Genomic DNA, 112,967 nt, shown 5'->3' on the forward strand with positions numbered 1-112,967 from the left:
GAAGGTGCCCTCCAGCCGGTCGCCGGGGATGTGCAGGGTGACCGTGGACTCGGAGATCTGCCCGAACGGTTGCGCGATCGACCCCGACCAGTTCCCGATGAACGCCTGCGGCACGGGTTTCGGCGCGACCGTCGTCGAAGTGGTTGCCGCGCCAGCGGGATTCGCGTGGCGCGCGTTCCAAACCACCGAGAACCCCGCCGCGACGAACGATACGGTCAGCACGCCCGCCACCACGCTCCAGATGATCACGTGCCGCCGCTGATCGGCCACCACACCCGATCGGGAACCTCTCCCCGAAGGGTGGAACACCCCGACCGGAACTCCACCCGAAAAGCCTTGGCCGCCAGGGGTACCGGCCCCGCCAGTCATGACCGGAACCGGCCCGCTCGGCGGTCGCGTCGCCGGGAGCGGCCCGCTCGGCGGCCTGCCCGTCGGTCCGAGTGGTGGTGCGCCCGGCGCGCCGTGCAGTGGTCGGCCCGTCGTGCCGGTCGGTGGCCGACTCGTCGCGCCGGTCGGGGATCGGTCTGTCGGGCCGAGTGGCGGTCCCGTCATCGGGCCTTGTGGTGGCGCGCCGGTTCGGGTCATGCCCGGAGGTGGTGTGCCCGGTGGGCGTCGTTCGCGTGGTGGAACGGGAGCGGCGGGGAACTGGCCGGTCCTGTTGTCCGGCGGGGCCGCCGGACGGCTCGGCGGGAGCGGAGCCGCGGGAGGGCGATGGGTCCCCGGCGCTGCGGGCGGCTGGGGGCGGGGCGGGACCGCTTGCGGCCCAGCGGGTCCCGACAGCGCCCGCCAGGCCGCGTCGGCGAACTCCCGGCAGGTGCCGAAGCGCTGGTCCGGGCTCTTGGCCAGGGCTCGGGTGAGGACGGGGTCGAGGGGGACCAGGGCGCGGTCGGTGGTGCCGAGAGACGGCGGGGTCTGGAAGAGGTGGGCGTGGAGCATGGTGAGCGGGTCGCGGGCGGGGAAGGGGGTGCGGCCCGTGAGGAGACGGAACAGGGTGCAGGCCAGGGAGTACTGGTCGCTGCGGCCGTCGATGTCGGCGTCGGTGTCGAATTGTTCGGGGGAGGCGAATTCGAAGGTGGCCAGGACCTCGCCGGTGCGGGTGAGGCGGGTGGATTCGGCGAGGGCGCGCGCGATGCCGAAGTCGGTCAACACGATTCGTTCCGGTTCGGTGGGGCCGCCGGGGGACAGCAGGATGTTCGCGGGTTTGACGTCGCGGTGGACCACGTCGCGGGCGTGCGCGTAGTCCAGCGCCCGCGCGGTCTCGCGCACGATGTGCAGCGCCCGCTCCGGCGCCACCCGGCCCACGCTCGCGGCGTCGGTGCCCTCGATGTACTGCATCGAGATCCACGGCTGCCCGTCCTCGACGCCGCGGTCGTGGATCGACACGATGTTGGGATGGTCCAGCCGCGCCGCGAGCTCGGCCTCCCGTTCGAAGCGCGCCCGCACGTCGGCCTCGTCGAACAGGTTGCGCGACAGCACCTTCAGCGCGGTCAGCTTCGGCAACCGGGGATGCTCGGCCAGATACACCGTCCCCATCCCGCCACGCCCCAGCCGCCGACGGACGACGAACCCGGCGAACACCCCACCGGGCGCCAACTCCTCCACAGCCCGAAGTCTTCCGCAGCCGCCGCCGGGCCGCAACGCCGCGTTGGGCCGGGAACTTCCGCCGCCGCGACCTCGCCTCACACCTCGAACAGCAGATACAACCCGGCGAAGGTGAAGCCGACCATGGTGACCATGAGGGCCAGCTGGCCGGTCAGGCGGTGTCCGGGGGGCAGCAGCCGGAGGCTGCGGTCGTGCGCGGCCGCGACGCCGAGGATGTGTCCGGTCAGCACCGCGCCGACCTTGATCACGCCGAGGAGCGCGGGGTGCTCGGACAGTACGTAGTGCACCCGCAGCCCCAGCGTGGCCTGGCCCTTCTCCACCAGGAACGTCAGGTAGTGCGCGATCAGGTACCCGGCCGCGATGGGAATCAGGCTGTGCGCCAGCTGATTCGGCAGGGCCGCCCGGTCCGCGCGGGAGAGGCCACCGGCCGCGCGCGCCGCGAGCTGGAAGATCACGAACACCGCCGCCACGAAGGCGAACAGGCCGCCCGTGCGGACCAGCACCGCGATCGTGAGCGAATCGCCACTGACACCGTCGACCAGATCACGCCACGAACTCGAGGCGGCGAAGCTGTCGAACAGCGTCGACCCGAGCAGCGTGGCGGTCACCGCGACCGTGCCGGGCAGCGCCGGTGTCCCGGCCAGATGCCCCAACGGCGTGCGCAGCACGAACGCGCCGTCCCGGCTCCGCGCGAGCGGGCTCAGCCGCCCGAGCAGGGTGCTGTACACCTCCAGCGGGTCGGCCCGCTCCGCCCACACCGTGCCGAACAGGACCAGCCCCGCCACGGTGACCACGAGGTATGCCAGCACCCACACCCACACGGACACCACCGAACTCGGCTCCGGCGAGGCCAGCTCGAGCCACGCGAACGAGAACAGTCCGGCCGCCGCGGGCCACAGGCCGAGCCCGTCCGGGTAGCGCCGCCGCACCGGGATCCGGGCGAGCCCGCGATACATCGCGCGCGGCGGCGACAGGAACCTCCACACCGGCCCGACCACCAGCGAGGCCACCATCACGCCCACCCAGACGAAGATGTACACGATGCCCGGCACCGGATTGCGTTGCGCGTCATCGGGTCCCAGCCACGCGGTCAGCAGCACGGCGAGCGTGCCCGCCGCCACCACCACGGCCACCGCGGTCCGGGTGGTCCGCGCGTCGACCACCCGGCGCACCCACCCGGGCAGCGGCCGGCCGGGCGCGTCGGGATCCAGCCGTGGCGTGCGCCAGAACAGGAACAGGATCGCCACCGAGAAGGTCAGCGCCCACGAACCGCCGATCAGGGCGTAGGACAACGGAATCGGCAGATCCGCCGCACCGCCGAGGCCGTGGGCGAGGACGGACTCGGTCACGGGCGCACCGTCAGCGTGGTCACCGTGCGGTGCGCGTGATGCAGTTCCACCTCCACCTGACCCGGCACGTCCACGGTGAACTCGAACCGTTGATCCGGCTTCGCGGCCACCTCGAACTCGTGATCCGGCGAGGCGTGCACGTGCAGTTCGTCCTCCGCGTCACTGCTCACCACGAACACGATCTGCTGGCCGACCTTCGCGTCGTTGTGCGCGTTGGTCGGGGTCACCGTGCCGTTCGCGATGCGCACGTCCACCGTCACCGCGCTCGTCGCGTTCGCCGATGTGCTTGTCCCGGGCGAACTCTCGCCGCCGCAGCCGCCGACCACCAGCCCGGCGGCCAGCAGGGCCGCGCACCAGATACGCCTGTTCACTCGTCCTCCTTCTCCTCGGGGTGGTCGCCGCGCCGGTCGCGCAGGGCGACGACGAGCACCACCAGCACCACCACGACCGCCGGTGCCAAGGCGGGTATGGCCAGCAACAGGGCGTGATGCGCGAGCACCTCCACCCGGTCGGCCGCGATCATCGCCGCGCCAACTCGTCCGGGGTGAGCGTGCGGGCGCGCGGCGCGCGTTCGTTGATCCGGGCCGCGCCCCAGGACAATCCGCCCACCAGCGCCAGGCTGCACACCAGCACCACCAGCGAGGCCGCGCCGTACAGCCAGCTCGGCTTGTCGAAGGACCGCTCGCGTTGCAGCACTTGGATCTCCGGGGTGAACGGGCGGTTGAACGACGCCAGCGCGGGCACCTCCTCGGCCCCGATCGCGCGGTCGTGCGGCATGTAGACCGGCAGCGCGGTCAGCATGCGGCCGTCCTGCACGCGCAGCACGGTCTTCCAATTGCCGTAGGCCGGAACGGGTTTCGTGGACACGTAATGGCCCTGCTCGACCCGGCGCAACTTGTCCACGACCAGGCCGCGCCCCGGGCTGTCGGTGCCGACGCCGCCCTGCCAGGACAGGATCTCCACCCATTCCGGATCGTCGCCGACCAGATCGGCGGGTTCGAGCCGCACGTCGGCGGTCACCATCCGGCGGTCGGGCGAGGCGCCGGTATCGGTGAGCGCCACGGTGGCGCTCGCGTGGTCGGGCACCCGCACCATCACCCCGTTGGCGGTCGCGATCCCGGTGACGAGCACCGCGGCGACCATGAGCGTGCGGCGAATCGGCCTGCGCGGCAACGTCTCCCCGCGCAGGACCACGCCCAACAGCGCGCCCACCACGCCGCCGAGCACCCCGACCGGCACGGCCATCGCCAGCGCCTCGGGCCACATCGAGGTGGGCCAGTGGTTGACGTACATCCGGTCCACCCACAGCGATTCCAGCCACAGCCCGACCGTGGCGATCGCCAGCCCGCTCAGCGCGCCCCACCACACCGGCCGTCGGCGCAGCGGCAACAGGGCCAGCAGCTCCACCACGATCGCCGAGCCCAGATACAGCGGGAACACATTGCGCGGCGCCTCGATCAACGGCCCGGCCACGATCCACGCGACCACCAGCCGCACGAATGCCGCGAACACCACGGCCACGAGCGCGCTGAAGGGCCCGAGGGTGGACCGCGCGGCGACCAGCGACACGGTCGCCGCGATCACGAACAGCATGGGCTGCAACACGAGCCGGAACTGCTGGACGCCGAAGTCGTATTCGACGGGGAACACCGACAGCCCGATCAGCAACCCGCCGTAGGCGAAACAGCGCATCAGCCACATGAATCGGGAGTCGCGTTCCTTCGGCTCGAGCCGTTCGGTGCGACCCTCGTACTCCAGCAGCAGCATCCCCACCAGCGACAGCCCCGCCCCGCCGATCAGCATGAGATGCGTCGGCCCCCACAACGTCACGTCCTGCCCGAACAGCCGGTGCCAGACGTCGTCGAGCGGGAAGCCGATGAGCGCGTAGAAACCCGCGCCCGCCAACAGGATTCCGCCCACCGGCGCGTACCAGGTGCGGGTGATGCGCACCGCGGCCGGCCCCGGCTTCTCGTCCAGCGGCAGCACCACCGCCGTCATCCCCGCCATGAACAGGAAGAACAGCCCGATCAGGATGAAGTAGTGCGCGGGATTGGCCAGCGGTCCGGGATCGCGGCCCTTGCCGATGTGCAGGCTCACGTCCCAGATGAAGCCGAGCAGCGCGGTCAGGATCGTCGCCAGGAACAGCGCGCTCGGCAACGCCACCCAGCCCGGCCGGTTGAACCGCTGCCCGAGCCGGTCGGCCGTGTCACCGAGCCAGCTGATTCTTCGGGTCCGATGCAGATACCCCACCCAGAGCAGGAGCAGGGCGATCACCCCGGCCGAACCGGTCAGGATGAAGACCTGATCCAGTGCCGCACCACCCGCTTCGCCACCGGCCGCCCGGTAGCCCACTGCCGCAAACATCGTGCTGGACACGGCTGAACCTCCGCCTCAGAGAACATCTGTTCACTGGATTACCAGAGGCGCACGGTTTATGTGTGGAATCGACGAAACAGATAGATCGGCGCTCAACGCACCTGCGGGGCCACCTTCTCGCCGAGCAATTCGATGCCGTGCAGGATCTTTTCGTGCGGCAGCGTGCCGACGCTCGGGTGCAGCATGAAGCGGTCCAGGCCCAGGGTGTCGCGGATGTCGGCGATCTTCTCCGCCACCTGATCGGGCGCGCCGAGGAACAGCGATCCGGCGGGGGAGCGCAGCGCGTCGAACTGGGCGCGGGTCATCGGACCCCAGCCGCGTTCGCGGCCGAGCCCGCTCATGGCCGCGGCGTAGGGCTCGTAGAAGTCGGCGACGGCCTCGGCCTCGGAGTCGGCGACATAGCCGTGCGCGTGCACGGCGACCGGTTGGGGTTCGTGGCCGCCCTGTTCGAGGGCGCGGTGGTAGAGGTCGACCAGCGGGCGGAAGCGGGCCGGTTGCCCGCCGATGATGGCGATCGCCAGCGGCAGGCCCAGAAGCCCTGCGCGCGCGACGGATTCGGGGGAGCCGCCGACCGCGATCCAGATGGGCAGCGGGCGATCGGTGCGCGGATACACCACGGTGTCGGTCAGGGCCGGGCGGAAGCGGCCCGACCAGGTGACCGGCTCGTCGCCGCGCACGCGCAACAGCAGGTCCAGCTTCTCGGCGAACAGCTCGTCGTAGTCGGCGAGGTCTTGGCCGAACAACGGGAACGACTCGGTGAAAGACCCACGGCCCGCCATCAATTCGGCCCGCCCGTTCGAGATCAGGTCCAGGGTGGCGAACTGCTGATACAGCCGGACCGGATCGTCGGAGCTGAGCACGCTCACCGCGCTGGTCAGCCGGATGCGTTCGGTGCGGCCCGCGATCGCGGAGAGCACGACCGCCGGGGCCGAGGCGGCGAAGTCGGCGCGATGATGTTCGCCAACGCCGTACACGTCCAGGCCCGCGCGTTCGGTGGTCACGGCCTCCTCGACCACCTCGCGCAGGCGTTCGCCCGCGCTCGGTGCGGGCCGGTCGCCGACGGCGTGGCGTTCGGCGAAGGTCGTCAGTCCCAATTCCATGACCGAGTAAACGGACCGCGGTCCGCCTGAATTCCCCGACCGTCGCGGAGGCGCTGGTTACCGATAGTCTGGAACCATGTCTGTCCGCACCCGCAAGCCGCTCGCCCCCGGAACCCTCTCGCCCGTGCGCGAGGTGCCGCGTTCGATCGAGCGCCCGGAGTACGCGTGGAAGAAGTCCGCCAACGAGGGCCGCGAGCCGTGGGTGCAGACGCCGGAGACGATCGAGAAGATGCGCCTGGCGAGCAGGCTGGCCGCGCAGGCGCTCGAGGAGGCGGGCAAGGCGGTGGCGCCGGGCGTCACCACCGACGAGCTGGACCGGATCGTGCACGAGTACCTGTGCGATCACGGCGCGTACCCGTCGACGTTGGGCTACAAGGGTTTTCCGAAATCCTGCTGCACCTCGCTGAACGAGGTCATCTGCCACGGCATCCCGGATTCGACGGTCGTGGAGGAGGGTGACATCGTCAACATCGATGTCACCGCCTACATCAACGGCGTGCACGGCGACACCAACGCCACCTTCCTCGCCGGGGACGTCGACGAGGAGGCGCGGCTGCTCGTCGAGCGCACCCGCGAGGCGACCATGCGCGCCATCAAGGCCGTCCGCCCGGGTCGCGCGCTCAATGTGATCGGCCGGGTCATCGAGTCCTACGCCAACCGCTTCGGCTACGGCGTGGTCCGCGACTTCACCGGGCACGGCGTCGGCCCCACCTTCCACAGCGGCCTGGTGATCCTGCACTACGACCAGCCCGCCGTGGAGACCGTCATCGAGCCCGGTATGACCTTCACCATCGAGCCCATGATCAACCTCGGCGGCATCGACTACGAGATCTGGGACGACGGCTGGACCGTCGTCACCAAGGACCGCAAGTGGACCGCCCAGTTCGAGCACACCCTGGTCGTCACCGAGGACGGCGCCGAGATCCTCACCCTGCCGTGAGTCCGGGTCCGTCCCGGCCCGCCTCGCCCGGTGGGGGCGGCCGGTGAGGGGCGCGCTCCTCATCGCCGGAACCACCTCCGACGCCGGGAAAAGCGTTGTGGCGGCGGGCATCTGCCGCATGCTGGCGCGGCGCGGGGTGCGGGTCGCGCCGTTCAAGGCGCAGAACATGTCCAACAACTCGGTGGTCACGCTCGACGGCGGCGAGATCGGGCGGGCGCAGGCATTACAGGCCGCCGCGTGCGGGCTGGAACCGAGCGTGCGATTCAACCCGGTGCTGCTGAAACCGGGCAGCGACCGCCGCTCGCAGCTGGTGGTGCGCGGGCGGGCCGTGGAGACGGTCGGGGCGACGGACTACTTCCGGCACCGGCAGTGGCTGCGCGGGGTGGTGGCCGACGAATTGGCCGCGCTGCGCACCGAATTCGACGTGGTGGTGTGCGAAGGCGCGGGCTCACCCGCCGAGATCAATTTGCGCGCCACCGATCTGGCGAATATGGGCTTGGCGCGTGCGGCGAACCTGCCCGTCCTGCTGGTCGGCGACATCGATCGCGGCGGCGTGCTGGCCCACCTGTTCGGGACGGTCGCGATTCTGGAACCCGAAGACCAGCAACTGATCTCGGGCTTCATCGTGAATAAATTCCGCGGCGACGTCGACCTGCTGCGCCCCGGTCTCGACGAGCTGACCGCGCGCACCGGCCGCCCGACGCTCGGCGTGCTGCCCTACACCGAGGAGCTCTGGATCGACGCCGAGGACTCCCTCGGCACGATCGCCGACGCCCCGGTCGGCCGCCCGCGCCCGCCGCTCGGCCGGGACTGGCTCACCGTCGCGGCCGTCCGCCTGCCGCGCGTGTCCAACTCCACCGACGTCGAGGCCCTGGCGTGCGAGCCGGGTGTCGCGGTGCGCTGGGTGAGCGAACCGTCGCGGCTCGCCGACGCCGATCTGGTCGTGCTGCCGGGCACCAAATCCACCGTCGCCGATCTGGACTGGTTGCGCCGCACCGGAATCGCCGCGGCCCTGACCGAGCGCGCCGCCGCCGGGCGGCCCATCCTCGGCGTCTGCGGCGGCTATCAGATGCTCGGCCGCCGCATCCTCGACACCGTCGAATCCGGCGCGGGCGAGGTCGCCGGACTGGGCCTGCTCGACCTCGACATCGAATTCGCCGACCCCAAGATCCTGCGCCGCGCCGCGGGCCACTCGGTCGGCGGAATCCCGGTGCGCGGCTACGAGATTCATCACGGCCGGGTCCGTCGCGCCACCGACCCGGCGTGGCTGGCGATCGACGGCGCGCCCGAAGGCGCTGCGCGCGAGGCGATCTGGGGCACCCACCTGCACGGCCTCCTCGAATCCGACGACTTCCGGCGCGCCTGGCTCACCGAGGTCGCGGCCCGCGCCGGGCGCACCGGATTCGTCGCCGCGCCCGACACCTCCGTCGCGGCCGTGCGCGCCGGTCAGCTGGATCTGCTCGCCGACCTGATCGAGACCCATCTCGACCTCGCGCGCCTGGACCGCCTCATCACCGAGGGCGCGCCCGCCGGTACGCCGGTCCTGACCGTCGATGTGACATCGGACAAAGCGTCGCTCTAGACCCCGCCGAACCGGTATGACCGGCCCGAATCGTGTTCAGCGACACGCGGTCCGGCGGGGGTCCGCCGGTGTAGCGTGGGTCGGCATGGAAGCTCGGCAGATCGCGGTGGGAGACCACGTCCGGACCGTACGCGTCGGCGGCCCGCAGTCTCGGCACACGGTGCTGCTGCTGCCCGACACGGGCAATCCGCCCGATGTCTACGACGCCCTCAGCGCGCGGCTGCACAACTCCGACCTGCGCACGGTCGCGATCGAATCGATCGACGGCCTCGACCCGGCGGGGGTCTACGCCATCCTCGACGACCTGGGCGTGCCGTGGGCCAATGTGGTCGGCTGCGGCGCCGGGGCGGAGCTGGCCTGGCAGCTGTGCTCGCGCGGCTTCGGCCGGTTCATGGCCCTGGTCGCGGCCGGTCGCGGCCATCCGGCCGTGCCCGGTGCCGACGGCGGCGTGCTCGACTCGGGCTGCCCGGCCGTGGAGATCCCGACCACGGTCGTCGCCACCAAGACGCTGCCCCGGGCCGTCGCCGAGGCGTCCGGCCGCCACGTCTACGGCGAGTTCCGGGTGGCGGAGGTCGACGTCGCCGATCCGGCCGCGGAGGCCGATCACGAACTGGCGACCGAGATCGTGCTCCGCAGCGGGATGTGGTGAGCGGTCAGCCCTTCGCGGCGTCGAACCGTTCGAGCCAGGTCAGCCAGTTGTCGAGTTCCTCGAAAGCCTTGGCGCGCACCGACTCCGAGGACAGGAACACGTCGTGGCGCGCGCCCTCGAGCGGCACGATCGAGGTGCGGTCGCCCAGGCAGCCCGCCCAGCGCTGAATCTGCCGTACGTCGAGCACGACATCGGACACATCGGCGGCCGGGCCGTACTTGCGCATGAACTTCGTCACCTTGGACCGCAGGATCAGCGCCGGAACGCCGATGTCCAGCCCCCGCTGCAACTGGGCGTGTCCCATGCGGATCGCGCGCAGCCAGCCGAAATGGACCGGGAACCCGGTCAGCGGCTTCCAGTCCAGGTTGTAGTCCCACTCGCCGGAGACGGTGTGATGCAGGCTGTCGCCGTAGGTGGACGCCTCGGGCCCGGGCAGCTTGGCCATCCGGCGCAGCCGACCCAGGCCGTGAATGAGCGCGGTGCCGACCGTGCGGTAGTAGGACGGGCCTTGCAGATCGAACCACGGGCTGTTCAACACCACACCCGTAATGCCTTGCGCCGCCGCGCCTTTCGCCCGGTTGAGCCGGTCCAGCCACAGCGAGGCCACCAGCCCGCCGGTCGAATGCGCCATCACCAGCACCGGCAGCCCGGTCTCGGCGCGCACGATCTCGAGCGCGCGGTTCAACTCCGCGTCGTAGAGCGCCAGATCGGTGACGTAGTGCGCGGTCTGGCCCGGCCGGTACGAGCGGCCGCACTTGCGCAGATCCAGCGCGTAGAAGCGGTAGCCGCGCGCGGCCATGTGCTCGGCCACGTGCCGCTGGAAGAAGTAGTCGGTGAAGCCGTGCAGGTAGAGCACGGCGCTGGTGGCGGTGTCGTCGGTCGCGGCGCGATAGCGCACCACCGTGGCCTCGACGGTGCCCTCGCCGTCGGGATCCGCGCCCAAAGGGATGGTCAGCTGCTCGTAGTCCGGACCCAGCACATCGGGCTGCCAGGTGCCGGTGTCCGGCCGCGCGACCTGCGTTTCGTTCGTCACAGTCCCAGGATATTCGACCCGCTCGACCTCGGCGGACACGAGCCGAATCCGTCACACCCAGGGTTGACCACTTCGGAAACGGGCATGGCCAGGGGCAGAATCGGGTTGAAGTGAACTGCGGGTAACCTTCCCGCTGAAGTTGCCACCCGCGCTGGACAAGGAAGTCGAACGAGCCGTGCCGAACGCTGCGATGACTGAAAAGACCGATGTAGTCCTCATCGGTGCCGGCATCATGAGTGCCACCCTGGGTGCACTGCTGCGTCAGTTGCAGCCCGACTGGTCCATCAGCCTGTTCGAGCGCAAGGACGCCGCCGCGCCCGAGAGCAGCGATCCGTGGAACAACGCGGGCACCGGTCACTCCGCGCTGTGTGAGCTCAACTACACGCCGCAGAACGCCGACGGCTCGGTCGACATCACCAAGGCCATCGACATCAACGAGCGCTTCCAGGTGTCGCGGCAGTTCTGGGCCTACGGCGTGGAGAACGGGGTGCTGGGCGATCCGTCCCAGTTCATCAACCCCATCCCGCACGTGAGCTTCGTGCACGGCGCCGACAACGTCGACTATCTGCGCAAGCGCTACGAGGCGCTGTCGCGGCACCCCCTGTTCGACACCATGCAGTACATCGACGACGAGGACGAGTTCCGCCGCCGCCTGCCGCTCATGGCGCGCGGGCGCGACTTCTCCGATCCGGTCGCGCTGAACTGGACCGACGGCGGCACCGACATCGACTTCGGCTCGCTGACCAAACAACTGTTGGCCCACCTCGGCGCGTCCGGGGCCTCGATCGCCTTCGGCACCGAGGTGCGGGATCTGACCAAGCAGTCCGACGGCCGGTGGAACGTCAAGGTGCGCAACACCCGCACCGGCGAAACCCGCACCGTCAACGCGCGTTTCGTGTTCGTGGGCGCGGGCGGGTACGCACTGCCGCTGTTGCAGAAGTCCGGCATCAAGGAGATGGCGGGCATCGGCGGGTTCCCGGTGAGCGGGCTGTTCCTGCGCTGCACCAACCGCGAACTGGTCGATCAGCACGAGGCCAAGGTGTACGGCAAGGCCGCCGTCGGCGCGCCGCCGATGTCGGTGCCGCACTTGGACACTCGCGTCATCCGGGGCAACAAGGGCCTGCTGTTCGGCCCGTACGCCGGATGGACGCCGAAGTTCCTCAAGGAGGGCAAGAACTCCGACCTGTTCAAGTCGATCCGGGCCAACAACCTGTTCTCCATGGTCGGCGTCGGCCTCACCGAGATGAGCCTGACCAAGTACCTGATCTCGGAACTGCTGAAATCGCAGGGCGGCCGGGTGAACTCGCTCGAGGAGTTCGTCCCGCGCGCCGACGGCCACGACTGGGAACTCATCACCGCCGGGCAGCGCGTGCAGGTCATCCGGCGCAAGGGCGCGGGCGGGGTGCTCGAATTCGGCACCGCGGTCATCACCGCCGACGACGGCTCGATCGCGGGTCTGCTCGGCGCCTCGCCGGGCGCGTCGACCTGCGTGAGCGCCATGCTCGACGTCATCCAGCGCTGCTTCCCCGCCGAGTACACCGCCTGGATGCCGAAGCTGAAGGAGATGGTGCCGTCGCTGGGCGTGAAGCTGTCCGAGAACCAGGCGCTCTACCAGGAGGTCTGGGACTGGACGAGCAAGTCGCTGCGCCTGACCGACAACACGCCGACCTCGGCCGGGGTCGCGCAGAGCGCGGCTATGTGATAGCAAGACTCGATGATGTCAACGGTTGTACTCAAAAGGTCGTGGGCCGCGGATCTGGACACCGCGACGCTCTACAAGCTGTTGAAACTGCGCGTCGAGGTGTTCGTGGTCGAGCAGAAGTGCGCCTACCCGGAACTGGACGGTCGCGATCTGCTGCCGGAGACGCGGCATCTGTGGCTCGACGACGAGGGTGAGATCATCTCCACCCTGCGGCTGCTCGAGGAGCACGAGGACGGGGTGAAGTCGTTCCGCATCGGCCGGCTGTGCACGGCGCCCGCGGCCCGGGGACACGGCTACACCACGCGGCTGTTGCAGGCGGCGCTCGCCGAAACCGGTTCGCACACCGTGCGTTTGAACGCGCAGACCTATCTGGTCGACATGTACACCAAGCACGGGTTCAAGCCGGACGGCGCGGAGTACATCGAGGACGGGATACCGCACATCCCGATGCGACGCGGCTGAGACGAAGGGTCCCGCAACCGGAAACGGTTGCGGGACATCGTGTTTCAGGGGGCGGTGACGGTCAGGGCGGCGCGGGTGACGGTGGGGCGTTCGATCTCGTCCACCACCGCGCGGGCGAAATCGGGATAGGTGATCCGCAGCGGCATCTCGGCCGGGGCGGCGCGGTAGCCGCCGACCGGATCGCCGGTGTGATCGAAGTCGCCGGAGGGGGCCAGGATCGCCCAGTTCAGCTCCGGGTCCGCGGCGCGGATGACGTCGGTGCCCGCGGCGTGGGCGTCGACGAACGCGCGGTACTCGGTGGGGTGTTCCGGTGTGTCGCGCAGCGGAATGCCCTGGGCGGTGGGCAGATTCGAGGCGAGGCCGACGACGATCAGGCGTTCCACGCCCGCGGTGGGCAGCGCCGTGCGCAGGGCGTGGGCCGCGGCGGGGAAGAATTCGGCGGCGTCGGGGAGGGAGGCCGCGGCGTGGACGGCGGCGTCGTGTCCGGCGGCCAGCTTCGCCACCTGGTCGGGGTCGGTGACGTCGCCCGCGACGGTGTCGAGATCCGGGTAGCGCGACGGGTCGCGCACGACGCTGGTCACCCGGTGGCCGCGTGCCCGGGCCTCCGCCGCGATGGTGCGGCCCGCTCGGCCGCCCGCTCCGAAAACGATGATGGTGCTCATGGCTGCGACGCTAGCCAGGGCCATGGTTTCCGATCGGATACCTCGCGCGCGGCTACCCTGGCGATATGTCCCGCTTGGACCCGCAGATGTTCGACGAGTTGTGCCCCTCCGCGGTGTTGCCTTTCAAGATCGGCGACAAATGGGGGGCGTTGCTGCTGTGGTGTCTGGCCGACGGGCCGCGGCGCTATTCGGAGCTGCGGGTGCCGTTGGCGCGCATCACGCCGAAGGTGATGACGCAGTCGCTGCGGACGCTCGAGCGGATGGGAATGATCACGCGCACGGTCGAGGGCCGCGCGGTGAGCTACGAGCTGACGGCCCTCGGGCGCAGCGCGCTCGAACCGTTGAAGGTCATCTGCGCCTGGACCACCGAGCATTACGAGGAGCTGCTCGACGTCTACGATCCCGACGACGAGGGCTCCGAACGCGGGCTCGCGCGGCACGCCTAGAGTTGGGTCGTGCCCGATTCCCGCGATCGCCCAGCCACATCCGTAGATGCGCCCCGTGACGAAACGGGGTTCCCGTTCTCGGCGGTGGTCGGGCAGGAACGGTTGCAGCTGGCGTTGATCCTGTGCGCGGTGCATCCCGGCATCGGCGGTGTGCTCGTGCGCGGGGAGAAGGGGACCGCGAAATCGACCGTGGTGCGGGCGCTGGCGCGGCTGCTGCCGCCGGTGGTCGACGAACGCGGGGAGCGGCCCGCGCGGCTGGTGGAGCTGCCCGTCGGGGCGACCGAGGACCGGGTGGTCGGGTCGCTGGATCTGGAACGGGTGCTGCGCGACGGGGAACAGGCGTTCCGGCCGGGTCTGCTCGCGGCCGCGCATCACGGGGTGCTCTACGTCGACGAGGTGAACCTGCTGCACGACCATCTGGTGGACGTGCTGCTCGACGCGGCGGCCATGGGCCGGGTGCACATCGAGCGCGACGGGGTGTCGCATTCGCATCCGGCGCGGTTCGTGCTCGTGGGCACGATGAATCCCGAGGAGGGTGAGCTGCGGCCGCAGCTGTTGGATCGGTTCGGGTTGACGGTGGACGTGGCGGCCTCCCGCGAGGTGGACGTGCGGATGGCCGTGGTGCGGCGGCGACTGGACTACGAGGCCGATCCGGCCGGTTTCGCGGCGCGGTACGCCGCGGCGGATCACGAAGTGGCGCAACGGGTTCTGGCCGCGCGGGCGCGACTGGGCGCGGTCGAACTCGACGATGTGGAGCTGCGCCGGATCGCGGCGCTGTGCGCGGCGTTCGACGTGGACGGGATGCGCGCGGATTTGGTCGTCGCGCGGACCGCGACCGCGCACGCGGCCTGGCGCGGTGGGGACCGGGTGAGCGCGGAGGATGTGCGGATCGCGGCCGAACTGGCCCTGCCGCATCGGCGGCGGCGCGATCCGTTCGACGAGCCCGGGATCAGCGAGGAGCAGCTCGAGGAGGCCATGCGGCGGGCCGAGGAGGAGGCGTCGCGGGCGGAAGTGGCTGGGGGCGGGGAGGATTCGGGGTCGGACGAGGGGCGGGGGGACTCCGGTTCGGCGGGGGCGGATGAGTCCGAGGGGCCGGACGGCTCGCAGGGACCGGACAACTCGCAGGGGCCGGACGCCTCCGAGGGGTCGGACGCCTCCGAGGGGCCGGACAGCTCACAGGGGTCGGATGCCCCCGAGGGGCCGAATGCCCCCGACGGGCCGGACAAGTCGGCGGGGCCGGATGCCTCCGAGGGGCCGGACAACTCGGCGGGGCCGAAAAACCCTGGGCCGCCGGATGATCCCGACGGCCCGGACGACCCCGACGGCGGGCCGGGCGCGCCGGGCGGGGGGCGCGAGGGGCGCGCCGGAACACCCGCCGATTCGGTTGCGCGCCCGCCCCGTTGGGAGATCCCCGGCGTCGGCGAGGGCGCACCCGGCCGCCGCTCCCGCGCCCGCACCCGGCACGGCCGAATCGTCCGCTCCACCACCGACACCACCGGCGGCCTGCACCTGCTCGGCACCCTCTTCGCCGCCGCGCCCCACCAGCACGCACGCGGCCGCCGCTCGGGCGCGCTGGAACTGGAGGCCGCCGACCTGCGCGGCGCGTATCGCGAAGGGCGCGAAGGCAATCTGGTCGTCTTCGTCGTCGACGCCTCCGGCTCCATGGCCGCCCGCGACCGCCTCGCCGCCGTCACCGGCGCGATCGTCACCCTGCTCCGCGACGCCTACCAGCGCCGGGACAAGGTCGCCGTCATCACCATGCGCGGGTCCGAAGCCGAGTTGGTGCTCCCCCCCACATCCTCGGTCGACATCGCCGTCCGCCGCCTGGCCACCCTCCGCACCGGCGGCAAAACCCCTGTCGCCCAAGGCCTCCTGAAGGCCCGCGAGATCATCACCAGAGAGCGCGCCCGCGACCCCCACCGCCGCCCCCTCCTGGTCCTCCTGACCGACGGCCGAGCCACCGGCGGCCCCGACCCGGTCCCGCGCGCCCGCACCGCCGCCCGCCTGTTGGCCCACGAGAAGGTGACGGCCGTCGTCATCGACTGCGAACGCGGCATGATCCGCCTCGGCTTGGCCCTCGACCTGGCCCACGACCTCCGTGCCACATACCTCCAATTGGCCGACCTCACCGGCGATTCGGTCGCCGACGTCGTGCGCACGAGAGCGTCGGGGACCAGGGCGGCGTGACCTCGACCCGGCGCTGGCGCGCCGGGCCGAGGTACAGAGGTGGGTCGGCGCTGGCCAAGCCGTGAGGTGGCTTTGGCGCTGGCGAGCCAGTGAGGTGGCTTTGGCGCTGGCCAGGCCGTGAGGTGGCTTGGCGCTGGCGAGGTACCGAGGGGTTGCGGCTGGCGAGGCGGTGAGGTGGGTTGAGGCTGGCGAGGGGCAAGGGCGGGTCGGGCGTCGCGAGGTGCAGGGGTGGGTTGGCGCTGGTGAGGTATGGGGGTGGGGGTGGGGAGGGGAACGCGTATGGCAACGTGGGCGGGAGCGGAAGGAGATGTGATGCCTCAGGGTGTTCCGGTGGTGGTGCCCGATGATGGGTTGACGACTCGGCAGCGGCGGAATCTGCCGGTATTGGCGGTGCATACGGGGGCGGGGAAGGGGAAGTCGACGGCGGCGTTCGGGATGGCGTTGCGGGCTTGGAATCAGGGGTTCGATGTGGCGGTGTTCCAGTTCGTGAAGAGTGCGAAGTGGAAGGTGGGGGAGGAGGCGGCGTTTCGGGCGCTGGGGCGGTTGCACGAGGAGAGTGGGGTCGGGGGGGCCGTCGAATGGCACAAGATGGGGGAGGGGTGGTCGTGGGCGCGCAAGCAGGGGAGCGAGGCCGATCACGCGGCCGACGCGCTCGCGGGGTGGCGGGAGATCGCGCGGCGCATCGGGGAGGAGCGGCACCGGTTCTACGTGCTCGACGAGTTCACCTATCCGATGAAATGGGGTTGGGTCGATGTGGACGAGGTGGTCGAGACGCTGCGGAACCGGCCCGGGAACCAGCACGTCGTCATCACCGGCCGCGACGCGCCCCAGGCCCTCCTCGACGCCGCCGACCTGGTCACCGAGATGAGCAAGGTGAAGCATCCGATGGACGCGGGCCGCAAGGGCCAGCGGGGCATCGAATGGTGATCCCCCCGCCCGCGGTGGTGATCGCCGCACCCGCCTCGGGCAGCGGAAAGACCACGCTCGCGACGGGTTTGATCGGCGCGCTGCGCGCGGCGGGGCATCGGGTGGCGCCGTTCAAGGTGGGCCCGGACTACATCGACCCCGGCTATCACGGCCTCGCCGCCGGACGGCCCGGCCGCAATCTGGACCCGGTCCTGGTCGGCGCCGAACGGGTGGTGCCCCTGTACCGGCACGGCGCCCGCGACTGCGATATCGCCGTGGTCGAGGGCGTGATGGGCCTGTTCGACGGCCGCATCGACGACCACCACACCGGCCCCGTCGCCGAGGGCTCCACGGCCCAGGTCGCCGCCCTGCTCGGTGCCCCGGTCGTCCTCGTCGTCGACGCCCGCGGCCACAGCCAGAGCCTGGCCGCGCTGCTGCACGGTTTCGCCACCTTCGACAGCGGAATCCGGCTGGGCGGGGTGATCCTGAATCGCGTCGGCAGCGAACGCCACGAACAGGTGCTGCGGGCGGCCTGCGATCGGGTGGGCCTCCCGGTGCTGGGCGCCCTGCCCCGCATGGCCGAATTGGCCGTTCCCTCACGGCATCTGGGCCTGATCCCCGCCGTCGAGCACGGCACCGCCGCGCGGAACGCCGTCGCCGCGATGACCGAACTCGTGGCCAAGCATGTGGATCTTCCGGCCGTGGTGCGGCTGGCGGACGCGCGGATGACAGGACCCATCTGGGAGCCGGGCGAAGCGGCCGTACCGACCCCGGAACACGCCCGAGACACCGTGGTGGCCATGGCCGGTGGACCCGCCTTCACCTTCGGCTACGCCGAACATCGCGAGATGCTCGCGGCCGCAGGCGCGCGAGTGCTGGTCTTCGACCCGCTGCACGACGAACTCCCCAGCGGCACAGCGGGTTTGGTGCTCCCCGGCGGTTTCCCGGAGGAACACGCCGCCGACCTCGCCGCCAACAGCCGCCTACTGGACGCGGTCGCCGCCGCCGCGAACCAGGGCCTGCCCATCCACGCCGAATGCGCGGGCCTGCTCTACCTGACTCGCTCCCTCGACGGCCACCGCATGGCCGGAGTCCTCGACGCCACAGCGGAATTCGGCCCACGCCTCACCCTCGGCTACCGAGACGCCGTGGCCCTGACCGACTCCGCGCTCTGGACGGCCGGACAACGCGTGCGCGGCCACGAATTCCACCGCACCCGCCTTACCGAATCCCGCTCGGAACACCCCGCGTGGGCCTGGCGCGGCCCCACCGGCGAGACCGTGCGCGAGGGCGCGGCGGTCCACCGCGTGCACGCCTCCTACCTGCACACCCACCCGGCCGGGAATCCCGACATGATCGCCCGATTCGTCGGCGCCGCAAGCGAATTCGCCGCCCGCGCCGATGACTGACCCCGCCGTCGAACTCGCCGTGGGCGTGGGTTTCCGCCCCGGCACCCCCGCCGAAACGCTCGTCACCGCGATCCGCGCGGCCCTCGGCACGGCCCGAATCCACTGCCTCGCGACCATCGACCGCCGCGCCGCCGACCCCCAATTCCTCGCCGCGGCACACGAACTCGCAGTCGCGACCGTCGCCTTCACCGCCGCGGAACTGGACCGGATACCGGTACCGACGCCCGCCGCGCGCACGGTCGCGTCGGTCGGCACGCCCAGCGTCGCCGAGGCCGCCGCGCTCGCCGCCGCCGGATCCGCCGAACTCCTGTTCGCCAAGCGCGTGATTCGCGGCGTCACCATCGCGGCGGCCCCCGTGCGGCCCGCCTGACTCAACACCCGCAGGTCTCCCCGATCGCCAGCCGCACCGCCATCGGTGCCGGAGCCTCCGCCGCACTCGCCGCCAGCACCCGCGACAACGCCACCCGCGCGATCTCGTCGATCGGCTGCTGCACGGCCGTGAGAATCTGCGGCGCATAGGGATTCGCCGTATCGGCGTCGTATCCGACCACCGCGATATCGTCGGGAATCCGCAGCCCGGCGTCCGTGATCGCCCGCATCGTTCCCGCGGCCTGCCCGTAGGTCCCGATGACGACGCCGTCGAACGGATCCCCGGCGGCCAGTTGCTCGCGCACCGCGCGATACGCCCCCGCGGGCGTGAGATCGGTGCGGATGTGCCGGACCGACCCCACGACCGCCGCGTATCCCTCGAACCGCTGCGCGACGGTCTCCCGATCCCCGTGCTCGACGTCCCCCGCCGCGAAACCGCCCACGAACGCGACGTTCTCGCGCCGATGCGTCGCCACCAGATGCCGGGCCGCCAGCGTCCCCGCCCGCACATGGTCGGCCCCCACCACCTGCGACCGGACGGGGTCGCGATTGTTGTGCACCCAGACGATCGGGATGCGCGCCCCCCGGCACAGCTCCGCCGTCGCCGCGCCATTGGCGCCGCCGACCACGATCAGCCCCTCGATCCCGGAATCCACGAAGGCCGAGGCGAATTCGATCTCCCGCTCGGGGTCGTATCCGGTGTTGCCGATCAGCGTCAGATGATCGCGGGCGCGCGCCTCGACCTCGATGTGCCCCACCAGGGTCCCGAACAACGGCAACCGCACATCCGGAACCAGCAGGCCCACATGCCGCCAGCGCCGCGGCCGCCGCAACGCCCGCGCCGCGCGGTCGGGCCGATAGTTCAACTCGTCCAGCGCCGCCACGACCCGCGCGCGCAACCGATCCGACACCGGCCGCGGGCCACCGTTGAGCACATAGCTGACCACGGCCGTGGACGTGCCCGCCCGCCGGGCCACATCGGCGAGGGTCGCGCGTTCGACAGTCACATTCGCCCCACTCTGCTCGCCCGCGCACCGAACGGCCAGGCTTGAAATCGTACTGATTATTACAGCCTTCACCGGCAAGATGTGCGACGCAAATCGATTAGATTCGTAACACCCGCGATCAGGGTGCGTAACAACGAACTGATGGAGTAGTCGCATGGCCTTCGTAAGACTCACCGGCGTCACCTATTTCGACCCGGACTCGGCCCACGACAGCTACGTCCTGTTCACCGGCGCGGACTCCGTCACCCGGCTCATCGACCTGACCGGCGAGGTCCGCCACGAGTGGCCCTTCGCGGGCGTCCCGCCCCGCGTCATCGATCCGGCGCTCACCGGCGGCCGCCTCGGCGACGTCGGCGTGCAACTGTCGCCCAGCGGCGACCCGCGCGGCGGCATCTACGCCAATGGCACTGTGGGACAACTCACCTGGTCCGGGGAACGGGTGTGGGAGTGGGGCGAGCAGGCGCCGGGCGGCGCCGCGCGCCAGAACCACGACTGGGAACTGCTGCCGAACGGCAACCGGCTGCTGCTGGTCACCGTCCCGCGCGCGGTTCCCGCACTGGGCCCGCACGTCGTCGGTGATCAGGGTCTGTACGAGGTGGCTCCGGACGGCGAGATCGTCTGGGAGTGGCGCGCCGGGGATCACCTCGACGAGTTCGGCTTCTCCGAGGCGGGCTGGAAGGCGTTGCGCGACACCGTCGCCCGCGACCCGGACGACCCGTGGGGCTACCTCGAACTCAACAGCGCCAAGACGCTGGGCCCCAACCGCTGGCATCGCGCGGACCCGGAGGGGGTGTTCCAGCCCGACAACATCCTGATCAGTTCCCGCAAGGCCAATATCGTCGCGTTGATCGACAAGGCCACCGGATCCATCGTGTGGCGGCTGGGCCCGTACTTCGCGGACGCGGCGGGGTCCCAGCATCAGCGGATCAACGCGCACAAGGTGCCGCGCCCGCTCGATCAGATCTCCGGACAGCACAATCCGCATCTCATCGCCGACGGCCTGCCCGGCGCGGGCAACATTCTCGTCTTCGACAATCAGGGCGGAGCCGGGTATCCGCCCGCGCCGCTGGGCATCTACGCGGGGTCGCGGGTGCTCGAGATCGATCCGGTGACCGAGCAGATCGTCTGGCAGTACACCGCCGAGGATTCGGGTCTGCCGTCGTGGACGTTCTTCAGCTCGTTCGTCAGCAACGCGCAGCGGCTGCCCAACGGCAACACCCTGGTCACCGAGGGGATGCAGGGGCGGATCTTCCAGGTCACCCCCGACGGCCGGGTGGTGTGGGAGTACGTGTCGCCCTACCTCGGTCGCGGGGTCGCCGGGGAACCGGAGGTGCACGAACCCCGTGTGCCCGGCGTGGATCGGCTCACCACGACCCCACTGGTGTATCGGGCGCAGGCGGTGCCGTTCGAGTGGGTTCCCCTCGGCGCGCCACGCTCCCCGCACACCGCGGTGGATCTGCGCGCCTCCGCTCGGGAAGGCCGGACGTTATGACCTCCACGCTGCGAACGAGCCTCGGCCGCAACGATTCCGCCGCCGCGGACGCCGCCGCGCCGACCCGCGGGTGGTGGTCGTCGCCCGCGCGCGGGGCGCGGCGCTGGCGGGTGATCGGCGGCACCGCGGCCGGTCTGGCCCTGGCCGCGGTCGTCTGGTCGCTCGTGGCGGCGACGAATGTCTTTCCGCGCCAGCTGTTTCCGACCGTGCCGCAGATCGTCCGCGCCGGGCACACGCTGTGGTCGGACGGGTTGCTGCTGCCCGATGTCGGGGCGAGTCTGCAACGGGCGCTGCTCGGTTGGGGGGTCGGCGGGCTCGCGGGGATCGCGGCCGCGATCGTCACCTCGAACACCCGCACGGGCCGGAGCCTGCTGCAACCGGTGCTGCGGCTGCTGGCGCCGGTGCCGACGATCGGGCTGGTGCCGCTGGCCATCCTGTGGTTCGGGTTGGGGGAGAACAGCAAGATCCTCGTCGTCGCGCTCGGCGTGTTCGTCCCGGTGTGGATGAACAGCCACTCCGGCTTCGCGGGCACCCCCGCCGACTATCTCCAGGCCGCGCGCTGTCTGGGTGCGAGCCGATGGCAGACGTTGACCCGGATCGTCATTCCCGAGGCCGTGCCGGATGTGGTCGCGGGCCTGCGGGTCGGGGCGGCGATGGCGTTCGTGCTGATCGTCGTGGCCGAGATGACCGGCACCACAGCGGGTATCGGGTATCGGATCTATCAGGCCCAGCTGTTCTCGCAGGCGGATCGGATGATCTTCTGCCTGATCGTGCTCGGCGTGCTGGGCGCGGTGTGCGACCTGTTGATCGCCGCGCTCACGACGCCGTTCGTGCGCTGGGCACGGGAGGTGCGCTGAATGGCCATCGCGACGCGCGACCTGGTGGTCCGCTATCCGAACAATCCGCATCCGACGCTGCGCGGCGTGGACCTGACCGTCCCCGACGGATCCTTCACCGTCCTCGTGGGGGCCTCGGGCAGCGGGAAATCGACGCTGCTGCACTGCCTGGCCGGGCTGGTGCCGCCCACCTCGGGCGGGGTCACCGACAATGGCGAGCGGGTGCTCGGCCCCGATCCGCGGCGCGGGGTGGCGTTCCAGCGCGATGTCCTCTTCCCGTGGATGAGCGTGGCCGCCAATATCGAATTCGCCCTGCGCGCAAGCCGTTACGATGCCCGGCGGCGTCGGGAGCGGATCGCGGAACTGCTCGATCTCGTCGGCCTGCCCGCCGACGTCGGGCGCAAACGACCCAATCAGCTGTCCGGCGGGATGCGGCAGCGCGTCGGCCTCGCCCGGATGCTCGCGGGGGAGCCCGAGATCATGCTCATGGACGAGCCGTTCGCCGCGCTCGACGCCCTCACCCGCCTGCGGATGCAGGATCTGCTCATCGACCTGTGGAACCGGTTGCGGCGCACCGTCGTTTTCGTCACCCACGACGTCGACGAGGCGATCCGGCTGTCGGACACGATCGGCGTGCTGACCGGCGGCCGCGTCACCAACCGGATCACCAACCCGCTGGACCGTCCCCGGCCCGCCGACACCCTCGCCGACCAACCCGGCTACAGCGAACTCCGCCGAACCCTCCATCACGAACTCGGAATCGAACACTCATGATCCAGCATCTCCGTCGTCCCGTCGCGGCCGTGGCCGCCTTCCTCGCCCTGCTGCTGCCGTTGACGGCCTGCACCGCCGACACCTCCGAACCCGGCACGCTCACAGTGGGATTCGTCGTCGACCCGTCCTGGGCGCAGATCCCGGTCGCCCAGCAGGGCGGCTACTTCGACAAGCACGGCCTGAAGGTGAAGGTCGTCAACTTCTCCACCGGGGTCGAGGCATTGCAGGCCCTGGCCGCGCACCAGGTCGACGTCACCACCGCCGCCGACGTGCCGACCTCGGCGGCGCTGACCCGCTCACCCGGCCTGCGCGTCGTCGGGGACGGATCGCGGTGGCAGGGTTCGCGGGTCGTGGCGCGGCGCAGCGCGGGCATCGGGCGGGTCGAGGATCTGGCGGGGCGGACGATCGGGACGCCGCTGGGCACCAGCGCGGCGTACTTCGCGTCGAATACGTTGTCGCACAGCGCGGTTACCGCCAAACTGGTCCAGGTCGCGCCGTCGGCCACGGTGACCGCGGCGACGCAGCGCAATGTGGACGCGATCGCGATCTTCCAGCCGTATCAGGCCCAGGTGATCGCGGCCCTCGGCGACGACGCGATCGCACTCGGCGGCGACGCCTACAACCAGCACAGCCTGTATCTGGCCAGCGATACCGCGGTCGCGGGGAAGAAGTCCGAGCTGTCGTCGTTCTTCGCCGCGCTGAACGAGGCGGGCGGGCAGCTGACCGCGCGCTCGGACGCGGCGGTCGCCGCCGTGGCCGCCGCGACGCAACTGCCCGCGGATCTCGTCGGGAAGATCCTGGGGGAGTTCGACTTCACCCTCCAGTTGCGCCCCGACCTCGCGCAAACCCTTGCCGCGCAAGGCGATTGGGCCAAGGGACAGGGATCGATCGACGGCTCGGTGCGGCTGCCCGACTACGGCACGTTCCTCGACGCCGACTTCCTCACCCCCGCGAGTTAGCCACGCCAGCTGTCGAGCACCTGGTCGACCCGGGCCCGGATGCGAGTCCGGGCCTCCGCGCGCGGCACGCCGGTCATCAGCAATTCGTCGTAGTCGGTGTCCCGGTGCCGGATCGAGGCGATGACCGCGAGGGTGAGGGCCTCGGCGGAGAGGACCTTGGCGGCGGCGGTGCGGCCCACCCGGCCGCTGCCCCGGACCGAGGCGTGCTCGGCGATCTCGGCGGCGCGGTCCGCGGGGCAGGCGGGGAACAGGGTGCGGATCTCCTTCGCCATGCGGGTGGCGAATTCGACGTCCTGGGTTTCGCGGCGGAGGCGGTCGCGGTCGCGGCGGCGGGCGCGGGCGTCCTCGTCGGCGAGGCATTGCTGTTCGGCGCGGACGAGGGCGGCCTCCTCGACGAGGATGCCGGTGCGTTCGTAGCGTTTGCGGCGGCGGTTGAGGCGGACCACGATCGCGGCGAGCGTGCTCTCCTTTTTCGCGCGGCGGCTCAGGGCGGCGTCGCCCGCGGGGAGGAATTCGAGGTGGTCGAGGTCGGCGCAGGTCAGGCAGAGCGGGCCCGCGGCCGAGGTGATCGAATACGGCCCGGTCTCTTGGCATTCCACGCAGGTCCACGGCTCGGCCGTCTCGACGACGGTCAGGTCGGGTGCCTTGTTCTGCCGTCGCACGAGCTGATCGCGCCGCGCCGGGCTGAGATCGGCGGGCAGCCAGTGCACGCGGAAGATCTCGTCCGCGCCGTCGTCGGTGAACCGCAGCGCCTCCCGATCCCGCCCGCCCGACAGATACGTCGCGGTACTCGCGCCGAGCCCGCGCTCCCGCGCCCACGCGCCGAGCAGTTCCGCCGCGTCCCGCATCCGCCGCCCGTCCACCGCGAGCACCCGCTCCAGCGACCCCACCCGCCCCTGCCGCCACGCGTCCACCTGACCGGCCCGCCCCCACCCCAACCGAACGAACACATCGACCGCCGCCACATACTTCCGTTGCGCCAGCACCGCTTCCGCCGCCTCGACCACCCTTCGCCCCAGCTTGGCCACCATCCGAACCTAGCGCACCGGGTAGAACGGCACCGCTGGGGACGGCATTCAGCGCGCCCGGGTAGAGCGGCATCGCGGGGCCACGACGGCAATCCGCCTACGGCGCCACCGAGGTCCAGTCGGTGAAGCCGGTGGGGTCGTGGCGGCCCATGCTGGCGTGTTCGAAGAGGCCCCAGCCCTCGGCGTCGCCGCAGCGGGCGTGGGCGACGTGGTCGATGACGCCCCAGGGGATGCGGGGGGCGATGTCGGGGGCGGTGAGGTCGTAGCGGACGCTGGAGGTCCAGTCGCGGCCCATCCAGCGGCCGTGTTGCCAGTCGGGGTCGCCGCCGTAGCCGCAGCCGATGTGCAGGGGGACGAAGGTCTTCGGGTGGATCTCGACCTCGAGGGGTTTGCCGTCGGGGGTGGTGAGGTCCAATCTCGCGGCGACGGGATGTCTTGTGCCGGAACGGTATTCGATGTGGACGCGGGGCCAGCCGAGTTGTTCGACGCGGCCGTCGGGCCAGATCCGCACGGCGTCGTTGAGGGTGCGGTAGCCGTCCGGATTCTCCTGCACGATGACGATGATCGAGAACTCGTCGAACCGCAGCGGCACGTACAGCCACCAGAAGCCGCCCGAACCCTCGTCGGCGGCGCGGCCGGGCGGATCCGCCTCGCCGACGGGCCGGATGCCCCAGGACCGGTCGCGGCTGCCCAGCCACACCGCCGGGTCGACCGCGATATCCGTGCCGTCGACGTGCAGCGTCCCTGACCAGCTGCCCAGTTGTGCGAACCGCTGCGCGTCGATGATGGGCCGGTTGCCCGTCAGGATCTGATGCGGCTGTTCCAACACCGCGGGGAACGAGCCGTTCCACGTGAGATCGAAACTCAGGTCGTCGTGCTCGCACACGATGCGCACGCGCTGCAACGGTTCCTGGATCTCCACGCGGTAGCCACCGACCCGCATCTCGAGGTCGCGGGTCTCGAGCGCGTCGGAGAACCGCACGGCCCGTTGGATATCCCCGCGCCGCACCAGCGCGTAGGCGTCGACCACCCCGAGGTTCGGATACAGTCCCATCCCCGTGATCAGGAAGGTGCCGCCGTCGCGATCGTGGGCGTTGAAATAGCTACGGTCGTAGAAGTTCCGGTCGCTGGTGGCGACGCGCGCCAGCGACAACGGGGTCTGATGGATCGGATACTCGTCCAGGGGGACGGGTGCGTGGCTGTCGGACACGGGCTCTCCTCGTGAAGCGCTGTGGCTCAATCCCATTGGTAGGTCCCCGCGAGCAGTGCCTCCAGGCTCGCGCGGTGCATGACGTAGTTGTCGCGGTCGTCGGTGTCGGTGTCCTCGCCGAAGTGGATCATCCGGCGCTTGATGCGGGCCATGACGATGCCGTGCCGCAGCGCGCTGTAGACCAGGTACCAGTCCAGATCGCGCGGGGCGTGCCCGGTGACGCTCTCGTAGTGCGACACCACATCCGAGCGCCGCAGGAAATCGGGCAGGCCGGGCTGATCGAACTGGGTCGCGATGTCCTGGAAGAACCGGTGGATGAAGATCAGCCACCCCAGATCCAGCTCCCGCGGACCCAGCGCCGCCATCTCCCAGTCCAGCACGGCCGCGGGCTCGAACCCCCGATAGATGATGTTGCCCGGCCGAGCATCGCCCCAACTGAGCACATCGGGCCCCGGATCGGCGGGGAAATTGTCGTCCAGCCAGTCGAAGGCGCGCTCCAGCAACGGGATTCGATACCCATCACGGGCCAGCGCCCAGTCGTACCACTCCCGCTGCACCCGGAAATGGTGCCGCAGTGAGGACTCCGCGCCCGTGGCGAGCAGGGGGAACTTCGCGGCGGGCTCGGGAATGGCGTGCAGCTTCGCGATCACCTCGACCGTCGCGCGGGTCAACCGCAGCCGGTCCGCGGGCGAGGCGTCGAACAACCAGCCGACGAACACGTACGGCGGGTTGTCCTCCGGAATCCGCCCGTCCACCCGGCCCATCACGAAAAACGGTGCGCCGAGCACGGATTCGTCGTTCTCCAGCCAGTACAGCGGCGGCACCGGCACATCGGTGTGTTCGGCCACGCCCGCCATCACCCCGTACTGCATCGGCAGGTCGTAGGTCGGGAAGACCGGCAGCGCGCCCGTCTCCGGCGGCATCCGCACCACGTACGAGGCGGATTCGGTGCGGCCGTCCCGTTCCCACGCCGCGTCGAACAGCACCGACCCGCTCGACAGACCGCCCGCCTGCGGCCGGGTGAGGTTGCTGATCGTCGGCGCGCCGTCGGCCCGGACCTTCCCGGCCAGCCACCGCGTCAGGCGCTCGGAGAGATCGTCGAGATCGAGCGCGCTGGTGGTCAGCTGATACCGATGCCCGGGGTCGCGGTCGGGATCGACCGTCATTGGTCTGCCCTCCTGAACAAGGAAAATGGTGGGTGGAATGTAACGCGTTCCAGTGAGTGTGCGGAGCGGATTCGGCGGGCCGGTACGGCCAGTACCGGTGACCGGGACGGGCGCCGGGGTGGGGCGGGCACGTAGGCCGTGGGGAGGATCGGGAAACCAGGGGATTCCCAGGGATTTCCTGGAGGCGGACGAGGGGTCGGCATTCCTATCGTGGGCTGGTCGGATCACCATCGAGCAGGGGAGTGGGCGTGGGAACTGTGGTCGCCGTGGCGGAACCCGAAGCGCGACAGGAGGATTCGCCGCGGCCGGGCTGGTCCCCGGTGACGCGGATCGCCTTCCGGTTCTGCTTCCTGTATTTCGGCCTGTTCTGCCTGACCTATCCGCAGCCGGTGACGGTCTTCCTGGGCTGGGCGATACGGTGGCTGCCCGAGGACGCGGTCATGTGGCAGGCGCATGTGCTGGAGCCACTGTTGCGTCGGGTGGGGCGCGGCGTCTTCGGCGTCGACGCGGCGGTGCGCGACACCGGCAGCGGGGATCAGGCCGTGTTCTGGGTGCTGCTGTTCTGTCTGCTGGTGGTGTCGGTGGTCGGCACGCTGGTGTGGTCGGTGGTGGATCGGAGCGCGCGGGACCATCGCCGTCTGGCCGGGTGGTTCCTGCTGTTCATCCGCATGTGTGTGGGCGGGCAGATGCTTTTCTACGGATTCGCCAAGATGATTCCGACGCAGATGCCCGAACCCGGCCTGGCGACGCTGCTCGAACCGTTCGGCAATCTCGCCCCGATGGGGGTGCTGTGGAATCAGGTCGGTGTGTCGCAGCCGTACGAGATCCTGCTGGGGACCGCGGAAGTGCTTGCGGGACTGCTGCTTTTCGTGCCGCGGACCGCGCTGCTGGGCGCGATGCTCGCCGTGATCAGCATGGCGCAGGTGTTCGTGCTGAACATGACCTTCGACGTGCCGGTGAAGATCCTGTCCGGGCATCTGCTGCTGATGGGTCTGGTGCTGCTGGCGCCGGAGGCGCGGCGGCTGTTCGAGGTGCTGGTGGCGAATCGGACCGCCCCGCCCTCGCACGCGCCGTACCCGTTCCGCACCCGGCGCGGGCGGCGGTGGGCCGCGGTCGGGCAGGCCGCGCTGGCGGCGTGGCTACTGGCGGCGCTGATTCCGCTGTCGTGGCAGGCGTGGGAGGAACTGGGACCGCACAGGGAACGGCCACCGCTGTACGGGATCTGGACGGTCGCCGAGTTCACCCGCGACGGGCAACCGGTGCCGCCGCTGCTCACCGACGAAACCCGCTGGCGACGCATCGTTTTCGATCAGCCGGAGATCATGGAGTACCAGCGCATCGATGGCGAACTCGTGCCGCTGCGGGCGCGCGTGGACACCGACGCGCGCCGACTGGACCTCGCACCCGCCGACAACGCCGGGGACTATCGCCCCGGCTCGTCCCGGCACGGGGATATGTCGGGCAGCCTCACCTACCAGCGGCCGACGCCGGATCGTCTCGTGCTCGACGGGCAACTCGACGGCCGTCCGGTCACCGTCACCCTCGACCGGCTCGACCCCGACAGTTTCCCGGCCCGCGGGCGCGGCTTCCACTGGGTGCAGGAGGGCGCGACCTTCTGACCGCTCAGCGCGCGCCGATCTGGTTGCGCCACTCGGGATTCGGGCGATAGAACTCGCCGGTGCCCGGCTCGAAGGCCCGGCGCGCGTCGTCGGCGCCCCACAGCCGGGCCGCGAGCCACGCGGTGGGGTAGCCGAGGTAGCCCTGGACGCCGCTGGTGCAGGGGATCGAGGCGCGGGCGCAGTCGGGCTGGCCCTGAATGTCGTTGTGGTTGGCCCGGTTCAGCGTTCCCCACGTCTTCGGCACCCCGGGCGGGACGGCGTCGTAGTAGGCGTGGTTCGATTGCAGACCGGTGAGCCCCGGCAGGTTCTCCGACGGCGAGACGAACGCGTCGTCGGCGCCGTTGACGAAGAACACCGAACCCGACGACACGCGATGGGTGTCGACGCACCGCCGCGGGGTCGAACAGAACATCTGGGCCGGAATCTCCACCGCCACAGCGGTTTCGATGAGCCCGTCCGACTCGATGAGCGCGTTGACCGCCCCGGTCGCGCCCTGGGAGTGGCCGATCGCGCCGACGGCCGCGGTATTCAACTTGTCGTGGAAGACGCTCGCCGGGTCGGCGGCCTGGTCGATGAGATACCGTGCGGCGGACAGGATTTCGTCACCGGAACCGGTGTTCTGATTCTCGGTGGCGACCACGACGAAACCCCACGAGGCGAGATGCCGGAGGAGATAGTCGTATTGGCGCGGCACCGCCGACGTGCCGTCGCCCCAGGTGAGGATCGGATGCCGGACGCCGCGCGCGCCGAGATCGGTCGGATACCAGACGTCGTAGGCCGCACCGGTCGGATCACAGCAGCCGAAATGCTCGAGCGCGCTCACCGCCCAGGGACCCGGGGCCGTGTACGCGCTCTCCACCGCGTCCGCCGAACCCAGGGGTTCGTCGGCCGCCGCGACCGGGGCGCAGGCCACCAGCAGGACCGTCAATGCCAGGATCCGGAACGCGGCTCGTCGCATGGTCGCAGCATAGGGAATTTCCCTGCCGCCGGGCCGGTTCGCTTCGGACGTGACGGTCGAATTCTCCGCAGACTTGAAGAACTACCTCGACGACGGCAAACCCTTCGCCACCGTGGCGACCCTCGCCCGCGACGGCCAGGCTCACCTCACCGTGGTCTGGATCGAACGCGACGGCGACGAACTGCTGTTCTCCACCACGGTCTCCCGCCAGCAGTACAAGAACCTCGCCCGCGACCCCCGCGTCACCGTACTGATCAGCCCGCCCGACAACCCGTACCTCTACGCCGAGATCCGCGGCACCGCGACGATCACGCCCGACCCGGACCGCGAATGGCCGAACAAGCTGTCGCTGAAGTACACCGGCAAGCCCTACGCCGAATTCAATCCGGCGTCGGTGAACGACGCCGACCGGGTGCTGGTGCGGGTGACGCCGACCAAGGTGCTCGGGCGGTTCTGAGCGGTCCGTCCCAGTTCCCGTAGGCTCGACCCTTGTGCCGAACCACCCAGATGACCAGCATGCCGGTGACCCGAACTACTTGGTCGGGCTCGATCTCGCGGGCCGTCGTGTCGTCGTCATCGGCGGCGGCACCGTCGCGCAGCGGCGGCTCGGCCTGCTGATCGCGTCCGGGGCGCGGGTGCATCTCGTGAGCCGGGCGGTCACCCCGGCCGTGGAGGCGATGGCGACCGCCGGGCAACTCACCCTCGACCTGCGCGACTACGCCGACGGCGACCTCGACGGCGCCTGGTACGCGATGGCCTGCACGGACGAGCCGGAGACCAACGCGGCCGTCGTCGCGGAGGCGACGCGGCGGCGGATCTTCTGCGTGCGCGCCGACAACGCGCGGCTCGGCACGGCCGTGACACCGGCGACCGCCCGCTACGAGGGCCTGACGCTCGGTGTGCTGGCGAGCGGGCGGCATCGCCGCTCGGCCGCGGTCCGCACGGCCCTGCTCGAGGCGTTGCAGTCGGGTGTGGTGGCCGAGGACGCGGATCCGATGGCCCCGGGGGTGGCGCTGGTCGGCGGCGGGCCCGGCGATCCCGATCTGATCACCGTGCGCGGCCGCCGCCTGCTGGCCCGCGCCAATCTCGTTGTCGCCGACCGGCTCGCGCCGCCGGAACTGCTGGCCGAACTCTCGCCCGAGGTCGAGGTCGTCGACGCGGCCAAGATCCCGTACGGGCGGGCCATGGCCCAGGAGGCGATCAACACCGCGCTCATCGAGGGGGCCAAGGCGGGGAAGTTCGTGGTGCGGCTCAAGGGGGGCGACCCCTATGTGTTCGGGCGCGGCTTCGAGGAGGTCGAGGCGTGCGCGGCCGCGGGGGTGCCGGTGACGGTGGTGCCCGGGGTGACGAGCGCGATCTCGGTGCCCGCGCTGGCCGGGATTCCGGTCACCCATCGCGGGGTCACCCACGAATTCGTGGTGGTCAGCGGGCATGTGGCGCCCGATCATCCGGATTCGCTGGTGGATTGGCCCGCCCTGGCTCGGCTGCGCGGCACGATCGTGCTGTTGATGGCCGTCGAGCGGATCGAGCAGTTCGCGACCGCGCTGATCGACGGCGGCCGACCGGCCGACACCCCGGTGACCGTGATCCAGGAGGGCAGCCTGCGCACCCAACGGGTGTTGCGCGCCGAACTGGGCAGCGTCGCGGAACGTGTTCGCGCCGAAGGCATTCGGCCACCGGCGATCATCGTCATCGGCCCGACCGCCGCGTTCAGCGCGGACGCGCTCGCCGATCACGCGTCGGCGGGCGCGTGAGGGGCCCCGGACGGGGTACCGATATCCGATACAGTGAGTCACTGTGCTCGATAACCCCGCCGCGACGATGCATTATCCGGTGACCACGCGGGCCTTCGGGCTGCCGATCCTGGTGCTCAGCGGGTTGCAGCTGATGGTGATCCTGGACGGGACCATCGTCATCCTGGCGCTGCCGCGGTTGCAGGAGCAGATGGGGCTGTCCAATTCGGGCAGCGCGTGGACTGTCACCGCGTACGGCCTCACCTTCGCCGGGCTCATGCTGCTCGGCGGGCGGCTGGGGGACCTGTTCGGTCGCAAACGCATGCTGATCATCGGGGTTTCGCTGTTCACGCTGGCGTCGCTGGCGTGCGGTCTGGCGCAGAACGAGGCGATGCTGATCATCGCGCGCGCGATCCAGGGCAGCGGCGCGGCCGTCGCGGCGCCCTCGGCCATGGCGTTGGTGGTGAGCACGTACGCCCCTGGGCCGGTGCGCAATCGGGCCATCGCGATCTTCGGTTCGATGGCCGGGGTGGGTTCGGTCGGCGGGCTCGTGCTGGGCGGCGCGCTGACGCAACTGGATTGGCGGCTGATCTTCTGGATCAATGTGCCGATCGGGGTGTTGATCCTGCTCGGGGCGATCTACAAGTTGCGCGACACCACCCATCATCGGCTCGCGCTCGACGTGCGCGGTTCGGTGCTGGGCACGCTGGCCTGCGCGGCGATCGTGTTCGGCGCGACCGAGGGACCCGAAATGGGTTGGGACAGTTGGTACATCATCGGCTCGCTGGTCGCGGGTGTGCTGCTGCTGGTGGCCTTCGTGTTCGCCGAACGCTACGCCGACAATCCGGTGGTGCCGCTGACGCTGTTCCGGGACCGCGATCGCGTGGTGACATTCGTGGCCCTGCTGCTGGGTTCGGGCGTGCTCGGCGCGATGACCTATTTCGTCGCGCAGTTCCTCCAGAACGTCATCGGCTACAGCCCCCTCGTCGCGGGTCTGGCCTCCATCCCGTTCACCCTCGGCGCGGGCGTCGGCACCGCCGTCGCCTCCAAGGGCGCGCTCCACATCCGCCCCCGCTGGCTGCTGCTCGTGGCCGCGGTCTTCCTCTCCGTCGCGGGCCTGTACGGTTCCACCCTCGACGGCGGCGTCGCCTACTTCCCCACCCTCCTGCTGCTGCTCACCGGCGCGGGCCTGGGCGTCGGCATCGTCATCGTCATCGCCCCGCTGTGCCTGCTGGTCGGCGTCCCCGTCAACGACGTGGGACCGCTCTCGGCCATCGGCCAGATGATCTTCAACCTCGGCACCCCCTTGGCCGTCGGGGTCCTGTCCCCGGTAGCCGCCTCCCGCACCCTGGCCCTCGGCGGACGCACCGGCCGCGCCGCCGATATGACCCCCAGCGAAATCGCCGCGCTCGGAAGCGGTTACACCCTGGTCCTGTTCGTGTGCGGAATCGGCGCGATCATCGTGGGCCTGATAGCCCTCGCCTTGCGGTACACCCCACAGCAACTCGTGCAGGCCCAGCACGCCCAGGAGGAGTCCCAGCGAGGGTGAGCCTCAGCCCGGCAGGTGGGTGACCGCTATCGCGGGTTCGGTGAGGCTGCCGAGGTACAGGGTGCCGTTCTGTTCGGCGACGCCGGTGACCATCGAGTAGACGTCGGGTTCGCGTTGGAGGTCGTGGATCAGGGTGCCGTCGAAGTCGTAGGCCTGGACCCAGGCGGTCTTGACGGGTTTGGGGCGGAGGGCCTCGGGGATGGACCAGGTGAGGCGGCGCAGGAGGCCGGGCAGCGGAAGGAGCTTGTCCAGCAACGGGTTTCGGGGGGTGACGAGGGTGACCCAGGCCAGGCCGTCGGTGCCGAGGCCCATATTGTCGGGGAAGCCGGGGAGGTTCTCGACGAGAGGGTCGGTGGCGCCGGTGTGGGGGCCGGTGAGGTGGTAGCGGGTGATGCGGTAGCCCGCGGTCTCGGCGACGAGCAGGCAGGAGCGGTCGGGGGCGAGGATGAGGCCGTTGGCGAATTTGAGGCCGTCCAGCAAAGTTTCGACGGCGCCGTCGGGGGTGCGGCGGAACAGGCGGCCGGTGCGGGAACCCTCGAGGACGTCGCCCATGTACTCGTCGAGGGAGTAGCGGGTGGTGGAGGCGGTGAAGTAGATGGTGCCGTCGGCGTCGGCGACGACATTGCTCGCGAAATTCACTGGCCGCCCGTCGATTTCGCCGACGAGGACCTCCACCTCGGCGTTCGGCTCGGCCAGCCGCAGCAGCCCGCGCACCGAATCGCAGATCAGGACCGAACCGTCGGGATTGGCGTGCAGGCCGAGGGGGCGGCCGCCGGTGTGACCGATCCGCTCAACCGTGCCGTCGGTGGGGTCGACCGCCAGCAGCGACCCGTCGTCGACGCCGCACAGCACTCTGCCGTCCGGCGCGACCACCACGTCCTCGGGTCCGGCGGCGGGCAGGGGCAGCAGGCGCGGGGTGGGCATGGGTGGGGTGCTGTGGGTTTCGCGGGCACGCGGCGTCGCCGACGGCGGTGACCAGCGGATCGGCTGGAACGACATGGGCTCACGGTAGCGTGTGCCGATCGGCGAGGCGCAAGGCTTCGTCGAGAATCGCCAGCCCCTCCTTGGCCTCGGCCTCGGTGATCGTGCAGGGCGGCACCGCGTGCAACCGGTTGAAGTTCACGAACGGCAGCAGCCCGGCGTCCCGGCAGGCGGCCACCACCTCGATCATGGCCTCACTCGTTCCGCCGTAGGGCGCCAACGGTTCTCGCGTCGCCGGATCCCGGACCAGTTCCAGGGCCCAGAACACGCCCAATCCCCGTACCTCGCCCACACTCGGATGCCGTGCCGCCAGCTCCCGCAGCCCCGGCCCGAGCACCCGCTCCCCGATATCGGCGGCGTTCTCCACGATCCGTTCCTCGGCCATCGCCGTGATGGTCGCGACCGCCGCGGCCGCCGCCAGCGGATGGCCCGAATACGTCAGCCCGCCCGGGTAGGCGCGGTCGTCGAAGATCGCGGCGATGCGCGGCGCGATCGCCACCCCGCCGAGCGGGACGTAACCCGAGTTCACCCCCTTGGCGAAGGTCAGCAGATCCGGCACCACGTCGAAATGGTCGATCGCGAACCACCGTCCGGTCCGCCCGAATCCCGACATCACCTCGTCGGCGATGAGTACGATGCCGTGTCGATCGCACAACTCGCGCACCCCGGCGAGATATCCGGGCGGCGGCACCATGATCCCCGCCGTCCCCGGCACCGACTCCAGCAGGATCGCCGCGATCGTCTCCGGCCCCTCGAAGGCCACCACCTGTTCGAGATGCTCGAGCGCCCGCCGCGACTCCTCCGCCTCGTCGCGCGCGTGGAACTGCGAGCGGTACAGGAACGGCCCGAAGAAGTGCACCACCCCCGCCGCGCCGCGATCATTGGGCCAGCGCCGCGGATCGCCGGTGAGATTGACCGCGGTCTCCGTCCCGCCGTGATAGGACCGGTAGCGCGACAACACCTTCGGCCGCCCCGTGTACAGCCGCGCCATCCGCACCGCGTGCTCCACCGCGTCCGCGCCGCCGTTGGTGAAGAAGATCCGGTCCAGCTCGCCCGGCGTCCGCTCCGCGATCAGCCGCGCCGCCTCCGACCGCGCCGGATTCACGTGCTGCGGCGCGATCGTGCACAGCGTCGCCGCCTGATCCCTAACGGCCGCAACGACTTTCGGATGCTGATGCCCGATGTTGGTATTGACCATCTGCGAGGAGAAGTCCAGCAGCCGCCGCCCGTCCCCGTCCCACACATAACTGCCCTGGGCCGCGGTGATCGTCATCGGCTGGATCCGCCGCTGCGCCGACCACGAGTGGAAGACGTGCCGCCGATCCAGTTCGTAGGCGCGCGCGGCTTGTTCCCGCGCCGCCTCGACACTCAGCCCGTTGGGCAGGGTCATCGCATCGTTCCTGTCGTCAATTGTTCTGGGGGAAGCCGAGATTCAGCCCGCCGTGACTCGGATCGAGCCAGCGGGCGGTGATCGCCTTGGTGCGGGTGAAGAAGTGCAGCCCCTCGGTGCCGTGCGCGTGCGAATCGCCGAACAGCGAGGACTTCCACCCGCCGAAACTGTAGTAGGCCATCGGTACCGGGATCGGCACATTGATGCCGACCATGCCGACCTCCACCTCGGTGTGGAAGCGCCGCGCCGCGCCGCCGTCATTGGTGAAGATCGCCGTACCGTTCCCGTAGGGATTGGCGTTGATCAGCGCCAACGCGTCGTCGTAGCCGTCCACCCGCACCACCGACAGCACCGGGCCGAAGATCTCGTCGGTGTAGACGCTCATCTCCGGGCGCACGTGGTCCAGCAGGGTGGGGCCCAGCCAGAAGCCGTCCGCCGCGCCGTCGGGTTCGACGCCGCGTCCGTCGAGAACGACCGCGGCGCCCTCGGCTTCGCCCGCGGCGACGTAGTCGGCGACGCGATCGCGGTGCTGCCGGGTGACCAGCGGGCCCATATCGCTGCCGCGGGTGCCGTCGCCGGTGCGAATCGTCTTCGCGCGCTCGGCGATTCGCGTCACCAGGTCGTCGGCGATCTCGCCGACCGCCACGACCACGCTGATGGCCATGCAGCGTTCGCCCGCCGAGCCGAATCCGGCGTTCACCGCGGCGTCGGCGGCCAGGTCCAGATCCGCGTCGGGCAGCACCACCATGTGGTTCTTCGCGCCGCCGAGCGCCTGCACGCGCTTCCCGGCGGCGGTGCCGCGCTGGTAGACGTAGCGCGCGATCGGGGTCGAGCCGACGAACGAGACCGCCTTCACGTTCGGGTTGTCGAGCAGTTCGTCGACGGCCACCTTGTCGCCCTGCACCACATTGAACACCCCGTCCGGGAGCCCGGCCTCGGCCCACAGCCGCGCCAGCCACAGCGAGGCCGAGGGGTCCTTCTCGCTCGGCTTGAGCACGACGGTGTTGCCCGCCGCGATCGCCACCGGGAAGAACCACATCGGGACCATGGCCGGGAAGTTGAACGGCGAGATGATCGCCACCGGGCCCAGCGGCTGGTGGATCGAGAAGATGTCCACCTTGGTGGAGGCGTTCTCGGTGAATCCGCCCTTGAGCAGATGCGGTATGCCGCAGGCGAATTCGACGACCTCCAGCCCGCGCGTCACCTCGCCCGCCGCGTCGGAGAGCACCTTGCCGTGTTCGGCGGTGATGATCGCGGCGAGTTCGTCCTTGCGCTCGTTGAGCAGTTCGCGGAACCGGAACAGGATCTGGGTGCGCCGCGTCAGCGAGGTGTCGCGCCAGCCCGGGAACGCCGCGGCCGCCGCGTCCACCGCCGCCCGCGCGTCGGCCGCCGTCGCCAGCGCCACCTGGCCGGTGGTCACGCCCGTGGCCGGGTTGGTGACCGGCAGGGTCGCCTCGCCGGTCCCGTCGAACGGCTTGCCGTCCACCCAGTGCGCAATGGTCCCCATGGTCTCCCTCGTCTCCGTGTCGGTGCTGCCACTATCCCGCATCCCGTGCCGCCCATCGGCCGACGAAGTGTCGGTTCCGGTGGGGTTCGTATTACGATTCGTCGGTGTTGCCGACCGTCGCCGATGTGCTCGCCATGCCCGTGGTGCGGGCGGGGGAGCCCGAGGTGCGGGGCGGGGCGGCGGGGTTGGCGCGGCCGGTGCGGTGGGTGCACGTCGGGGAGGTGGCCGATGTGGCGGCGCTGCTGGCCGGGCGGGAGTTGATCCTCACGACCGGGCAGCCGCTCGCCCGGGGGACGCCCGCGGCGCTGGCCTATCTGGAATCGCTTGCGGCGGCGAATGTTTCGGCGCTGGTGGTGGAGCTGGGCAGTTATGTGGCCGATATCAGGCCGCACATCGCCGCCGCGGCGGATCGGCTCGGGCTGCCGGTGGTGGCGTTGCGGCGCGTCACCCGGTTCGTGGCGGTCACCGAGGCGGTGCACCGGGTGATCGTGGCCGATCAGTACGCCGAACTCGCGTTCGCGCATTCGGTGCACGAGACGTTCACGGCGCTGAGCGTGCGCCGCGCGTCCCTCGACGAGATCGTGAAAACCGCCGCGACACTACTGAATTCGTCGGTGATCTTGGAAGATCTGGGCCATCGCGTGCTGGCCGTGACCGCCCGGCACGACTCGGCCGCGGATCTGCTGGCGGACTGGGAGACCACCTCCCGTCTGCTCGCCGACGACGCGACCGTCGTCCCGGTCGGCCCGCACACCGAGCGGTGGGGACGGCTGATCCTGCGCGGCGCGGCGACGACCCGCACCCGCATGGTGCTCGAGCGGGCCGCGCAGACCCTGACGCTGCACCGGATGATCGAGCGGGACCGGTTCGGTCTGCACCGGCAGGCGCAGACCGGGCTCATCGACGATATGGTGAGCGGCCGCCTCGGCGACGAACCGGAGGCCATGGCCCGCGCCGCGGCCCTCGGCCTGGCGCGGCGGGCCCGCTACGTGCCGTTGGCCGTACACCTCGACGCGCCCGCCGAAACCGATCCGGTCGCGCGGCAACGCCGGGCGGCCGCGCTGCTCGACGCGGTCGGACACGGCGTGGCGCTGGCCAAGGCGACCGCGCTGAGCGCCGCCGAACAGCAGCGAATCACGGTGGTGCTGGCCGTCTCTCGCGGCGGCGACCTCGACGAACGCCTGAACCGGGTGTGCGCGCAGATCGCCGCCGAGGTGCGGCGGGTCGAGGGAGTGCGGCGGGTGGTGATCGGCGCGGGCGCGGAATCGGACTCGCTGCTCGACACCGCGCGCGAACTGATCCACGCCGGACACGTCGCGGAGGTGGCGCTGTCACTGGCCACCACCCACCCGCGCCCGTTCTACCGCAGCGGCGACATACGCCTGCGCGGCCTGCTCTCCCTGATCCGCGACCAGCCCGGCGTCCAACGCTTCGCCGAAACCGAACTGAGCGCCCTGCTCCGCCACGACATCCGCCACGGCGGCGACCTCGTCGGCACCCTGCGCGGCTTCCTGGACGCCGCGGGCAACAAAACCGAACTGGCCCGCCGCATGAACATCAGCCGCCCCGCCCTCTACGACCGCCTGGCCCGCATCGAACGCGTCCTCGGCGTAGACCTCACCGACGGCGAAACCCGCACCTCCCTCCACACCGCCCTGCTCATCCGCGACCTCGCGCCCCGGGCTGAGGGCGGGTGAGCCGGGCGGACGTGCGGATGGGTTCCGCTCAGAGGCGGGTGGACCGGGCGGCAGGTGAACCGGATGGCCGCGCGAGGGCGGTAAGCCGGGTGGGCGCGTCCGGGCGGGTGAGCGGGTGGCCCCGCCGAGGCGGCGAGGCGGGTGGGTGCGGGCGGAGGGGTGAGCGGGGAGGCGATGCCGGGAGCCGCGCGGAGGGCGGTTGGCTTGGCGGACGCGTGTGGCGGGTGTGAGCCGGGTGGTCGCGCGGAGGGCGGGGCAGGTGGGTGGCAGCATGATCGGTATGGATGCTCTGCTGGCGGTGGCTTATGGGCAGGCGCGGGTCGGGCTCGAGGAGGGGGGCATTCCGATCGGGGCGGCTCTGTTCGACGGTGCGGGGAATGTGTTGGGGCGCGGGCGGAATCGGCGGGTGCAGAAGGGGGATCCGAGTTTGCATGCGGAGGTCGATGCCTTTCGGGACGCTGGGCGGCGGCGTGATTATCGGGACACGATCATGGTGACGACCTTGTCGCCGTGCTGGTATTGCAGCGGGCTGGTGCGGCAGTTCGGCATCGGGGCGGTGCTCGTCGGGGAGGCCGAGACCTTTCACGGGGGGCACGACTGGCTGGCGGAGAACGGGGTCACGGTGACGGTCCTGAACGACCCGCGCTGCGTGGCGATGATGCGGGAGTTCATCGCCGCACGGCCCGAGCTGTGGTTCGAGGACATCGGCGTCGCGGACGAATAAAAGTGGCGCGGATGCTTCCGTTCGGGAAGGGTGAGACCTCGTGCGAGACTTCAGATTCGGTGTGAGCATGCGGGCCTCGGACTCGCGGGCGGAATGGGAACGGTCGACGCGGCTGGTCGAGGAGCTCGGCTACGACATGGTGCTCGTCCCGGATCATCTGGGGATGGTGGCGCCGTTCCCGGCGCTCGTGGCGGCGGCCGGGGTGACATCGCGGGTGGGGTTGGGGACGTTCGTGCTCAACGCCGGATTGACCCGGCCCGCACTGCTGGCCCGGGACGCGGCGGCGGTCGATCAGCTCAGCGACGGGCGGTTCGAGCTGGGCCTCGGGGCCGGGTACGCCCCGAGCGATTTCGAGGCGATCGGCATCCCGTTTCCCGATGCGGCGCAACGGATTTCGCATCTGGAGCGGACCGTCGTCGAGGTACGCGAACTGCTCGCCGATCCGGAGCATCGCCCGCGCCCGGCGCGGTCACGCGTTCCCATCGTGATCGCGGGCCAGGGCGATCGGCTGCTGCGGGTGGCGGCCCGGCACGCCGACACCGTGGGCCTGTCGGGTGTGGTCGCGGGCGACGATCCGACGCGGCGGGGGACGCTCGCCGAACGGATCGCGCTGCTGCGGTCCGCGGCGGGGGAGCGGTTCGCGGCCCTGGAGATCAACCTGATGATCCTGGGCGTGCACATCGCGGGTTCCGGGACGCCCGATCTGAGCTTCCCGCGCGTCTTCTATCCGGACTACTCCGACGACGAACTGCTCGCCGTACCGACCGTGCTGCACGGCACCGAGGAGGACATCGCCGACGCGGTGCGCCGCTTCCGCGACGAGTACGGCGTCACCTACTTCACCATCACCAGCCACGACATGACGGCCTTCGCGAAGGTGCTCGCCCGGTTGCGCTGACTCAGCCCGTGCCCAGCAGCAGTTCGGTCTTCTCGAACATGACCGCGGCCTCCCGGGCCGAGGGCGTGCCCGCGTCCGGATCCGCGCCCGCCGCGAGCAGGACCCGCACGATCTCGGGCTCGCCCTTGAAGATCGCCCCGGCCAGCGGTGTCTGCCCGCGATCGTTGGCTCGGTCCGGGTCCGCGCCTCGGTCCAGGAGCGTGCGGAGCGCCGCGAGCCGGCCGTGGTAGGCGGCCAGCATCACCAGCGTGTCGCCGCGCTCGTTGGTCAGATTCACCGGGACCCCCGCGTCCAGGTAGGCCCCCACGGTCGCCGCGTCACCCGCCCGCGCGGCCTCGAACATCCTCGACGCGAGCTCGACCGCCTCGGGATCTCTCTCCGCGTTGCTCATCAATTCAGCGTAGCCATGGGTCCGATGGTCGGCGATGGATCAGTTGTAGGACTTGGCGACGCCGTCGAGCAGATGTTCCAGCGTGTCGTAGGCCGGGGTGTCCACCACGTCGATCACGTCCTTCCGCACCGGAACGCGGTTCGCGTCCGTGACCTTCGAGAAGCGGGCCGGGTCGTCGGTGCGGAATCCGTGCGCGGCGGCGAGGTCCTGGAGTTCGGGGTCGGTGGTGAGCAACCGGCCCACGCGATCGCCCTCGGGGGTGAGGGGGACCAGGGTGTGGCGGGAGAGGACGGTGGGCGAGGGGTACATGAGGACCATGTCGGGGGTCACGCGCCCCGCGGCGGCGGCCTCGACGTACTGGGCCTCGTAGCAGAGGACCAGCGGGGTGGGACCCATACCCGCCGACAGGTACTGGGCGAACGGACCCTCACTGGAATTGTCGGAATACCCTTGCCCGACGAACAGTTTCGAGATTTTCCCGAGGACGAATTCCTCGGCGGTGGCGCCACGCACGACGGTGTTGTCGTTGGCGACGTAACTGGCGATGGCCAGATACATGGCCGCGGAATTCGAGGTGCGTGGGTCGGTGGTGGAGACCAGGATGTTCTTGCGCACCGGATAGACGGTGTTGTCGGGCAGCTGATCCCATTGCTTACCACCCGCGATGAGATCCAGATAACGGCCCATGTCGAAGGTCGGCGTCGGTCCCGGGCGCACCACGCCCGCCCGGGTGAGCAGGTCGGCGATCGGCGCGAACGTCGCGATGGCCATGGGCGAGGAGAACGGGGTGTATTTCGCGGTCACATTGCGCTGCCGCAGGATTCGCTCGGCGGCCGGGGCGCTGGACGGGAACGCGAAATCGTACTTGCCGAGATCGACCGAGGTGGCGATCTGCCGGGAACCCGCGGGCTCCGCCTCCACCCGAATGCCGTTGCGCGCGAACGCGTACACCACCTTCGGATCGGCGAAGAAGGCGCTCTTCTCCGAGCCGACCACGCCGCGGATCACGGTCGGCGCCGCGGCGGCCGGGGCCGGGGACGTGGAGGTTCCCGAGGTGCCGACGACGATCGCGACGATCGCCACCACGACGAGCGCGCCCAGCGGGAGGGCCAGCTTGCGGACCGTCCAGGGTGGGGAGACCAGCGCGCGCCACCGCCCGGCACCCGTGGGTTCGTCCGAAACAGGCTCCGCCGCAACGAATTCCGTCGGCTCCGGCGTGCCGGACAGTTGCCGCCGCACGATCCGCTCCACCAGGATCGGCACGAAGTCGCGCACCGAATGCCCCTCGAAACGGCCCACGGCCGCGGCGATGACGTCCTCGACCTGCCGCGCGGAATGGGTGTCCGCGTAGTCGGCGACGAGGCGATCGGTCATCTCGCGCAGCGCCTTTTGTTCCCGGGCCTGCTTATCTTCTCGGGTGACGGTTTCGCCCACGCCAAGCTCCTCGGAAAATGCAACGGATTGACCACGCTGTCGACGCGCCGCGCCCACATTACGACACCGCTCGCCATATCCCAAGCGGGGCAATCGGTTCCATTCCCGGGGTCGCCGAAATGCCTGGACGAGAAAGATTCTCGTAACCGGGTGTGTCCTTTTCATTCATGTCCGGGTGTACCTGAAGTTCAACTCAGGTGAGGACCAGCAATTCCGTCGACGACGCGATTTCCACGCGGAGCCCGGTTTTTTCGGCCACCCGCGCCAGATCGCGCACGGTGGCCGGTTCGGAGCGGGTCAGCACCAGCGCGCGGGCGAGCAGGCCCTTGTGGTGTTTGTTGAAGTGACTGACGACCGTGCGGGTGCCGTCGGGTCGTTCGGTGAGCACGGTCGCGGTGATCGCGCCCGGCACGCGGCCCAGTTGTTGATAGGTCCCCGAGCGCAGATCGACCACCAGCCCCCCGGCGGTCTCCTCGCGCAGCGCGGGCGCCAGCGCGGGTTTCCAGAGTGAGGCCAGCGTCGGCAGGCCGGGCAGCTTCGAACCGCCCGAGAGCCGGTAGGCCGGAATCGGATCCGCGGCGCGGAGCACACCGAACAGGGCCGAGCCGATGGCCAACCGCGCGAACGCCTTCTGCCGCTGAATTTTCGTGAACGAGGCCACGCCCAGCGCGTCGTAGAGCACGCCGGTGTACCGCTCGAGCGCGGGCCGGGTCGCGGAGGTGCGCAGCGTCGCGTTGCGCGTGATCTCCGCGTCGGCGCCCTTGCCCAGGCCCAGCGCCGCGCGGGCCGCGGCCGGGTCGTCGGCCAGGGTGATCAGTGCGGTGACCAGTTTGTCGCGCACGGCGGTGAGCTGCGGCAACGACAGCGCGTCCAGATCGAGCGGGCCGAACTCACCGCCGTCGGACTTGGTTTCGGAGGGAGGGAGGATCACCAGCACGAGCGGATACGGTAATGCCCTGCGAACCCCGCGTGAGCACGGGCTACGCTGTGCACCCGTGATCACCCGTCTCTCGCACCTCTTCCTGCGTACCCTGCGTGACGATCCCGCCGACGCCGAGGTGCCCAGTCACAAGCTCCTGGTCCGCGCGGGCTACGTGCGGCGCATCGCGCCGGGCGTGTACTCGTGGCTGCCGCTGGGACTGCGGGTGCTGCGCAAGGTGGAGAACGTGGTGCGCGAGGAGATGAACGCGATCGGGGCGCAGGAGATCTCGCTGCCCGCGCTGCTGCCGCGCGAACCCTACGAGACGACCAACCGCTGGACCGAATACGGCGACGGGCTGTTCCGGTTGCAGGACCGCAAGAAGGCGGACTATCTGCTCGGGCCCACCCACGAGGAGCTGTTCGCGCTCACGGTCAAGGGGGAGTGCAACTCCTACAAGGATCTTCCGGTCACGCTGTACCAGATCCAGACCAAGTACCGCGACGAGGAGCGGCCGCGGGCGGGGATTCTGCGCGGGCGCGAATTCATCATGAAGGACTCGTACTCGTTCGATCTGGACGAGGCCGGGCTGAAGGCGAGTTACGGCGCGCACCGCGAGGCGTATCAGCGGATCTTCGATCGGCTGGGGGTGTCGTATGTGATCGTGGCGGCCACGTCCGGGGCGATGGGCGGCAGCGCCTCGGAGGAGTTCCTGGCCGACAGTCCGGTGGGGGAGGACACCTATGTGGTGTGCCGCGAATCCGGGTACGCGGCGAACGTCGAGGCCGTGGTGACGCCCGCGCCGCCGGAGATCCCGATCGAGGGGCAGCCGCCCGCGGAGGTGTTCGACACTCCCGATACGCCGACCATCGCCACGCTGGTCGAGTGGGCGAACACGGCCGTCGCCGAGCGGTACGGGCGGGCGGTCACGGCGGCGGACACGCTCAAGAACGTCATGGTCAAGCTGCGCCATCCGGACGGGAAGACCGAGATCGTCGGCATCGGCGTGCCGGGTGACCGCGAGGTCGACGACAAGCGGCTCGGCGCGGCGCTGGAACCGGCCGAGGTGGAACTGCTCACCGAGGAGGACTTCCGCGCCAACCCGTTCCTGGTCAAGGGCTACATCGGTCCGAAGGGCCTGCTGGACAACGGGATTCGGTATCTGGTGGATCCGCGCGTGGTGAGCGGCACCTCGTGGATCACCGGGGCCGACGCGCCCGGGCGACACGTCGTGGGGCTGGTCGCGGGGCGCGACTTCACCCCCGACGGGACCATCGAGGCCGCCGAGGTGCGCGACGGGGATCCCTCGCCGGACGGGCAGGGGGTGCTGCACGCGGCGCGGGGCATCGAGATCGGGCACATCTTCCAGCTCGGGTACAAGTACACCGACGCGTTCGAGGTCGACGTGCTCGGCGAGAACGGCAAACCGGTGCGGCTGATCATGGGTTCGTACGGCATCGGCGTGTCCCGGATGGTGGCGGTGCTGGCCGAGCAGCTGCACGACGAGAAGGGATTGCGCTGGCCGCGCGAGGTCGCGCCGTTCGACGTGCACGTGGTCATCGCCAACAAGGACGAGGGCGCCCGGCAGGGCGCGGAACAGGTTGCGGCGGAACTGGATTCGGCCGGGCTCGAGGTCCTGCTCGACGACCGGACCGCCTCGCCCGGGGTGAAGTTCAAGGACGCGGAGCTGCTGGGCATGCCGCTGGTGCTCGTGGTCGGGCGCGGCTGGGCCGACGGCAAGGTCGAGGTGCGCGACCGCTTCGCGGGCACCAATGAGGAGATCGCGGCCGATCAGGCGGCGGCCGCGGTACTGGCGAAGGCGCGCGGCTGAGCGTTTCGATTTGCGGGCCGACCGCCGAACTGGTTGGTTCGCAGTGTGATCAAGCCCATTCTGGGTCTGGTGGTCGCCCTCACCGCGCTGACCGGTTGTGCGACCTCCGCGAGCGAACCCTCGCAGACCGCGGCCACCACGTCGCGCCCGAGCACGGTCACCGTCACCGACGGTGACCGCGCCTTCCTCACCGCCCTAGCCGCGAAGGGCGGCGGCCTCGCCCGCCTGGCCGTGAACTCCCCCTACGGCGCGATCTGCACCGGCCGCAACCTCGCCGAGGAGTTCGACCGCCTCGTCCGCGCGGGAAGCCTTCCGGCCCAGGTCTTCCCGTCGATGGTCGAGAACTTCTTCCTAGGCGACGGCTCCGACCAGACCTCCTTCACCCGCGACGAGGTAGCCGACATGATCCGCCTCGCCGTCTCGGTATACCAACCCCAGTACGCCACCGACATCCGCTGAATCCCTTGCGCGAGTTGGTCATTGGACCGAATCCGACTTGTCGGACCCTCGGCGTACCGTTCACTCCTGTCCGACGAAGCCACGCGCCTGTTGGAGGAACTGATGACCAGGACCTATGAGTACAAGAGCGACTTCGCGCGGCGGTATATCGCGCAGGGGGAAGCGCAAGCGCTGATGGTGATGTTGGAGGCGTTGGGGATTCCCGTCGATGACGAGGCGCGGGAGCGCATCCTCACCTGCCGGGATCCGGATCAGGTGCGGCTCTGGATTCGCCGGGCGGCCACCGTGGACTCCGTTGGAGCGTTGTTCGACTGAGGTGTCGGTGGTCGAGGTCAGTCCTTCCCCGGCAACACCGCTGTCGCCGGGTTCGTGCCCAGGATCGTTTGCCAGGTGGCCAATCGGACGGCCGATTCGGTCAGGGCCTCGATGGCCGTGTGGCGGAGTTCGGAGGTCGTCGCGCGTTCGACGACCGAGCGCCAGGCCGCGGCCGTGTCGGACTCGACCGTGACGGCCAGCTTCGCGGCGGGGATGGGGTCGTCGACGGGGAAGGGTGGGGTGTAGGCGGCCGCCGGTGCGGGGATCGAGGCGCCCAGGGATTTCAGCTGGTCGATCGTCGCGTCGCGGCGGGCGCGGTGGGCGGCGGTGTACTCCGCGACGATCTTGGTGCGCTCGCGGGAGGCGTAGGCGGCGATGAGACCGTAGGCGTAGACGGCGGCGTATTCGGCCTCGAGGGCCGCGGTGAGGGCTTGCTGGTCGGAGACGGTCATGCGAGCAGGACTCCCGCGTGGGTGGCGCAGCAGGCGCTGATCGAGGCGAGCAGGCCCGCGCGGTAGCCGGACAGGGTCTGGGACAGGTCGGCGGCCGACCGTTGGGAACGGCCCAACTGATCGCGCAGCGCGGCGACGGTCGGGGGCGAGGCGGGCGCGGGCGGTGGAGCGACCGGCGGCGTATTCGACTCGGGCTTGGTGCCGTCGCCGTAAACGCCTGTGGCACGGTCGATTTCGGCGCGCACCGCGTCGGCGTGCTGGGTGCGCTGCTCGGCGATCACCGTCAGCGCGGCCGTGCGGTCGGGCGCGCCGGCGATCGCGGCCCGCGCCCACACCGCGTCGGTGCGGGCCGACTGTTCCTGTGCGAGAAGGACATCCGGCTGCGCGGGCGGGTCCTCGGCGCAACCGGCCGCGCCCAGCACACCGAACGTCGCGACGCCACCACCCGCCAGCCGCAACAGGGTTCGGCGGTTCACGGCGGACGGGGCACGGCTCGACGGCGGCGGCGGGATCACGATGTGAGTGCTCGGCACGCCTACATCGTGCCAGTGATTGTGGCGAGACAAACCGCCGAGCCCACTCGACACGCTGTGAACTGCCCCTTCGGATGTCGGACCGCCGCGAGCACCCAGGGGAAACCGAACCAGGTTGGCTGGTCCTTTACACTCTTCGGGCGCGTTACGCTAGACCTCCGGCGGAGTATTCCGTCGAGACCCCGTGCCGACCGTGCTCGACCAGGACCGATATCGCCAACGCCACCGCGCCACAACTGAACCAGGAGCCGCCCACATGCCGATGCCGACCGAGGAAAGGGTGAGCCAGCTTGTTGCTGAGCTCGTCGAGCGCCGAGGATTCGACCTCGAGGGCGTGGCGATCACGGCTGCCGGTGGGTCGCAGGCGCGCGTGAAGATCGTGGTGGACAGCGATTCCGGGGTCGATCTCGACGAGATCGCCCATGTCAGTTCGGAACTGTCGGAGGCCCTCGACGCGGCCGGGGACTTCGGCGAGCTGTCCTACCTGCTCGAGGTCACCACCCCCGGCACCGACCGACCCCTCACCGCCCCTCGGCACTGGCGACGCGCCCGCGGCCGCAAGGTGCGGATCACGCTGCGCCCGGGCGCCCCCACCCCGGAGAACAGCGACCGCTTCGAGGCCCGCGTGGGCGCGTCCGACGACCGCGAGGTCGCCCTCGTCCTCGGCGGGAAACGAAAACCCCACCGCGTCACCGTGCCGCTGGCCGATATCGAAAAGGCCGTCGTCCAAGTGGAATTCTCCCCACCCGGCGAGGCCGAGATGCGATTAGCCGGGGGAGTGGCCCCCGGCCGCCCGGAACCGGGAGCCGGTTCCGCGGACACACCAGATGGAGAACAACCGGAATCAGTAGCCGCGCCGACCGAAGGGATCGTGGAATGAACATCGAGATCGAAGCCCTGCGCGCGATCGTCGCCGACAAGGGGATCGCGATGGAGACCGTGATCTCCGCGATCGAGTCCGCGCTGCTGACCGCCTACCGGCACACCGAGGGGCACGAGCCCAACGCGCGCATCGACATCAACCAGAAGACCGGCGTGGTCCGCGTGATGGCCCGCGAGGTCGACGCCGAGGGCAATGTCATCTCCGAATGGGACGACACCCCAGAGGGTTTCGGCCGCATCGCCGCCACCACCGCCCGGCAGGTCGTGCTGCAACGGTTGCGCGACGCGGAGAACGAGAAGTCCTTCGGTGAATTCTCCACGCACGAGGGCGATATCGTCGGCGGCGTCGTGCAGCGCGACGCGCGGATGAATGCCCGCGGCACGGTCGTCGTGCGCATCGGCAGCGAGGCCACCGGCGCGGAGGGCGTCATCCCGCCCGCCGAACAGGTGCCCGGCGAGACCTACGAGCACGGCGACCGGATCAAGTGCTACGTCGTCGGCGTCTCGCGCGGGGCGCGCGGCCCGCAGATCACCCTCTCGCGCACCCACCCGAATCTGGTCCGCCGCCTGTTCGCGCTCGAGGTGCCCGAGATCGCCGACGAGTCGGTCGAGATCGTGGCCGTGGCCCGGGAGGCCGGGCACCGGTCCAAGATCGCCGTGCGGACCAATGTGCCGGGCGTGAACGCCAAGGGCGCGTGCATCGGCCCGATGGGTCAGCGCGTGCGCAACGTGATGAGCGAACTCGCGGGGGAGAAGATCGACATCATCGACTACGCCGACGATCCGGCGACCTTCGTCGGGAATGCGTTGAGCCCCTCCAAGGTTGTATCGGTCACGATCGTGGACCCCGAGGCGCGCGCGGCGCGTGTGGTGGTCCCGGACTTCCAGCTCTCCCTCGCCATCGGCAAGGAAGGTCAGAACGCGCGGCTCGCCGCGCGCCTGACGGGCTGGCGCATCGACATCCGCTCCGACGCGGCGCCCGATGCGAACGGGTCCGTGCGCACCGAGGCGCAACACGGCTGAATCCGACGCGGACGGGCCGCGCCGCGCACCGAGGCACAACCGGCTGAGCCCGCCGGACGGGCCTCGGGATGACATGTTGATAACCAACCAGAGGGCTGGATGCGGAGATCGGGACGTGGCAGCGGTAGAGTGGTCTCAGGCTCAGCGCGAGTCCCCGACCTCTCTGCGCTCCGGACCCGTCCGGACCTGCGTGGGATGTCGGGAACGCGAGCTGGCCGCCGATCTGTTGCGGGTCGTGGCGCTGTCGTCGCAAGACGGTGTTGCGGTCGTTCCCGATCCGCGGCGCAGACTGCCCGGAAGGGGTGCCTGGTTGCACCCCTCTTCGGTCTGTCTGAGCAATGCAGTTCGGCGCCGAGCGTTCGGCAGAGCGCTAAGAGTGTCCGGAAAACTGGATATCTCAGCCCTGGAGCACTACGTGGAGAACAGGCACGAGCACTCATGAGCACACCGTGATGAAGTACCAACGATGATCGGCCATCGAAGATAATCGGAGGTCGTGCGGGCCATCCGTCCCCAGGGGGCGGGCGCCACGCTCGACCTCTCAGTGAGGAGAGCAGTGGCAGGCAAGGCCCGCGTGCACGAGTTGGCGAAAGAACTCGGTGTCACGAGCAAGGAACTACTCGCAACGCTCAAGGAGCAGGGCGAGTTCGTGAAGTCGGCGTCCTCGACGGTGGAGGCCCCCGTCGCCCGTCGCCTTCGCGAATCGTTCGCGTCGAAGTCGTCGTCGAACGGCAACAAGTCGGCCCGATCCGGCCAGAATCAGGGTCGTTCGGGCGGTAAGCCCGCGTCCGGAGCCACCCCCGGTCCCCGGCCCGGCCCCCGTCATCCGTCGCCGAGCCCGGCGCAGTCCAAGCCCGCGGACCGGACTCCCGCGGAGCAGGCCCCCGCGGCCCGGTCCGAGGCCCCGGCCGCCAAGCCCGAGACCTCCAGCGCGAAGCCCGGTCCCGCGGCCCGTCCGGGTCCGTCGCCCAAGCCCGGCGCCCCGCGTCCGGCCGCCCCGGCTCCCGCCGCCGCGCAGTCCGCGCCGCAGCAGGAACAACAGCAGGAGCGTCAGGACCAGCGTCCGTCCCCCGGCGGCCCGCGCCCCGGCCAGCAGCAGCAGCGTCCCGGCGGTCAGGGCCAGAGTGGTCCCCGTCCGGGCGGCGGCCCGCGTCCGGGTCCGAAGACCCCGCGCGTCGGCAACAACCCCTACTCCTCGGCTCCCGAGCGCGAGCGTCCCGCGCCGCGTCCGGCCCCCGGCCAGGGCGGCCCGCGGCCGACCCCCGGTCCCGGTGGCCCGCGTCCGGGTCCGGCCCAGGGCGGTCCGCGCCCGACGCCGGGTCCGCGTCCCGGCCCCGGTCAGGGTGGTCAGCGTCCGGCGGCCGCGCAGGGCGGCGGCCCCCGTCCGGGCGGTCCGCGCCCGAGCCCGGGTTCGATGCCGCCCCGGCCCAATCCGGGTGCGATGCCGCAGCGCGCGGCCCGTCCGGGTCCGGCCGGCGGCGGTCGTCCGGGTCGTCCCGGCGGTGCGCCGGGCGGTGCGGGTCGTCCCGGTGGCGGCGGCGGTAACTACCGCGGCGGCGGTGGCGGCGCGCCCGGCGGCGGCGCCGGTGCGGGTGCTCCCGCGGCCGGTGGCTTCCGGGGTCGTCCCGGTGGCGGCGGCGGTCGTCCCGGTGGTCCGGGCGGTCGCGGCGGCGCCGCGGGTGCCTTCGGCCGTCCCGGCGGCGCGCCCCGCAAGGGCCGTAAGTCGAAGCGGCAGAAGCGGCAAGAGTACGACTCGATGCAGGCCCCCTCGGTCGGCGGCGTTCGGCTGCCCCGCGGCAACGGCGAGATCATCCGGCTCGCCCGCGGCGCCTCGCTGTCGGACTTCGCCGAGAAGATCAACGCCAACCCGGCCTCGCTGGTGCAGGTGCTGTTCAACCTCGGTGAGATGGTCACCGCGACCCAGTCGGTCAACGACGAGATCTTCGAGCTGCTCGGCGGCGAGATGAACTACGTCGTGCACGTGGTCTCGCCCGAGGACGAGGACCGCGAGCTGCTCGAGAGCTTCGACCTCACCTACGGCGAGGACGACGGCGACGAGGACGACCTGCAGGTCCGCCCGCCGGTGGTCACCGTCATGGGCCACGTCGACCACGGTAAGACCCGACTGCTGGACACGATCCGCAAGACCAACGTCCGCGAGGGCGAGGCCGGCGGCATCACCCAGCACATCGGCGCCTACCAGGTGTTGACCCACGTCAACGACGAGGAACGGCTCATCACCTTCATCGACACCCCGGGTCACGAGGCGTTCACCGCCATGCGTGCCCGCGGTGCGAAGGCCACCGACATCGCGATCCTCGTGGTCGCCGCCGACGACGGCGTCATGCCGCAGACGGTGGAGGCCATCAACCACGCGCAGGCCGCGGACGTGCCGATCGTGGTGGCGGTCAACAAGATCGACAAGGAGGGCGCGAACCCGGAGAAGGTCCGCCAGCAGCTGACCGAGTACAACCTGGTGGCCGAGGAGTACGGCGGCGACACCATGTTCGTCAACATCTCCGCGCGCCAGGGCACCAATATCGAGCAACTGCTCGAGGCCGTGGTCCTGACCGCGGACGCGACGCTGGACCTGCGGGCCAACCCGGACATGGACGCTCAGGGTGTCGCCATCGAGGCGCACCTCGACCGCGGCCGTGGCCCGGTGGCGACCGTGCTGGTGCAGCGCGGCACGCTGCGGGTCGGCGACTCGATCGTCGCGGGCGACGCCTACGGTCGCGTCCGGCGCATGGTCGACGAGCACGGCGAGGACGTCGACGCGGCCCTGCCGTCGCGTCCGGTGCAGGTCATCGGCTTCACGTCGGTGCCCGGTGCCGGTGACAACCTGCTGGTCGTCGAGGAGGACCGCATCGCCCGGCAGATCGCCGACCGGCGCAACGCGCGCAAGCGCAACGCGCTGGCCGCGCGCAGCCGCAAGCGGATCAGCCTGGAGGATCTGGACGCCGCTCTGAAGGAGACCTCGGAGCTCAACCTGATCCTCAAGGGCGACAACTCCGGTACGGTCGAGGCCCTCGAGGAGGCCCTGCTGGGCATCGAGGTCGGCGACGAGGTCCGGCTGCGGGTCATCGACCGCGGTGTCGGTGGTGTCACCGAGACCAACGTCAACCTGGCGTCCGCGTCGAACGCGATCATCATCGGGTTCAACGTCCGGGCCGAGGGCAAGGCGACCGAGCTGGCCAACCGCGAAGGCGTGGACATCCGGTACTACTCGGTGATCTACCAGGCCATCGACGAGATCGAGAAGGCCCTCAAGGGCATGCTCAAGCCGATCTACGAGGAGGTCGAGCTCGGCCGCGCGGAGATCCGCGCGATCTTCCGCTCCTCCAAGTTCGGCAACATCGCCGGTTGCATGGTCACCTCCGGAACGGTCAAGCGCAACGCCAAGGCCCGCCTGCTCCGCGACAGCGTGGTGATCGCCGAGACGACGATCCAGTCGCTGCGCCGCGAGAAGGACGACGCCATGGAGGTCCGCGAGGGCTTCGAATGCGGTATGACCTTCGGCTACAACGACATCAAGGAAGGCGACGTCATCGAGGCCTACGAGCTCCGCGAGAAGCCGCGGGACTAGTCCCGGCGAAGGGCGTGCCGGGATCTGGGAACACCTTCGGTGCCGGGATCTGGGAGCACCTTCGGTGTCGAGACCTGGGCACGCCCCCCGGTGCCGAGGACCTGGGAAGGTCCTCGTCGTCCCGGGACCAGGAGGTCGTCGGTGCCGGGACAGGCAAGGTCCACGAGACCAGGAAGTCGTCCGTGCCGGGGCCGAGGGGAAACCCTCGGCCCCGGCACGCCGAAAACCCATGGCCCTGGCCCGCTTTCGGCCAGGGGAAGTCAGCAAGAGGTGAGCCGTTGTTCGTCGGGGCGCTGGAGTTCGACATCCTGCTCGGCGATGTGCATTCGTTGAAGGAGAAGCGGTCGGTGATCCGGCCGGTGCTGGCGGAATTGCAGCGCTTCGGGGTGTGTGCGGCCGAGGGTGGGGAACACGATCGGTACCGTCGGGCGCTGCTGGGCGTGGCCATGGTGAGCTCCGGGATGGGACATCTCACAGAGGTGCTGGACAAGTGTGAACGGCACGTCGCGGCCCGTCCGGAGTTACAGTTGCTGGCAGTGCGCCGCCGCGTCTTCGGCCCCGAAGACTGAATCGGATACCAGCGGCGACGGGAGGTCGGGCCCCCGGCCCGCTCTCGCCGCCGCAGAGCAAGAGTGAGGAGGGTCGGCCATGGTGGACCAGGCCAGAGCACGCCGACTCGCGAAGCGGATCGTTTCCATCGTGGGCAACGCGATCGAATACGAGATCAAGGATCCGCGGCTGCGTTTCGTGACGATCACCGACGCCAAGGTGACCGGCGACCTACGGGAAGCGACCGTGTACTACACGGTAATGGGCGAAAGTCTCGCCGTGGAACCGGATTTCGCCGGCGCCGCGGCCGGACTGGAGAAGGCCAAGGGCGTGCTGCGCTCGAAGGTCGGCGCCGGAACCGGCATCAAATTCACCCCCACCCTCGCCTTCGTCCTGGACACCGTCCCGGACGCGGCGCGGCAGATGGAGGAACTGCTGGCCAAGGCCCGCGCGGTCGACGAACGGGTGGCCCAGACCGCGGCCAACGCCACCCACGCCGGTGAGGCGGATCCCTACAAGACCGACCGCGACGAGGACGACTGACCGCCCACCCGGGCGGTCGCCTGAGATGGGCGCAGCGATGACAGCAGTTACGCCTGCGGCGGAGATCGCCGCGGCCGTCGAGGTCCTGGACGCCGCGCGATCGGTGACGGTGTTGTGTCATGTCCAGCCCGATGCCGACACCATCGGCAGCGGGCTGGCCCTGGCCCAGGTGCTGGCCCGGCGCGGCGTCCCGGTCCGGGTGTCCTTCGCCGAACCCACCGAACTGCCCGGCTCGATGCGCTCGCTGCCGGGCACCGAATATCTCGTCGCGCCCGACGAGGTACCGCACGAGGTCGATCTGCTGGTCGCGGTCGACTGCGGCAGCCGCGGCCGCCTCGGCGCGCTGGCCGACCGGATCGAGGGCGCGACGACCACGCTCGTGCTCGATCATCACCGGTCCAACACCCGGTTCGGCACCGTCAACCTCGTCGACGACGCCGCCGAGTCCACCACGAGCCTGCTCGCCCGCGTCTTCGACAGCTGGGGTGAGCCGATCGATACCGCCGTGGCGCACTGCCTGTTCGCGGGATTGGTCACCGACACCGGCTGTTTCCGCTGGGCGGGCCCCGACACCCATCGGCTTGCTGAACGTTTGCTCGCCACCGGGATCGACGGCGCGGGCATCACCCGCACACTCATGGACACCCACCCCTTCGGCTGGCTGCCGATGCTGTCGCGGGTGCTGGGCACCGCGCGGCTCGCGCCCGAGGCCGCGGGCGGGACGGGTCTGGTCTACGCGTTCGTCCGCCGTTCCGATATCGATGCCATGCGCTCGGAGGAGATCGAGAGCGTCATCGACGTCGTCCGCACCACCGCCGAGGCGGGAATCGCGGCCGTGTTCAAGGAGTCTCGCGCGACGCCGGGCCTGTGGACGGTCTCGCTGCGCTCCCGCGACAGCGGCGTCGGCGCGAACGACGGGGTCGACGTGGCGCACGTGGCGACCCGGCTCGGCGGTGGCGGCCACCGCTACGCCGCCGGATACACGACCCGGGGTACCGCCGAGGAACTGGTGGCCGCGTTGCTGGCCGAACTGGGTACGTGACCCGACCGGCCGGATCTTGTCGGTGCCCTGTGCGAAGGTGGGGGCGATGAGGCGATGACCGACGGGAGGGGTGCATGAGCGCGGCGGTGGAGTCGATCGATCCCGAACGGGTGGGGCCGCGGCGCATTCTCGGCATCGCCGTTCCGACGCTGGGTGTGCTTGTCGCCGAACCGATTTACCTGCTGTTCGATATGGCGGTGGTGGGACGGCTGGGCGCGCTGGCCTTGGCGGGCCTGGCCGTGGGCGGCCTGATCCTGGGACAGGTCAGCACGCAACTGACGTTCCTCAGTTACGGGACGACCGCGCGTTCGGCCCGAAGACATGGCGCCGGGGACGAGCGCGGCGCGGTGGGGGAGGGCGTGCAGGCCAGCTGGATCGCGATCGGGATCGGCCTGCTGATCGTCGTGCTGCTCCAGGTCTTCGCGGGCCCGGTGACCCGCGTGCTCGCGGGCGGCGGCGAGATCGCGGACGAGGCGCTGGGCTGGTTGCGCATCGCGCTGTTCGGGGTGCCGTTGATCCTGGTGACGATGGCGGGCAACGGGTGGTTGCGCGGGGTGCAGCAGACGCGGCGGCCGTTGGTGTATGTCATTGCGGGACTGGCGCTTTCGGCCGTACTGTGTCCGGTCCTGGTGCACGGGCTGCTGGGTGCGCCGCGGCTGGGGCTGGCCGGTTCGGCGGTGGCGAATGTGGCCGGGCAGGTGGTCTCGGCGGCGCTGTTTCTCAATGCCCTGGTGCGGCAACGGGTTTCGCTGTCACCCCGGCCTGAGGTGATGCGCGCCCAGCTCGTGCTCGGCCGCGATCTGATCGTGCGGAGTCTGGCGTTCCAGGCGTGCTTCGTCTCGGCGGGCGCGGTGGCGTCGCGGTTCGGCGCGGCGTCGGTGGCGGCGCATCAGCTGGTGTTGCAGTTGTGGAATTTCCTTGCGCTGACGCTGGATTCGCTGGCCATCGCCGCCCAGACCCTGACCGGTGCGGCCCTCGGCTCGGGCGACGAACGCGGCGCGCGACGGCTGGCCGCTCGGGTGACGCTGTGGTCGACCATCTTCTCGATCGTGCTCGCCGTGATCTTCGCCGCCGGATACCGGGCGATCCCCGAACTGTTCACCGGCGACGCCGCGGTGCTCGATCGGGCGCATGTCATCTGGTGGTTCTTCGTCGCGGTGCTGCCCGCCGCCGGGGTGGTCTTCGCGCTCGACGGGGTCCTGCTCGGCGCGGGCGACGCCGCCTATCTGCGCAATACGACGATGGGCGCGGGCCTGATCGGGTTCCTGCCGCTGATCTGGCTGGCGTTGATCCTGGATTGGGGCGTGGCCGGAATCTGGTCGGGTCTGAGCGCGTTCATGCTGCTGAGACTGGTGGCCGTCGGCGCGCGGGCGCTGTCCGGACACTGGGCTCGGGTGGGCGCGGAGGTGCCTCGATCGTCCGGGTGATCGTCGGGCGTGGGAGTCTGGACCGAGACGACGAGCAGAGAGGGTTGTGCCGCGTGGTACCGAAGTTGATGGCGGTGAGCGATATCCACGTCGGTCACCAGGGCAACAAGCCGGTGGTCGAGGGCATTCGACCGGATTCGCCCGAGGACTGGCTCATCGTGGCCGGGGACGTGGGGGAGCGCTCCGACGACATCCGCTGGGCGCTGAAGATCCTGCGCGAGCGCTTTGCCCGGGTCATCTGGGTGCCCGGCAACCACGAGCTGTGGACCACGTCCAAGGATCCGGTGCAGATGCACGGGGCCGCGCGCTACGACTATCTGGTGTCCATGTGCCGGGATCTGGACGTGCTCACCCCCGAGGACCCGTACCCGGTGTGGGAGGGCGCGGGTGCCGAGCAGTACGGCGGCCGCGTGACCCTGGTCCCGATGTTCGTGCTCTACGACTACTCGTGGCGGCCCGAGGGCACCATCACCAAGGCCCAGGCCCTGAGCGTGGCCCGCGACCGCAATGTGGTCGCCACCGACGAGTTCCTGCTGTCCTCGGAGCCCTACGTCACCCGCGACGCCTGGTGTCACGCCCGCGTCCAGTACACCGAGCGCCGCCTCAACGCCCTCGAACCGGACACCCCGCTGGTCCTGATCAACCACTTCCCGCTGGTCCGCGAGGCCACCCGGATGCTGTTCTACCCCGAGTTCGCCCTGTGGTGCGGCACCGACCTGACCGCCGACTGGCACACCACCTACAACGTGGTCTGCTCCGTCTACGGCCACCTCCACATCCCCCGCACCACCTTCTACGACGGCGTCCGCTTCGAAGAGGTCTCCCTCGGCTACCCCCGCGAATGGCAACGCCGCGGCCTCCCCGACAAACTCCTCCGCCAAATCCTCCCCGTCCCCGAATACGGCCCCGACGACCTCAACGAATGGGGCGGCCACTTCAAGATCACCCCCGAAATGCGCACCGCCGCAGCCGAAATGCGCCGCCGCGCCGACAAACGCCGCGGGGTGCACTGACCCCGGGCCCCGCGTTTCCACCCTCGCGGCATATTGCCGATGAATCTACGTGCCGTCACCTGTCTACGACCGACGTCGCCCCACCAGCCGCCGCGATACGATCGATATCCTGCGCAAGATCGAAATCGAGTTCGGTCAATCTTCTTCCGACGTCATGGGTGGTTATGCGGATGGATCACTTCGGTTCGAACAGCTTTCACCCGGTTGGGGCGATTTCGGCACCTCGCTTCGCGATCGCCGTTCCGACCTCGCTGGTGGTGTTCGTTCCACCGAGATCAGGAGTACGGACGCTTCCCTCGGCCAGTACCTCGCAGACCGCGCGGTCCACCGCGGCGGCGGCGTCGTGCTCGCCCAGATGATCCAAAAGCATTGCCCCGGTGAGAATCTGGGCAATCGGGTTCGCGATCCCCTGACCGGCGATATCGGGGGCGCTGCCGTGGACGGCCTCGAACATCGACGGTGCCTCGCGGGAAGGGTTGATATTGCCGGAGGGCGCGAGGCCGAGGCCGCCCGTCACGGCGGCGGCCAAGTCGGAGAGGATGTCGCCGAACAGGTTCGAGGCGACGATCACATCCAGCCGATCGGGGTGCAGCACGATTTCGGCGGCCAGCGCATCCACATGCATCTGACGAGTCTCGACGTCCGGATACTCGGCGGCAATCCGCTCGAAAACACTGTCCCAGTACGGCATAGAGTGGATCAGCCCATTCGACTTGGTTGCCGAGCACAGCTTCCCGCCACGCTCCCGGGCTCGCTCGAACCCGTACCGGATGATCCGCTCGCAACCCACCCGCGTGAACACCGACTCCTGAAGCACGAATTCCTCGGCCCGCCCGGGATTGTGGATGCCGCCGATCTCCGAGTACTCGCCCTCGGAGTTCTCGCGCACGATGAGGATGTCCAGGTCCTCGGCGGTACGGTCGGCGAGGGCGGATCGGGTGCCGGGTAGTAGACGGACCGGGCGCAAGTTCACGTATTGAGAGAAAGCGCGCCGCAACGGAATCAGCAAGCCCCACAACGAGATATGGTCGGGCACGCCCGGAAAGCCCACCGCACCAAGCAGAATCGCATCGAACCCGGCGAGTTGCGATGGACCATCCGACGGCATCATCGCCCCCGTGCGCAGGTATTGCTCACAGGACCAATCGAATTCGATCCACGAGATGCCGGGCAGAACAGCGTCCAGGACCTTGACGGCCTCGGCGGTGACATCCACGCCGATGCCGTCGCCGGGGATCGTGGCGATCGAATAGGTCACAGCTGCACTCCGATGTATTTGAGTTCGAGGAATTCATCGATGCCGACCAGGCCGCCCTCGCGGCCCAAACCGGATTCCTTCACCCCGCCGAAGGGGGCGGCGGGATTGGAGACCACGCCTTGATTCAGGCCGACCATGCCGGTTTCCAACGCCTCGCAGACGCGCAGGCCGCGGCGGAGGTTCTCGGTGTAGACGTAGGCGACCAGGCCGTAGGGGGTGTCGTTGGCGCGCTGGACGACCTCGTCTTCGGTGTCGAAGGGGGCGAGCGCGGCGACGGGGCCGAAGATCTCGGTGCCGCACATCGCGGCGTCGTCTGGGACGTCCACCAAAACGGTTGCGGGATAGAAGTTCCCGGGGCCTTCGACGGGCACGCCGCCCACCAGAACCCGGGCACCACGGGCGCGGGCATCGGCCACCAACTCGCTGACCTTGCCCACCGCGTCCGCATCGATCAGCGGCCCGACCACCACCCCCGGCTCGGTCCCCCGCCCCATCGGCAGCTCCCCCATCCGCGCGGCCAGCCGCCCGGCGAACTCCTCGAAAACCTCCCGCTGCACGAGGATTCGGTTGGCCGCCGTGCACGCCTGCCCGATATTGCGCATCTTCGCCGCCATCACCCCGTCGATCGCGGCATCGAGATCCGCGTCCGCGAACACGATGAACGGGGCATTCCCGCCCAACTCCATCGACGTGCGCATGACCGTGCGGGCGCACCGCTCCAACAAGACCTTCCCCACCGCCGTCGACCCGGTGAACGACAGCTTCCGCGAGCGTTCGTCGAGGATCAGCGGCGTCATCAGCGCCCCGGGATCGGCGGTGGTGACGACGTTCACGACTCCCGCAGGCACTCCGCACTCGCGCAGTATCTCGGCCAGGGCCAAGGTGCACAGCGGCGTCTGCTCGGCGGGTTTCACCACACACGTGCAGCCGGCCGCCAACGCCGGGCCGATCTTGCGCGTGCCCATCGCCATCGGGAAGTTCCATGGGGTGATCAGCAGACTCGGCCCGACCGGCTGCCGCGTGACCAGGAACCGTGATCCGCCTGTGGGCGCGGGCATGTACCCGCCGTCGAGCCGTACCGCCTCCTCGGCGAACCAGCGGAAGAACTCGGCGGCGTACGCGATCTCGCCGCGCGCCTCGGCCAGCGGCTTGCCCATCTCCAGGGTCGCGATCAATGCCAGCCGATCGACATCCTCGAGCAGACGGCGGTGCGCGCGCATCAAGATCTCGCTGCGTTCCCGTGGCGAAGTGCGCGCCCAATCCCGTTGCGCGGCGGCCGCGGCGGCCAGGGCGGCGAGACCGTCCTCGGGCCCGGCGTCTGCCACCCGGCACAGCACCTGCCCGGTCGACGGGTCGTCGACCGGCATGGTCGCCGCCGTGTCCCGCCACTGCCCACCGATGAACAATCCGGTGGGCACGCTGTCGATCGCGGCCCGCTCGGTCCGGTCGAGACTGTCGGTCTGCGTCATCGCGCGCTCCTCACCCATTGCCGCTGTCCCGCTCGCCATGTTATGCATATTGTCGACAATCAGACAATAGACAATCTCCTCGTCTCCGGGAGGCGGATCACCATGACGGCCCTATCACCCGTTCTGAAGCAGGCCACTCCGATCACCGTCGACCACGGCGAGGGCTGCTACCTCTACGCCACCGACGGCAGGCGCTATCTCGACTTCACGGCCGGCATCGGGGTGACCAGTACGGGGCACTGCCATCCGAAGGTCGTGGAGGCGGCGCGGGCGCAGGTCGGCAGCCTCATTCACGGGCAGTACACGACCGTCATGCACAAGCCGATGCTCGCGCTGGTCGAGCGGTTGGGGACGGTGCTGCCCGAGGGGCTGGACTCGATCTTCTTCGCCAACTCCGGTAGCGAGGCGGTGGAGGCGGCGCTGCGGCTGTCGCGGCAGGCGACCGGGCGTCCGAATGTCGTTGTGTTCCATGGTGGTTTCCACGGGCGGACGGTCGCGGCGGCGACCATGACGACCTCCGGGACGCGGTTCTCGGCCGGGTTCAGCCCGCTCATGTCCGGGGTGCACGTCGCGCCGTTCCCGACCGCCTATCGGTACGGGTGGAGTGAGGAGCAGGCTACGGATTTCGCCCTGCGCGAGCTGGACTATCTGCTGACCACGCTCACCTCCCCGGCGGAGACGGCGGCGTTCGTCGTCGAGCCGGTGCTCGGCGAGGGCGGCTACATTCCGGGCAACACCCGCTTCTTCCAAGGACTGCGCGAGCGGGCCGATCGGCACGGCATTCTGCTGGTGTTCGACGAGATCCAGACCGGGTTCGGGCGCACCGGAAAGTTCTTCGGGCATCAGCATTTCGACGTCAAGCCCGACATCATCACCATCGCCAAGGGACTGGCGAGCGGGTTCCCGATCTCCGGTATCGCCGCCTCGCGCGAGTTGATGGCCAAGGCGTGGCCGGGTTCGCAGGGCGGGACCTACGGCGGCAACGCGGTCGCGTGCGCGGCGGCGCTGGCCACCATCGACGTCATCGAATCCGAGGGGCTGGTGGAGAACGCCGCCGAGCGCGGGCGGCAACTGCTGACCGGCGTGCGCGACCGGGCCACCAAGGCGATCGGCGACGTGCGCGGGCTGGGACTCATGGTGGGGGCCGAATTCGTCACCGCCACAGGCGAACCCGATACCGAGACCGCGTCGTCCGCGCAGCGTCTCGCGGTCGAGAAGGGCATGCTGTTGCTGACCTGCGGGGCGCACATGAATGTCGTGCGCATGATTCCGCCGCTGGTCGTGACGGCCGAACAGGTCGACGACGCGCTCGCCGTCTGGTCCGCCGTCCTCGACGAATTGTGAACCGGGACAGGAGATTACGAATGCCTCGCTACATCACCATCACCCTCACCAAGGCGGGCGTGACCTGCCGCGCCCGCCTGCTCGACGAGGACGCCCCGCACACCTGCGAGGCCGTCTGGAACGCGCTCCCGCAGGAGGGCGACGCCTTCCACGCCAAATACGCCCGCAACGAGGTCTACACCCTCGTCCCCCGCATCACCGCCGCCCCGCGCCGCGAAAACCCCACGGTCACACCGATTCCCGGCGATGTGTGCCTGTTCGATTTCGAGCCGTGGGAGATCGGCAACCCCGCCTACGGCTACGAACCCGGCTCCGCCGCCCACGACGCCCAGGGCGCCACCGACCTGGCACTCTTCTACGGACGCAACAACCTGCTGATCAACGGCGATCTGGGCTGGGTGCCCGGCAGCGTCTTCGCCACGATCGAAGAGGGCCTGCCGGACCTGGCGACGGCCTGCAACAACCTGTGGCTGCGCGGCGTCGAGGGCGAGACCCTCGCCTTCGCCCGCGCCGACTAGCGAACGATCGGGCGGTGCACGATGGTCGTGCACCGCCCGAAACTCATTCCGCCAGAACCAATTCCGCGAACCGCGCCAGCGCCAGCACCAGATCGTCCGAATGCCGCGGCCCCACGATCTGCATGCCCACCGGCAGCCCGTCCGACGTCGTCCCGACCGGAATGCTGATGGCGGGCTGCTGGGTCAGGTTGAACGGGTAGGTGAACGGGGTCCACTCGGGCCAGCTGCGCAGGCCGCTGCCCGGGGGCACGTCGTGGCCCGCCTCGAACGCGGGGATCGGGACCGTCGGGGTGATGAGCACGTCGTGGGCGGTGTGGAAGGCGCCCATGACGATGCCGACCTCGGCGGCGACGGCGCGGGCGTCGAGGTAGTCCACCGCGGAGAGTTCGCGGCCGCGGTCCCAGATCTCGCCCAGGCCCGGATCGACCCGGTCCCGCGATCCTTCCGGGAATTTCGACAGCATGGTCGCCGCGCCCGCCGCCCACATCTGCTCGAACGCCTCGAGCGGATCGCGAAAACCGGGGTCCGCGTGCAGAACTCGCAGGCCCGCCTCGCCCAGCCGGGTGACGGCGGCCTCGACCACGGACGCCACCTCCGGATCCACCTCGACGTAGCCGAGGGTGGCCGAGTAGGCGACGGTCAGCCCGCGCACGTCGCGCTGCAACTGGCCGCGGAAGGTGGTCAGCGGCGGGGCGAGCGCGGTGGGGTCGCGCGGGTCGGGCAGGGCGAGGATGTCCATGAGCAGGGCCGCGTCCTCGACCGTGCGGGTCATGGGACCGGCGTGGGCGAGTGGGCCGAACGGGCTCGCGGGATACAGCGGGATGCGTCCGTGGGTCGGCTTGAAACCCACGATGCCGCAGAACGACGCCGGAATGCGCACGCTCCCACCGCCGTCCGTGCCCACCGACACCGGACCCATCCCGGCCGCGACCGCCGCCGCGCTGCCGCCCGACGAACCGCCGGAGGTCTTCGAGGGGTCGGCCGGGTTGCGGGTGACGCCGGTGAGCGGGCTGTCGGTGACCGCCTTCCACGCCAGCTCGGGCGTGGTCGTCTTGCCGAGGAACACCATGCCGTCCTCGCGCAGCCGCGCGGTGACCGGACTGTCCAGCGGCCACGGCACATCCGCCTCGATGGAGGTGGAACCGCGGCGGGTCGGCCAGCCCTCGGTCAGGAAGATGTCCTTGATCGAGATCGGCACCCCGTCCAGCAGGCCCTGCACGTGACCGGAATGCCAGCGCGCCTCGGATTCCTTGGCCTGCACCAGGGCTCGTTCCGGATCGACCAGACAGTACGCGTTGAGCGCGCCGTCGCGTTCGGTGATGGCGTCGAGCACCGATCTCGTCGCCTCCACCGGCGACAGGGTGCCGGAGGAATAGGCGGTGACCAGCTCGACCGCGGTCATCGCCGCGGGATCGGTGGGCAGTTCCTTGTCGGGGTGGGCCATAGCTGACTCCCTTTCAGCCGGGTACGTAACCCAGCCGCTTGTCGACCACGTTGTCGAGTGGCCGGCCGTCGATCCACTTCCGGAAGTTGTCCGCGAACACGGAGACGATCTCGTCGCGCCAGCCGAAGAAGTCGCCGGAATTGTGGGGGGTGACATGGACATCGGGCAGATCCCACAGCGCGTGCCCTGGCGGCAACGGCTCGGGATCGACGACATCGAGCGCCGCGCCCGCCAACGCACGGGCGCGCAGAGCGGCGACGAGATCGTCTGTCACTACTAGTTCCCCACGACCGACGTTGATGAAACGGGCATGTGGCTTCATCGCGGCGAACGCGCGCGCGTCGAACATGTGCCGGGTCGCCGCGGTGAGCGGTGCGACCGCCACCACGTAGTCGGCCTGCGGCAACTCCGCGAACAGATCGATGCCGACCGTGCCGAAATCGGGGTCGCCGGTGCGGGCCGTGCGGCCCAGACCGCGCACCCGCATACCGACGGCACGCAGCAGCCGCGCGATGGCCCGGCCGATCGGTCCGGTACCCACGACGAGAACCGATGCGCCCGCGATCCTTTCGGATTCGCGGTGCCGCCAGACGTGCTGTCGTTGCAGCCGTTGCGATTCGGGCAGGTCCTTGGCGAAGTTGAGGATCTGGGCGAGCACGTATTCGGCGATGGGACGGTCGAAGATGCCGCGGGTATTGGTGACGACGACCTCACTCGCGACGAGTTCGTCGAACATCACCGCGTCGACACCGGTCGCGCCCACATGCACCCAACGCAGCCGGTCGGCGGCGGGCCAGGCGGCCGGGACCGCGGTGCTCAGAAAGTCGTACACGAACAGGACGTCGGCGCCGGGCAGCGCCGCGGCGAGTTCGTCGGAGGTGGCGTGACGGATCGTGGCTCGGTCGGCCACCGGGCCCATGAGCGTCGCGTCGGGCCGGGCGCCGTCGTGCAGTACGGTGACTGTCGGGCCCTCAACCATATTGACACATTATGAACGCATCGTATGATTGTCAACAATCCGATCGTGTGCGGAGGACTACCGGCTGGACGCGAGAGGGGCCCACCTCGTGGAACTGAATTTTCCCGACATCGACGGTCCGGTCGCGCAGCGGGGTATCGGCATCATCGCCCCCTTCGACCTGGCCCTGGAACGGGAACTGTGGCGCTGGGCACCGCTGGAGGTGAGCCTGCATCTGGCGCGCACCCCCTACGAGCCGGTGCCGGTGTCGCTGGAGATGGCCGAATTGGTCTCGGACGCAACGCATCTCACGGCGGCGACGCGCAATGTGCTGCACGTCGAACCGGAGGTGATCGCGTATCTGTGCACCTCGGGCAGCTTCATCAAGGGGTTGGCGTACGAGAAGTCGTTGTGCGACACCATTCGTCGCGCGGGGGCGCGGGACGCGGTGACCACCTCGGGGGCGTTGGTGGAGGCGATCCAGGCGCTGGATCTGACGCGGTTGTCGGTGATCACGCCCTACGACGAGATCCTCACCAACAAGCTGCACGAGTTCCTCGGTGAGGCCGGATGCGAGGTGATCCGGTCGAACCATCTGGGACTGGGCGGAGGCATCTGGAAGGTCAGCTACCGCACCATCGCCGAGCGCATCCTCAACGCCGACGATCCGCGTTCGCAGGCCATCTTCGTCAGCTGCACCAATCTGCCGACCTACGACGTGGTCGAACCGCTCGAGCAGGCGCTCGGCAAACCGGTGCTCACCGCGAATCAGCTCACCATGTGGGCCTGTCTGGGCCGGATGAAACTACCCATGATGGGGCCCGGGCGCTGGCTCCAGGACGTCTTCTGAAGGGAGTGCGGATGTCAACCGCGACAATCGGATTCATCTACCCCGACCACGCCGCCGAGGACGACTACCCGCGGGCGGCGGGGCTGCTGGGGGTGGAGCTGCCGGTGGCGCACATCTACGGGACCGATCTGCACGCGGTGCCGGAGCTGCTGGATCTGGGGAGTCCGGAGAAGTTGCGGAAGGGGGCGGAGCTGCTCGCGCCGCGGCGGCCGGACGCGGTGGTGTGGGCGTGTACGTCGGGGAGTTTCGTCTACGGGGTGGACGGGGCGCGAGAGCAGGTGCGCGGGTTGGCCGAGGCGGCCGGGGTTCCGGCGTCGAGTACGAGTTTCGCGTTCGTGAACGCCGCTCGGGCGCTGGGGATCTCGTCGGTGGCGGTGTGCGCGAGCTATCCGGACGATGTCGCCCGGCTGTTCGTGGAATTCCTTGCGCGGGAGGGTGTTTCGGTGCTGTCGATGTCGAGCGCCGGGATCGGCACCGCGGCGGAGGTGGGGACGTTGACCGCGCCGCAGGTGCTGGAACTGGCCGTGGCCAACGATCATCCCGACGCCGAGGCGCTGCTCATACCCGACACCGCCATGCACACCCTCGAGGTGCTGCCGGAATTGGAAGCGGCGCTGGGGAAGACGGTGCTGACGGCGAATCAGGTCACCATCTGGGAGGGGTTGCGGTTGGCCGGTGCCGTCCCCGACGCGGCGCCCGGTCTGGGGAGATTGTTCGCGGAAAGGCTGATCCATGCCGGTGATTGAGTTCGAGCCGGTCAACCGGCAGTCCACGGCCGAGATGATCGCGGACCGGCTGCGCACGGCGATCTCGCGGGGCGCGCTGGCGCCCGGGGCGCAGCTGGTGGAGGCGGATCTCGCGGCGCAGTTCGACGTGTCGCGGGGGCCGGTGCGGGAGGCCATGCAGCGGCTGGTGTCGGAGGGGTTGCTGCACAGCGTGCGCCATCGCGGGATCTTCGTCATCGAGTTGTCGCTCGAGGATGTGGTGGATGTGTATCGGGCGCGGACGGCCCTCGAGGGCGGGGCGCTGGAGCTGATCCTCGACGGGCGACGCGAAACCGCTTACGCCGCTTTGGAATCCAGCGTCACGGCCATGCTCGCGTACGCGGCGGCCGGGGATGCCGCCGGGGTGTCGGACGCGGATCAGGGCTTTCACGAGGCGCTGGTCGAGAGCGCGGGCAGCCCCCGGCTGACGCGGGCCGCGCGCACGCTGTTCATCGAAACCCGCATGTGCCTGGGGGCTTTGGAGACCACCTACGCCGATGTACGGGTACAGGCGCAGGAGCATGTGGATCTGCGGGAGGCGATCGGGAGTGGGGATCCGGGGCGGGCTCGGAAGTTGCTGGTCGACCATATGCACGATGCGGTGGAGAGGTTGCGGGGTCGGCCTTGAGGGTCCCCGCCGCGCATCGCGCTGCGCTGCGCGGCGGGGAACAGGGTGGGGGCGCGGCGGGGAGGAGGAAAGGCCGCAGCGGGAAACGGTGGACCACAGCGGGATACGGTGGGGCCGGGAGTAGATGTGGCGAGGGGGGCGGAGCCTCGCCGGTCAGTCGATCAAACCGCGGGGGCGGACTACGAAGATCGGGGAGGAGCGTTTGCCCTTTTCTTCCAGGAGGGCGATTACCTTGCCGTCGGGGGTGCGGGCGGCGTGGATGGGGGTGAGGCCGATGGGGGATAGCCAGCGGCCGTCGCGGAGGGAGTCGGCTTCCTGGGGGGAGATTTCGCGGTGGGGGAAGGAGAGGGTGGCGGCGGCGTCGAGGTCCAGGTTGAGGGTGGGGTTTTCGGCCAGTTGGTCGAGGGTGCGGGCGTGGGCGAGGGTGAAGGGGCCGACGCGGGTGCGGCGGAGGGCGGTGAGGTGGCCGCCGACGCCGAGGGCGGCGCCGAGGTCGCGGGCGAGGGCGCGGATGTAGGTGCCGGAGGTGCATTCGACCTCGACGTCGAGGTCGACGAAAGTCGTTGCGTCCGTGGGGATGTCGCGGCGTTCCAGGAGGTCGAAGCGGGAGACCGTGACGGGGCGGGCGGCGAGTTGGACGTCCTCGCCGGAGCGGGCGCGGGCGTAGGCGCGTTCGCCGTTGATCTTGATGGCGCTGACGGTGGCGGGGACCTGCTGGATGTCGCCGGTCAGAGCCGTTATGCCGGAGGCGATTTCGGCATCGGTGAGGTGGGCGGCGTCGGTGGTGGCGACGGGCTCGCCCTCGGCGTCGTCGGTGACGGTTGATCGGCCGAGGCGGATCGTGGCCGTGTACGCCTTGGTGGTGAGGGTGAGCAGGCCGAGCATCTTGGTGGCGCGTTCGACGCCGAGGACCAGGACGCCGGTGGCCATCGGATCCAGGGTCCCGGCGTGGCCGATCTTCTTGGTGCGCAATATCTTCCGGCACCGGGCGACGACGTCGTGACTGGTCCGGCCGCCGTCCTTGTCGATGACGAGGATGCCGCCCAAGGGGTCGACCAGCGGGGTGCGGGTCTCGGCCATCACCCGGCCACGATCGCGGTCAGGATCAGCCCGTCGCTGATCAGCCAGCGCCCGTCGAACGAAACCAGCGGCGCGCCACCGTCATTGGTCTGCCCGGGCACCAGGATCCGGCTGTGGAAGGAACCGCCGGAACCGGTGTCGTCGATGGTGAAGGTGATGTGCGCGTCCTCGAACCCGAGCCACCGCAGCGTCAGTGGGAACCACGCCTTATAGGTGGCCTCCTTCGCGCAGAACAGCAGCCGGTCCAGATGCAGCCCGACCGCGGGGATCGCGCCCTTCAGCCACTCCCGTTCCGCGGGCAGGCTCACCGAATCGAGTACGCCGTCGGGCAGGGTGTCGTGCGGTTCGGCGTCGATGCCGATCGACCGCCATCGCAGCCGATGCGCGAGAGCGGCCGCGCGATAGCCGTCGCAATGGGTGAGGCTGCCCACGACGCCGCGCGGGAACAGCGGCATCCCGCGCTCGCCCTTGCCGATCGCCACCGGCGGCTCGCCCAGCTGTTCCAGCGCCGCGCGGGCGCAGTACCGGGCGCCGATGAAGTCGCGACGCCGCTTCTCCACGGCCTGCGCGATGAGGTGCTCCTCCCCCGGATGTGCCTTCAGCTCCTCCGGATACCGCGTCAGCTCGGCCGCGGCCACGCCCGCGGGCAGAATCCTGCCGATGATCCGAGCCGCGTTCGCCCGCTCCTCGATGACCGCCTCCTCCGTCAACCTGCCTACCCCCACGAGCCTAACGCGCCCCGGCGAGAGATTTACACCGCCGCAACACCCGCTCGTTAGGCTGACCCGCACGTCGCTCATGGCTGCAACGGGCGACGGGAATCGCCGGACCCGGTGAGCGAACCAGCCGCATTTCCGAGGAGGAATGCCGCTTGGTGCGCAACCAGCCCCAGTCGTGCGTCGTCACCGATGTCACCGTCTACTCCCGTACCTCGTCCGGACCCGAATGGCGGCCCGCCCGTACCGTGACCGTGGACGACGGCGTGATCACCGCGATCGACTTCGGCGGCGACGACCACCCGACCCGCGGGCATCTCGTTCCGGGGTTCGTGAACACCCACACCCATCTACAACAGTCGCTGCTGCGCGGCATCGGCGCGGGCCTGCCGCTGCTGGCCTGGTTGCATCGGGTCGGCGAGCACATGGTGTCGGCCACTCCCGAACAGACCTATCTCGCCGGGTTGGCGGGCGGTCTGGAACTGCTGCGCAGCGGCGTCACCACGGTGGTCGAGCACATGTGGCCGAATCGTTCGGAAGCCGTGCACGAGGCCATGATTCGCGCCCTGGACGAACTCGGCATCCGGGTCGTGCTGGGCCGCGGCGTCGCCGATCGAGCCGATCCGACCCGCAAGTGGGGTCTGGATCCGCGACTGATGCAGCCGTTGCCGGAGGTGCTCGCGCACGTCGACGCGCTCGACGCCCGCCTGACCGGTTCCCGTATCAGAACCGCACTCGCCGTGCCCAATCCGCGCTGCCTGACGCCCGACGGCATGGCCGCGGTCGGCGACTACGCCCGCCGCACCGGGAAGACGGTGTCGATCCACGTGCTCGAGACCGACACCGACGAGGACATGTGCCGCCAGCACGCGGGTTGCTCGGCGGTGGAGTACCTCGATCGCGCCGAATTCCTGTGGGACCGAACGCTCGCCGTGCACTGCGTGCGGCTCGACGAATCCGGCCGGGCGGTGTTCGCCGAGCGCGGGGTGGCGGTGTCGCACAATCCGCTGAGCAATATGCGGCTCGGCAGCGGCGTCGCGCCGATTCCCGAAATGCGTTCGGCCGGAATCGATGTCGGTCTCGGCGTCGACGGGGCGGCCAGCAACGACACCCAGGACATGCTGCTCGCCCTGCGGATGGGTTCCTATCTGCAACGGGTCGTCCATCGCCGGGCCGATCTGCTGGGGTTCGACGAGATGATGCGGATGGCCACGCGGGGCGGCCGGGTCGCGCTGGGCGAGCCGGTCGCCGAACCCGGCCTGGGCGTCGGGGATACCGCCGACTTCACCCTGGTGCGCTTCGATCGCGATCCCGCCTGCCTGCCGGTGCTCGATCCGGGCGCGACGCTGCTGACCGCCGCGTCGCCGCGGGTGATCGACACGGTGTGGATCGACGGTGAACCCGTACTCCGGTCGGGACACAGCACGCGGGTGGACGAGGCCGAGCTCACGGCCCGCCTGCTCGACATGCGTTGACAGTTAATCACTTCGAAACTTCTCAGCGATTGCATGTAATCCTCCGCAGAGACACTGGATTCACGAACACATTGCACGTCATGAGTGGTCGAGGAGCACCCGCCGAGGCGGCGGGGCACGGCCATCCTGCGGAGCTCACGAGAGTAAGGAACAACAACGGTGACGCTCTACGACACGGTGCGCGACGCCGACGCGAGGACATTGTTGTCCGGGCTCGAGGTGTCCTTCGCCCACGCCACCAAGCGATTCGACGGATCCGGCGGCACGCTCGCCCTCGACGACATCGATCTCGACGTCCGGCACGGCGAATTCGTGGCCGTCATCGGACCGTCCGGGTGCGGTAAGTCGACGCTGCTGCGCCTGGCCGCGGGACTGGAACGGGTCAGCTCCGGATCGGTCGCGGTGCGGACGGATTCGATCGGGTTCATCTTCCAGGAGGCCACACTCCTCCCGTGGCGTTCCGTGCTCCGCAATGTCGAACTGTCCGCGGAGTTGCGCGGGGTCGATCGGAAGACGCGGCGCGCCAGGGCGATTCGCGCGCTGGCGGCGGTGGGGCTGGACGAGTTCGCGCGGAGTCTGCCCGGTCAGCTCTCCGGCGGCATGCGGATGCGGGTGTCGCTGGCTCGCGCGCTGTCGCTGGAACCGGAGTTGATGCTGCTGGACGAGCCGTTCGGGGCGCTGGACGAGATGACGCGGCTGAACATGCAGGAGGAGCTGCTGCGGCTGTACGGCGACAACGGGTTCACGGCGCTGTTCATCACGCATTCGGTGTCGGAGGCGGTGTTCCTGGCCTCGCGGGTGGTGGTGATGACCGCGCGGCCGGGGCGGGTGCACGAGGTGATCGAGGTGGATCTGCCGTACCCGCGCGAGCGGGAGCTGCGGTTCGACAGCGCCTTCACCGATCTGGTCGCGCGCACGTCGCATTCGCTGCGGGAGGCGTGCTGATGATCGTGCTGCGCAGGGCGGCCACCGCGCTGGTGTCGATCGGGTTGGCGCTGGCGGCGTGGTACACGGTGTCGCTGGTGATCCTGGCGCCGGATCGGCGGTTCCTGCTGCCGCCGCCGCACGTGATACTGACCGAGGCACTGTTCGATCCGGTGAAACTACGGGTGATGCTGCGGGCCCTCGGGGTCACCGCGCAGGTGGCGCTGACCGGGCTCGCCTGTTCGGCGGTGATCGGGGTGGCCGTGGCGGTGCTGATGAGTCAGGCCAAACCGGTCGAGCGGGTGGTGTATCCGTATGCCGTTGTGTTGCAGGCCATTCCGGTGCTCGCGGTGGTGCCGCTGATCGGACTGTGGTTCGGCTACGGGACCGCGGCCCGCACCATCGTGTGCGTGCTCATCGCCGTGCATCCGATCATCGCGATGACCCTGTTCGGCATCCAGTCGGTGGACGGGAATCTGCGCGAGCTGTTCACCCTCGGCCGCGCGAGCCGGTGGCGGCGGCTGGTCGCGCTGGAGCTGCCCGCCGCGCTGCCGTCGATCATGACGAGCCTGCGCACGGCGGCCGGGTTGTCGGTGACCGGCGCGATCATCGGCGACATCTTCTTCGCGCAGGGGCGGCCCGGGATCGGCACGCTGCTCGACACATATCGGGCGCGTTTGCAGTCCGAGGACCTGCTGGCGGCGCTGCTGCTCGCCGCGCTGTTCGGGGTGGTGGTCTTCGCCGTGTTCACCGCCGCGCAGCGGCTCACCGTCGGCCGCTGGCACGCCTCCGGCCGTTAGTTCGTTCGAAACCCTTGGAGTATCGATGAATACATCTCTGCGCCGACTCGGCGTCGCGGCGCTCAGCGCGGCCCTGCTGGCCGTGGCGGGCTGTTCGGATTCCGCCACCGACGGCCCGGCGGTCGCCCTGGAACCCGCGCCGCCCGAACAGCGGCTCGACGCGGTCTGCCCGAATACCGTTGTGGTGCAACTGCAATGGGAGCCGGAGACCGATTCCGGGCCGATCTTCGGGCTGCTCGGGCCCGGGTACCGGGTGGATTCGGACCACAACAAGGTCGTCGGGCCGCTGGTGGCCGACGGCAAGGACACGGGGGTGAAGCTGGAGATCCGCGCGGGCGGCCCGGCGATCGGGTTCCAGACCGTGCCGTCGCAGATGTACGTCGACGAGAACATCACGCTGGGGCTGGCGCATTCGGAGCAGTCGCTGGCCGCGGCGGCGTCGCAGCGGATCGTCGCGGTGACGACGCTGCTGCGGGACAGTCCGCAACTGCTGATGTGGGATCCGAAGACCCATCCAGACTGGCATTCCATCGCCGATATCGGCAGATCCGGTGCGCCCGTTGTGGTTTCGCAGGGGCAGTTGTATCCGGACTGGCTGGTGGGGCGGGGACTGATCCGGGCGTCGCAGATCGACGCGTCGTACGACAACGCGCCGTCGCGGTTCGTGGCGGGGCCGTCCATCGCGCAGCAGGGGTTCGTGAACTCGGAGCCGTACGTGTACGAGCACGAGGTGCGGGCGTGGGGGAAACCGGTGAGCTATCAGTTGCTGCGTGATGTCGGGTACGAGGGGTATGCCCGGACGGTCAATGTGCGCGCGGATCGGATCGATCGGCTGCGGCCGTGCCTGGCGCGGCTGGTGCCGATGATCCAGCGGGCCACCGCGCGGTTCCGGTCGGATCCGGGGCCGGTGAACGACGTGGTGGTGGATGTGGTGTCCAAGAGTGCCAATTTCACGCCCTACAGCGCGGGACTCGCCGCCTACGGCTCGAAGGCGCTCATCGAACGCGGGCTGATCGGGGACGACAGCGACGGGGTGCTCGGCAGTTTCGACGAGGCGCGGGTGCAGCGGGTCATCGACGAGTTCACGCCGATCCTGCGGCGGGGCGGGGCGAGCGTGCCCGACGGGTTGCGGGCGAGCGACCTGGTGACCAAGGAATTTCTGGATCCGACCGTGTCGGTCGGGAAGTGAGGAGGCGCAATGAGTTACGACCTGTCCGAGGTGTCGCGGGAGAAGCGGATGGGCGGGCTCGGTGGCGAGACCGACGCCCGGGAGATCCGGATCATCGACCTGACCGACTTCGAGGAGCGGCGCGGCGAGATCACCGAGCAGTTGTGGGCGGCGGCGACCGAGATCGGCTTCTTTCAGCTTGCCGGACACGGCATTCCGTTGCCGCTGATCGATGACGTCTTCGCGCGAACCGAGGCGTTCTTCGCGCTGCCGGAGGCGGTGAAGGCGCGGTATCCGCTGGTGAAGGCCGACAACGCGGGGTGGGAGAGCCTGAGTCAGGTGCGGCCGTCGATCGGGGTGCCGGATCAGAAGGAGTCGTATCAGATCACCCGGCCGCATATGGAGGGGCGGTGGCCGAGCGAGGCGGAGCTGGCCGGATTCCGTTCGGCCATGCTGGATTTCGAGCATCGGGCGTGGGCGGTGGCGATGCGGGTGCTGTCCTGTTTCGCCGATCGGCTGGGGTTCGAGCGGGAGCATTTCACGCGGGCGCACGATCCCGCATCGGAGCAGTACCAGAGCACGCTACGGCTGTTGCACTACTTCGCCGTGCCTCCGGAGCTCCAGGGTGTGCCGGGGCGGTGGCGCGCCGGGGCACACACCGATTTCGATTGCCTCACATTGCTTTTCCAGCGGGACGGGCAGGGCGGGTTGCAGGTGTGTCCGGGCAAGGAGATGGCCGAGCAGCAGTGGACGTCGATCACGCCATCGTCGGCGTTGATCACATGCAATATCGGGGACATGCTCACGCGGTGGAGCGATGACGCGTTGCCGTCGAACTTCCATCGGGTGCGCAGTCCGGGCGCGGGCGAATATCAGGGCGACCGGTACAGCATCGCCTACTTCGCGCAGGCCGATCGGGACGCGGTGATCCAGGGACCGCGGGGGACGTATCCGCCGGTAACGGCGGCCGAATTCCTCGCCCAGCGGGTCGCGGCCAACTATCGGGCGAACGGGTAGCGTGGCGCGGAAGCGAAAGGATCGTCGCGTTGACCGAATCGGAATCCGCGCTGCTCGGGGCGTCCGTTCACCGGCAGATCCGGCAGCTGGTGTTGGCGGGCGAGCTGGGGCCGGGCACCCCGTTGAGCGTTCCGGCGCTGGCGACAAGGCTGGGGGTGAGCCGCAGCCCGGTGCGGGAGGCCGTGCAGCAGCTGATCTACGAGGGTTTGGCGGTCGCGGTGCCGCACGCCGGGGCCCGGGTGGCGGCGCTCGACGATCGGCAGATCCGCGACGTGCTGTCCGTGCGGGCGGTACTGGACGGGCTCGCCGCGGCCGAGGCCGCGCCGCTACTGGCCGAACCCGACCTCGACAAACTGTCCGCGATCCTCGCCGAGCAGGAGGAAAACCTGCTCGCCGCCCCCGACCCGCCCCGCGACGCCCGTCTCGACGTCGAATTCCACGCCTTCATCCGCGACCGCTCGGCCAATCGCCCCCTCTGCGAAGCGCTTTCGCGCCTGGAAGCACAAACCCACCTCTACCGCGGCGACCTGTGGCGTTCGATTCGCAACCGCCGCACCGCTTTCCGAGAACACCGCCGCATCGTCGAGGCCCTCGAGTCCGGCAACCCCGCCGACGCCCGCGCAGCGGCCGAGGCCCATGTGCTGGGGTTGATCACCCGCCTGGGCCGCGCGGACGGCTGACGGGCGCGGGCCGTGTCGCCGCGGGCGGTGCCGGGGCTCGACGCGGCGAGGGCCATGTCCGTACGAAGGGTTTGGGTTCGCATTCCAGGCGTTCATCCAAGCCTGCACGTCGGCTTTCGGCTCTGTGATGCCAGGCGCGGTTGACTCCTGATTACCTCGCGAGGGCGGGGGACCACCTCACCCATCCACCAGCCGTTGGATAGTCGCCCCAAGCCAAGCCTCCAACTCGCCCGGGTCGCCGAGTTCCGAACGCAGGATACGGCGGCGGGTCGACACGCCCAGAACGAACGCATCGATCGCGGCGGCCCGGTGGCGGGCCTCGGTCTCGTCGAGCCCGTGGGCGCGAAGGTAATCATGCAGAGGCGCAAGCGAATTCGTGTCGAGGAAGGCGGCCAGGGCCTCAGCGGCCTGCGGCCGTTCCCCGGAGGCTCGTTGCAGCACCAGCAGCGGATCCTGCCCAGGAAAGTCGAACCACCGCCGCACAATGCTCGCCGCCAGCCGCGCACCCAGCGTGGCAGGGTCGCCGTCGAAGGAGTTCGCCACTGGGATGCGGGCCTGGGTGGCCGCGAGGAACAGGCCGTCCTTGCCGCCGAAATAGCGCGTGATGAGGTTGGGGGATACGCGGGCCGCGTCGGCGATCGCCTTCACCGTGACTGCGCCGTAGCTCAACTCGGCGAACTTGCGTTGTGCCTGCTCCAGAATCCGCTGCTTGGTCGCCGCCGCGTCACGAGATGACATGTGTTTGAGCATACACATCAATGTGTATGCTCATACACATGCGTGAACTGAGGGACCTCCTGCTCCGGACGCGCCGCGTCAGCACCCCGTGGCAGGACGACGCCACGCGCGGCGTCGGCGGCACCCACTTCGACGACCTGCTGGAGCACTGGGCGAACCGGTACGACTGGGACGTGCACGAGCGTCGAATCCGCGAATATCCCTGGGTGACAACGGGTTCGGGCGACACCGAGCTGCGGGCGATTCATCGTCGAGCCACGGATCCCGACGCCCCGGCCGTGGTCCTGCTGCACGGCTGGCCCGATTCGGTACTGCGCTTCGAGCGCGTCCTCCCCTTGCTCACGGACGTGCATGTAATCGTTCCCGCCCTGCCGGGCTTCCCGTTCGCCGCCCCGCTGACCACACCCGGCATGTCGGCCGCGCGAATCGCCGACCTGATCGCGACCGCGCTCGGCGAACTCGGTTACGAGCGATACATCCTCTCCGGCGGCGACATCGGCGGCACCGTCGCCGAACTGCTCGCGGCCGAGCACCCGGACCGAGTGGCCGCCCTGCATCTGACCAACGTCGCCCCGCAACGCGCGCTCACGGCCGACCCGACCCGACTCGCCCCCGAGGCGGCGGCCTACCTCGGGCGAACCGGGCAGTGGTTCCGCACCGAGGGCGGCTACATCGCCGAACAGTCGACGCGTCCGAACACCCTCGCCGTCGCTCTCGGCGACTCGCCCGCGGGCCTGGCCGCCTGGATCGTCGAGAAACTGGAATCCTGGTCCGACGAGGCGGCCTTCACGACGGACGACCTGCTCACCTGGGTCACCGCCTACTGGGTCACCGGCACGATCGGCACCTCGTTCGCCACCTACACCGAACCGTTCGCCCTCCCGGGCCGCATCGACACGCCGACGGTGTTCTCGGTGTTCCCGCACGACATCAAACCCGAGCCACGCGGCTATGTGGAGGAGTTCCTGAACGTCCGCCATTACCTGGAACACCCCGCGGGCGGCCATTTCGCGGCCTGGGAACAACCCGACGCCTACGTCGCGGATCTGCGCCGCGCGATCGAACTCGCAGACATCCCGTCGAAACCGTGAAAGACGCAGGGGCCGTGCGGTTTTCGAGACAAGGCCCCGGGACGCGGCATACGCTCCCCAGCAGCTCGGTCGCGAGGTTGTAGAGTTCGACCGGACACCGCGGTGAAAGCCTCCCCGGCCCCTCGACGACGCGATGAGGAGTTCGCCCATGCCCTACACAGTGGATTTCAAGAACGTCTCCACCACCGGCCTCGAATCCTCTCCCGTGGCCGACGCCCTCGCCGGTCTGCGCGCCAACGAGGCCCGCTACTTCAAGAACAAGTACGACGTCGACTTCACCGTCGAACCCGCGGCCGACGCCAAGGAGATCGTCGACTGGGTGAGCCGAATCCTCGAGGAGGAGCGCGGCATCGTCATCTCCTCGCCGCCCCTCGAGGCGACGGAGCTCCACGTGGACGGTATCCGCTGGGCGTACGTCTTCTACGAGAACGGCCTCTCGATCAACGTGCTGTACACCCTCGACGACGCCGGGAAGCGGGCCGTCGGCTTCAAGCTCTCCGAGGGCATGGACGTCCCGCCCGAGCTCGGCGCGTTCAAGTTCGCGCGGCAGAAGTCGAAGCTGGCCGGGACGATTCGCGGGTCCTACTTCGTCATCAAGAATCAGTACTGAACCCTGTCCCCATCGGTGGTTCGCGTTCGTCTCCATGACGAGAGAAGATCCACCGAAGGAGGCTCACATGAAGTACGCACTGCTCATCTACCCCAAGGCCGGTAGCCACGAGGCGCTCAGCCCGGAGGAGTACGGGCCGGTCAACGCGGCGTACCTGGCATTGCGGGACGATCCGCGCTGCCTCGCCGGGGCGCATCTGCAAGGGGCGGACACGGCGACGACCGTACGGGAGACCATGGTCACCGACGGCCCGTTCGCCGACACGCGCGAGGTGCTCGGCGGCTACTACGTCATCGAGGCGACGGACCTGGACGACGCCCTCGAGTTCGTGAAGCAGATCCCCGCCATCCGGCTGGGCGGGGCGGTCGAGGTCCGCCCGCTGGTGAACGTCCCGGTCGAGGACGCGTTCTGATCGAGGACGTCTTCCGGCGCGAGTGGAGCCGCGTCCTGGCGTCCCTGGTCGGCTTCCTCGGCGATTTCGATCTCGCCGAGGAGGCCGCCCAGGAGGCGTTCGCAGTCGCGGCCGAGCGCTGGCCCCGCGACGGCGTGCCGCGGCATCCGGTGGCCTGGTTGGTGACCACCGGCCGCAACCTGGCCATCGACCGGCTGCGACGGGCGCGCACGCTCTCCGTCAAATATCAACTGCTGCATCATGATTCGGCGGCTTCGCACATGGACGACATCGACCTCGACGACAGCACGATCACCGACGAACGACTGGAGCTGATCTTCACCTGCTGCCACCCCGCGCTGGCGACCGAAGCCCAGGTCGCCTTGACCCTCCGCGCCCTGGGCGGCCTCTCGACCGCCGAGATCGCGCGTGCCTTCCTCGTCTCCGAAGACACCATGAAACGCCGCCTCACCAGGGCGAAGACGAAGATCAAGGCCACGGCGATCCCCTTCGCCGTCCCCGCCGACCGCAACCTCCCCGACCGCCTGTCCGCGGTCCTGGCGGTCATCTACCTGATCTTCACCGAGGGCTACACCGACCGCCCCGAACTCGCCGCCGAGGCCATCCGCCTGGGCCGCCTCCTCGTCGAGTTGATGCCCGACGAATCGGAGGCCCACGGCCTGCTCGCCCTCATGCTCCTGCACGAATCCCGCCGCGCCGCAAGGGTTCTCGACGGCGAACTCATCCCCCTCGCCGAGCAGGACCGCTCACTCCACGACCGCGCCAAGATCGACGCGGGCCGCGCCGCGCTCGATCGCGCGCTGGGCCTCCACTCGACCACCGGCCCGTACGTCCTCCAGGCGGCGATCGCCTCGCTCCAATCGGAACACGAAATCGATTGGCCCCAAGTCGAATTGCTCTACCAACGCCTCGAACAGCTCACCGCCTCACCCATCGTCACCCTCAACCGCGCGGTCGCCATCGCCGAATCGGGCGCCCCCGACCGAGCCCTCGAACTCGTCGACTCCCTGGCCCTGGACGGCTACCGCTACCTCCACTCCACCCGAGCCGAACTCCTCCGCCGCCTCGGCCGTACCGAAGCCGCACACGAGGCGTACACCCGCGCCCTGAGTCTGACCGTCACCGACCCCGAGCGCCGATTGCTCGAGCGTCGACGGTCGGAACTCCCGCGATCATGAGGCCGATTCAACCCACGCGCGACGGACGGCTCAGTGCGTCAACCAGATCGCCTCGGCCGCCGGACTCCCCAGATCAATAGTCCTGTCCCCCAACCGAATAGCGATCGTCCCCGCGAAATCCCGCCGCTCCACCACCGTGATCGGCGTATCCAACGCGATCCCCACGGAATCGAAATACCGCAACATCGCCGGGTCGAAGTCCGCGATCCGGGCCACCCGCCCCGACTCCCCGGCCTCGAACCGGCTCAACTGCCGCGCGGCGGGTGTGGGAACGGCACCGTCGACAGACGGGATCGGATCACCGTGCGGATCCCGGTCCGGGTGCCCCAGTTTGGTGTCGATCCGCTCCATCAGCGTCTCCGACACCGCGTGTTCCAGCACCTCCGCCTCGTCGTGCACCTCGTCCCACCCGTAGCCGAGCTCGTTGACCAGGAAGGTCTCGATCAACCGATGCCGCCGGACCATCGCGATGGCGGCTCGCCGGCCCTGCTCGGTCAGCGTGATCGCGCCGTAGCGCGCGTGTTCGACCAGGCCTTGGTCCGCCAGTTTCCGAACCGCCTCGGATACCGTCGAAGCCGACACCCCGATCCGCTCCGCCAGCAACTTCGTCGACACCTTTTCCGTCGACCATTCCTGGGCCGTCCAGATGACCTTCAAGTAATCCTGGGCGACCGAGGACAGGGCCGGGGCGACGGTCGCTCCGCCTTCGGGCGGGGTGGGGGGTCGTTTTCCGGGCACGTCAACGAGCTTAGGCACACCTCGGTCGGTTTCCCACATCAACGCGCGCGGCCCGCAGGCCGGTGACGACGGCGTGACGATCGGGTTGATGCGGGGCGTACCGGGCTGTGAACATCCGCACCGCGAAATGCTGTCCGTGACCTGGCTTGCGTAGGCTGCCGGGTGTGCAGAGATGGCGAAGTCTCGAGGAGATGCCCCCGGACTGGGGCCGGTGTGTGCTCACGATCGGGGTGTTCGACGGGGTGCACCGCGGACACGCCCAGCTGATCAATCGTGCCGTGAAATCCGCTGCGGCGCGCGGGGTTTCCTCGGTTCTGATGACGTTCGATCCGCACCCGATGGAGGTGGTGCGACCCGGCTCGCACCCCGCGCAGCTGACCACGCTGACGCGGCGGGCGGAACTGGTGGAGGAGTTGGGCATCGACGTCTTCCTCGTCATGCCGTTCACCCACGAGTTCATGAAGCTCACCCCCGCGCGGTACGTGCACGACCTGCTGGTGGAGAAGTTGCACGTCACCGAGGTGGTGATCGGCGACAACTTCACCTTCGGCAAGAAGGCCGCGGGCACCGTGGAGACCATGCGGGAACTGGGCACCCGCTTCGGTTTCGAGGTCGACGGGGTGCGGCTGGTGGGGGAGCACGCGGTCACGTTCTCCTCCACCTACATTCGCTCCTGCGTCGACGCGGGCGATATGGCCGCGGCCGCCGACGCGCTGGGCCGCCCGCACCGGGTCGAGGGCGTCGTGGTGCACGGCGACGGCCGCGGTCGGGAGCTGGGCTTCCCGACCGCGAACGTGGCCCCGCCCATGCACGCCGCCATCCCGGCCGACGGGGTCTACGCGTGCTGGTTCACCGTGCTGAGCCCCGGCAAGACCATCGGGACCGTGCTGCCGGGCAAGCGGGCCATGGCGGCGGTGTCGGTCGGCACGAATCCGACGTTCTCCGGCCGCACCCGCACGGTCGAGGCGTATGTGCTCGACGCCGACGTGGACCTCTACGGCCAGCACGTCGCCGTCGACTTCGTGGAACACCTGCGCGGCCAGCGGGCCTTCTCGACCATCGACGACCTGGTGCACGCCATCGGCCGCGACGTCGAGCAGACCCGCAAGGTGCTCGCCGAGGCCAAGTAGCCTCACGCCTTGGTGAACTCCAGAATGTCCTGATTAACCTCGGCCGCGTGGGTCACGTACATCCCGTGCCCCGCGGTCGGCAGCTCCTTCAGCGTGGCGTTCGGGAACAGCCGGAGCGCGACGCGGCTGGTCGGGTCGATCGGGATCGACTGGTCGTGGTGGCCGTGCACGAGCAGTACCGGAACCGTGATCGACGGCAGCTCGGGGCGCAGGTCGTCGAAGGCGATGCACTTCTGGACCTCGAGCGCGGCCATGTGCGTGGCGCTCAGGCAGCGGCGAATCTCGTTGTCCACCAACGCCGTCGACACCTTGTTGCCGATATGGGTGGCGAAATAGCCCTGCGCGCGGTCGGCCATCCACCCCGGCCGATCGGCCCGCAGCGCGGCGATCGACGCCTCGAGCGCGGCCCGCGGCACGCCCGTCGGATGATCGTCGGACCACAGCAGCCTCGGCACCGCCGCCGCCAGCAGCACGAGCCTGGCGACCCGATCCTGCCCGTGCCGCGACAGATACCGCACCGCTTCCGCACCGCCCCCGGAGTGCGCGATCAGGGTGGCATCGGTGAGGTTCAGATGCTCGAACAGCGCGGCCACGTCGTCGGCCCGGGTGTCGAGGTCGTACCCGCCCGCGGGCCGATCCGACCGCCCGTGCCCGCGCCGATCCAGCAGCACGCACCGATACCCCTGCTCGACGAAGAACGGCACCTGGTGATCCCACATCTCGGTGTTCAGCGACCACCCGGCGAGGAACACCAGAACCGGACCCGTCCCGTACTCCTCGTAGGCCAGCGTGGTTCCATCGGTGGTGGTGAAGTAGGGCATCTCGTTCTCGCTTTCCTTGCGTCGGTGAATACAACGGTCGCAGCCGGAGGTAGGGAAAGCGATTACGTGTGGGGTAAAGACGAGCCCCGCCTCTCGATCGGGTAGAGTCATCCGTCGGGTTTGCTGCGGTCCGCGGCGGCGCCCACCCGGGACTTCCGGTTTCCCTCGAACGCGGACTGAAACAACAGGAGTGATTTCGTGGCTCTGACCACCGAGCAGAAGGCGGCCATCCTCAAGGAGTACGGCCTGCACGAGAAGGACACCGGTTCGCCGGAGGCCCAGATCGCGCTGCTGTCCAAGCGGATCTCCGACCTGACCGAGCACCTGAAGGTGCACAAGCACGATCACCACACCCGCCACGGCCTGCTGGGCCTGATCGGTCGCCGCCGGCGGCTGTCGAAGTACCTGCAGGACAAGGACATCGAGCGCTACCGTTCGCTGATCGAGCGGCTCGGGCTGCGTCGCTGAGCGACCCGGGACACGAGCTGTCGCGGGCAGTTCGCAGGACAGCCGACGGGAAGGCATAGAATCTTTCCCGTCGGCTTCTCGCGTGTGCGGACCCTACGGCCGCACCGCGACGAGACGACACGGCCGTACGCACCCGCCATCGTGGCGTCGGTCTTCGGTAGTGGCCTTTCGGCAGGAACATCACTGTCGCTGGGCTTCGATCGATGACCGCCTCCGCGTCGCCGGTTCCAAGGGGAACCGGTCGGGTGTGCGCGCCGCAGCCAGGAGGGCTGCCGCGCGCCCGAGCCGGGTACGGCTGACGAATGCCGGATCGCGCCGCGCGGCGCTGGATCCGGCGAAGACGAGAGGTTGAGAACAGACATATGTCAGACACAGTGACCAGCTCCGCGATCGAGGTCGAGCCCGGCGTGTTCGAATCGGTCGCCCTGATCGACAACGGGACCTTCGGCACCCGCACCGTCCGGTTCGAGACCGGGCGCCTGGCCAAGCAGGCCGCCGGATCGGTCGTCGCCTACCTCGACGACGAGACCATGCTGCTGTCGGCCACCACCGCCGGTAAGCAGCCCAAGGACCAGTTCGACTTCTTCCCGCTGACGGTCGACGTCGAGGAGCGCATGTACGCCGCGGGCCGCATCCCCGGCTCGTTCTTCCGTCGCGAGGGCCGCCCCTCCACCGACGCGATCCTCACCTGCCGCCTCATCGACCGCCCGCTGCGCCCGTCGTTCGTCGACGGCCTGCGCAACGAGGTCCAGGTCGTGGTGACGGTCATGAGCCTGGACCCGAACGATCTCTACGACGTGGTCGCCATCAACGCGGCGTCGGCGTCCACCCAGATCGCGGGCCTGCCCTTCTCCGGCCCGGTCGGCGGCGTGCGCGTCGCCCTGATCGACGGCCAGTGGGTCGCGTTCCCGACCACCGAGCAGCTCGAGGGGGCCGTGTTCGACATGGTCGTCGCCGGGCGCGTCGTGGAATCCGGCGACGTCGCGATCATGATGGTCGAGGCCGAGGCCACCGAGAACGTCATCGCCCTGGTCGACGGCGGCGCGCAGGCGCCCACGGAAACCGTTGTGGCCGAAGGGCTCGAGGCCGCCAAGCCGTTCATTGCCCGGCTGTGCAAGGCGCAGGCGGATCTGGCGCAGCTGGCCGCGAAGCCGACCGAGGACTTCCCGGTCTTCCTGCCCTACGAGGACGACGTGTTCACCGCCGTCGAGGGCACCGCCAAGAACCCGCTCGGCGAGGCACTGTCCATCGCGAACAAGCAGGAGCGCGAGGAGCGCATCGACGAGATCAAGCTCGAGGTGCTGTCCAGCCTCGCCGAGGACTTCGTCGGCCGCGAGAAGGAGATCGGCGCGGCGTTCCGCTCGGTCACCAAAAAGCTTGTGCGCCAGCGCATCCTGTCCGACGGCTTCCGCATCGACGGCCGCGGCCTGGCCGATATCCGCGCGCTGTCGGCCGAGGTGGCCGTGGTGCCGCGCGCGCACGGTTCGGCGCTGTTCGAGCGCGGTGAGACCCAGATCCTGGGCGTCACCACCCTCGACATGGTGAAGATGGCCCAGCAGGTCGACTCGCTCGGCCCGGAGACCTCCAAGCGCTACATGCACCACTACAACTTCCCGCCGTTCTCCACCGGCGAGACCGGCCGCGTCGGCTCGCCCAAGCGGCGCGAGATCGGCCACGGCGCGCTCGCCGAGCGCGCGCTGGTTCCGGTGCTGCCCTCGCAGGAGGACTTCCCCTACGCCATCCGTCAGGTGTCGGAGGCGTTGAGCTCCAACGGTTCCACCTCGATGGGTTCGGTGTGCGCCTCGACGCTGTCGCTGCTGAACGCCGGTGTGCCGCTGAAGGCGCCGGTGGCCGGTATCGCCATGGGCCTGGTGTCGGACACCGTCACCAACGACCAGGGTGTGCAGGAGGCCCGCTACGTCGCGCTGACCGACATCCTCGGCGCCGAGGACGCCTTCGGCGACATGGACTTCAAGGTCGCGGGCACCCGCGAGTTCGTGACCGCGCTCCAGCTGGACACCAAGCTCGACGGCATCCCGTCCAAAGTCCTTGCGGGAGCGCTCAATCAGGCCCGCGACGCGCGCCTGACCATCCTGGACGTGATGGCCGAGGCCATCGCCACCCCGGACGAGATGAGCCCCTACGCCCCGCGCGTCACCGCGATCAAGATCCCGGTCGACAAGATCGGCGAGGTGATCGGGCCCAAGGGCAAGGTCATCAACCAGATCACCGAGGACACCGGCGCCAACATCTCCATCGAGGACGACGGCACCGTGTTCGTCGGCGCGACCGACGGCCCGTCGGCGCAGGCCGCGATCGACGCGATCAACGCCATCGCCAACCCGCAGCTGCCCAAGGTCGGCGAGCGCTTCCTCGGCACGGTCGTCAAGACCACGGCGTTCGGCGCGTTCGTCTCGCTGCTGCCGGGTCGCGACGGTCTGGTGCACATCTCGAAGCTGGGCAACGGCAAGCGGGTCGGCAAGGTCGAGGACGTGGTCAACGTCGGCGACAAGATCCGCGTCGAGATCGCCGACATCGACAACCGCGGCAAGATCTCGCTGGTCCCCGTCGAGGAGGAGGCCGAGTCGAGCGAGAGCCCGGCTGCGGCGGAGGCCGGTGCGGAGTAGAAAGCTCGGTGTGACGAAGAAGAAGACCGCTACCCCCTTGCTCGTCGGCGGCGAGCAGGGGGGTTCGTCTCTGCGGATGTTGACCACCGACGCGCCGCTGGCCGACAGCGGGGTGCGCCGGACCGTGCTGCCCGGCGGGCTACGGGTCGTCACCGAGCACGTGCCCGGGGTGCGGTCGGCCTCGATCGGGGTATGGGTCGGCGTCGGTTCGCGCGACGAGACCCCCGGCGTGGCCGGCGCCGCGCACTTCCTCGAGCATCTGCTGTTCAAGGCGACGCCCACCCACACCGCGCTCGACATCGCCCAGGCCATGGACGCGGTCGGCGGTGAGCTGAACGCGTTCACCGCCAAGGAGCAGACCTGCTACTACGCCCACGTCCTCGACGAGGATCTGCCGCTGGCGGTGGAACTGGTCTCCGACGTGGTCCTCAACGGGCTGTGCCGGGCCGAGGACGTCGACGTCGAGCGGCAGGTGGTGCTCGAGGAGATCTCCATGCGCGACGACGACCCCGAGGACACGGTCGGCGACGCGTTCCTGACCGCGCTGTTCGGCGATCATCCCGTGGGCCGCCCGGTGATCGGGACCATCGAGTCGATCGAGTCGATGACGGCGTCGCAGCTGCGCGGCTTCCATGTGCGGCGGTACCGGCCCGAGCGGATGGTGGTCGCGGTGGCGGGCAATGTCGAGCACGAGCACACCGTCGAACTGGTCTATCGCGCCTTCGCCGCGCATCTCGACGCCGCCCGCGAACCCGCGCCGCGCCGCGAGGGCCGGTTCCGGCCGCGCACGTCGCCGCAGCTGCACTGGATGCGCCGCGACAGCGAACAGGCGCATCTGGTGTTCGGTGTGCGCGCGTTCGGGCGGCACGAGGGGGAGAAGCGCTGGCCGCTGTCGGTGCTCAACACAATCCTCGGCGGCGGCCTGAGTTCCCGTCTGTTCCAACGGATTCGGGAGGAGCGGGGGCTGGCGTACTCGGTGTACTCCAGTGTCGACACCTTCGCCGACACCGGGGCGTTCTCGGTGTATCTGGGCTGCCAGCCCGAAAACCTCGGGGAGGTGGCCGCTTTGGCGCGCGGCGTGCTCGAGGAGGTCGCGGCCGACGGCATCAGCGAGGCCGAATGCGCGCGGGCCAAGGGTTCGCTGCGCGGGGGACTCGTTCTGGGACTGGAGGATTCGGGCTCGCGGATGAACCGGATCGGGCGCAGCGAGTTGAGCTACGGCAATCATCGCAGCGTCTCGGAGACCCTGTCGCGGATCGACGCGGTGACCACCGAGGAGGTGTCCGCGGTCGCGCGGACGCTGCTGTCGCGGCCGATGGGGGTGTCGGTGGCCGGGCCGTTCCGGCGCTCGCGCGAGCTGCCCGCCTCGGTGCGGAAACTGGTGGATTGAGCTGGGCCCGAACGCTATTCGTGATCGTGGGCGCGATTGGCCGCGCCCACGATCGCGTCCAGCAGGCCCGGGAAGACATCCTCGAGTTCGGCTCGGCGCAGCCGCGCGTAGGTCTGGCCGTCGGTGATGATGCGTTCGGTCACACCCGCCTCCCGCAGCGTCTTGAGGTGATGGGTGGCCGTCGACTTGTTGATCGTGTCGTAGAGCAGCCCGCAGCGCACTGGTTCCCCCGCGTTGCTGAGCCTGCGGACCATCTCGAGCCGCACCGGATCCTGGAGCGCGCTCAGCACGGTCTGCACGGATCCGATCGGAAATGATTCGACACTGGTGTTGCTGTCCGTCATGATCAACCTCGTCGGCCGGTTTGATGGGAATCGAACCGAGGATCGGTGTGTTGAGTTCGATCATAGTCAAACCTACCTGATGGAGAGGGATCGATGACAGCGACTGTGGCCGTCGCCCCCGACGAGCGGGCGACGCAACCCTGGGCCTACGCACTGATCCTCGCCGCCAGCGGCGTGGCGCTCGGTGTGTCGGGCGTGCCCGCCCCGCTGTACGGCATCTACCAGAAGCAGTGGCATTTCTCGCCGCTGACCACGACGATCGTCTTCGCGGTGTACGCGATCGCGGCGTTGGCGGCGGTCCTGGTGTCGGGGCGGATCTCCGACGTCGTGGGTCGCAAACCGGTGTTGCTGGGCGCGTTCGCCACGATGGTGCTCGGCCTGGTGGTGTTCCTGTTCGCCGACAATGTCGCGATGCTGTTGATCGCGCGGGCGCTGCACGGCATGGCGGTCGGCGCGACGGTGGTCGCGGGCGCCGCGGCGCTGCTGGATCTGCGGCCCACCCGCGGCGCGCGGTCCGGGCAGCTGAGCGGCGTCGCGTTCAATGTCGGCATGGCCGTGGCGATTCTGGGCTCGGCCCTGCTGGCGCAGTACGTCCCGCATCCGCTGCGCACGCCGTACGTGGTGATCACGCTGGTGTGCCTGGCGATCGCGGCCGGTGTCGTGCTGATGGAGGAGACGCACACCACGCGCGTCGCCGGACCGATCCGCATCGCCAAACCCGCTGTCCCGCAAGAGATCCGGGCCGACTTCTGGTTCTCGGCGCTGGGCGTGATGGCCGCCTGGTCGGTGCTGGGCGTGCTGCTGTCGCTCTACCCGTCGCTGGCCTCGGAGAAGACCGGCGTCCACAACCTCGTCTTCGGCGGCGCGGTCGTCGCCTCCACCGCCACCGCGGGCGCCCTCGCCCAACTCTTCGCGACCAGGATCCCCGCCCGCCGCGCCGCCGTCATCGGCGACACCGGCATGGCCCTGGCCCTGCTCCTCACCATCCCCGCCCTCGCCACCCACAACTGGCTGATCGTCCTCGCCGCGGGCATCGTCCTGGGCGGCACCTTCGGCCTCGGCTTCGGCGGCTCCCTCCGCCACCTCTCCAACGTCGTCCCCCAACACAAACGCGGCGAAACCATGTCCGCCTACTACCTCCTCGCCTACACCGCCATGGCCCTCCCCACCGTCCTCGCCGGCTGGGCCGCCACCACCTGGACCATGGGCACGATCTTCCCCTGGTTCGTCACCGTCGTAGCCCTCGCCTGCCTAACCGCCGCCGCCCTCGGGCTCCGCCCCCACCACCCCGCCTAACCCCAGGCTTACGAACCCCAGGCGCACCAACCCCAGCCGCACCCTTTATTCGAATCCGCACCCCTTGCAGGGCTATACAAGGGGTGCGGATCCCAACAAAGGGTGCGGCGAGAGCTGCCACACGCCGTAGAGGTACGGCAACCCGAGCCGCACCCTTTATTCGGATCCGCACCCTTTGCAGGGCTATACAACGGGTGCGGATCCGAATAAAGGGTGCGGCTGGGTTCGTGGGCCTTTGGGGCGGCGGTGAAATGGGGTCGGGCGCAACGGGAGTGCGGGGTGGGGGCGGGGTGGATACGATGCGGCCATGGTGTCGCGGGGTCGGTTCGGCGGGTGGGTGAGCCGGAGGGCGCAGCGGTCGGGGTTGTTGGTGGCGGTTGTGGCGGCCGTCGTCGGGGGGCTGGGGATCGCGGGGGTCGCGTGGTGGATTCTGTGGGTGATGCTGGGGGCTCGGGCGGAGCCGCCGAATCAGGTGGAGCTCACCAAGATCGCGTTGTCGGTGTCGGCGGGCGTCGGTGGGGCCGTCGCGTTGGTGGTGGCCTATCGGCGGCAGCGGGATATCGAGCGGGGGAGGTTCGCGGAGCTTTTCGGCGCTGCCGCAAGGCAATTGGGGGATGCGGATGTGGCCGTGCGGATCGCGGGGGTGTACGCGATGGCGGGGGTCGCGGACGAGTTTCGGGCGGTGGGGCGGCGGCAGCAGTGCATCGATGTGCTGTGCGGATATCTGCGGTTGCCGTACGAGCCCGAGGCGGGAGCCAATCATCTGATCGGGCGGACCGAGACGGTGGAGGGCACACCGACCGTCGAACTGCGGTACCAGTTCCGCCAGAACGACCGGGAGGTGCGCCGGGCGATCGTGGACGTGATCGTCGCGCACCTGCGGCCGACCGCCGATGTCTCCTGGTCGCGTCACGACTTCGACTTCGCGGGCGCCGTCCTCGAGGACTGCGACTTCCGATCCGCCGAATTCGCCGGACAGCGAACGTATTTCGCCCGCACCACCTTCCTCGGCGAGCGCGCGACAACCTTCGAGGGCGCGAAATTCACCGGCCGCTACGTCACCTTCCGCGACGCCCGATTCTGCGGCGACTCGGTCCTGTTCCGCGCCGCCGAATTCGCCACCCACGACCCGGGCAAAGGCGATCAGGCAAGGCGCGGAACGCAATTCGAGGGCGCGGAATTCCAGTGCCCCGTCTCCTTCGAACAGGCCACCTTCCGCGGCTCCCAAATCTGCTTCCGCGACACCACCTTCGGCGAACTGACCCGCTTCGCCGACGCCCGCTTCACCGCCGAATTCACCGACTTCCGATCCGCCGTCTTCTCCGGCGAGCAGACCGCCTTCACCGGCGTCCGATTCGCCAGCCCCACCACCTCCTTCCAGCGCGCCACCTTCGACGGCGATCTCGTCCGCTTCGACAAGGCCGAATTCACCGGACCCGCAATCGATTTCGAGAAGGCACGCTTCGCCGCCGCCCTCACCGCCTTCGCCGACACCCGCTTCGGCGTCCGCCCCCGCTGGCGTCAGGGCCCGCCCGTGCGCACCGACTTCTCCGGCGCCGAATTCCGCGGCCGAATCCTGTTCGACGACGCCGTCCTCGACGGCCGCACCGTCGACTTCTCCGGCGGCGACTTCCGCGGCGAAATCTCCTTCCAGGCCGCGAAATTCGCGGCCGGAACCATCGATTTCACCGCGCCCACGAGCTGGGTCGGCACCCGCTTCTTCTGGGACCGCGACGCCATCCTCAAACCCGACAATGTCGAGCCCGCCCGCTGGCCGCCCACGCCCGTACCGCGCCCGCCGGACGAAGAGGCGTAGCGTCGCGGGCATGAGAATTCGTGGTGCCGTCCTGGAACGGATCGGGGATTCGACGCCGTTCGCCGAATCCCAGCCGATCGTCGTCGACGACCTGGAGCTCGGGGAGCCCGGGCACGGGGAGATCATGGTCCGGATCGAGGCGGCCGGGCTGTGTCATTCGGATCTGTCGGTGGTCGACGGGAACCGTGTGCGGCCGGTGCCGATGCTGCTCGGCCACGAGGCCGCCGGGCGCGTCGAGCGGCTCGGCGCGGGGGTGGACGATCTCGCCGTCGGCCAGCGCGTCGTCATGACATTCCTGCCCCGGTGCGGGACGTGTACGGGTTGCGCGACCGACGGCCGCACCCCCTGCGTGCCGGGCAGCGCCGCCAATAACAACGGCGAACTGCTCGAGGGCGGCCGCCGACTGCGCCGCAACGGCGAACCGGTCCACCATCACCTCGGCGTCTCCGCGTTCGCCACCCACGCCGTGGTCGACCGGCGTTCGGTGGTCCCCGTCGACGACGACGTGCCGCCCGAGGTCGCGGCCGTCCTCGGCTGCGCGGTCCTCACCGGCGGTGGCGCCCTGCTCAACTCCGCGCGTCCCGGCCCCGGCGACCGCATCATGGTCGTCGGGCTCGGTGGCGTCGGCATGGCCGCGGTCCTCGTGGCCGCCTCCCTGCGCGCCGAACTGGGCAGCGAGGTCATCGCCGTCGACACCCTCCCCGAGAAGCTCGCCCTCGCCACCGACCTCGGCGCGACCCAGGTCTACACCCCCGCCGACCTCGCCGAACGCGGCATCCAGGCGGAATCGGTGATCGAGGCCGCGGGCAATATCCGCGCCTTCGAAACCGCCGTCGCCGCCACCGCCCCCGGCGGCACCACGGTCACCGTCGGCCTCCCCAATCCCGAAGCGCGAGCGAGCATTTCGCCGCTGGCCCTGGTCGCGGGCGGCCGGTCCATCGTCGGCAGCTACCTCGGCTCGGCGGTCCCGTCCCGCGACATCCCCGAATTCGTCCGCATGTGGCGCTCGGGCCGCCTGCCCGTCGAACGCCTGGTGTCTTCGCGCATCCGGCTCGAGGACATCAACCAGGCCATGGACGAACTCGCGGCCGGGCACGGGTTGCGGCAGGTCATCGTGTTCGATTGAACCCACCCCGGGCGGGTGTCCGCCTTCCACCGAACCCCGAACGATAGGCTCGGCGCAGAGTGTCGGACGGCAGGTGAGGAGTTGACGGTGACCACGAATCGCATCCGGGTGGGTGTGCTCGGTGCGCGCGGCAAGGTCGGGCAGGCTGTGTGCGCGGCGGTCGAGGCGGCCGCGGATCTGGAGCTGGTCGCCGAGGTCGACAAGGACGACGCCCTGGACACGTTCGGCGCCAACGACACCCAGGTGGTCGTCGACTTCACCCACCCCGATGTCGTCATGCCGAACCTGCGCTGGCTGATCGACCACGGCATCCACGCCGTCGTCGGAACCACCGGATTCGATGAGGCGCGGCTCGGCGAGGTGCGCGGCTGGCTCGCGGCGCGGCCCGAGGTCGGCGTCTTGATCGCCCCGAACTTCGCCATCGGCGCGGTGCTGTCCATGCGGTTCGCCGAACAGGCCGCCCGCTGGTTCGAGTCGGTCGAGGTCATCGAACTGCATCATCCGAACAAGGCCGACGCCCCCTCCGGCACCGCCTACCGCACGGCCGGAATCATCGCCGACGCCCGCAAGCAGGCGGGCGTCGGCCCCAGCCCGGACGCCACCACGACCGAACTCGACGGCGCGCGCGGCGCGAGCGTCGACGGGGTGCGCGTGCACTCGGTGCGCCTCGCCGGACTCGTCGCCCACCAGGAGGTGCTGTTCGGCACCCAGGGCGAGACCCTCACCATCCGCCACGACTCGATCGACCGCACCTCCTTCACGCCCGGCGTCCTGCTCGGCGTGCGGCGGATCGGCAGCCGCCCCGGCCTGACCGTCGGCCTCGATCCGCTGCTCGACCTGTGAACATGCCCGACCGCCAGGTGGCCAGGACGGTCGGCCTGCTCGCCTTCCTGGTCCTCGCGCTGGCGTTCTACTTCCTGCTGCTGGGGCGAATCGCGGTGGAGCTCTTGGGATCCGGCAGGCCCGCCGCCATCGCCATCGGCGTGGGCGTGCTGATCCTGCCGCTGCTCGGCGCGTGGGTGGTGGCCACCAGCATCCGCGCAGCGCTCGTGCATCAGCATCTGGCGCGGCGGATGCACGAGGAGGGGCGCGAGCTGGATGTCTCCGAACTTCCTCGTCGCCCCTCCGGCCGGATCGAAAAGCCCGCCGCGGACGCGCTTTTCGAGCAGGTCCGGCGGGAGTGGGAGGCCGATCCGGACGATTGGCGCACCAATTACCGGGTCGCCCGCGCCTACGACTACGCGGGCGATCGCGGGCGGGCTCGGGAAACCATGCGTCGGGCAGTGGCTTTGGAGCGTGCGGAGCGGAGCTCTCGGGGCTGACGAGTGGTCGCGACACGGGCCACCGTGAACGATGCATAAGCGTTTCATCCGGGACGTCCGGGATACAGTCGAGACGTGAGCATCGAATGTTCGAGCGTCATCGCGGCACCTCGGGCGGATGTGTTCGAGTGGTTCCGCCGACCCGGCGCCTTCCGGCGACTGGCGCCCCCGTGGCAGCCGGTCGACATCGCGGCCGAGGCGACGTCGCTGGCCGATGGGCAGGCGGTGCTGCGGCTCCCCGGTGGGCTGCGGTGGGTGGCTCAGCATCAACCTGGCTACTACGATCCGCCGTGGCGGTTCGTGGACGAGATCGCCGTCGACGGGTTGGCCTCCGCGCCGATCGGGAAGTTGTTGCCCTGGCGGCACATTCACGAGTTCGAGGCGATCGATGACCGGAGCACCCGGGTGATCGATCGGGTCGAGACGCCGATTCCGGCGGCGGTGTTGCGACCGATGTTCGCCTACCGGTATCGGCAGCTCGCCGATGATCTGGCGGCACACAAACGCGCCGCCGCATGGGGTTTCGGGCCCGCGACGATCGCGGTGACCGGCGCTTCGGGTCTGGTCGGCTCGGCGTTGACGGCGTTTCTCACCACGGGCGGTCACACCGTTATCCGGCTGGTTCGGCGCTCTCCGACGAAACCCGATGAGCGGGAATGGGATCCGGCCGCACCGGCCGCCGATCTGCTCGACGGGGTGGACGCGGTGGTTCATTTGGCGGGCGCGTCCATCGCGGGCCGGTTCACCCCTTCGCACAAACGCGTCGTCGCCGAGAGTCGCATCGGCCCGACGCGCGCCTTGGCCGAGGCGGCCGCGAAGGCGGGAGTCGAGACGTTCGTCAGCGCCTCGGCCGTCGGCTATTACGGGGCCGCTCGCGGTGATGAAGTTCTCGACGAAAACGCCGCTCCCGGAACAGGTTTCCTCGCCGATGTGGTCACCGCCTGGGAATCCGCGACCGAACCCGCCGCCGCGGCCGGGATCCGCGTGGTGCGGGTGCGCACCGGCATCGTGCAGTCCCCGAGCGGCGGCACCCTCCGCCTGCTCCGCCCCCTGTTCGAGCTCGGACTCGGCGGCCGCATCGGCGACGGCCGCCAGTGGCTGCCCTGGATCGGCATCGACGACCTCGTCGACATCTACCACCGCGCGCTCTGGGACATTGAGTTGTTCGGCCCCGTCAATGCCACTGCCCCGCAACCGGTCCGCAACCTCGACTACACCCGCACCCTGGCCCGAGTCCTCCACCGGCCCGCCCTCCTCCCCATCCCCAAACTGGGCCCCGCCCTCCTCCTCGGCCCCGAGGGCGCCGACGAACTCGCCGCCGCCAGCCAACGCGCCGTCCCCACCCGCCTGACCGCCGCCGACCACCCCTTCCGCGACCGCGACCTCGAGTCGAACCTGCGTCACCTGCTCGGCAAAACCCCCACCTGACCCGCCCCAGCCGCACCCCTTATCCGAATCCGCACCCCCTGCAAAGAGTGCGGATCTCAACAAAGGGTGCGGCTGACTTGCCAAAGCTGGGGACGCCCCAACGTACGGCAACCCAGCCGCACCCTTTATTCGGATCCGCACCCCCTGCAAAGAGTGCGGATCCCCACAAAGGGTGCGGCTGGCTCGCCAGAGCTGGGGACGCCCCAACGTACGGCAACCCAGCTGCACCCCTTATTCGGATCCGCACCCTTTGTAGGGCTCTGGAAGGGGTGCGGATCCGAATAAGGGGTGCGGCTGGGCTGCAAGGCGTTTGGGGGCCGAGCGTTGAATCGGTGGTGCATCAGGTCAGGGCGTCGAGGGCGGCGTGGAGGCTGTCGACATGCCCGACCTCGGGAGGCAGGCGCGTCGCCTCCCAGCCGGGACCGCCGACCAGCACGCGGGCGCCCGCGTCGAGACATGCTCGCACCGTTGCGAAAAGAGCGGTCGACTCGTGGTTGGACCAGAGCACGACCGTGGGGGTTCCGGGATGCCGGGACAACGTGTCGGTGAGCGCGAACGCGGGGACGTCCGCGCCGAGCATGACGGCGGGAACCCCGCGTTCGGCCAGCGCGGCGCGCAGGACCTCGAGCGGGAGCGCGTGTTGTTCACCGCTCGTGCAGGCCAAGACGATCGCCGCCGGATCCGACGACTGCGGCGGCGGATTGCCGCGTTGCAGCACGGAGGTGACGCACCACGAGAGCAGATGCTCCACATCGACACAGCCCACGCCCCGGTCCTGTTCGGCGACGATCTCGGCAAAAGCGGGGCGGCACAAGCCGTTCCAGGTGTCGACCACGCCGAATTCGCCGAAGTGCTTGGCCAGCAGGGTCGTTGCCGCGGTGGTGTCGAGCGCGAAGGCCGCGTCGAGCAGCGCGGCGCGATCGCCGAACTCGATGACCGGACCGCGCACCACCGCGGCGGCGCCGGCCGGGCTCGCGCCCTCGCGGATCAGGGCCAGCATGCGTTCCAGCGCGGCGATATCCGCCTCGGTGTACAGCCGGTGCTTCCCGGGGCTGTGCCGGGACGGCCCGATCCGATAGCGCTGATTCCAACTGCGCAGCGTGGCCGTCGGAATGCCCAGCCGATCGGCGACCGCGCGCACGGTGTACCCCGCGGCGGCGTCGGATGCGTGACCGGAGGACATGGCGATCATTCTGCCCGGTCGCGTTGGCCGCGTTCGACACCGGCAGGGTTGCGCGCCCGGGTCATAGTCGCCGCCGCGCCCGCGTGCCGATCCGCGACACGCCGCGACGCGCCATTCTCGAACCGCCGGGTCGTCCAAGCCGGGTTGTGTGCACGGAACCTCCTCGGTATGGTCGGCTGCATCGATTATGCATCGATGTTGGTAGCATGGGGACATCCACGACGGAGGAGAACCAAGTGACCGCGTTTCCCTCGGCCCGATTCCGGCGTCTCGCCGCGGCGGCGGCGATCCTCGTGGGCGCGGTCGCGTTGTCGGCGCCTGCGTCGGCCGCCGCGCCTGCATCGGATGCCGGGTCCGTTTTGGTTGCTGCGCCTGCGTCGGATGTCGCGCTTGTATCGGCTGCCGCGCCCGTGTCGGGTGCTGCGCCCGCGTCGCATTCTGGGCCCGTGTCGGGAGCTGCGCTCGCGTCGGATGCCGCCCCTGTATTGGGTGCTGCGCTCGCTTCGGATTTCGCGCTCGCGTCGGGTGCTGCCCCCGTGTCGGCCGCCGCGCTTGCCTCGGACGTCGCGCCGATATCGGCCTCCGCGCTCACATCGGCCGCCGCACCCGCCCCCGTACCCCAGCTCGATCTGAACCGCTACCTCGGAACCTGGTACCAACTGGCGGCGATCCCGCAGTACTTCAACCTGGTCTGCGCCCGGGATACCCGTGCCGAATACGCGCTCGACCCGCAGGGCGACATCGCCGTCCACAACACCTGCACGACCTGGGCCGGGACCCCGAACGAGATTCGCGGCACCGCCACGGTCAACGACCCGGTGACGAACGCGCAGCTGCACGTCTCCTTCCCGGGCGTCCCGACGCAGGACACTCGCACCGGGCCGACGAACTACATCGTGACCGCGCTCGGGCCGGACTACTCGTGGGCGCTGGTCACCGATCCGGGGCGACTGTCGGGTTTCGTCCTGTCCCGGACGCCGGGCCTCGACGCGCGGGAGTGGTCGGAGGTGCGCGCCGCGATCGTCGCGGCGGGGGAGGATCCGTGTGTGTACCTGACCTCACCCACCACCGGCGGCGACGATCGTCTCGCGCCGCTGTGCGCGGTGTGACACCGATGGACCCGCGCGCGGGATCGACCGATGCGGGGTCGACGCCCGCGAGGGCCGCACCACCGTCGCGCTCGAGCCGCCGCGGCGGGCGGTGCGGCCCTCGTGGGCGTCGAATTCCCAACTACACCACCATGTTTGGAGTCGAGCGATGACCGTTACCGTCGCGCTGTTCACCCGGGATCTGCGGGTGCACGACAATCCGGCCCTGGTCGCGGCCCATCGTGAGGGGGCGGCGGTGGTGCCGTTGTTCGTCGTGGACGAGCGGATCGTCGGCGGTCGTCGGTCCGCGCCCAATCGGGCTCGGTTCCTGGCGGCGGCGCTGGGGGAGCTGGACGGCGAATTGCGTTCGCGCGACGGGCATTTGGTGGTCCGGCACGGTGACGTCGTGGACGTCGTGGACGAGGTGGTGCGGGCCGTGCACGCCGAGAGCGTGCATCTCGCGGAGGATGTGAGCTGGTACAGCCGTCGGCGGGAGGAGGCGTTGCGCAAGCGGCTGGCTGAGCGGGACTGCCTGGTGCATACGCATCCGTCGTCGATCACGGCGGTCGATCCGAACGAGCTCGGGCCGTCGTCGGGGCGGGATCATTTCGCCGTCTTCACTCCGTATTACCGGCGTTGGCTCGATACTCCCGTGCGTCGGCCGCTGGCCGCGCCGCGGGGGATGGTGGTGCCGCCGGTGCGGGGGGAGGCGTTGCCGGAGTTCGAGGAGAGCCGGGCGGACAGTTCGCCGCAGTTGGCGGTCGGGGGATGTGTGACGGGGCGTAAGTTGTTGCGGCAGTGGGCTTCTCGACGGTCCGAGGATTACGCGAGCGACGCCGATGATCTGGCGGCCGACGCGACTTCCCGGCTGTCGCCGTATCTGCATTTCGGCTGCCTGTCCCCGATCGAGGTGTTGCATCAGGTCGACGTGCAGTCCCCGGGCGGGGCGGCGTTCGCGCGGCAGCTGGCCTGGCGCGACTTCCACCATCAGGTCCTCGCGGCCCACCCCGAGGCCGGGTGGCGCGACTATCGCCCCCGCGACATTCGCTGGCGCGAGGACCCCAAGGCGCTGCGTGCCTGGCAGGAGGGCCGCACCGGCTTCCCGATCGTCGACGCCGGGCTGCGCCAGCTGCGCGCCGAGGGCTGGATGCCCAATCGCGCCCGCCTGATCACCGCCAGCTTCCTCACCAAGACCCTGCGCATCGACTGGCGCGTCGGCGCGGAGCACTTCCGGTACTGGCTGGTGGACGCCGACGTGGCCAACAACCAACTCAACTGGCAATGGGTCGCCGGCACCGGCAACGACACCCGCCCCAACCGCGTCCTCAACCCCCTGCGCCAAGCCGAACGCTACGACCCCGACGGCGAATACACCCGCCGCTGGATCCCCGAACTCCGCGACCTCGAGGGTCCCACCATCCACCGCCCCTGGCGCGCCGCCGTCCCCCCGGAGGTCTACCCGTCCCCCATAGCCGAGTTCAACGGCATGTAACCACCCCAACCGCACCCTCTATTCGAATCCGCACCCCTTGCAAGGCCCTGCAAAGGGTGCGGATCCGAATAAAGGGTGCGACTGGGTTGCCGAGCCTGGGGGTGGCGGCCACTTCTGGGGTAGTACACCTCAAAGCCGAAGCAGCCCAGCCGCACTCCTTATTTGGATCCGCACCCCTTGTAAGCCCATGTAAAGGGTGCGGATTCGAATAAAGGGTGCGGCTAGGGTTGCCGGGCCTTTGGTGAGGGTTACCGGGGTGGGTGGGTTTTGGTCCAGTGGTCGGCGATATCGATTCGTCTTGCGAGCCAGACCTTTTCGTGGGAACACACGTAATCCAGGAAGCGGTTCAGGGCCGCGGCTCGGGCTGGGCGGCCTGCGAGGCGGCAGTGTAGGCCGATCGACAGCATTTTGGGGGAGCCCGCTTCGCCTTCCGCGTAGAGGACGTCGAAGGCGTCGCGGAGGTAGGCGAAGAATTCGTCGCCGTTGGCGAAGCCCGCGGGGGAGGAGAAGCGCATGTCGTTGGCTTCGAGGGTGTAGGGGATGACGAGGTGATCGGTGTCGCGGACTCGGGTCCAGTAGGGGAGGTCGTCGGCGTAGGAGTCGGAGTCGTAGGTGAAGCCGCCGTGGGCTACGACCAGGTCGCGGGTTTGGGGGGAGTCGCGGCCGGTGTACCAACCGCGCGGCGGGGCGCCGAACAGGTCGGTGATGATTCGGACCGCCTCGGCGAGGTGTTCGCGTTCGGTGTCGGGGTCGATCTCCTGGTAGGAGATCCAGCGCAGGCCGTGGCAGGCGATCTCGTAGTCGTTGCGCCGGAAGGCCGCCACCGCCTCGGGATTGCGTTCGAGGGCACGGGCCACGGCGAAGACGGTGAGGGGGATGTCGCGGGATTCGAAGGCGCGCAGCACCCGCCAGAGCCCGGCGCGGGAGCCGTACTCGTAAAGCGATTCCATGCTCATGTGGCGATTCGAGAACGCTTGTGCGGGAACGATATCCGACAGGAACGTCTCCGAGGCCGGGTCGCCGTCGAGGACGCAGTTCTCGCCGCCCTCCTCGTAGTTGAGTACGAACTGCACCGCGATGGCGGCGTCGCCGGGCCAGTGCGGATGCGGGGGATGCGGGCCGTAGCCGACCATATCGCGGGCGTAGGCGGTCACGGCTGCTCTCCCCGCAGGTCGTCCATGATCCCGTCGGTCAATTCGCCCAGCAGCGGTTCGGCGCGCAGGCGATCGAGAGCGGCGGGAGTGAGAGTGCCGTACAGGCGCAGCCGCGCGAAGCCGCCGTCGGGATAGACGTCCACGCGCACCTCGGTGACCGGCTCGGTCGCCTCGAGCGCGAACCGGTGACGGGTGTCGGGTTGCAGATCGGTGCGCGGCAGCAGTTCGAATTCACTTCCGTCGGAAGGGATTCCGGTCAAGCGAGCGGCACCGGGGCTGTTGAACAGGAAGTAGGACGTGTCGATCTCGACGACGCGCGGCACGCCCTCGCCCGCCAGCCGCACCCGCACCCAGTCGTTGCCGGTGTCGCGACGCCTTGCGGTCTCCCAGCCGTCGCCCATCGACCGAGCGCGACCGGGCATGAGCAGGTTCTGCGGATGGGAGTAGAAGCGGTTGGAACAGTCCACCACCAGCCCGCCGTTCTCCACCGCCGCCAGGTCGAACGGGCCCGAATCCAGCCAGCGCGGATCGGGTTTCGCCACTCCGTGCACCCGCAGCCGCGCCACCCCGCCGTCGGGGTACATGCTCAGCCGGACGTGGGTGAACCGCTGTTCGGAGTCGACGACGAAGAAGTTCTCGGCGTCCCCGTTCACCTTCTCGCGCGGCACGAGCGGGGTCCAGTCGGTGCGGGCGGCGATCTCCTCGGCGGCCGGATAACCTTGCACCGCAAGACCTTCCACGGAGATCTCGGGCGGATAGTTGCCCGTGAACCACGCGGTGTCGACCACCACGCCGCGGATCACGCCCGGCGCGCCGAGCCGCACGATGGCTCGGTCGCGGTCGTCGGCGGCGGGAGCGTCCCCGCCCGCGCGGCGGCGTCGCCGGGTCTCCCAGCCGTCGTACACCTGACCCTTGTGCCCGAAGGTGGCCGCGGTGAAGGTCGCGGGTTCGGGGCGGATGAGGTTCTCCTTCTCGGCGAAGGATTCGTCGTCGGCCCAGACGACCGCGCCGCCGAGGGTGCGTACCGCCAGATCGGGGAGCAGGGTGAATTCGGTTGCCTCGCCGCTCATGGGGTGGGCGATCTCCTTTCTCGCAACTGGGTCAGCACCTCGGCCGTGGCGGCCGGTACCAGCGCCGTGACATCGTCGGATGTGTATGCGCCGCAATCCAATCCGCGCAGCACGACGGTCGCCAGCGCCTGCGCGGTGGCGGGTTCGTCGACGACCGCGCCGCCCCGGCGGCTCAGGTAGCGGTCGATGCGCGGCGCGGCGGCGGTGAGCGCGCCGCGGAAGAACGCGAAGGTCGCGAGCCAGCGGGTGACCAGGTGACCCGGGTGCATATCCCAGCCCTGGTAGTAGCCGCGCTCGAGGGAGCGGGTCACCAGCCGATGGTGCCGGGTCAGCGCGGCGGCCACCTCGTCGTCGGTGCCCACGGGCACGACCTGGGTCGAGCCGTCGCACACCCACACCCCGGTCTGCGCGGCCGCGGCCTGCATGACGGCCTTGGCGTGATCGGCGGCGGGATGCTCGAGCGACTGGAACTGCGGCGCGACGCCCAGCGCGGCGCTGTAATCGTAAGTGCCGTAATGTAATCCGATGCACCGACCGGCGGCCCGGTGGATCGCGCGGGCGACGGTGGCGCTGCCGTCCGGGGCGATCACCGCCTGCGGGCTCTCGATCTGCAACTCGAAACGCAATGCGCCGCTGGGCAATCCGTGCGCGCACTCCAATTCCTCGCACAACCGCACGGCGACCCCCACCTGATCGGCCGAACGCAGCTTGGGGATGGTGAACACGAACCCGTCGGGAAGGCCACCGGCCCCCTCGAGCACCAGCTCCAGCGTGCGCACGGCCCGCCGACACTCGGCGCTGGTCAGCCCCTTGATCCGGATGCCGCGCGAGCGGACCGACGCGGGCAGGGCCGCCAGGATCTCCCCCGCGTGGACGGCGTCCCGGTCCTCGACCTCGTCTCCCCGGCCGCCGTACCCGTCCTCGAAATCCAGCCGAAGATCCTGAATCGGCCGCTGCGCCAACGTTTCCCGCACCCGGCCGAGGGTCTCGGCGTCGGCGAGCGACACGAGCAGTTCGTGATGCCGATCGAGGAGTTCGGTCGCGGCCCGCCCCCATTCGTGGGGCAACTCCTTGCTGGCATCGGCCGCGCAGACGTAGGCCGTGTGCACCGGCTGCCCGGCCCGGTCGCCCGGATAACGCCGGGCCAACTCGGCATCGATCGCCGCCACCTCCCGCGCCACCCCGGACCGAAACTCGCCATCCAATGTCACGCGGCGACCCCCACGCCGACACCCCCCAGGCACACCACCCCAGCCGCACCCTTTATTCGAATCCGCACACGTTTCTGGGCCCCGCAAGGGGTGCGTTTCCGAATAAGGGGTGCGGCTGGGGTGGGGGTCATGGGGTGGGTCCGTTCGGGGTGAAGGGGGTCAGGGGGCCGGTGTGGGGTTTGGGTGGGGGTGTGGCGAATTCGCCGCGGCCGGATTTGCGTAGTCCCAGGGTAACCAGGGATTGGACGGAGAGGGTGGCGGCGGCTACGCCGTCGATGATCGGGACGCCGGTTTCCTCGGTGAGGTAGTCGCACAGGTCGGCCATTCCGGCGCAGCCGAGGACGATCGCGTCGGAGTCGTCGGCGGCGACCGCGGCGCGGCAGGTGTCGGCGATCACCGCGCGCACCTTGGGGTCGTCGAGTTCGAGGACGGGAATGTCGGTGGCGTGCACGCCGCGGCAGAATCGTTGCATCCCATAGCGTTCCGCCAGATCGACGGCCTGGCCGACGGTCCGGGCGAGGGTGGTGACGACGCTGAACCCGCGTCCGAGGTGGGTGGCCGCGTGCATGGCCGCCTCGGCGATCCCGATCACCGGCCCCCGTGCCAGCTCGCGCGCGGCGTACAGGCCGGGGTCGCCGAAGCAGGCGATGACGTAGCCGTCCACGCCCTCGGCCTCGCCGCGCGCGATCTCGGCGAGCAGGCCCGGGACCGCGAGCGCCTCGTCGTAGTGGCTCTCGATGGACGCCGGGCCCATGGTCGAGGTTACCGCCTCCACGACGGTGCCCGGACCGGCGACGGCCCGGGCACACTCGTCGATGACGGCCGTCATCGCGGCGGTGGTGTTTGGATTGACGACGCGAATTCGCATGGTCCTCACGGGGTTTCGACGACGGATAGGCGGAACGGGCCGCGCCGGGCGAGCGCGAGATAGCCGAGCAGGCCCACCCCGCAGCCGATGAACCAGCTGTACTGCGCGGCGGTGTACATACCGGTGATATCGCCCGCGGTCAGCACCGGGAACACCGCGGCCGTCGCGCCGATCAGCGTGGCGATGATGGCGGCGGGGTTGAAACCCTTGCGGTACCAATACCTTCCGCGCGGCGACAGGGTGAACAGCTCGTCGACCACCACCCGCTGTTTGCGCACCAGGTAGTAGTCGGCGATGAGCACGCCGAACAGCGGCCCGATGCACGCGCCCAGCGTCTCCAGCGTGTAGTGGATGACCTCGGGATTGTTGTACAGATTCCACGGCGTGATCAGCAGCGAGCCGACTGCGGCGATCATGCCGCCCGCCCGCCAGGAGATCTTCTGCGGATCGACGTGGGAGAAGTCGAAGGCGGGGGAGACGAAGTTGGCGACGATATTGATGCCCATGGTGGCGACGGTGAAGGTCAACGCGCCCAAGACGATTGCGAACGTGTTGTCGATGCGGGCGACGGTCTGCACCGGATCGGTGATCAGCTCGCCGTACACCGGCACGGTCAGCGACGCGGTCACCACGACCAGCAGCGAGAACACCAGGAAGTTCACCGGCAGCCCGAGCAGATTGCCGCGCTTGACCGCCGCGAAGGACCGCCCGTACCGGGAGAAGTCGCCGAAGTTCAGCATCGGCCCGGAGAAGTAGGACACCACGAGCGCGATCGCGCCGAGCATGACCGGCAGCGCCGACCAGCCGGTGTGCGTCACCGTCGACAGGTTCAGATCGATCGCGCCCCAGCCCGCCTTCGCGATGAGGTACCCGCACAGCGCGAACATGACCACGTACACGGCGGGCCCGCAGAAGTCGATGAACTTGCGAATCGACTCCATGCCGCGCCAGAACACGCACGCCTGCAACACCCACAGCAGCAGATAGCTGCCCCACCCCAGCGCCGACAGTCCGAGGAAGCCGTAGTCGTCGACGACCGCGTAGGGTGCCAGGCCGGGAAACAGCTTGACCAGCACCACATCCAGGGCCGCCGAGGCGAGGAAGGTCTGAATTCCGTACCACGCCACCGCGATCAGGCCGCGGATGATCGCGGGAATGTTCGCCCCGAGCACGCCGAACGCGCTGCGGCAGATCACCGGATACGGCACGCCCGTGCGCTGACTCGGCTTGGCGACGAGGTTGCAGAACAGTTGCACGATGCCGATTCCGACCACGAGCGCGATCAGCACCTGCCAGCTCGCCAGCCCGAGCGCGAACAGACTGCCCGCGGTCACGTAGCCGCCGACGCTGTGCACGTCCGACATCCAGAACGCGAAGATGTTGTAGGAGCCCCAGGTCTGCTGTTTCAGCGGGGCGAGGTCGTCATTGGTGAGCCGGGGGTCGTAGTCGAGGCTTTCGGTCGAGGGCGGGCTGACAACCGCCTCCACCGGGGGCGCAACGGTCTCGCTCATGTCGCACATCCGATCTGCTGTCCCGCACTCGCGGGAATCCGATGCGCAGAACGGTATCGAGCCGGTATTGCCCCCTTGTTGCCGAAACGATATATCTTCCCCAGCCCAGCCCAGCCCAGCCCAGCCCAGCCCAGCCCAGCCCAGCCCAGCCCAGCCCAGCCCAGCCCAGCCCAGCCCAGCCCAGCCCAGCCCAGCCCAAGCCTCGGCCCCAGTCCAGCCCAGCCTCGGCCGCGGCTCGGCCCTGGCCCAGCCTTGGACCCGGCTCGGCCCTGGCCCAGCCTCGGTTCCGGCCCGCTTTGGCCCGCCTCCGTCCCGACGCGCTCGGTCCGGCATGGCCCGGCTCGGCCCGCTCCGTCGCGCGGCGCTCGGCCCGGCCCGTTGCGCCGCGCTCCGGCTTGGTCATACTCGGCCCGCTCCGTTCGCTGCGCTCCGGCCTGCTCCGGTCCGGCTCGGCCCGTACGTCGCGCCGAGCTGGACCGGGTCGACCTGACCTCCTCCATCGCGCCGCGCCCGGCTCGACCCGCTCCGTTCGCTGCGCTCCGGCCTGCTCCGATCCGGCTCCGCCCGCTGCGTCTCGTCGAGCTGGGCCGGGTCGACCCGACCTCTCCGTCGCGCCGCGTCCGGCCCGGCCTGCTCCCGGCCCGCCGCGCTCGGTCGGCTCGGCTCGTCCCGGCCGCTTCGTCCCGCCGAGCCCCGGCTCGGCTCGCCTATGCCGTCTCGGCTCGGCGGCCACCGTCGATGTGGACCGTCGGCTGCGGTGATCTCCCATCGGCCCCGCCACGGATCTCGCGGCGGGGCCGGGGAGGCACGGCCGCCCCGCGACCCTCGACGCTAGCGTCGGGCTGCGCGGCCGATCAGCTCGGCGACCTCGTTCGGGCGCGAGACCGAAACCGCGTGCGAGGCAGTGGTTTCCACGCTGTCGGCACCCGCGCGCTCGGCCATGAAGCGCTGTGCCTCGATGGGGATGTTCTTGTCGTCCGTGGTGAGCAGGGCGTAGGCCGGGATGGTGCGCCAGGCGGCGGCGGTCGCGGGCTGTTGCAGGGCGGTCAGGGCGACCGGGCGCTGGGTGGCGGCCATGAGGCGTGCGGTGCCCACGAGGACGTCGGCGGCGAACTGGGCGGGGAACTCGTCGGGGCGGATGTAGAGTTCGGTGCCCGTGCCGCCGTCGGGCAGCGGATAGTCGGCGGGGCGGGTGGTGGGGGCGAGGGTGGAGCCGGGGAATTTGTCGGTCAGTTCGAGGGCGCTCTCGCCGATGTCGGGGATGAACGCCGCGATGTAGACCAGGGCTGTCACCTGCGATTTGCCTTGTGCCGCAACGGTGATCACGCTGCCGCCGTAGGAGTGCCCGGCCAGGACGCACGGTCCGTCGACGGTGTCGAGGACCGAGGCGATATAGGCGGCGTCGGAGTCCAAGCCGCGCAGGGGATTCGCGGCGGCGAGCACCGAATGTCCCTCGGCGGTCAGGCGTTCCACGACGCCGTTCCAGCTGGAGGAGTCGGCGAACGCGCCGTGCACCAGCACGATGGTGGTCATCTGATGTCCTTTCGGATTGTGGCTCAGGACAATTCGTCGAGCGCGGTGGTGATGACGGCCACGACCTCGTCGGGATGGGTCTGCATGATCAGATGCGGACCGTCGATCTCGGTGACCGCACGCAATCCCGCGCGCCGGTAGCCGAAGCGCTCGACCTCCGGGTTGATGGTGCGATCCGCGGTGGAGACGATCCCCCAGCCCGGCTTGGTCTTCCAGGCCGCGGCCGAGGCGGGCTCACCGAAGGCCGCCGCGGACAGCGGACGTTGGGAGACCGCCAGCACGGCCGCGCGGCGCGGGTCGAGTCCGGCCGCGAAGACCTCCGGGAAGGCGTCGACCTCGACGGAGACGTCCGTGCCCGGTTCGCCGTCGGTCGGATACGGCGAATACACCAGGTGCGCGGCCAGATCCGAATCGGGGAAACCACCTTGCAACTGACCGAGGCTCTCGCCCTCCTCGAGGGCGTACCCGGAGACGTACACCAGCCCGGCCACGTTCTCGGCGACACCCGCCACGGTGATCACGGCACCGCCGTAGGAGTGCCCGGCCAGCAGAACGGGCCCATCGATCCGTTCGGCGAACGAGCGGATGTAGGCGGCATCGGCCGCCAGACTGCGATTGAACACCGGCGGCGCGGCCACCAGCACCCCCCGGTCGAGCAGCCGCTCGGTGACCGGAGACCAACTGGCGGCATCGGCGAACGCGCCGTGCACGAGAACGACTGTGGCGGAGGACATAACGGCCTTTCCTGAACGAGCCTGGGACCCCGCCAGTCTCGCGCCCCCCACCGGCCCCGCGCCCCGCCCGGCGGGCCGTGAATCCCCCCGATCAGGCCGCGCGCTCGGCCCACGCGGAGTCGTAGGGCCGCAAGCCCTCAGGGTCGTGGCCTCGGTCATGTGGCGGGCGTCGTACGTGCTCGGATCCGGACCGTCGCCTGGTCTGGTTGGCGTCCTGGCGTGGCTGGACTAGAGGGCGTGGGCTCGGCGGTGTGGGCCGCGTCGTCCGTGACTGGATCAGGACGCGGCCTCGGTGGTGAGGTCGGTGAGGGTGGAGCGGAAGCGTTGTTGGTATTTGCGCGGGGAGACGCCGAGGCGGGCGATGAAGGCGCGGCGGAGGGCCTCGCTGCTGCCGTAGCCCGCGGCCATGGCGGCCTCGGTGACGGTGTGACCGGCGTGCAGCATGTCGCGGGCGAGGCCGAATCGGATGTAGGCGACGTATTCGGCGGGGGAGCGTTCGAGTTCGGAGCGGAACAGGCGGGTCAGGTGGCGGACGCTGACTCGGGCGCGGGCGGCGAGGGTTTGGACGGTGTGCGGGAAGGCCGGATCCGCGCAGATCGCGTCGACCGCCGCGCGGACCACCGAACTGCGCGGCGCGGGACCGGTCAGCGACGCCGAGAACTGGGATTGGCCGCCCGCGCGTTGCATGTACACCACCAGGGACTGCGCGACGCGGCGGGCCACATCGGCCCCGTGGTCCTCCTCCACCAGCGCCAGGGCCAGATCCACCCCGGCCACCACGCCCGCCGAGCTGTACAGATTGCCGTCGCGCACGAAGATCGCGTCCGCCTCGACCGCGACGGCCGGGAACCGCCGGGCCAGATCCGCGGTGAACTTCCAATGCGTCGTGGCCCGCCTCCCGTCGAACAGGCCCAGCTCCGCGAGCACGAACGCCCCACTGCAAATCGACGCCAAACGCCGTGTGCTCCAGGACAATTGCCGCGCCGCCGCCAGCACGTCGGGGGTGACGAACCGGGAGGGATGCAGTTCACTGCCGGGAATCACGACCGTGTCGAACCGCCCCGCGTCCGCGGCCGAACAGCCCACCGTCACCCGCGCGCCGATGGAGGTCTGCACATCCTCGCCGTCGGCGGACACCAGCACCACCTCGTACCCGGACGTCGACTGATTGGCCTCCACGAACACCTCCGCGGGACCGACGAAATCGAGCATCTTCACGCCGTCGAAGACCAGGATCCCGATTCGGCGCGGGGTCGGCTTCCCGCCGTTGGTGGACATGTCAATCAGTATTGTGGAGGGAGCGCTCCAGAACAAGCGGTGTGCCGGATATCGCACCTTGGTACGGTGACGACATGGGACGGCCGCGACAGTTCGACGAATCGGAGCTGCTCGACGCCGCCACGGAACTGTTCTGGGCCAAGGGTTTCGACAACACCTCCGTCGAGGACGTGTCGAAGCTGACCGGCGTCGGCAACGGCAGCATCTACGCCGCGTACGGCAGCAAACGCGGGTTGTTCCTGGCGGCGTTCGAACGCTACTGCGACGGGCGGGCCCGCTTCGTGCGCGAGGTGATCTCCGGCGCGCCCGGCTCGGCCCGCGCGGCGGTGCGCGCGCTGCTGCGGGCGATCGTCGCCGACTGCGCCTCGCATCCGGATCGGCGCGGCTGCCTCATGCTCAACAGCATCGCCCATCTCGGCGCGCGGGTGCCCGAGGTGATCGCCCTCGGCGCGCGCACCACCGAATCCATGGAAAACGATGTGGCGCAACGCCTTCGGGCCGCCGCGGACGGCGCGATCGAGGAGGCGGAGTTGTCGGCGCTGAGCGCGCACATCGTGCTCGTCGCCCAGGGCCTGATCCAGTCGAGCCGGATCGGGGTGCCGGTGGAGCGGCTGGAGCGGATCGCCGACATCTCGAGCGCCGCGCTGCCGCCGGCGTGGGCCGACCGGTGACCCCTACCGTGTCCTGATTTCAGCGAAACCTGGCCGTCTGGTCGGGGCCGGCGGCGGGCGCGCGGGCGCAGACTCGGTCCGTGCGCGCAGCGCGCACGTCCTCACGACGGAAGGTAGGACCCATGGCGGGCAATCCGCGCGGCATCTCCCTCGAACCGGCCGCCCAGGCGTTCGTCGACGCGACCTCGGAACCGCCGTTCCTGTACCAGCTTTCGCCCGAGGAGGGCCGCAAGACGGTCGACGGGGTGCAGGACAGCCTGATCTTCAAACCGGAGATCGACGAGGAGTGGATCACCGTCGAGGGCGGGCCGACCGGGTCGGTGCGGGTGCGCATCGTCAAACCCGTTGGGGCGCAAGGGCCGCTGCCGGTGGTGATCTACACGCACGGGGCGGGTTGGGTGTTCGGCGACGCGCACACCCACGATCGGCTCGTGCGCGATCTGGCGGTCGGGGTGCACGCGGCGGTGGTGTTCCCCGAGTACGACCGGTCGCCGGAGGTGCGGTATCCGGTCGCCAACGAGCAGTCCTACCGGGTCGCGCAGTGGGTGCGCGCGGAGGGCGGCGAAAAGGGTTGGGACACTTCGCGAATCGCGATCGCGGGCGATTCGGTGGGCGGCAATATGGCGATCGCGCTGACGCTGATGGCCAAGGAGCGCGGCGATGTGTCGTTCGTGCAGCAGGTGCTGTTCTATCCGGTGACCGACGCCAATTTCGACACCCCCTCCTACGAGGAGTTCGCCGAGGGCTACTTCCTCGCCCGCGACGGGATGCGCTGGTTCTGGGATCAGTACACGACCAGCGCGGCCGAGCGCGCCGAGATCACCGCCTCGCCGCTGCGCGCGACCGTCGAGCAGCTGGCCGGGCTGCCCCCGGCGCTGGTCATCACCGGGGAGGCCGACGTCCTGCGCGACGAGGGCGAGGCGTACGCGGCCAAGCTGCGGTCGGCCGGGGTGCCCGTGATCGCGGTGCGCTATGGCGGGATCATCCACGATTTCGTCATGGTCAACGCGCTGCACGACACCGAGGCGGCCAAGGCGGCGGTGGCGCAGGCCGTGTCGGTGCTGCGCGGAGCCCTGCACAGCTGATAGAGAGTGTCGGTTATGAGCGTCTTCTCGCCCGGTTTCCACGGCCGGCCGCGCCCGAGTGACGATCGGCTGCCACCCGGGCAGTACCTGACCGAGGATTTCCCCGTACTGTCGGCCGGGCCGACGCCGCGGGTGGACCGCGACGCCTGGGAGTTCACCATCGTCACCGAGGCCGGGGTCCGGCACAGCTGGGACTGGGCGCGGTTCCGGGCGCTGCCGCAGGAGCGGCCGCACGTCGACATCCATTGCGTCACACGGTGGTCCAAGCTCGACACCGACTGGGTCGGGGTCGCGCTGGACACCTTGCTGGCGGAGGTGGACACCGCCGCGGAGTACGCGGTGGCGCACAGCTACGGCGGCTACACCACGAATCTGCCGTTGGCGGACCTGACCGACGGGCAGGCGTGGATCGTGCACTCGTTCGACGGGGAGGATCTCGACCCCGAGCACGGCGGCCCGGCGCGACTGCTCGTGCCGCACCTTTACTTCTGGAAGTCGGCGAAGTGGGTGCGGGGGTTGCGGCTGCTGGACGAGGACGAGCCCGGGTTCTGGGAGACGGCCGGATATCACGAATACGGGGACCCGTGGCGCGAGCAGCGGTATCAGGGCGATTGAGCGCGCCGCGCGGGTGGCGTCCGGCCGAGTTGGTCGCGGATCGGTTCGAGACCGCCTCGGCCCGGACGCTGCGGCTGCGGGTGGCGGACTGGCCGGGGCATCTGCCGGGGCAGCACATCGATGTGCGGCTCACCGCGCCGGACGGGTATCACGCCGAGCGGAGCTATTCCCTCGCAGCGCCTTTCGATGGGGAGTTCGTCGAGATCACGGTGCAGCGGGTGACCGACGGGGAGGTGTCGGGGTATCTGGTCGACGGGTTGCCGGTGGGGGCGTCGATCGAGATTCGGGGGCCGGTGGGCGGGTGGTTCGTGTGGGATCCCGCGCGGCCCGCTCCGGCGGTGCTGGTGGCGGGCGGGTCGGGGATCGTGCCCATCGCGGCCATGCTGCGGGCTCGGCGAAAGGCTATGGCGGACAGTCCGTTTCGGGTGGTGTACGTGTTGCGTGATCCGGGCTCGCTGTTCTATCGCGATGAACTGGCCGACGAGGAGATCTTCCTCGCCTACACGCGCGCCGCGCCCCCGGGTGATCCTCGTCTGCCCGGTCGTCTCACGCTCGAGGAATTGCGTGAGCACACCCTGCCGCCGGGGCCCGAGGTCACCTGCTACGTGTGCGGCCCGACCGGCTTCGTGGAAGCGACTGCGGCGCAATTGGTTTCGCTCGGTCATGCGCCGGGTGCGGTCAGAACGGAGCGGTTCGGATGAGTCACCTCGACGGTAACGCGCTCGCCGGGATCCTGTCCGAGTTGTTCGCGGCGGACGTCACCGCGTGCCCGTGTCGCTGCGGTGGGTGCGGAAATGTCCGGCCGGTGGCCGCCATGTTGGTGTACACGCGGGCGCCGGGCACGGTCGCGCGGTGCCCCGGCTGCCATGCGGAGATCCTCACGCTGACCGTGACGCCGCACGGGCGCTGGCTGCGGTTGGGCGACGGTGTCTCCCTGCACTTTCCGCTTGACCCTCACGCGACGTGAGGCAGCACAGTGGCCGCATGGACGATATCGAGCACACCGTCGGAACGGTCGCGGAGCTGACCGGCGTCTCCATCCGCACCCTGCATCACTACGACGAGATCGGCCTCCTGACACCGACCGACCGCAGCGCGTCCGGCTACCGGCTCTACGGCGACGCGGATCTGCAACGGCTGCAACGCATTCCGTTCTACCGCGAACTCGGCCTCGGCCTCGACGCCATCGCGGCGGTCCTGAACGATCCGCAGGTGTCCGAGGAGGACCACCTGCGCCGCCAGCGCGCACTGCTGAGCGAGCGGGTGGCTCGCTACACCGACATGATCGCGGTGATCGACAAGGAGTTGGCCGCGCGGGCCGCGGGCATCGCCCTCACCCCGGCCGAGCGGCTCGAGGTGTTCGGGGACGACCGCCTCATCGACCGCGCCGCCGAGGCCGAGCGAAGGTGGGGCGGCACAACGCATTTCGCGCAGCGCCGCGAACGCAGCGCCGACTACACCAAGGCGGAATGGTTGACCCTGCGCGCCGAACAACGCGAGATCCACCAGGCCCTCGCCGATGCCCTGCGCGCCAACATCCCCGCCGACGCCCCCGTCGCCATGGACCTCGCCGAATGCCACCGCCTCCACCTCGAACGCTGGTTCCACGACTGCGACCACGACACCCACGCCCACCTCGCCGCCGACTACCGCGACAACCGCCGCATCGGCCTCAACTACAACGACATGGCACCGGGGCTGTCCCGGTACATCCACGACGCCATCCTCGCCAACCGGCGGCGTCACAGCTGACGTCACACGATCGGTCTCGTTTACCCTCGACCCATGACCCGCCTGCTGATCATCCATCACACCCCCTCGCCGTTCATGCAGGACATGTTCGAGGCCGTGTTGGCGGGGGCGAACGATCCGGAGATCGAGGGGGTCGAGGTGGTGCGGCGGGCGGAGTTGGGGGTGAGCGCAAATGATGTGCTCGAGGCGGATGGGTATCTGTTGGGGACTCCGGCGAATCTGGGGTACATGTCTGGGGCGTTGAAGCATCGTTTGTCTACTTACCCGTCTATTACAAGTACTGCGAGGTCGGCGGCGTGAAACGGCTCCTGATCGTCCATCACACCCCGTCGCCGCACTGCCAGGCGATGTTCGAGGCCGTGGTGTCCGGCGCGACCGACCCGGAGATTGAGGGCGTGGAGGTTGCGCGCCGCGCCGCTCTGTCGTTATCTCCGACCGACGTGCTGGAGGCCGACGGGTACGTGCTCGGCACTCCGGCGAACCTCGGGTACATGAGCGGCGGCCTGAAACACGGGCTGGATGTCATTTACTACCCCTGTCTCGATTCGACCCGAGGGCGGCCGTTCGGGGCGTACTTCCACGGCAACGAGGGCACCGAGGGCGCGGAGAAGGGCGTCACCTCGATCACGACTGGGCTGGGGTGGGTGAAGGCGGCTGAGTACGTAGTGGTGTCGGGCAAGCCGTCCAAGGATGACCTCGAAGCCTGCTGGGAACTCGGCGCGACCATCGCCGCTCAACTAATGGAGACATCACTTGGATAAGGCAACAATCGCGGTCATTGTGTCGACTGCGAGTGCGGCAGTTTCGCTTTTCTCATTGGTCTGGCAGCTGACGCTCTATCGACTCTCGGGGGCAAGGCTGCGCGTACAGCTTGTTTTCGAGTTCCATGACGAGTGGAGCACGACTCGCGCAGTTTCGGGACTTAAAAGAAGGTCGTGGGGAAACGTCATGCGCGACTCCGATATCCCAGTTGCGAATCACTTTGGGATTGAATGCGTTCGTGTGCGAGTGACGAACATCGGCCGGACTGCTGTTTCGGTTGAGAACATCGCCCTGGACGTTGGGCGCACGAGTTGGCGGCGGAGGGGTCGAAAGTCGTTCGTCCCCTGGCTGTTCTACGCGAAGGGTGATGATCGCGCGGCTGCCATCACCCAGCCTTCCGTACGGCTTGAAGCCGGGGCGACCACGTCTCAGGTCTTTCATCTGTGGCCTGGGGTAGGTGCACAGGCGCAGAAGCTGAAGGATGGTCAGACGCTCGCTGTTCGCGGTACTGCTACCGCCGCTGGTCGCCGACCGACACTGTCATCGCGCCGCTTCGCCTGGAAGTTCCAGCAAAGCGACGAATCCTGGTTCACCGACTACGACGTGACTCCCGAGATGCGTGTATACCGGTCGCTGTGGCAGTCGAGCTACGCGGACTATGTTGGAGGCCTCCCCCTCCTATTTCATCGGGAGATATCGACAAAACTGCGTGAAGGCGCAACGGCCAAGGAAATTGAGGAATACCTCAAGTCGCACCAGGACGACGGAATATTCGGAATTGCCGCGTTCGATTCGCACAAGGCATTTCATGCTGATAGTGACAACGATGGCGGAAATTCAATTCTTGAGTCTGATGACGAGGCCGAAATCGACACGGCGGTGGAAACTCAGTAGGGGTAGCGGCGGTCATTGTTACGCCCTGTACGCCGCTCCAGCGCTCGCACGGTGAGCGCTCGGGCTGCGTCGCTGTAGGCGGCCTGTTCAGCGAGCACGGCGAACGTCTTCTCGTGCAATGCGATCTCGGAGGGCCCGGTGATGGTCAGCTCGGCGCTGACGGTCTCAGTGAGCACCTGGGCGCGGTCGTACATGACGAAGTTCGTCGCCGGGGCGCGATAGTCGGTGTCCAGCGGGATCACGCCGAGCCGGAGGTTGGGCCGGTCCAGTTCGCCGAGGAGGTGTTCGAGCTGCTCCACCATCACCGTGCTGCCGCCGACTGTCGGATAGAGCGCGGCCTCTCCAATGAGGATGTGGAAGGGGTGCCCGGCGCGCGTCAGGACGCCCTTGCGGGCCATCCGCATCGCGACGACTTCCTCCAGGTCGTCACGACCGCCGATCATGGAGATGCAGACGCGCAGGATCGCGCGGGCGTAGTCCTCGGTCTGCAACAGGCCGGGCATGTGTCGAGGTCGTAGCAGCGGATGAGTCGGGTCTCGCCTTCGGTCTTGATGGACTGGCGCTGTCGGTGCGCGTGCCCGGCGGCCAAGGTGCGCTGCCACTCCATGTACATCGCGCGCAGGTTGCGCAGGCTCGCCACCAGGTCATCCAGGACGGCCATGCTGTCGCAGGCTGCGCACCAGTCGGCGAGGTCGGCTTCGGACGGCGCTTGCTTCCCGCGCTCGATGCGGCTGATCTTGCTGGAATGCCAGCCGCACCGAGCAGCGAGATCGACGCCGGACAGGTGGGCGGCTCGGCGCAGCTCCCGAAGGCGTGCGCCGAGCGCGGCCCGTGCGTCATCAACAGCTCTCACGGCGCGTGCGCGTACTCGCTGTCGGCGTAGCGGGCGTGGTCGATTCCCTTCGGCCACAACGTCGCCCGTGCCCGAACGCACAGGCCGACCGATTTCCGGATCGGTGGTGATGGACAGGCCCATGAACTCTCCCGTCTTGGCGAACGTCGTAAACGCCACCGTCTCGTCATCGAACAAGTTGTGTCCCCGGGCGACCGGTGCAAGCCACCAGCGAGACGACAGGGGACGACATGGACGGCGGGCGCTACCTCCAGCACAGCGATGGAACCTGGGAGGTGGTCGGAGCGGACGGCTGGCCGATTCCGATGGCCGAATAGGTGGAACTCCACGCCGACGTGGTCGCCGCCCTCGCAGCCGTGGAACAGACGCCGGTGGATGAGCGCCTGTTGGTCGCGGTGCGGGGCGGCCTGCTATGCCTCCGTGGGCCGCGCCGTGCTGTGGGTCGTTGTGATCGGCTTACCGCTGGCGGTCATCGTCGGTGCTATTTGCTGGCCCGAGCGCATCCCGTCGAAGGAGTCGGTGAACGGAATCCCCACTCGCATCGAGGCCGAGGACCGGCGGCGGAGCGGCTGCCACGGACCGGGTTGAGCAGCGGTCACCGGACCGAGAGCATAGAAGCCGCGTAGGCCAGCACGATGCCCAGGAGGAGCGCGGCCGGGCCGATCCATGTCTTCCAGCGGTTCGGAACCTGCACTTCGGATAATAAGTAGCCGACGATCTGGCGCGTCACCAACTCGACCTTCCGAGCGCGCATGTCGATCTCGACAGTCGGGCGGATCATCGTGGACCACGCCTCGTCCTCGCCCTGGGTGTACTCACGGGCGACGGCCATCGAATCATCTTGCAGCTCTTGATGAGCCTTCTCGATGATGTTCATGTTGTCC

At 69.7% G+C, this 112,967-nt stretch carries 111 protein-coding genes and 1 pseudogene (2 of these 112 running past the window's edge); 69 read left to right on the forward strand and 43 right to left on the reverse strand.

Annotated elements, in window-relative coordinates; translation table 11 throughout:
- From ACFYTQ_RS01535 to ACFYTQ_RS01560, 6 genes are all read right to left on the reverse strand, one after another.
- Positions 1-1,602: the 5' portion of a protein kinase gene (locus ACFYTQ_RS01535; protein ID WP_387356128.1), read on the reverse strand. The gene continues 216 nt to the left of window position 1, outside the view; 1,602 of the gene's 1,818 nt are visible here — the first part of the coding sequence; the start codon lies at positions 1,600-1,602; the stop codon falls past the left edge of the window.
- 77 nt (positions 1,603-1,679) lie between these two features.
- Entirely contained in the window at positions 1,680-2,951 is a 1,272-nt protein-coding gene (locus ACFYTQ_RS01540; RefSeq protein WP_387356130.1) for a hypothetical protein, read from the reverse strand.
- The gene (locus tag ACFYTQ_RS01545) at positions 2,948-3,322 is read right to left on the reverse strand and encodes a hypothetical protein (protein WP_387356132.1); all 375 of its coding nucleotides are present in this window, start codon (positions 3,320-3,322) and stop codon (positions 2,948-2,950) included. Before ACFYTQ_RS01545 ends, ACFYTQ_RS01540 begins: the two co-directional genes overlap by 4 nt.
- The gene (locus tag ACFYTQ_RS01550; RefSeq protein WP_387356134.1) at positions 3,319-3,474 is read right to left on the reverse strand and encodes a hypothetical protein; all 156 of its coding nucleotides are present in this window, start codon (positions 3,472-3,474) and stop codon (positions 3,319-3,321) included. Before ACFYTQ_RS01550 ends, ACFYTQ_RS01545 begins: the two co-directional genes overlap by 4 nt.
- Positions 3,471-5,315 carry a hypothetical protein gene (locus ACFYTQ_RS01555; RefSeq protein WP_387356983.1) on the reverse strand — a complete coding sequence of 615 codons (1,845 nt, stop codon included), beginning with the start codon at positions 5,313-5,315 and terminating at the stop codon, positions 3,471-3,473. The genes ACFYTQ_RS01550 and ACFYTQ_RS01555 overlap by 4 nt, the downstream gene beginning before the upstream one ends.
- Before the next feature lie 104 nt (positions 5,316-5,419).
- Positions 5,420-6,427 carry an LLM class flavin-dependent oxidoreductase gene (locus ACFYTQ_RS01560; RefSeq protein ID WP_387356136.1) on the reverse strand — a complete coding sequence of 336 codons (1,008 nt, stop codon included), beginning with the start codon at positions 6,425-6,427 and terminating at the stop codon, positions 5,420-5,422.
- A gap of 76 nt (positions 6,428-6,503) precedes the next feature.
- Here ACFYTQ_RS01560 and map point away from each other — a divergent pair, with 76 nt between their 5' ends.
- From map to ACFYTQ_RS01575, 3 genes are all read left to right on the forward strand, one after another.
- Positions 6,504-7,367: a type I methionyl aminopeptidase gene (gene map / locus ACFYTQ_RS01565; protein WP_387356137.1), complete on the forward strand. Its 864-nt coding sequence runs from the start codon at positions 6,504-6,506 to the stop codon at positions 7,365-7,367.
- 43 nt (positions 7,368-7,410) lie between these two features.
- Positions 7,411-8,949, forward strand: a complete 1,539-nt coding sequence (locus tag ACFYTQ_RS01570; protein ID WP_387356139.1) for a cobyric acid synthase — start codon at positions 7,411-7,413, stop codon at positions 8,947-8,949.
- 85 nt (positions 8,950-9,034) lie between these two features.
- A complete protein-coding gene (locus ACFYTQ_RS01575) occupies positions 9,035-9,598 on the forward strand; it encodes an alpha/beta hydrolase (protein ID WP_387356141.1) in 564 nt (187 codons plus the stop codon).
- Between the two features lie 4 nt (positions 9,599-9,602).
- Here ACFYTQ_RS01575 and ACFYTQ_RS01580 read toward each other — a convergent pair whose 3' ends face one another.
- Positions 9,603-10,631, reverse strand: a complete 1,029-nt coding sequence (locus tag ACFYTQ_RS01580; RefSeq protein ID WP_387356143.1) for an alpha/beta hydrolase — start codon at positions 10,629-10,631, stop codon at positions 9,603-9,605.
- Between the two features lie 151 nt (positions 10,632-10,782).
- Between ACFYTQ_RS01580 and mqo the strand changes: the two genes are divergently transcribed.
- Complete coding sequence (gene mqo, locus ACFYTQ_RS01585; RefSeq protein WP_387356985.1) at positions 10,783-12,333, forward strand: malate dehydrogenase (quinone); 1,551 nt, start codon at positions 10,783-10,785, stop codon at positions 12,331-12,333.
- A 12-nt stretch (positions 12,334-12,345) separates the two neighbouring features.
- Entirely contained in the window at positions 12,346-12,795 is a 450-nt protein-coding gene (locus tag ACFYTQ_RS01590) for a GNAT family N-acetyltransferase (RefSeq protein ID WP_387356145.1), read from the forward strand.
- A 44-nt stretch (positions 12,796-12,839) separates the two neighbouring features.
- Here the strand turns inward: ACFYTQ_RS01590 and ACFYTQ_RS01595 are convergent, their stop codons facing one another.
- On the reverse strand, positions 12,840-13,457 hold the full coding sequence (locus ACFYTQ_RS01595) for an NAD(P)-dependent oxidoreductase (protein WP_387356146.1): 618 nt from the start codon (positions 13,455-13,457) through the stop codon (positions 12,840-12,842).
- A gap of 65 nt (positions 13,458-13,522) precedes the next feature.
- Here ACFYTQ_RS01595 and ACFYTQ_RS01600 point away from each other — a divergent pair, with 65 nt between their 5' ends.
- The 5 genes from ACFYTQ_RS01600 (at position 13,523) to ACFYTQ_RS01620 (ending at position 18,775) form a co-directional block, all read left to right on the forward strand.
- Positions 13,523-13,903, forward strand: a complete 381-nt coding sequence (locus ACFYTQ_RS01600) for a winged helix-turn-helix transcriptional regulator (protein WP_387356147.1) — start codon at positions 13,523-13,525, stop codon at positions 13,901-13,903.
- A 9-nt stretch (positions 13,904-13,912) separates the two neighbouring features.
- Positions 13,913-16,090: a magnesium chelatase subunit D family protein gene (locus ACFYTQ_RS01605; protein WP_387356148.1), complete on the forward strand. Its 2,178-nt coding sequence runs from the start codon at positions 13,913-13,915 to the stop codon at positions 16,088-16,090.
- Positions 16,091-16,402: 312 nt separating this feature from the next.
- Complete coding sequence (cobO, locus tag ACFYTQ_RS01610; RefSeq protein WP_387356150.1) at positions 16,403-17,017, forward strand: cob(I)yrinic acid a,c-diamide adenosyltransferase; 615 nt, start codon at positions 16,403-16,405, stop codon at positions 17,015-17,017.
- Positions 17,011-18,405 carry a cobyrinate a,c-diamide synthase gene (locus ACFYTQ_RS01615; protein ID WP_387356151.1) on the forward strand — a complete coding sequence of 465 codons (1,395 nt, stop codon included), beginning with the start codon at positions 17,011-17,013 and terminating at the stop codon, positions 18,403-18,405. Before cobO ends, ACFYTQ_RS01615 begins: the two co-directional genes overlap by 7 nt.
- On the forward strand, positions 18,398-18,775 hold the full coding sequence (locus tag ACFYTQ_RS01620) for a cobalamin biosynthesis protein (protein ID WP_387356152.1): 378 nt from the start codon (positions 18,398-18,400) through the stop codon (positions 18,773-18,775). Before ACFYTQ_RS01615 ends, ACFYTQ_RS01620 begins: the two co-directional genes overlap by 8 nt.
- Before the next feature lies 1 nt (position 18,776).
- Here ACFYTQ_RS01620 and ACFYTQ_RS01625 read toward each other — a convergent pair whose 3' ends face one another.
- Positions 18,777-19,781, reverse strand: a complete 1,005-nt coding sequence (locus ACFYTQ_RS01625; RefSeq protein ID WP_387356153.1) for a LacI family DNA-binding transcriptional regulator — start codon at positions 19,779-19,781, stop codon at positions 18,777-18,779.
- A gap of 154 nt (positions 19,782-19,935) precedes the next feature.
- On the opposite strand from ACFYTQ_RS01625, the gene ACFYTQ_RS01630 reads away from it, so the two are divergent.
- Genes ACFYTQ_RS01630 through ACFYTQ_RS01645 form a run of 4 tightly spaced genes read left to right on the forward strand, consistent with a single transcriptional unit; the run spans position 19,936 to position 23,842 of the window.
- Entirely contained in the window at positions 19,936-21,273 is a 1,338-nt protein-coding gene (locus tag ACFYTQ_RS01630; protein WP_387356154.1) for an aryl-sulfate sulfotransferase, read from the forward strand.
- Entirely contained in the window at positions 21,270-22,130 is an 861-nt protein-coding gene (locus ACFYTQ_RS01635) for an ABC transporter permease (RefSeq protein ID WP_387356156.1), read from the forward strand. Before ACFYTQ_RS01630 ends, ACFYTQ_RS01635 begins: the two co-directional genes overlap by 4 nt.
- Positions 22,131-22,883, forward strand: a complete 753-nt coding sequence (locus ACFYTQ_RS01640) for an ABC transporter ATP-binding protein (RefSeq protein ID WP_387356158.1) — start codon at positions 22,131-22,133, stop codon at positions 22,881-22,883. It abuts the gene before it with no gap.
- Positions 22,880-23,842, forward strand: a complete 963-nt coding sequence (locus ACFYTQ_RS01645) for an ABC transporter substrate-binding protein (protein ID WP_387356159.1) — start codon at positions 22,880-22,882, stop codon at positions 23,840-23,842. The genes ACFYTQ_RS01640 and ACFYTQ_RS01645 overlap by 4 nt, the downstream gene beginning before the upstream one ends.
- On the opposite strand, the gene ACFYTQ_RS01650 is transcribed toward ACFYTQ_RS01645, so the two are convergent.
- The 3 genes from ACFYTQ_RS01650 to ACFYTQ_RS01660 form a co-directional block, all read right to left on the reverse strand.
- Complete coding sequence (locus ACFYTQ_RS01650; RefSeq protein ID WP_387356160.1) at positions 23,839-24,870, reverse strand: DUF2293 domain-containing protein; 1,032 nt, start codon at positions 24,868-24,870, stop codon at positions 23,839-23,841. The genes ACFYTQ_RS01645 and ACFYTQ_RS01650 overlap by 4 nt on opposite strands.
- 97 nt (positions 24,871-24,967) lie before the next feature.
- On the reverse strand, positions 24,968-26,080 hold the full coding sequence (locus tag ACFYTQ_RS01655) for a hypothetical protein (RefSeq protein ID WP_387356161.1): 1,113 nt from the start codon (positions 26,078-26,080) through the stop codon (positions 24,968-24,970).
- A 26-nt stretch (positions 26,081-26,106) separates the two neighbouring features.
- Positions 26,107-27,246, reverse strand: a complete 1,140-nt coding sequence (locus ACFYTQ_RS01660) for a phosphotransferase family protein (protein WP_387356162.1) — start codon at positions 27,244-27,246, stop codon at positions 26,107-26,109.
- A gap of 248 nt (positions 27,247-27,494) precedes the next feature.
- Here ACFYTQ_RS01660 and ACFYTQ_RS01665 point away from each other — a divergent pair, with 248 nt between their 5' ends.
- A complete protein-coding gene (locus ACFYTQ_RS01665; RefSeq protein WP_387356164.1) occupies positions 27,495-28,865 on the forward strand; it encodes a DoxX family protein in 1,371 nt (456 codons plus the stop codon).
- 4 nt (positions 28,866-28,869) lie between these two features.
- Here ACFYTQ_RS01665 and ACFYTQ_RS01670 read toward each other — a convergent pair whose 3' ends face one another.
- Entirely contained in the window at positions 28,870-29,823 is a 954-nt protein-coding gene (locus ACFYTQ_RS01670) for a hypothetical protein (protein ID WP_387356166.1), read from the reverse strand.
- Between the two features lie 49 nt (positions 29,824-29,872).
- Between ACFYTQ_RS01670 and ACFYTQ_RS01675 the strand changes: the two genes are divergently transcribed.
- The 3 genes from ACFYTQ_RS01675 (at position 29,873) to ACFYTQ_RS01685 (ending at position 33,105) form a co-directional block, all read left to right on the forward strand.
- Positions 29,873-30,280, forward strand: coding sequence for a PPOX class F420-dependent oxidoreductase (locus ACFYTQ_RS01675; protein WP_387356167.1), 408 nt, complete (start codon positions 29,873-29,875; stop codon positions 30,278-30,280).
- Between the two features lie 34 nt (positions 30,281-30,314).
- Positions 30,315-31,577, forward strand: a complete 1,263-nt coding sequence (gene cobA / locus ACFYTQ_RS01680) for a uroporphyrinogen-III C-methyltransferase (protein WP_387356169.1) — start codon at positions 30,315-30,317, stop codon at positions 31,575-31,577.
- Positions 31,578-31,644: 67 nt separating this feature from the next.
- The gene (locus tag ACFYTQ_RS01685) at positions 31,645-33,105 is read left to right on the forward strand and encodes an MFS transporter (protein ID WP_387356987.1); all 1,461 of its coding nucleotides are present in this window, start codon (positions 31,645-31,647) and stop codon (positions 33,103-33,105) included.
- Positions 33,106-33,108: 3 nt separating this feature from the next.
- Here the strand turns inward: ACFYTQ_RS01685 and ACFYTQ_RS01690 are convergent, their stop codons facing one another.
- Genes ACFYTQ_RS01690 through ACFYTQ_RS01700 form a run of 3 tightly spaced genes read right to left on the reverse strand, consistent with a single transcriptional unit; the run spans position 33,109 to position 36,983 of the window.
- Positions 33,109-34,104, reverse strand: a complete 996-nt coding sequence (locus ACFYTQ_RS01690) for an SMP-30/gluconolactonase/LRE family protein (RefSeq protein ID WP_387356171.1) — start codon at positions 34,102-34,104, stop codon at positions 33,109-33,111.
- A gap of 4 nt (positions 34,105-34,108) precedes the next feature.
- Complete coding sequence (locus ACFYTQ_RS01695; protein WP_387356173.1) at positions 34,109-35,476, reverse strand: aspartate aminotransferase family protein; 1,368 nt, start codon at positions 35,474-35,476, stop codon at positions 34,109-34,111.
- A gap of 16 nt (positions 35,477-35,492) precedes the next feature.
- Positions 35,493-36,983, reverse strand: a complete 1,491-nt coding sequence (locus ACFYTQ_RS01700; RefSeq protein WP_387356175.1) for a CoA-acylating methylmalonate-semialdehyde dehydrogenase — start codon at positions 36,981-36,983, stop codon at positions 35,493-35,495.
- A 104-nt stretch (positions 36,984-37,087) separates the two neighbouring features.
- Here ACFYTQ_RS01700 and ACFYTQ_RS01705 point away from each other — a divergent pair, with 104 nt between their 5' ends.
- The 3 genes from ACFYTQ_RS01705 to ACFYTQ_RS01715 all read left to right on the forward strand — a co-directional run bounded on the left by ACFYTQ_RS01705 (position 37,088) and on the right by ACFYTQ_RS01715 (position 40,302).
- Positions 37,088-38,680: a PucR family transcriptional regulator gene (locus ACFYTQ_RS01705; RefSeq protein ID WP_387356177.1), complete on the forward strand. Its 1,593-nt coding sequence runs from the start codon at positions 37,088-37,090 to the stop codon at positions 38,678-38,680.
- Positions 38,681-38,969: 289 nt separating this feature from the next.
- The gene (locus ACFYTQ_RS01710) at positions 38,970-39,404 is read left to right on the forward strand and encodes a nucleoside deaminase (protein ID WP_387356989.1); all 435 of its coding nucleotides are present in this window, start codon (positions 38,970-38,972) and stop codon (positions 39,402-39,404) included.
- 40 nt (positions 39,405-39,444) lie between these two features.
- Positions 39,445-40,302 carry a TIGR03621 family F420-dependent LLM class oxidoreductase gene (locus ACFYTQ_RS01715; protein ID WP_387356178.1) on the forward strand — a complete coding sequence of 286 codons (858 nt, stop codon included), beginning with the start codon at positions 39,445-39,447 and terminating at the stop codon, positions 40,300-40,302.
- A 1-nt stretch (position 40,303) separates the two neighbouring features.
- Here the strand turns inward: ACFYTQ_RS01715 and ACFYTQ_RS01720 are convergent, their stop codons facing one another.
- The 3 genes from ACFYTQ_RS01720 to yaaA form a co-directional block, all read right to left on the reverse strand.
- Positions 40,304-40,693: an ankyrin repeat domain-containing protein gene (locus ACFYTQ_RS01720; RefSeq protein ID WP_387356180.1), complete on the reverse strand. Its 390-nt coding sequence runs from the start codon at positions 40,691-40,693 to the stop codon at positions 40,304-40,306.
- 39 nt (positions 40,694-40,732) lie between these two features.
- Positions 40,733-42,127 (reverse strand): three-helix bundle dimerization domain-containing protein, encoded by a 1,395-nt coding sequence (locus tag ACFYTQ_RS01725; protein WP_387356182.1) that lies wholly within the window; start codon positions 42,125-42,127, stop codon positions 40,733-40,735.
- 193 nt (positions 42,128-42,320) lie between these two features.
- Positions 42,321-43,064 (reverse strand): peroxide stress protein YaaA, encoded by a 744-nt coding sequence (gene yaaA, locus ACFYTQ_RS01730; RefSeq protein ID WP_387356184.1) that lies wholly within the window; start codon positions 43,062-43,064, stop codon positions 42,321-42,323.
- A 58-nt stretch (positions 43,065-43,122) separates the two neighbouring features.
- On the opposite strand from yaaA, the gene ACFYTQ_RS01735 reads away from it, so the two are divergent.
- From ACFYTQ_RS01735 to ACFYTQ_RS01745, 3 genes are all read left to right on the forward strand, one after another.
- On the forward strand, positions 43,123-44,877 hold the full coding sequence (locus tag ACFYTQ_RS01735; RefSeq protein ID WP_387356186.1) for a proline--tRNA ligase: 1,755 nt from the start codon (positions 43,123-43,125) through the stop codon (positions 44,875-44,877).
- A 45-nt stretch (positions 44,878-44,922) separates the two neighbouring features.
- Entirely contained in the window at positions 44,923-45,336 is a 414-nt protein-coding gene (locus ACFYTQ_RS01740) for a hypothetical protein (RefSeq protein ID WP_387356188.1), read from the forward strand.
- 102 nt (positions 45,337-45,438) lie between these two features.
- A complete protein-coding gene (locus tag ACFYTQ_RS01745) occupies positions 45,439-45,651 on the forward strand; it encodes a hypothetical protein (RefSeq protein WP_387356190.1) in 213 nt (70 codons plus the stop codon).
- 17 nt (positions 45,652-45,668) lie between these two features.
- Here ACFYTQ_RS01745 and ACFYTQ_RS01750 read toward each other — a convergent pair whose 3' ends face one another.
- Positions 45,669-46,103: a ferritin-like domain-containing protein gene (locus ACFYTQ_RS01750; protein ID WP_387356191.1), complete on the reverse strand. Its 435-nt coding sequence runs from the start codon at positions 46,101-46,103 to the stop codon at positions 45,669-45,671.
- Positions 46,100-46,636: a hypothetical protein gene (locus ACFYTQ_RS01755; RefSeq protein WP_387356193.1), complete on the reverse strand. Its 537-nt coding sequence runs from the start codon at positions 46,634-46,636 to the stop codon at positions 46,100-46,102. The genes ACFYTQ_RS01750 and ACFYTQ_RS01755 overlap by 4 nt, the downstream gene beginning before the upstream one ends.
- Positions 46,637-46,892: 256 nt before the next feature.
- Here ACFYTQ_RS01755 and rimP point away from each other — a divergent pair, with 256 nt between their 5' ends.
- The 9 genes from rimP to ACFYTQ_RS01800 all read left to right on the forward strand — a co-directional run bounded on the left by rimP (position 46,893) and on the right by ACFYTQ_RS01800 (position 56,701).
- Positions 46,893-47,516, forward strand: a complete 624-nt coding sequence (gene rimP, locus ACFYTQ_RS01760) for a ribosome maturation factor RimP (protein ID WP_387356195.1) — start codon at positions 46,893-46,895, stop codon at positions 47,514-47,516.
- Complete coding sequence (gene nusA, locus ACFYTQ_RS01765) at positions 47,513-48,541, forward strand: transcription termination factor NusA (protein WP_387356197.1); 1,029 nt, start codon at positions 47,513-47,515, stop codon at positions 48,539-48,541. Before rimP ends, nusA begins: the two co-directional genes overlap by 4 nt.
- A 115-nt stretch (positions 48,542-48,656) precedes the next feature.
- On the forward strand, positions 48,657-48,983 hold the full coding sequence (locus ACFYTQ_RS01770) for a YlxR family protein (RefSeq protein WP_387356199.1): 327 nt from the start codon (positions 48,657-48,659) through the stop codon (positions 48,981-48,983).
- A 114-nt stretch (positions 48,984-49,097) separates the two neighbouring features.
- Positions 49,098-52,127, forward strand: coding sequence for a translation initiation factor IF-2 (gene infB, locus ACFYTQ_RS01775; RefSeq protein WP_387356201.1), 3,030 nt, complete (start codon positions 49,098-49,100; stop codon positions 52,125-52,127).
- A gap of 278 nt (positions 52,128-52,405) precedes the next feature.
- The gene (locus ACFYTQ_RS01780; protein ID WP_387356203.1) at positions 52,406-52,696 is read left to right on the forward strand and encodes a DUF503 domain-containing protein; all 291 of its coding nucleotides are present in this window, start codon (positions 52,406-52,408) and stop codon (positions 52,694-52,696) included.
- A 79-nt stretch (positions 52,697-52,775) separates the two neighbouring features.
- Positions 52,776-53,219: a 30S ribosome-binding factor RbfA gene (gene rbfA, locus ACFYTQ_RS01785; RefSeq protein WP_387356205.1), complete on the forward strand. Its 444-nt coding sequence runs from the start codon at positions 52,776-52,778 to the stop codon at positions 53,217-53,219.
- A 37-nt stretch (positions 53,220-53,256) separates the two neighbouring features.
- Positions 53,257-54,261, forward strand: a complete 1,005-nt coding sequence (locus ACFYTQ_RS01790; protein ID WP_387356207.1) for a bifunctional oligoribonuclease/PAP phosphatase NrnA — start codon at positions 53,257-53,259, stop codon at positions 54,259-54,261.
- A gap of 74 nt (positions 54,262-54,335) precedes the next feature.
- A complete protein-coding gene (locus ACFYTQ_RS01795; protein ID WP_387356209.1) occupies positions 54,336-55,688 on the forward strand; it encodes an MATE family efflux transporter in 1,353 nt (450 codons plus the stop codon).
- A 53-nt stretch (positions 55,689-55,741) separates the two neighbouring features.
- Positions 55,742-56,701, forward strand: a complete 960-nt coding sequence (locus tag ACFYTQ_RS01800) for a metallophosphoesterase family protein (protein ID WP_387356211.1) — start codon at positions 55,742-55,744, stop codon at positions 56,699-56,701.
- A 196-nt stretch (positions 56,702-56,897) separates the two neighbouring features.
- On the opposite strand, the gene ACFYTQ_RS01805 is transcribed toward ACFYTQ_RS01800, so the two are convergent.
- Together ACFYTQ_RS01805 and ACFYTQ_RS01810 are read right to left on the reverse strand one after the other, a co-directional pair.
- Positions 56,898-57,959: a tartrate dehydrogenase gene (locus ACFYTQ_RS01805; RefSeq protein WP_387356213.1), complete on the reverse strand. Its 1,062-nt coding sequence runs from the start codon at positions 57,957-57,959 to the stop codon at positions 56,898-56,900.
- Positions 57,956-59,428, reverse strand: coding sequence for an NAD-dependent succinate-semialdehyde dehydrogenase (locus ACFYTQ_RS01810; protein WP_387356215.1), 1,473 nt, complete (start codon positions 59,426-59,428; stop codon positions 57,956-57,958). The genes ACFYTQ_RS01805 and ACFYTQ_RS01810 overlap by 4 nt, the downstream gene beginning before the upstream one ends.
- Before the next feature lie 102 nt (positions 59,429-59,530).
- On the opposite strand from ACFYTQ_RS01810, the gene ACFYTQ_RS01815 reads away from it, so the two are divergent.
- Positions 59,531-60,772, forward strand: coding sequence for an aspartate aminotransferase family protein (locus ACFYTQ_RS01815; RefSeq protein ID WP_387356217.1), 1,242 nt, complete (start codon positions 59,531-59,533; stop codon positions 60,770-60,772).
- A gap of 20 nt (positions 60,773-60,792) precedes the next feature.
- On the forward strand, positions 60,793-61,290 hold the full coding sequence (locus tag ACFYTQ_RS01820; protein WP_387356219.1) for a DUF3830 family protein: 498 nt from the start codon (positions 60,793-60,795) through the stop codon (positions 61,288-61,290).
- 43 nt (positions 61,291-61,333) lie between these two features.
- On the opposite strand, the gene ACFYTQ_RS01825 is transcribed toward ACFYTQ_RS01820, so the two are convergent.
- Positions 61,334-62,734, reverse strand: a complete 1,401-nt coding sequence (locus ACFYTQ_RS01825) for an amidase (RefSeq protein ID WP_387356221.1) — start codon at positions 62,732-62,734, stop codon at positions 61,334-61,336.
- 13 nt (positions 62,735-62,747) lie between these two features.
- Positions 62,748-63,713, reverse strand: coding sequence for a D-2-hydroxyacid dehydrogenase (locus tag ACFYTQ_RS01830; RefSeq protein WP_387356223.1), 966 nt, complete (start codon positions 63,711-63,713; stop codon positions 62,748-62,750).
- Between the two features lie 88 nt (positions 63,714-63,801).
- Here ACFYTQ_RS01830 and ACFYTQ_RS01835 point away from each other — a divergent pair, with 88 nt between their 5' ends.
- The 3 genes from ACFYTQ_RS01835 to ACFYTQ_RS01845 are packed head-to-tail and all read left to right on the forward strand — an operon-like array spanning position 63,802 to position 65,934.
- Complete coding sequence (locus ACFYTQ_RS01835; protein WP_387356225.1) at positions 63,802-64,542, forward strand: Asp/Glu/hydantoin racemase; 741 nt, start codon at positions 63,802-63,804, stop codon at positions 64,540-64,542.
- Between the two features lie 11 nt (positions 64,543-64,553).
- Positions 64,554-65,288: a maleate cis-trans isomerase gene (locus ACFYTQ_RS01840; RefSeq protein ID WP_387356226.1), complete on the forward strand. Its 735-nt coding sequence runs from the start codon at positions 64,554-64,556 to the stop codon at positions 65,286-65,288.
- Entirely contained in the window at positions 65,275-65,934 is a 660-nt protein-coding gene (locus ACFYTQ_RS01845; RefSeq protein WP_387356227.1) for a GntR family transcriptional regulator, read from the forward strand. Before ACFYTQ_RS01840 ends, ACFYTQ_RS01845 begins: the two co-directional genes overlap by 14 nt.
- A gap of 153 nt (positions 65,935-66,087) precedes the next feature.
- On the opposite strand, the gene truB is transcribed toward ACFYTQ_RS01845, so the two are convergent.
- Positions 66,088-67,014: a tRNA pseudouridine(55) synthase TruB gene (truB, locus tag ACFYTQ_RS01850; RefSeq protein ID WP_387356991.1), complete on the reverse strand. Its 927-nt coding sequence runs from the start codon at positions 67,012-67,014 to the stop codon at positions 66,088-66,090.
- Positions 67,014-67,679, reverse strand: coding sequence for a 4'-phosphopantetheinyl transferase Npt (gene npt / locus ACFYTQ_RS01855; protein ID WP_387356993.1), 666 nt, complete (start codon positions 67,677-67,679; stop codon positions 67,014-67,016). The genes truB and npt overlap by 1 nt, the downstream gene beginning before the upstream one ends.
- Positions 67,680-67,885: 206 nt before the next feature.
- Between npt and ACFYTQ_RS01860 the strand changes: the two genes are divergently transcribed.
- From ACFYTQ_RS01860 to ACFYTQ_RS01885, 6 genes are all read left to right on the forward strand, one after another.
- On the forward strand, positions 67,886-69,205 hold the full coding sequence (locus ACFYTQ_RS01860) for an amidohydrolase family protein (protein WP_387356229.1): 1,320 nt from the start codon (positions 67,886-67,888) through the stop codon (positions 69,203-69,205).
- Between the two features lie 159 nt (positions 69,206-69,364).
- Entirely contained in the window at positions 69,365-70,150 is a 786-nt protein-coding gene (locus tag ACFYTQ_RS01865; protein ID WP_387356231.1) for an ABC transporter ATP-binding protein, read from the forward strand.
- On the forward strand, positions 70,150-70,929 hold the full coding sequence (locus tag ACFYTQ_RS01870; RefSeq protein WP_387356233.1) for an ABC transporter permease: 780 nt from the start codon (positions 70,150-70,152) through the stop codon (positions 70,927-70,929). Before ACFYTQ_RS01865 ends, ACFYTQ_RS01870 begins: the two co-directional genes overlap by 1 nt.
- Before the next feature lie 25 nt (positions 70,930-70,954).
- A complete protein-coding gene (locus ACFYTQ_RS01875; protein ID WP_387356235.1) occupies positions 70,955-72,118 on the forward strand; it encodes a nitrate ABC transporter substrate-binding protein in 1,164 nt (387 codons plus the stop codon).
- Positions 72,119-72,127: 9 nt separating this feature from the next.
- On the forward strand, positions 72,128-73,114 hold the full coding sequence (locus ACFYTQ_RS01880) for an isopenicillin N synthase family dioxygenase (RefSeq protein ID WP_387356237.1): 987 nt from the start codon (positions 72,128-72,130) through the stop codon (positions 73,112-73,114).
- Between the two features lie 29 nt (positions 73,115-73,143).
- Positions 73,144-73,794, forward strand: coding sequence for a GntR family transcriptional regulator (locus tag ACFYTQ_RS01885; protein WP_387356239.1), 651 nt, complete (start codon positions 73,144-73,146; stop codon positions 73,792-73,794).
- Between the two features lie 177 nt (positions 73,795-73,971).
- On the opposite strand, the gene ACFYTQ_RS01890 is transcribed toward ACFYTQ_RS01885, so the two are convergent.
- The gene (locus tag ACFYTQ_RS01890) at positions 73,972-74,532 is read right to left on the reverse strand and encodes a TetR family transcriptional regulator (protein ID WP_387356241.1); all 561 of its coding nucleotides are present in this window, start codon (positions 74,530-74,532) and stop codon (positions 73,972-73,974) included.
- 38 nt (positions 74,533-74,570) lie between these two features.
- On the opposite strand from ACFYTQ_RS01890, the gene ACFYTQ_RS01895 reads away from it, so the two are divergent.
- The 4 genes from ACFYTQ_RS01895 (at position 74,571) to ACFYTQ_RS01910 (ending at position 77,823) form a co-directional block, all read left to right on the forward strand.
- Positions 74,571-75,623: an epoxide hydrolase family protein gene (locus tag ACFYTQ_RS01895; protein ID WP_387356242.1), complete on the forward strand. Its 1,053-nt coding sequence runs from the start codon at positions 74,571-74,573 to the stop codon at positions 75,621-75,623.
- A gap of 148 nt (positions 75,624-75,771) precedes the next feature.
- Positions 75,772-76,233: a phage tail protein gene (locus ACFYTQ_RS01900; protein WP_387356243.1), complete on the forward strand. Its 462-nt coding sequence runs from the start codon at positions 75,772-75,774 to the stop codon at positions 76,231-76,233.
- Between the two features lie 67 nt (positions 76,234-76,300).
- Positions 76,301-76,645 carry a YciI family protein gene (locus ACFYTQ_RS01905; RefSeq protein WP_387356245.1) on the forward strand — a complete coding sequence of 115 codons (345 nt, stop codon included), beginning with the start codon at positions 76,301-76,303 and terminating at the stop codon, positions 76,643-76,645.
- Positions 76,642-77,823 carry an RNA polymerase sigma factor gene (locus tag ACFYTQ_RS01910; protein WP_387356995.1) on the forward strand — a complete coding sequence of 394 codons (1,182 nt, stop codon included), beginning with the start codon at positions 76,642-76,644 and terminating at the stop codon, positions 77,821-77,823. Before ACFYTQ_RS01905 ends, ACFYTQ_RS01910 begins: the two co-directional genes overlap by 4 nt.
- 30 nt (positions 77,824-77,853) lie before the next feature.
- On the opposite strand, the gene ACFYTQ_RS01915 is transcribed toward ACFYTQ_RS01910, so the two are convergent.
- The gene (locus ACFYTQ_RS01915) at positions 77,854-78,579 is read right to left on the reverse strand and encodes a metal-dependent transcriptional regulator (protein ID WP_387356246.1); all 726 of its coding nucleotides are present in this window, start codon (positions 78,577-78,579) and stop codon (positions 77,854-77,856) included.
- A gap of 146 nt (positions 78,580-78,725) precedes the next feature.
- Between ACFYTQ_RS01915 and ACFYTQ_RS01920 the strand changes: the two genes are divergently transcribed.
- Positions 78,726-79,691: a bifunctional riboflavin kinase/FAD synthetase gene (locus ACFYTQ_RS01920; RefSeq protein WP_387356248.1), complete on the forward strand. Its 966-nt coding sequence runs from the start codon at positions 78,726-78,728 to the stop codon at positions 79,689-79,691.
- A 2-nt stretch (positions 79,692-79,693) separates the two neighbouring features.
- Here the strand turns inward: ACFYTQ_RS01920 and ACFYTQ_RS01925 are convergent, their stop codons facing one another.
- Positions 79,694-80,512 carry an alpha/beta fold hydrolase gene (locus tag ACFYTQ_RS01925; RefSeq protein ID WP_387356249.1) on the reverse strand — a complete coding sequence of 273 codons (819 nt, stop codon included), beginning with the start codon at positions 80,510-80,512 and terminating at the stop codon, positions 79,694-79,696.
- A gap of 198 nt (positions 80,513-80,710) precedes the next feature.
- Here ACFYTQ_RS01925 and rpsO point away from each other — a divergent pair, with 198 nt between their 5' ends.
- From rpsO to ACFYTQ_RS01940, 3 genes are all read left to right on the forward strand, one after another.
- Positions 80,711-80,980, forward strand: a complete 270-nt coding sequence (gene rpsO / locus ACFYTQ_RS01930) for a 30S ribosomal protein S15 (protein WP_040720363.1) — start codon at positions 80,711-80,713, stop codon at positions 80,978-80,980.
- Positions 80,981-81,342: 362 nt separating this feature from the next.
- On the forward strand, positions 81,343-83,607 hold the full coding sequence (locus ACFYTQ_RS01935) for a polyribonucleotide nucleotidyltransferase (protein WP_387356250.1): 2,265 nt from the start codon (positions 81,343-81,345) through the stop codon (positions 83,605-83,607).
- A gap of 76 nt (positions 83,608-83,683) precedes the next feature.
- Positions 83,684-84,997, forward strand: a complete 1,314-nt coding sequence (locus ACFYTQ_RS01940) for a M16 family metallopeptidase (protein ID WP_387356997.1) — start codon at positions 83,684-83,686, stop codon at positions 84,995-84,997.
- Between the two features lie 14 nt (positions 84,998-85,011).
- On the opposite strand, the gene ACFYTQ_RS01945 is transcribed toward ACFYTQ_RS01940, so the two are convergent.
- A complete protein-coding gene (locus ACFYTQ_RS01945; RefSeq protein WP_387356251.1) occupies positions 85,012-85,341 on the reverse strand; it encodes an ArsR/SmtB family transcription factor in 330 nt (109 codons plus the stop codon).
- A gap of 93 nt (positions 85,342-85,434) precedes the next feature.
- Here ACFYTQ_RS01945 and ACFYTQ_RS01950 point away from each other — a divergent pair, with 93 nt between their 5' ends.
- From ACFYTQ_RS01950 to ACFYTQ_RS01975, 6 genes are all read left to right on the forward strand, one after another.
- Positions 85,435-86,637: an MFS transporter gene (locus ACFYTQ_RS01950; protein WP_387356252.1), complete on the forward strand. Its 1,203-nt coding sequence runs from the start codon at positions 85,435-85,437 to the stop codon at positions 86,635-86,637.
- A 307-nt stretch (positions 86,638-86,944) separates the two neighbouring features.
- Positions 86,945-88,453 (forward strand): pentapeptide repeat-containing protein, encoded by a 1,509-nt coding sequence (locus tag ACFYTQ_RS01955; RefSeq protein WP_387356254.1) that lies wholly within the window; start codon positions 86,945-86,947, stop codon positions 88,451-88,453.
- A gap of 10 nt (positions 88,454-88,463) precedes the next feature.
- Complete coding sequence (locus ACFYTQ_RS01960) at positions 88,464-89,579, forward strand: alcohol dehydrogenase catalytic domain-containing protein (RefSeq protein ID WP_387356256.1); 1,116 nt, start codon at positions 88,464-88,466, stop codon at positions 89,577-89,579.
- Positions 89,580-89,666: 87 nt separating this feature from the next.
- The gene (gene dapB, locus ACFYTQ_RS01965; RefSeq protein ID WP_387356258.1) at positions 89,667-90,422 is read left to right on the forward strand and encodes a 4-hydroxy-tetrahydrodipicolinate reductase; all 756 of its coding nucleotides are present in this window, start codon (positions 89,667-89,669) and stop codon (positions 90,420-90,422) included.
- Positions 90,423-90,424: 2 nt separating this feature from the next.
- Positions 90,425-90,901, forward strand: coding sequence for a hypothetical protein (locus ACFYTQ_RS01970; RefSeq protein WP_387356999.1), 477 nt, complete (start codon positions 90,425-90,427; stop codon positions 90,899-90,901).
- Positions 90,902-90,976: 75 nt separating this feature from the next.
- Positions 90,977-92,329 carry a TIGR01777 family oxidoreductase gene (locus ACFYTQ_RS01975; RefSeq protein WP_387356260.1) on the forward strand — a complete coding sequence of 451 codons (1,353 nt, stop codon included), beginning with the start codon at positions 90,977-90,979 and terminating at the stop codon, positions 92,327-92,329.
- A 340-nt stretch (positions 92,330-92,669) separates the two neighbouring features.
- Here ACFYTQ_RS01975 and ACFYTQ_RS01980 read toward each other — a convergent pair whose 3' ends face one another.
- Positions 92,670-93,512, reverse strand: a complete 843-nt coding sequence (locus ACFYTQ_RS01980; protein ID WP_387356262.1) for a MerR family transcriptional regulator — start codon at positions 93,510-93,512, stop codon at positions 92,670-92,672.
- A gap of 536 nt (positions 93,513-94,048) precedes the next feature.
- On the opposite strand from ACFYTQ_RS01980, the gene ACFYTQ_RS01985 reads away from it, so the two are divergent.
- Entirely contained in the window at positions 94,049-94,621 is a 573-nt protein-coding gene (locus tag ACFYTQ_RS01985; RefSeq protein ID WP_387356264.1) for a lipocalin family protein, read from the forward strand.
- Positions 94,622-94,769: 148 nt separating this feature from the next.
- Positions 94,770-96,092, forward strand: coding sequence for a cryptochrome/photolyase family protein (locus tag ACFYTQ_RS01990; RefSeq protein WP_387356265.1), 1,323 nt, complete (start codon positions 94,770-94,772; stop codon positions 96,090-96,092).
- A gap of 248 nt (positions 96,093-96,340) precedes the next feature.
- Here the strand turns inward: ACFYTQ_RS01990 and puuE are convergent, their stop codons facing one another.
- From puuE to ACFYTQ_RS02030, 8 genes are all read right to left on the reverse strand, one after another.
- Positions 96,341-97,246, reverse strand: a complete 906-nt coding sequence (gene puuE / locus ACFYTQ_RS01995; protein WP_387356267.1) for an allantoinase PuuE — start codon at positions 97,244-97,246, stop codon at positions 96,341-96,343.
- Complete coding sequence (gene alc, locus ACFYTQ_RS02000) at positions 97,243-98,316, reverse strand: allantoicase (protein ID WP_387356269.1); 1,074 nt, start codon at positions 98,314-98,316, stop codon at positions 97,243-97,245. Before alc ends, puuE begins: the two co-directional genes overlap by 4 nt.
- Positions 98,313-99,527, reverse strand: coding sequence for a DUF6986 family protein (locus tag ACFYTQ_RS02005; protein WP_387356271.1), 1,215 nt, complete (start codon positions 99,525-99,527; stop codon positions 98,313-98,315). Before ACFYTQ_RS02005 ends, alc begins: the two co-directional genes overlap by 4 nt.
- Before the next feature lie 127 nt (positions 99,528-99,654).
- The gene (locus tag ACFYTQ_RS02010) at positions 99,655-100,395 is read right to left on the reverse strand and encodes an aspartate/glutamate racemase family protein (protein WP_387356273.1); all 741 of its coding nucleotides are present in this window, start codon (positions 100,393-100,395) and stop codon (positions 99,655-99,657) included.
- Positions 100,396-100,400: 5 nt separating this feature from the next.
- A complete protein-coding gene (locus ACFYTQ_RS02015; RefSeq protein WP_387356275.1) occupies positions 100,401-101,915 on the reverse strand; it encodes an NCS1 family nucleobase:cation symporter-1 in 1,515 nt (504 codons plus the stop codon).
- Between the two features lie 822 nt (positions 101,916-102,737).
- Entirely contained in the window at positions 102,738-103,439 is a 702-nt protein-coding gene (locus ACFYTQ_RS02020) for an alpha/beta fold hydrolase (protein WP_387356277.1), read from the reverse strand.
- 23 nt (positions 103,440-103,462) lie between these two features.
- Positions 103,463-104,173 carry an alpha/beta fold hydrolase gene (locus tag ACFYTQ_RS02025; protein ID WP_387356279.1) on the reverse strand — a complete coding sequence of 237 codons (711 nt, stop codon included), beginning with the start codon at positions 104,171-104,173 and terminating at the stop codon, positions 103,463-103,465.
- A 276-nt stretch (positions 104,174-104,449) separates the two neighbouring features.
- Positions 104,450-105,451 (reverse strand): GlxA family transcriptional regulator, encoded by a 1,002-nt coding sequence (locus tag ACFYTQ_RS02030; protein ID WP_387356281.1) that lies wholly within the window; start codon positions 105,449-105,451, stop codon positions 104,450-104,452.
- Between the two features lie 74 nt (positions 105,452-105,525).
- On the opposite strand from ACFYTQ_RS02030, the gene ACFYTQ_RS02035 reads away from it, so the two are divergent.
- The 9 genes and pseudogenes from ACFYTQ_RS02035 to ACFYTQ_RS02075 all read left to right on the forward strand — a co-directional run bounded on the left by ACFYTQ_RS02035 (position 105,526) and on the right by ACFYTQ_RS02075 (position 111,230).
- Positions 105,526-106,122, forward strand: a complete 597-nt coding sequence (locus ACFYTQ_RS02035) for a TetR/AcrR family transcriptional regulator (RefSeq protein ID WP_387356283.1) — start codon at positions 105,526-105,528, stop codon at positions 106,120-106,122.
- Positions 106,123-106,244: 122 nt separating this feature from the next.
- Positions 106,245-107,207 carry an alpha/beta hydrolase gene (locus ACFYTQ_RS02040; RefSeq protein WP_387356285.1) on the forward strand — a complete coding sequence of 321 codons (963 nt, stop codon included), beginning with the start codon at positions 106,245-106,247 and terminating at the stop codon, positions 107,205-107,207.
- Between the two features lie 15 nt (positions 107,208-107,222).
- Positions 107,223-107,822 (forward strand): sulfite oxidase-like oxidoreductase, encoded by a 600-nt coding sequence (locus tag ACFYTQ_RS02045; protein ID WP_387356287.1) that lies wholly within the window; start codon positions 107,223-107,225, stop codon positions 107,820-107,822.
- The gene (locus ACFYTQ_RS02050) at positions 107,819-108,523 is read left to right on the forward strand and encodes a ferredoxin reductase (protein WP_387356288.1); all 705 of its coding nucleotides are present in this window, start codon (positions 107,819-107,821) and stop codon (positions 108,521-108,523) included. Before ACFYTQ_RS02045 ends, ACFYTQ_RS02050 begins: the two co-directional genes overlap by 4 nt.
- Positions 108,520-108,789 (forward strand): DUF6510 family protein, encoded by a 270-nt coding sequence (locus ACFYTQ_RS02055; RefSeq protein ID WP_387356290.1) that lies wholly within the window; start codon positions 108,520-108,522, stop codon positions 108,787-108,789. The genes ACFYTQ_RS02050 and ACFYTQ_RS02055 overlap by 4 nt, the downstream gene beginning before the upstream one ends.
- A gap of 17 nt (positions 108,790-108,806) precedes the next feature.
- Positions 108,807-109,574 (forward strand): MerR family transcriptional regulator, encoded by a 768-nt coding sequence (locus ACFYTQ_RS02060; RefSeq protein WP_387356291.1) that lies wholly within the window; start codon positions 108,807-108,809, stop codon positions 109,572-109,574.
- 33 nt (positions 109,575-109,607) lie between these two features.
- Positions 109,608-109,828, forward strand: a pseudogene (locus tag ACFYTQ_RS02065) (flavodoxin family protein); the annotation flags it as partial.
- Positions 109,829-109,870: 42 nt separating this feature from the next.
- Positions 109,871-110,335 carry a flavodoxin family protein gene (locus ACFYTQ_RS02070; protein ID WP_387357001.1) on the forward strand — a complete coding sequence of 155 codons (465 nt, stop codon included), beginning with the start codon at positions 109,871-109,873 and terminating at the stop codon, positions 110,333-110,335.
- Between the two features lie 187 nt (positions 110,336-110,522).
- Entirely contained in the window at positions 110,523-111,230 is a 708-nt protein-coding gene (locus tag ACFYTQ_RS02075) for a hypothetical protein (RefSeq protein ID WP_387356293.1), read from the forward strand.
- Here the strand turns inward: ACFYTQ_RS02075 and ACFYTQ_RS02080 are convergent.
- The 3 genes from ACFYTQ_RS02080 to ACFYTQ_RS02090 all read right to left on the reverse strand — a co-directional run.
- Entirely contained in the window at positions 111,224-111,733 is a 510-nt protein-coding gene (locus ACFYTQ_RS02080) for a DUF5753 domain-containing protein (RefSeq protein ID WP_387356295.1), read from the reverse strand. The genes ACFYTQ_RS02075 and ACFYTQ_RS02080 overlap by 7 nt on opposite strands.
- Positions 111,670-112,260 (reverse strand): helix-turn-helix domain-containing protein, encoded by a 591-nt coding sequence (locus tag ACFYTQ_RS02085; protein WP_387356297.1) that lies wholly within the window; start codon positions 112,258-112,260, stop codon positions 111,670-111,672. The genes ACFYTQ_RS02080 and ACFYTQ_RS02085 overlap by 64 nt, the downstream gene beginning before the upstream one ends.
- Positions 112,261-112,678: 418 nt before the next feature.
- Positions 112,679-112,967, reverse strand: the 3' portion of a protein-coding gene (locus ACFYTQ_RS02090) for a hypothetical protein (protein WP_387356299.1). The gene runs 140 nt beyond the window's last position; only the last 289 of its 429 coding nucleotides appear in the window; its start codon lies off the right edge, out of view; it ends in the stop codon at positions 112,679-112,681.

This window comes from Nocardia sp. NPDC004068, from assembly GCF_042874315.1.
Taxonomy (GTDB): Bacteria; Actinomycetota; Actinomycetes; order Mycobacteriales; family Mycobacteriaceae; genus Nocardia.

What these genes read in the sequence shown, in the direction of transcription:
- ACFYTQ_RS01980 (WP_387356262.1), bottom strand. Translation starts at nt 93,512, where the DNA reads ATGTCCTCCGGTCACGCATCCGACGCCGCCGCGGGGTACACCGTGCGC.
- ACFYTQ_RS02015 (WP_387356275.1), bottom strand. Translation starts at nt 101,915, where the DNA reads ATGTGCGACATGAGCGAGACCGTTGCGCCCCCGGTGGAGGCGGTTGTC.
- rimP (WP_387356195.1), top strand. Translation starts at nt 46,893, where the DNA reads ATGCCGATGCCGACCGAGGAAAGGGTGAGCCAGCTTGTTGCTGAGCTC.
- ACFYTQ_RS01700 (WP_387356175.1), bottom strand. Translation starts at nt 36,983, where the DNA reads ATGGGGACCATTGCGCACTGGGTGGACGGCAAGCCGTTCGACGGGACC.
- map (WP_387356137.1), top strand. Translation starts at nt 6,504, where the DNA reads ATGTCTGTCCGCACCCGCAAGCCGCTCGCCCCCGGAACCCTCTCGCCC.
- ACFYTQ_RS01690 (WP_387356171.1), bottom strand. Translation starts at nt 34,104, where the DNA reads ATGTCGTTCCAGCCGATCCGCTGGTCACCGCCGTCGGCGACGCCGCGT.
- ACFYTQ_RS02075 (WP_387356293.1), top strand. Translation starts at nt 110,523, where the DNA reads ATGCGCGACTCCGATATCCCAGTTGCGAATCACTTTGGGATTGAATGC.
- ACFYTQ_RS01630 (WP_387356154.1), top strand. Translation starts at nt 19,936, where the DNA reads ATGGCCTTCGTAAGACTCACCGGCGTCACCTATTTCGACCCGGACTCG.
- ACFYTQ_RS01830 (WP_387356223.1), bottom strand. Translation starts at nt 63,713, where the DNA reads ATGGTTGAGGGCCCGACAGTCACCGTACTGCACGACGGCGCCCGGCCC.
- ACFYTQ_RS01845 (WP_387356227.1), top strand. Translation starts at nt 65,275, where the DNA reads ATGCCGGTGATTGAGTTCGAGCCGGTCAACCGGCAGTCCACGGCCGAG.
- ACFYTQ_RS01990 (WP_387356265.1), top strand. Translation starts at nt 94,770, where the DNA reads ATGACCGTTACCGTCGCGCTGTTCACCCGGGATCTGCGGGTGCACGAC.
- ACFYTQ_RS01660 (WP_387356162.1), bottom strand. Translation starts at nt 27,246, where the DNA reads ATGACGGTCGATCCCGACCGCGACCCCGGGCATCGGTATCAGCTGACC.
- ACFYTQ_RS01670 (WP_387356166.1), bottom strand. Translation starts at nt 29,823, where the DNA reads ATGCGACGAGCCGCGTTCCGGATCCTGGCATTGACGGTCCTGCTGGTG.
- ACFYTQ_RS01900 (WP_387356243.1), top strand. Translation starts at nt 75,772, where the DNA reads ATGCCCTACACAGTGGATTTCAAGAACGTCTCCACCACCGGCCTCGAA.
- ACFYTQ_RS02010 (WP_387356273.1), bottom strand. Translation starts at nt 100,395, where the DNA reads ATGCGAATTCGCGTCGTCAATCCAAACACCACCGCCGCGATGACGGCC.
- ACFYTQ_RS01720 (WP_387356180.1), bottom strand. Translation starts at nt 40,693, where the DNA reads ATGAGCAACGCGGAGAGAGATCCCGAGGCGGTCGAGCTCGCGTCGAGG.
- ACFYTQ_RS01560 (WP_387356136.1), bottom strand. Translation starts at nt 6,427, where the DNA reads ATGGAATTGGGACTGACGACCTTCGCCGAACGCCACGCCGTCGGCGAC.
- ACFYTQ_RS01615 (WP_387356151.1), top strand. Translation starts at nt 17,011, where the DNA reads ATGGTGATCCCCCCGCCCGCGGTGGTGATCGCCGCACCCGCCTCGGGC.
- nusA (WP_387356197.1), top strand. Translation starts at nt 47,513, where the DNA reads ATGAACATCGAGATCGAAGCCCTGCGCGCGATCGTCGCCGACAAGGGG.
- ACFYTQ_RS02035 (WP_387356283.1), top strand. Translation starts at nt 105,526, where the DNA reads ATGGGACGGCCGCGACAGTTCGACGAATCGGAGCTGCTCGACGCCGCC.
- ACFYTQ_RS02055 (WP_387356290.1), top strand. Translation starts at nt 108,520, where the DNA reads ATGAGTCACCTCGACGGTAACGCGCTCGCCGGGATCCTGTCCGAGTTG.
- ACFYTQ_RS01635 (WP_387356156.1), top strand. Translation starts at nt 21,270, where the DNA reads ATGACCTCCACGCTGCGAACGAGCCTCGGCCGCAACGATTCCGCCGCC.
- ACFYTQ_RS02020 (WP_387356277.1), bottom strand. Translation starts at nt 103,439, where the DNA reads ATGACCACCATCGTGCTGGTGCACGGCGCGTTCGCCGACTCCTCCAGC.
- ACFYTQ_RS01575 (WP_387356141.1), top strand. Translation starts at nt 9,035, where the DNA reads ATGGAAGCTCGGCAGATCGCGGTGGGAGACCACGTCCGGACCGTACGC.
- ACFYTQ_RS01685 (WP_387356987.1), top strand. Translation starts at nt 31,645, where the DNA reads ATGCATTATCCGGTGACCACGCGGGCCTTCGGGCTGCCGATCCTGGTG.
- ACFYTQ_RS01790 (WP_387356207.1), top strand. Translation starts at nt 53,257, where the DNA reads ATGACAGCAGTTACGCCTGCGGCGGAGATCGCCGCGGCCGTCGAGGTC.
- ACFYTQ_RS01955 (WP_387356254.1), top strand. Translation starts at nt 86,945, where the DNA reads ATGGTGTCGCGGGGTCGGTTCGGCGGGTGGGTGAGCCGGAGGGCGCAG.
- ACFYTQ_RS01555 (WP_387356983.1), bottom strand. Translation starts at nt 5,315, where the DNA reads ATGTTTGCGGCAGTGGGCTACCGGGCGGCCGGTGGCGAAGCGGGTGGT.
- ACFYTQ_RS01840 (WP_387356226.1), top strand. Translation starts at nt 64,554, where the DNA reads ATGTCAACCGCGACAATCGGATTCATCTACCCCGACCACGCCGCCGAG.
- ACFYTQ_RS01870 (WP_387356233.1), top strand. Translation starts at nt 70,150, where the DNA reads ATGATCGTGCTGCGCAGGGCGGCCACCGCGCTGGTGTCGATCGGGTTG.
- alc (WP_387356269.1), bottom strand. Translation starts at nt 98,316, where the DNA reads ATGAGCGGCGAGGCAACCGAATTCACCCTGCTCCCCGATCTGGCGGTA.
- ACFYTQ_RS01935 (WP_387356250.1), top strand. Translation starts at nt 81,343, where the DNA reads ATGTCAGACACAGTGACCAGCTCCGCGATCGAGGTCGAGCCCGGCGTG.
- ACFYTQ_RS01795 (WP_387356209.1), top strand. Translation starts at nt 54,336, where the DNA reads ATGAGCGCGGCGGTGGAGTCGATCGATCCCGAACGGGTGGGGCCGCGG.
- ACFYTQ_RS01890 (WP_387356241.1), bottom strand. Translation starts at nt 74,532, where the DNA reads ATGTCATCTCGTGACGCGGCGGCGACCAAGCAGCGGATTCTGGAGCAG.
- ACFYTQ_RS01600 (WP_387356147.1), top strand. Translation starts at nt 13,523, where the DNA reads ATGTCCCGCTTGGACCCGCAGATGTTCGACGAGTTGTGCCCCTCCGCG.
- ACFYTQ_RS01750 (WP_387356191.1), bottom strand. Translation starts at nt 46,103, where the DNA reads ATGACCGTCTCCGACCAGCAAGCCCTCACCGCGGCCCTCGAGGCCGAA.
- ACFYTQ_RS01620 (WP_387356152.1), top strand. Translation starts at nt 18,398, where the DNA reads ATGACTGACCCCGCCGTCGAACTCGCCGTGGGCGTGGGTTTCCGCCCC.
- ACFYTQ_RS01745 (WP_387356190.1), top strand. Translation starts at nt 45,439, where the DNA reads ATGACCAGGACCTATGAGTACAAGAGCGACTTCGCGCGGCGGTATATC.
- ACFYTQ_RS01590 (WP_387356145.1), top strand. Translation starts at nt 12,346, where the DNA reads ATGATGTCAACGGTTGTACTCAAAAGGTCGTGGGCCGCGGATCTGGAC.
- ACFYTQ_RS01810 (WP_387356215.1), bottom strand. Translation starts at nt 59,428, where the DNA reads ATGACGCAGACCGACAGTCTCGACCGGACCGAGCGGGCCGCGATCGAC.
- ACFYTQ_RS02025 (WP_387356279.1), bottom strand. Translation starts at nt 104,173, where the DNA reads ATGTCCTCCGCCACAGTCGTTCTCGTGCACGGCGCGTTCGCCGATGCC.
- ACFYTQ_RS01695 (WP_387356173.1), bottom strand. Translation starts at nt 35,476, where the DNA reads ATGACCCTGCCCAACGGGCTGAGTGTCGAGGCGGCGCGGGAACAAGCC.
- ACFYTQ_RS01945 (WP_387356251.1), bottom strand. Translation starts at nt 85,341, where the DNA reads ATGACGGACAGCAACACCAGTGTCGAATCATTTCCGATCGGATCCGTG.
- ACFYTQ_RS01905 (WP_387356245.1), top strand. Translation starts at nt 76,301, where the DNA reads ATGAAGTACGCACTGCTCATCTACCCCAAGGCCGGTAGCCACGAGGCG.
- ACFYTQ_RS02080 (WP_387356295.1), bottom strand. Translation starts at nt 111,733, where the DNA reads ATGCCCGGCCTGTTGCAGACCGAGGACTACGCCCGCGCGATCCTGCGC.
- ACFYTQ_RS01880 (WP_387356237.1), top strand. Translation starts at nt 72,128, where the DNA reads ATGAGTTACGACCTGTCCGAGGTGTCGCGGGAGAAGCGGATGGGCGGG.
- ACFYTQ_RS01875 (WP_387356235.1), top strand. Translation starts at nt 70,955, where the DNA reads ATGAATACATCTCTGCGCCGACTCGGCGTCGCGGCGCTCAGCGCGGCC.
- ACFYTQ_RS01925 (WP_387356249.1), bottom strand. Translation starts at nt 80,512, where the DNA reads ATGCCCTACTTCACCACCACCGATGGAACCACGCTGGCCTACGAGGAG.
- ACFYTQ_RS01970 (WP_387356999.1), top strand. Translation starts at nt 90,425, where the DNA reads ATGCCCGACCGCCAGGTGGCCAGGACGGTCGGCCTGCTCGCCTTCCTG.
- ACFYTQ_RS02060 (WP_387356291.1), top strand. Translation starts at nt 108,807, where the DNA reads ATGGACGATATCGAGCACACCGTCGGAACGGTCGCGGAGCTGACCGGC.
- truB (WP_387356991.1), bottom strand. Translation starts at nt 67,014, where the DNA reads ATGGCCGAGACCCGCACCCCGCTGGTCGACCCCTTGGGCGGCATCCTC.
- rbfA (WP_387356205.1), top strand. Translation starts at nt 52,776, where the DNA reads ATGGTGGACCAGGCCAGAGCACGCCGACTCGCGAAGCGGATCGTTTCC.
- ACFYTQ_RS02040 (WP_387356285.1), top strand. Translation starts at nt 106,245, where the DNA reads ATGGCGGGCAATCCGCGCGGCATCTCCCTCGAACCGGCCGCCCAGGCG.
- ACFYTQ_RS01595 (WP_387356146.1), bottom strand. Translation starts at nt 13,457, where the DNA reads ATGAGCACCATCATCGTTTTCGGAGCGGGCGGCCGAGCGGGCCGCACC.
- ACFYTQ_RS01640 (WP_387356158.1), top strand. Translation starts at nt 22,131, where the DNA reads ATGGCCATCGCGACGCGCGACCTGGTGGTCCGCTATCCGAACAATCCG.
- ACFYTQ_RS01825 (WP_387356221.1), bottom strand. Translation starts at nt 62,734, where the DNA reads ATGGCCCACCCCGACAAGGAACTGCCCACCGATCCCGCGGCGATGACC.
- ACFYTQ_RS01895 (WP_387356242.1), top strand. Translation starts at nt 74,571, where the DNA reads ATGCGTGAACTGAGGGACCTCCTGCTCCGGACGCGCCGCGTCAGCACC.
- cobO (WP_387356150.1), top strand. Translation starts at nt 16,403, where the DNA reads ATGCCTCAGGGTGTTCCGGTGGTGGTGCCCGATGATGGGTTGACGACT.
- ACFYTQ_RS01820 (WP_387356219.1), top strand. Translation starts at nt 60,793, where the DNA reads ATGCCTCGCTACATCACCATCACCCTCACCAAGGCGGGCGTGACCTGC.
- ACFYTQ_RS01645 (WP_387356159.1), top strand. Translation starts at nt 22,880, where the DNA reads ATGATCCAGCATCTCCGTCGTCCCGTCGCGGCCGTGGCCGCCTTCCTC.
- ACFYTQ_RS01950 (WP_387356252.1), top strand. Translation starts at nt 85,435, where the DNA reads ATGACAGCGACTGTGGCCGTCGCCCCCGACGAGCGGGCGACGCAACCC.
- ACFYTQ_RS02030 (WP_387356281.1), bottom strand. Translation starts at nt 105,451, where the DNA reads ATGTCCACCAACGGCGGGAAGCCGACCCCGCGCCGAATCGGGATCCTG.
- ACFYTQ_RS02045 (WP_387356287.1), top strand. Translation starts at nt 107,223, where the DNA reads ATGAGCGTCTTCTCGCCCGGTTTCCACGGCCGGCCGCGCCCGAGTGAC.
- ACFYTQ_RS01550 (WP_387356134.1), bottom strand. Translation starts at nt 3,474, where the DNA reads ATGATCGCGGCCGACCGGGTGGAGGTGCTCGCGCATCACGCCCTGTTG.
- ACFYTQ_RS01960 (WP_387356256.1), top strand. Translation starts at nt 88,464, where the DNA reads ATGAGAATTCGTGGTGCCGTCCTGGAACGGATCGGGGATTCGACGCCG.
- ACFYTQ_RS01940 (WP_387356997.1), top strand. Translation starts at nt 83,684, where the DNA reads ATGTTGACCACCGACGCGCCGCTGGCCGACAGCGGGGTGCGCCGGACC.
- ACFYTQ_RS01815 (WP_387356217.1), top strand. Translation starts at nt 59,531, where the DNA reads ATGACGGCCCTATCACCCGTTCTGAAGCAGGCCACTCCGATCACCGTC.